Origin of the sequence: Streptosporangium sandarakinum (genome assembly GCF_013409935.1) — a bacterium.
Taxonomy (GTDB): Bacteria; Actinomycetota; Actinomycetes; order Streptosporangiales; family Streptosporangiaceae; genus Streptosporangium; species Streptosporangium nondiastaticum.
This window is the reverse complement of record NZ_JACCCO010000003.1, coordinates 57,672-173,014: the sequence shown is the minus strand read 5'-3', so window position 1 is coordinate 173,014 and position 115,343 is coordinate 57,672. Positions and strand designations below refer to the sequence as shown.

The 115,343-nt window shown below is 73.3% G+C and carries 97 protein-coding genes, 1 tRNA gene and 1 pseudogene (2 of these 99 cut by a window edge); 48 read left to right on the top strand and 51 right to left on the bottom strand.

The annotated features are described in order from the left end of the window. Both HDA43_RS27350 and HDA43_RS27345 read left to right on the top strand, forming a co-directional pair. Window positions 1-180 carry the end of a VOC family protein gene (locus tag HDA43_RS27350; RefSeq protein WP_179826769.1) on the top strand. Its footprint begins 285 nt before the window's first position, so the window shows 180 of its 465 coding nt (coding positions 286-465); its start codon lies off the left edge, out of view; the stop codon is at window positions 178-180. 46 nt (window positions 181-226) lie between these two features. Next, a complete protein-coding gene (locus tag HDA43_RS27345) occupies window positions 227-472 on the top strand; it encodes a TrmO family methyltransferase domain-containing protein (protein WP_179826767.1) in 246 nt (81 codons plus the stop codon). A gap of 91 nt (window positions 473-563) precedes the next feature. On the opposite strand, the gene HDA43_RS27340 is transcribed toward HDA43_RS27345, so the two are convergent. The 3 genes from HDA43_RS27340 to HDA43_RS35435 form a co-directional block, all read right to left on the bottom strand. Further along, window positions 564-1,664, bottom strand: coding sequence for a serine hydrolase domain-containing protein (locus tag HDA43_RS27340; RefSeq protein WP_179826766.1), 1,101 nt, complete (start codon window positions 1,662-1,664; stop codon window positions 564-566). A 251-nt stretch (window positions 1,665-1,915) separates the two neighbouring features. Further along, window positions 1,916-2,866, bottom strand: a complete 951-nt coding sequence (locus HDA43_RS27335; RefSeq protein ID WP_312873566.1) for an RNA polymerase subunit sigma-70 — start codon at window positions 2,864-2,866, stop codon at window positions 1,916-1,918. Window positions 2,867-3,139: 273 nt separating this feature from the next. Beyond that, window positions 3,140-3,304 (bottom strand): hypothetical protein, encoded by a 165-nt coding sequence (locus HDA43_RS35435; protein WP_246424738.1) that lies wholly within the window; start codon window positions 3,302-3,304, stop codon window positions 3,140-3,142. A gap of 10 nt (window positions 3,305-3,314) precedes the next feature. Here HDA43_RS35435 and HDA43_RS27330 point away from each other — a divergent pair, with 10 nt between their 5' ends. After that, entirely contained in the window at window positions 3,315-3,773 is a 459-nt protein-coding gene (locus tag HDA43_RS27330; RefSeq protein ID WP_246424737.1) for a Clp protease N-terminal domain-containing protein, read from the top strand. A 117-nt stretch (window positions 3,774-3,890) separates the two neighbouring features. Here HDA43_RS27330 and HDA43_RS27325 read toward each other — a convergent pair whose 3' ends face one another. Next, window positions 3,891-4,298 (bottom strand): MmcQ/YjbR family DNA-binding protein, encoded by a 408-nt coding sequence (locus tag HDA43_RS27325; protein WP_179826762.1) that lies wholly within the window; start codon window positions 4,296-4,298, stop codon window positions 3,891-3,893. A gap of 105 nt (window positions 4,299-4,403) precedes the next feature. Between HDA43_RS27325 and HDA43_RS27320 the strand changes: the two genes are divergently transcribed. Beyond that, on the top strand, window positions 4,404-4,889 hold the full coding sequence (locus HDA43_RS27320) for a hypothetical protein (protein ID WP_179826760.1): 486 nt from the start codon (window positions 4,404-4,406) through the stop codon (window positions 4,887-4,889). A 357-nt stretch (window positions 4,890-5,246) separates the two neighbouring features. Continuing rightward, window positions 5,247-6,136: pseudogene (locus HDA43_RS27315) on the top strand (IS5 family transposase). Between the two features lie 80 nt (window positions 6,137-6,216). On the opposite strand, the gene HDA43_RS27310 reads toward HDA43_RS27315, so the two are convergent. The 15 genes from HDA43_RS27310 to HDA43_RS36535 all read right to left on the bottom strand — a co-directional run bounded on the left by HDA43_RS27310 (window position 6,217) and on the right by HDA43_RS36535 (window position 27,383). Continuing rightward, window positions 6,217-6,807: an RNA-guided endonuclease TnpB family protein gene (locus HDA43_RS27310; RefSeq protein ID WP_281395602.1), complete on the bottom strand. Its 591-nt coding sequence runs from the start codon at window positions 6,805-6,807 to the stop codon at window positions 6,217-6,219. A gap of 1,048 nt (window positions 6,808-7,855) precedes the next feature. Continuing rightward, on the bottom strand, window positions 7,856-11,044 hold the full coding sequence (locus HDA43_RS27305) for a S8 family serine peptidase (protein WP_179826758.1): 3,189 nt from the start codon (window positions 11,042-11,044) through the stop codon (window positions 7,856-7,858). Next, window positions 11,041-11,928, bottom strand: coding sequence for a CU044_5270 family protein (locus tag HDA43_RS27300; protein WP_312873565.1), 888 nt, complete (start codon window positions 11,926-11,928; stop codon window positions 11,041-11,043). The genes HDA43_RS27305 and HDA43_RS27300 overlap by 4 nt, the downstream gene beginning before the upstream one ends. Continuing rightward, a complete protein-coding gene (locus tag HDA43_RS27295) occupies window positions 11,921-12,481 on the bottom strand; it encodes an RNA polymerase sigma factor (protein WP_312873564.1) in 561 nt (186 codons plus the stop codon). Before HDA43_RS27295 ends, HDA43_RS27300 begins: the two co-directional genes overlap by 8 nt. A gap of 273 nt (window positions 12,482-12,754) precedes the next feature. Continuing rightward, complete coding sequence (locus HDA43_RS27290) at window positions 12,755-14,011, bottom strand: MFS transporter (protein ID WP_218912656.1); 1,257 nt, start codon at window positions 14,009-14,011, stop codon at window positions 12,755-12,757. Continuing rightward, window positions 14,008-15,300 carry an ATP-grasp domain-containing protein gene (locus HDA43_RS27285; RefSeq protein WP_179826754.1) on the bottom strand — a complete coding sequence of 431 codons (1,293 nt, stop codon included), beginning with the start codon at window positions 15,298-15,300 and terminating at the stop codon, window positions 14,008-14,010. The genes HDA43_RS27290 and HDA43_RS27285 overlap by 4 nt, the downstream gene beginning before the upstream one ends. Beyond that, entirely contained in the window at window positions 15,290-16,798 is a 1,509-nt protein-coding gene (locus tag HDA43_RS27280) for an amino acid adenylation domain-containing protein (RefSeq protein WP_179826752.1), read from the bottom strand. Before HDA43_RS27280 ends, HDA43_RS27285 begins: the two co-directional genes overlap by 11 nt. Beyond that, complete coding sequence (locus HDA43_RS27275; protein ID WP_179826749.1) at window positions 16,795-16,983, bottom strand: MbtH family protein; 189 nt, start codon at window positions 16,981-16,983, stop codon at window positions 16,795-16,797. Before HDA43_RS27275 ends, HDA43_RS27280 begins: the two co-directional genes overlap by 4 nt. Next, window positions 16,973-20,833: a non-ribosomal peptide synthetase gene (locus HDA43_RS27270; protein ID WP_179826746.1), complete on the bottom strand. Its 3,861-nt coding sequence runs from the start codon at window positions 20,831-20,833 to the stop codon at window positions 16,973-16,975. Before HDA43_RS27270 ends, HDA43_RS27275 begins: the two co-directional genes overlap by 11 nt. Window positions 20,834-20,839: 6 nt before the next feature. Continuing rightward, the gene (locus HDA43_RS27265; protein ID WP_179826745.1) at window positions 20,840-21,124 is read right to left on the bottom strand and encodes a phosphopantetheine-binding protein; all 285 of its coding nucleotides are present in this window, start codon (window positions 21,122-21,124) and stop codon (window positions 20,840-20,842) included. Further along, entirely contained in the window at window positions 21,121-22,632 is a 1,512-nt protein-coding gene (locus tag HDA43_RS27260; protein WP_179826744.1) for an NAD(P)/FAD-dependent oxidoreductase, read from the bottom strand. Before HDA43_RS27260 ends, HDA43_RS27265 begins: the two co-directional genes overlap by 4 nt. A gap of 432 nt (window positions 22,633-23,064) precedes the next feature. After that, on the bottom strand, window positions 23,065-24,723 hold the full coding sequence (locus tag HDA43_RS27255; protein ID WP_179826743.1) for a DUF885 domain-containing protein: 1,659 nt from the start codon (window positions 24,721-24,723) through the stop codon (window positions 23,065-23,067). 101 nt (window positions 24,724-24,824) lie between these two features. Then, window positions 24,825-25,163 carry a type II toxin-antitoxin system RelB family anti-toxin gene (gene relB, locus HDA43_RS27250; RefSeq protein WP_179826742.1) on the bottom strand — a complete coding sequence of 113 codons (339 nt, stop codon included), beginning with the start codon at window positions 25,161-25,163 and terminating at the stop codon, window positions 24,825-24,827. Window positions 25,164-25,225: 62 nt separating this feature from the next. Beyond that, entirely contained in the window at window positions 25,226-25,522 is a 297-nt protein-coding gene (locus tag HDA43_RS27245; RefSeq protein ID WP_179826740.1) for a type II toxin-antitoxin system RelE/ParE family toxin, read from the bottom strand. A 139-nt stretch (window positions 25,523-25,661) separates the two neighbouring features. Beyond that, complete coding sequence (locus HDA43_RS36535) at window positions 25,662-27,383, bottom strand: tetratricopeptide repeat protein (RefSeq protein WP_179826738.1); 1,722 nt, start codon at window positions 27,381-27,383, stop codon at window positions 25,662-25,664. A gap of 551 nt (window positions 27,384-27,934) precedes the next feature. On the opposite strand from HDA43_RS36535, the gene HDA43_RS27235 reads away from it, so the two are divergent. Next, entirely contained in the window at window positions 27,935-28,546 is a 612-nt protein-coding gene (locus HDA43_RS27235) for a DUF6461 domain-containing protein (RefSeq protein ID WP_179826736.1), read from the top strand. A gap of 362 nt (window positions 28,547-28,908) precedes the next feature. On the opposite strand, the gene HDA43_RS27230 is transcribed toward HDA43_RS27235, so the two are convergent. The 6 genes from HDA43_RS27230 to HDA43_RS27205 all read right to left on the bottom strand — a co-directional run bounded on the left by HDA43_RS27230 (window position 28,909) and on the right by HDA43_RS27205 (window position 32,140). Further along, window positions 28,909-28,980: transfer RNA gene (locus HDA43_RS27230), tRNA-Val, on the bottom strand. Between the two features lie 33 nt (window positions 28,981-29,013). Further along, window positions 29,014-30,030, bottom strand: a complete 1,017-nt coding sequence (locus tag HDA43_RS27225; RefSeq protein WP_179826734.1) for an ROK family protein — start codon at window positions 30,028-30,030, stop codon at window positions 29,014-29,016. A 196-nt stretch (window positions 30,031-30,226) separates the two neighbouring features. After that, window positions 30,227-30,574, bottom strand: a complete 348-nt coding sequence (locus tag HDA43_RS27220) for a hypothetical protein (RefSeq protein ID WP_179826732.1) — start codon at window positions 30,572-30,574, stop codon at window positions 30,227-30,229. A 67-nt stretch (window positions 30,575-30,641) separates the two neighbouring features. Further along, window positions 30,642-31,097 (bottom strand): peroxiredoxin, encoded by a 456-nt coding sequence (locus tag HDA43_RS27215; RefSeq protein WP_179826731.1) that lies wholly within the window; start codon window positions 31,095-31,097, stop codon window positions 30,642-30,644. 83 nt (window positions 31,098-31,180) lie between these two features. Continuing rightward, complete coding sequence (locus tag HDA43_RS27210; RefSeq protein WP_179826728.1) at window positions 31,181-31,609, bottom strand: DUF3052 domain-containing protein; 429 nt, start codon at window positions 31,607-31,609, stop codon at window positions 31,181-31,183. A gap of 123 nt (window positions 31,610-31,732) precedes the next feature. Beyond that, window positions 31,733-32,140, bottom strand: a complete 408-nt coding sequence (locus tag HDA43_RS27205) for a secondary thiamine-phosphate synthase enzyme YjbQ (protein ID WP_179826726.1) — start codon at window positions 32,138-32,140, stop codon at window positions 31,733-31,735. Window positions 32,141-32,680: 540 nt separating this feature from the next. On the opposite strand from HDA43_RS27205, the gene aceE reads away from it, so the two are divergent. Together aceE and HDA43_RS27195 are read left to right on the top strand one after the other, a co-directional pair. Continuing rightward, a complete protein-coding gene (gene aceE / locus HDA43_RS27200; RefSeq protein WP_179826724.1) occupies window positions 32,681-35,428 on the top strand; it encodes a pyruvate dehydrogenase (acetyl-transferring), homodimeric type in 2,748 nt (915 codons plus the stop codon). A gap of 89 nt (window positions 35,429-35,517) precedes the next feature. Further along, on the top strand, window positions 35,518-37,101 hold the full coding sequence (locus HDA43_RS27195) for an alpha/beta hydrolase (RefSeq protein ID WP_179826722.1): 1,584 nt from the start codon (window positions 35,518-35,520) through the stop codon (window positions 37,099-37,101). Here HDA43_RS27195 and HDA43_RS27190 read toward each other — a convergent pair. Next, complete coding sequence (locus HDA43_RS27190; protein ID WP_179826720.1) at window positions 37,028-38,374, bottom strand: serine/threonine-protein kinase; 1,347 nt, start codon at window positions 38,372-38,374, stop codon at window positions 37,028-37,030. The two genes, HDA43_RS27195 and HDA43_RS27190, sit on opposite strands and share 74 nt — an antisense overlap. 393 nt (window positions 38,375-38,767) lie before the next feature. Between HDA43_RS27190 and HDA43_RS27185 the strand changes: the two genes are divergently transcribed. After that, the gene (locus HDA43_RS27185; RefSeq protein WP_179826718.1) at window positions 38,768-39,289 is read left to right on the top strand and encodes a GNAT family N-acetyltransferase; all 522 of its coding nucleotides are present in this window, start codon (window positions 38,768-38,770) and stop codon (window positions 39,287-39,289) included. Between the two features lie 102 nt (window positions 39,290-39,391). Here HDA43_RS27185 and HDA43_RS35425 read toward each other — a convergent pair whose 3' ends face one another. After that, window positions 39,392-40,228 carry a helix-turn-helix transcriptional regulator gene (locus HDA43_RS35425; RefSeq protein ID WP_312873563.1) on the bottom strand — a complete coding sequence of 279 codons (837 nt, stop codon included), beginning with the start codon at window positions 40,226-40,228 and terminating at the stop codon, window positions 39,392-39,394. A 143-nt stretch (window positions 40,229-40,371) separates the two neighbouring features. Between HDA43_RS35425 and HDA43_RS27170 the strand changes: the two genes are divergently transcribed. The 9 genes from HDA43_RS27170 to HDA43_RS27130 all read left to right on the top strand — a co-directional run bounded on the left by HDA43_RS27170 (window position 40,372) and on the right by HDA43_RS27130 (window position 48,911). Continuing rightward, a complete protein-coding gene (locus HDA43_RS27170) occupies window positions 40,372-40,812 on the top strand; it encodes a hypothetical protein (RefSeq protein ID WP_246424735.1) in 441 nt (146 codons plus the stop codon). Window positions 40,813-40,822: 10 nt separating this feature from the next. Next, window positions 40,823-41,983, top strand: coding sequence for a glutathionylspermidine synthase family protein (locus HDA43_RS27165; protein ID WP_179826716.1), 1,161 nt, complete (start codon window positions 40,823-40,825; stop codon window positions 41,981-41,983). Between the two features lie 67 nt (window positions 41,984-42,050). Further along, the gene (locus HDA43_RS27160) at window positions 42,051-42,536 is read left to right on the top strand and encodes a DUF350 domain-containing protein (protein WP_179826714.1); all 486 of its coding nucleotides are present in this window, start codon (window positions 42,051-42,053) and stop codon (window positions 42,534-42,536) included. 268 nt (window positions 42,537-42,804) lie between these two features. Next, a complete protein-coding gene (locus HDA43_RS27155; RefSeq protein WP_179828713.1) occupies window positions 42,805-43,914 on the top strand; it encodes a PucR family transcriptional regulator in 1,110 nt (369 codons plus the stop codon). Window positions 43,915-44,031: 117 nt separating this feature from the next. Continuing rightward, on the top strand, window positions 44,032-44,925 hold the full coding sequence (locus tag HDA43_RS27150) for an ACP S-malonyltransferase (protein WP_179826712.1): 894 nt from the start codon (window positions 44,032-44,034) through the stop codon (window positions 44,923-44,925). Further along, the gene (locus HDA43_RS27145; protein ID WP_179826711.1) at window positions 44,926-45,882 is read left to right on the top strand and encodes a beta-ketoacyl-ACP synthase III; all 957 of its coding nucleotides are present in this window, start codon (window positions 44,926-44,928) and stop codon (window positions 45,880-45,882) included. 67 nt (window positions 45,883-45,949) lie between these two features. After that, on the top strand, window positions 45,950-46,192 hold the full coding sequence (locus tag HDA43_RS27140; protein ID WP_179826710.1) for an acyl carrier protein: 243 nt from the start codon (window positions 45,950-45,952) through the stop codon (window positions 46,190-46,192). Between the two features lie 51 nt (window positions 46,193-46,243). After that, the gene (fabF, locus tag HDA43_RS27135; protein WP_179826709.1) at window positions 46,244-47,476 is read left to right on the top strand and encodes a beta-ketoacyl-ACP synthase II; all 1,233 of its coding nucleotides are present in this window, start codon (window positions 46,244-46,246) and stop codon (window positions 47,474-47,476) included. A 13-nt stretch (window positions 47,477-47,489) separates the two neighbouring features. Then, window positions 47,490-48,911: a carboxyl transferase domain-containing protein gene (locus HDA43_RS27130; RefSeq protein WP_179826708.1), complete on the top strand. Its 1,422-nt coding sequence runs from the start codon at window positions 47,490-47,492 to the stop codon at window positions 48,909-48,911. Between the two features lie 236 nt (window positions 48,912-49,147). Here the strand turns inward: HDA43_RS27130 and HDA43_RS27125 are convergent, their stop codons facing one another. Next, a complete protein-coding gene (locus HDA43_RS27125; RefSeq protein WP_179826707.1) occupies window positions 49,148-49,642 on the bottom strand; it encodes a DUF3145 domain-containing protein in 495 nt (164 codons plus the stop codon). A 126-nt stretch (window positions 49,643-49,768) separates the two neighbouring features. Between HDA43_RS27125 and HDA43_RS35420 the strand changes: the two genes are divergently transcribed. The 4 genes from HDA43_RS35420 (at window position 49,769) to HDA43_RS27105 (ending at window position 54,592) form a co-directional block, all read left to right on the top strand. Further along, complete coding sequence (locus HDA43_RS35420) at window positions 49,769-51,010, top strand: S8 family peptidase (protein ID WP_312873562.1); 1,242 nt, start codon at window positions 49,769-49,771, stop codon at window positions 51,008-51,010. Between the two features lie 61 nt (window positions 51,011-51,071). Then, window positions 51,072-51,641: an RNA polymerase sigma factor gene (locus HDA43_RS27115; protein ID WP_179826706.1), complete on the top strand. Its 570-nt coding sequence runs from the start codon at window positions 51,072-51,074 to the stop codon at window positions 51,639-51,641. Further along, on the top strand, window positions 51,638-52,102 hold the full coding sequence (locus HDA43_RS27110) for a hypothetical protein (protein WP_179826705.1): 465 nt from the start codon (window positions 51,638-51,640) through the stop codon (window positions 52,100-52,102). The genes HDA43_RS27115 and HDA43_RS27110 overlap by 4 nt, the downstream gene beginning before the upstream one ends. Continuing rightward, window positions 52,103-54,592 carry a CHAT domain-containing protein gene (locus tag HDA43_RS27105; protein ID WP_179826704.1) on the top strand — a complete coding sequence of 830 codons (2,490 nt, stop codon included), beginning with the start codon at window positions 52,103-52,105 and terminating at the stop codon, window positions 54,590-54,592. Window positions 54,593-54,728: 136 nt separating this feature from the next. Here the strand turns inward: HDA43_RS27105 and HDA43_RS27100 are convergent, their stop codons facing one another. The 3 genes from HDA43_RS27100 to HDA43_RS27090 all read right to left on the bottom strand — a co-directional run bounded on the left by HDA43_RS27100 (window position 54,729) and on the right by HDA43_RS27090 (window position 58,899). Then, a complete protein-coding gene (locus HDA43_RS27100) occupies window positions 54,729-55,541 on the bottom strand; it encodes a sulfurtransferase (protein ID WP_179826702.1) in 813 nt (270 codons plus the stop codon). Window positions 55,542-55,640: 99 nt separating this feature from the next. Beyond that, window positions 55,641-56,231: a DUF5998 family protein gene (locus HDA43_RS27095; RefSeq protein ID WP_179826700.1), complete on the bottom strand. Its 591-nt coding sequence runs from the start codon at window positions 56,229-56,231 to the stop codon at window positions 55,641-55,643. Between the two features lie 37 nt (window positions 56,232-56,268). Beyond that, on the bottom strand, window positions 56,269-58,899 hold the full coding sequence (locus HDA43_RS27090) for a bifunctional acetate--CoA ligase family protein/GNAT family N-acetyltransferase (RefSeq protein WP_179826699.1): 2,631 nt from the start codon (window positions 58,897-58,899) through the stop codon (window positions 56,269-56,271). A 175-nt stretch (window positions 58,900-59,074) separates the two neighbouring features. On the opposite strand from HDA43_RS27090, the gene HDA43_RS27085 reads away from it, so the two are divergent. After that, window positions 59,075-59,968: a carbohydrate kinase family protein gene (locus HDA43_RS27085; protein ID WP_179826697.1), complete on the top strand. Its 894-nt coding sequence runs from the start codon at window positions 59,075-59,077 to the stop codon at window positions 59,966-59,968. Between the two features lie 122 nt (window positions 59,969-60,090). Here the strand turns inward: HDA43_RS27085 and HDA43_RS27080 are convergent, their stop codons facing one another. Then, window positions 60,091-62,160: a RecQ family ATP-dependent DNA helicase gene (locus HDA43_RS27080; protein ID WP_179828711.1), complete on the bottom strand. Its 2,070-nt coding sequence runs from the start codon at window positions 62,158-62,160 to the stop codon at window positions 60,091-60,093. A 123-nt stretch (window positions 62,161-62,283) separates the two neighbouring features. On the opposite strand from HDA43_RS27080, the gene HDA43_RS27075 reads away from it, so the two are divergent. Beyond that, on the top strand, window positions 62,284-62,889 hold the full coding sequence (locus HDA43_RS27075; RefSeq protein WP_179826695.1) for a GNAT family N-acetyltransferase: 606 nt from the start codon (window positions 62,284-62,286) through the stop codon (window positions 62,887-62,889). 338 nt (window positions 62,890-63,227) lie between these two features. Beyond that, on the top strand, window positions 63,228-65,765 hold the full coding sequence (locus HDA43_RS27070; protein WP_179826694.1) for a DNA gyrase/topoisomerase IV subunit A: 2,538 nt from the start codon (window positions 63,228-63,230) through the stop codon (window positions 65,763-65,765). A gap of 219 nt (window positions 65,766-65,984) precedes the next feature. Here the strand turns inward: HDA43_RS27070 and HDA43_RS27065 are convergent, their stop codons facing one another. Continuing rightward, the gene (locus tag HDA43_RS27065) at window positions 65,985-66,356 is read right to left on the bottom strand and encodes a VOC family protein (protein WP_179826692.1); all 372 of its coding nucleotides are present in this window, start codon (window positions 66,354-66,356) and stop codon (window positions 65,985-65,987) included. A 129-nt stretch (window positions 66,357-66,485) separates the two neighbouring features. Next, complete coding sequence (locus tag HDA43_RS27060; protein WP_179826690.1) at window positions 66,486-66,803, bottom strand: hypothetical protein; 318 nt, start codon at window positions 66,801-66,803, stop codon at window positions 66,486-66,488. A gap of 163 nt (window positions 66,804-66,966) precedes the next feature. On the opposite strand from HDA43_RS27060, the gene HDA43_RS27055 reads away from it, so the two are divergent. Continuing rightward, the gene (locus tag HDA43_RS27055; RefSeq protein WP_179826689.1) at window positions 66,967-67,491 is read left to right on the top strand and encodes a beta-class carbonic anhydrase; all 525 of its coding nucleotides are present in this window, start codon (window positions 66,967-66,969) and stop codon (window positions 67,489-67,491) included. Window positions 67,492-67,724: 233 nt separating this feature from the next. On the opposite strand, the gene HDA43_RS27050 is transcribed toward HDA43_RS27055, so the two are convergent. Next, window positions 67,725-69,797, bottom strand: a complete 2,073-nt coding sequence (locus tag HDA43_RS27050; RefSeq protein ID WP_179826687.1) for a DNA gyrase/topoisomerase IV subunit B — start codon at window positions 69,795-69,797, stop codon at window positions 67,725-67,727. 239 nt (window positions 69,798-70,036) lie between these two features. On the opposite strand from HDA43_RS27050, the gene HDA43_RS27045 reads away from it, so the two are divergent. Together HDA43_RS27045 and HDA43_RS27040 are read left to right on the top strand one after the other, a co-directional pair. Beyond that, window positions 70,037-70,267 (top strand): DUF7455 domain-containing protein, encoded by a 231-nt coding sequence (locus tag HDA43_RS27045; RefSeq protein ID WP_179826685.1) that lies wholly within the window; start codon window positions 70,037-70,039, stop codon window positions 70,265-70,267. Window positions 70,268-70,516: 249 nt separating this feature from the next. Further along, the gene (locus HDA43_RS27040) at window positions 70,517-71,269 is read left to right on the top strand and encodes a YaaA family protein (protein WP_179826683.1); all 753 of its coding nucleotides are present in this window, start codon (window positions 70,517-70,519) and stop codon (window positions 71,267-71,269) included. A gap of 234 nt (window positions 71,270-71,503) precedes the next feature. Here HDA43_RS27040 and HDA43_RS27035 read toward each other — a convergent pair whose 3' ends face one another. Both HDA43_RS27035 and HDA43_RS27030 read right to left on the bottom strand, forming a co-directional pair. Then, window positions 71,504-73,138 (bottom strand): RNA polymerase sigma factor, encoded by a 1,635-nt coding sequence (locus HDA43_RS27035; protein ID WP_179826681.1) that lies wholly within the window; start codon window positions 73,136-73,138, stop codon window positions 71,504-71,506. A 241-nt stretch (window positions 73,139-73,379) separates the two neighbouring features. Then, window positions 73,380-75,473, bottom strand: a complete 2,094-nt coding sequence (locus HDA43_RS27030; RefSeq protein ID WP_179826680.1) for a SpoIIE family protein phosphatase — start codon at window positions 75,471-75,473, stop codon at window positions 73,380-73,382. Window positions 75,474-76,052: 579 nt separating this feature from the next. On the opposite strand from HDA43_RS27030, the gene HDA43_RS27025 reads away from it, so the two are divergent. From HDA43_RS27025 to HDA43_RS26995, 7 genes are all read left to right on the top strand, one after another. Next, window positions 76,053-76,295: a hypothetical protein gene (locus HDA43_RS27025; protein ID WP_179826678.1), complete on the top strand. Its 243-nt coding sequence runs from the start codon at window positions 76,053-76,055 to the stop codon at window positions 76,293-76,295. A 185-nt stretch (window positions 76,296-76,480) separates the two neighbouring features. Then, on the top strand, window positions 76,481-78,007 hold the full coding sequence (locus HDA43_RS27020; RefSeq protein ID WP_179828708.1) for a hypothetical protein: 1,527 nt from the start codon (window positions 76,481-76,483) through the stop codon (window positions 78,005-78,007). Further along, entirely contained in the window at window positions 78,004-78,780 is a 777-nt protein-coding gene (locus tag HDA43_RS27015; protein ID WP_179826676.1) for a LamB/YcsF family protein, read from the top strand. The genes HDA43_RS27020 and HDA43_RS27015 overlap by 4 nt, the downstream gene beginning before the upstream one ends. Window positions 78,781-78,859: 79 nt before the next feature. Continuing rightward, window positions 78,860-79,513 (top strand): 5-oxoprolinase subunit B family protein, encoded by a 654-nt coding sequence (locus tag HDA43_RS27010; protein ID WP_179826674.1) that lies wholly within the window; start codon window positions 78,860-78,862, stop codon window positions 79,511-79,513. Next, a complete protein-coding gene (locus HDA43_RS27005) occupies window positions 79,510-80,454 on the top strand; it encodes a 5-oxoprolinase subunit C family protein (RefSeq protein ID WP_179826672.1) in 945 nt (314 codons plus the stop codon). The genes HDA43_RS27010 and HDA43_RS27005 overlap by 4 nt, the downstream gene beginning before the upstream one ends. A gap of 17 nt (window positions 80,455-80,471) precedes the next feature. After that, on the top strand, window positions 80,472-81,113 hold the full coding sequence (gene pnuC, locus HDA43_RS27000; RefSeq protein ID WP_179826670.1) for a nicotinamide riboside transporter PnuC: 642 nt from the start codon (window positions 80,472-80,474) through the stop codon (window positions 81,111-81,113). Continuing rightward, window positions 81,110-82,252: an AAA family ATPase gene (locus HDA43_RS26995; protein ID WP_312873561.1), complete on the top strand. Its 1,143-nt coding sequence runs from the start codon at window positions 81,110-81,112 to the stop codon at window positions 82,250-82,252. The genes pnuC and HDA43_RS26995 overlap by 4 nt, the downstream gene beginning before the upstream one ends. A gap of 47 nt (window positions 82,253-82,299) precedes the next feature. Here the strand turns inward: HDA43_RS26995 and HDA43_RS26990 are convergent, their stop codons facing one another. From HDA43_RS26990 to HDA43_RS26960, 7 genes are all read right to left on the bottom strand, one after another. Continuing rightward, window positions 82,300-83,406, bottom strand: coding sequence for a winged helix DNA-binding domain-containing protein (locus tag HDA43_RS26990; protein WP_179826668.1), 1,107 nt, complete (start codon window positions 83,404-83,406; stop codon window positions 82,300-82,302). A gap of 145 nt (window positions 83,407-83,551) precedes the next feature. Continuing rightward, window positions 83,552-85,261: an ABC transporter family substrate-binding protein gene (locus HDA43_RS26985; RefSeq protein ID WP_179826666.1), complete on the bottom strand. Its 1,710-nt coding sequence runs from the start codon at window positions 85,259-85,261 to the stop codon at window positions 83,552-83,554. Window positions 85,262-85,280: 19 nt separating this feature from the next. Next, window positions 85,281-87,497: a dipeptide ABC transporter ATP-binding protein gene (locus HDA43_RS26980; protein WP_179826664.1), complete on the bottom strand. Its 2,217-nt coding sequence runs from the start codon at window positions 87,495-87,497 to the stop codon at window positions 85,281-85,283. Further along, on the bottom strand, window positions 87,494-88,405 hold the full coding sequence (locus HDA43_RS26975; protein WP_179826662.1) for an ABC transporter permease: 912 nt from the start codon (window positions 88,403-88,405) through the stop codon (window positions 87,494-87,496). The genes HDA43_RS26980 and HDA43_RS26975 overlap by 4 nt, the downstream gene beginning before the upstream one ends. After that, window positions 88,402-89,394 carry an ABC transporter permease gene (locus HDA43_RS26970; RefSeq protein ID WP_179826660.1) on the bottom strand — a complete coding sequence of 331 codons (993 nt, stop codon included), beginning with the start codon at window positions 89,392-89,394 and terminating at the stop codon, window positions 88,402-88,404. Before HDA43_RS26970 ends, HDA43_RS26975 begins: the two co-directional genes overlap by 4 nt. Window positions 89,395-89,649: 255 nt before the next feature. After that, on the bottom strand, window positions 89,650-92,013 hold the full coding sequence (locus HDA43_RS26965) for an AAA family ATPase (protein WP_179826658.1): 2,364 nt from the start codon (window positions 92,011-92,013) through the stop codon (window positions 89,650-89,652). Between the two features lie 321 nt (window positions 92,014-92,334). Further along, complete coding sequence (locus HDA43_RS26960) at window positions 92,335-94,269, bottom strand: hypothetical protein (protein ID WP_179826656.1); 1,935 nt, start codon at window positions 94,267-94,269, stop codon at window positions 92,335-92,337. A 307-nt stretch (window positions 94,270-94,576) separates the two neighbouring features. Here HDA43_RS26960 and HDA43_RS26955 point away from each other — a divergent pair, with 307 nt between their 5' ends. The 3 genes from HDA43_RS26955 to HDA43_RS26945 all read left to right on the top strand — a co-directional run bounded on the left by HDA43_RS26955 (window position 94,577) and on the right by HDA43_RS26945 (window position 97,787). Next, a complete protein-coding gene (locus HDA43_RS26955; protein WP_246424734.1) occupies window positions 94,577-96,112 on the top strand; it encodes an MFS transporter in 1,536 nt (511 codons plus the stop codon). A 155-nt stretch (window positions 96,113-96,267) separates the two neighbouring features. Beyond that, entirely contained in the window at window positions 96,268-97,101 is an 834-nt protein-coding gene (locus HDA43_RS26950) for a DoxX family protein (RefSeq protein WP_179826652.1), read from the top strand. Window positions 97,102-97,364: 263 nt separating this feature from the next. Further along, the gene (locus HDA43_RS26945) at window positions 97,365-97,787 is read left to right on the top strand and encodes a RidA family protein (protein WP_179826649.1); all 423 of its coding nucleotides are present in this window, start codon (window positions 97,365-97,367) and stop codon (window positions 97,785-97,787) included. Here the strand turns inward: HDA43_RS26945 and HDA43_RS26940 are convergent. After that, window positions 97,784-98,182: a winged helix-turn-helix transcriptional regulator gene (locus tag HDA43_RS26940; protein ID WP_179826647.1), complete on the bottom strand. Its 399-nt coding sequence runs from the start codon at window positions 98,180-98,182 to the stop codon at window positions 97,784-97,786. The genes HDA43_RS26945 and HDA43_RS26940 overlap by 4 nt on opposite strands. 53 nt (window positions 98,183-98,235) lie before the next feature. Here HDA43_RS26940 and HDA43_RS26935 point away from each other — a divergent pair, with 53 nt between their 5' ends. Beyond that, window positions 98,236-99,009, top strand: coding sequence for an NADPH-dependent F420 reductase (locus HDA43_RS26935; RefSeq protein WP_179826646.1), 774 nt, complete (start codon window positions 98,236-98,238; stop codon window positions 99,007-99,009). A gap of 84 nt (window positions 99,010-99,093) precedes the next feature. Then, window positions 99,094-99,798: a flavin reductase family protein gene (locus HDA43_RS26930; protein ID WP_179826644.1), complete on the top strand. Its 705-nt coding sequence runs from the start codon at window positions 99,094-99,096 to the stop codon at window positions 99,796-99,798. Window positions 99,799-99,810: 12 nt separating this feature from the next. On the opposite strand, the gene HDA43_RS26925 is transcribed toward HDA43_RS26930, so the two are convergent. Both HDA43_RS26925 and HDA43_RS26920 read right to left on the bottom strand, forming a co-directional pair. Further along, complete coding sequence (locus HDA43_RS26925) at window positions 99,811-100,071, bottom strand: metallothionein (protein WP_179826642.1); 261 nt, start codon at window positions 100,069-100,071, stop codon at window positions 99,811-99,813. A gap of 124 nt (window positions 100,072-100,195) precedes the next feature. Continuing rightward, a complete protein-coding gene (locus tag HDA43_RS26920; RefSeq protein ID WP_179826640.1) occupies window positions 100,196-100,390 on the bottom strand; it encodes a hypothetical protein in 195 nt (64 codons plus the stop codon). Window positions 100,391-100,553: 163 nt separating this feature from the next. Here HDA43_RS26920 and sigJ point away from each other — a divergent pair, with 163 nt between their 5' ends. The 6 genes from sigJ to HDA43_RS26890 all read left to right on the top strand — a co-directional run bounded on the left by sigJ (window position 100,554) and on the right by HDA43_RS26890 (window position 105,120). After that, complete coding sequence (gene sigJ, locus HDA43_RS26915; protein ID WP_312873560.1) at window positions 100,554-101,420, top strand: RNA polymerase sigma factor SigJ; 867 nt, start codon at window positions 100,554-100,556, stop codon at window positions 101,418-101,420. Further along, the gene (locus tag HDA43_RS26910) at window positions 101,417-101,881 is read left to right on the top strand and encodes a carboxymuconolactone decarboxylase family protein (RefSeq protein ID WP_179826637.1); all 465 of its coding nucleotides are present in this window, start codon (window positions 101,417-101,419) and stop codon (window positions 101,879-101,881) included. The genes sigJ and HDA43_RS26910 overlap by 4 nt, the downstream gene beginning before the upstream one ends. 326 nt (window positions 101,882-102,207) lie before the next feature. Next, window positions 102,208-102,363, top strand: coding sequence for a hypothetical protein (locus tag HDA43_RS26905; protein WP_179826551.1), 156 nt, complete (start codon window positions 102,208-102,210; stop codon window positions 102,361-102,363). Between the two features lie 173 nt (window positions 102,364-102,536). Beyond that, complete coding sequence (locus tag HDA43_RS26900; RefSeq protein ID WP_246424732.1) at window positions 102,537-103,175, top strand: TetR/AcrR family transcriptional regulator; 639 nt, start codon at window positions 102,537-102,539, stop codon at window positions 103,173-103,175. Window positions 103,176-103,350: 175 nt separating this feature from the next. Beyond that, entirely contained in the window at window positions 103,351-104,310 is a 960-nt protein-coding gene (gene pip / locus HDA43_RS26895; RefSeq protein WP_179826636.1) for a prolyl aminopeptidase, read from the top strand. Between the two features lie 303 nt (window positions 104,311-104,613). After that, window positions 104,614-105,120, top strand: coding sequence for a hypothetical protein (locus HDA43_RS26890; protein WP_179826635.1), 507 nt, complete (start codon window positions 104,614-104,616; stop codon window positions 105,118-105,120). 172 nt (window positions 105,121-105,292) lie between these two features. On the opposite strand, the gene HDA43_RS26885 is transcribed toward HDA43_RS26890, so the two are convergent. The 3 genes from HDA43_RS26885 to HDA43_RS26875 form a co-directional block, all read right to left on the bottom strand. After that, window positions 105,293-108,154 carry a vitamin B12-dependent ribonucleotide reductase gene (locus HDA43_RS26885; protein WP_179826634.1) on the bottom strand — a complete coding sequence of 954 codons (2,862 nt, stop codon included), beginning with the start codon at window positions 108,152-108,154 and terminating at the stop codon, window positions 105,293-105,295. A gap of 91 nt (window positions 108,155-108,245) precedes the next feature. Beyond that, complete coding sequence (gene nrdR, locus HDA43_RS26880; protein ID WP_179826633.1) at window positions 108,246-108,707, bottom strand: transcriptional regulator NrdR; 462 nt, start codon at window positions 108,705-108,707, stop codon at window positions 108,246-108,248. 421 nt (window positions 108,708-109,128) lie between these two features. Then, window positions 109,129-109,407: a hypothetical protein gene (locus tag HDA43_RS26875; protein ID WP_179826632.1), complete on the bottom strand. Its 279-nt coding sequence runs from the start codon at window positions 109,405-109,407 to the stop codon at window positions 109,129-109,131. A gap of 212 nt (window positions 109,408-109,619) precedes the next feature. On the opposite strand from HDA43_RS26875, the gene lexA reads away from it, so the two are divergent. Beyond that, window positions 109,620-110,324, top strand: coding sequence for a transcriptional repressor LexA (lexA, locus tag HDA43_RS26870; protein ID WP_218912654.1), 705 nt, complete (start codon window positions 109,620-109,622; stop codon window positions 110,322-110,324). Between the two features lie 211 nt (window positions 110,325-110,535). Here the strand turns inward: lexA and leuS are convergent, their stop codons facing one another. Then, entirely contained in the window at window positions 110,536-113,022 is a 2,487-nt protein-coding gene (gene leuS, locus HDA43_RS26865) for a leucine--tRNA ligase (RefSeq protein WP_312873559.1), read from the bottom strand. A gap of 540 nt (window positions 113,023-113,562) precedes the next feature. Here leuS and HDA43_RS26860 point away from each other — a divergent pair. Next, window positions 113,563-115,343: the 5' portion of a hypothetical protein gene (locus HDA43_RS26860; protein WP_179826630.1), read on the top strand. It continues 37 nt past the right edge of the window; 1,781 of the gene's 1,818 nt are visible here — the first part of the coding sequence; it begins with the start codon at window positions 113,563-113,565; its stop codon lies beyond the right edge, outside the window.

Sequence of the window (115,343 nt, the reverse complement as noted above, 5' to 3'; positions counted from 1 at the left end):
CGTGACGTCCGGGCCGAGCACGAACGGTTGGCCGCCCGCGGGGTCCGCGTGCTGCGGGAACCACGCCAGGAGCCGTGGGGACTCATCGAGATGTGGATCGAGGACCCCGACGGGACGCCCATCGTCCTCGTGGAGATCCCCACCGACCACCCTCTCCGGCGCGACCGGCGATCACTCTGACCGCCCCACACGGTTCCGCGGCAACCCCGACCACCCCGTGGTCGGCATGTTCGCCACCCACCGCCCTCACCGGCTCAACCGGCTCGGCGTCTCCCGTTGCCGCCTGCTGCGCGTCGAGGGCCGCGACCTCCACGTCGCCGACCTCGACGCGCTGGACGGTACCCCCGTCCTCGACATCAAGCCCTACATGCGGGAGTTCGCCCCGCAGACGCCCGTCCGCCAGCCCGGGTGGAGCAGCGACCTCATGCGCGACTACTACCGCCCCGTCACGGAAGGCCCGGCGGGACCCTGATACCGGTCCACGGCCGGCAGGGGCGCGGAGGGTCCGGGGGGAGATGTCCGTCCCGCCCGGGCCCTCCGTCCGCGCGTCCCCGGGGCGGCGGTCAGTCCTCCCCGAGGACGATCCGCGCGATCCGCTCGGCGGTGCCGAAGTCGCCGGCCGAGACGAGGTTCTTCATCACGCCGACGCTGGTCCCGGTGGCGGTGTCCGCGAAGGCCGCGCTGCCCCCGCTGCCGCCCATCCCGAACACGGTCGGCCCGAGACCGAACAGGCCGACCGCGTAGCCGAGCCCCATCTTCGCGGGGTTGCCGGCGACCTCGTCGACGCCTTCCACCGCCACCGCCGACAGCTCGCGCAGCCGCCGGGGCGACACGAGCGTCCCGCCCAGCAGCGCGTCGTACATCCGCGCCACCGCGCGGGCGGTCATCGTGCCGCCCGCCGGGATGTCGGAGGTCAGCACGTCGGCGCGGTTGCCGAACGCGGCGTCCGGCATCGCCGCCATGGGCGCGGCCGTGTACCCGTCGACCACCCGGAAGAACGGGATCTCCGCCAGCATCTCGGCGGGCATCTCCATCGCGGGCGCGGCGTCCTCCAGCCGGGCGAGCCGGCCGAGGTCGTGCTCCGGGACGCCGAAGAACAGCTCCCCGGCCACGCCGAGCGGCTCGGCGACCTCGTCCCGGAGCACCTGGGAGACGCGCCTGCCGGTCACCCGGCGCACGACCTCGCCGAGGATGTAGCCGTAGGTCTGAGCGTGGTAGCCGAACCGGGTGCCCGGCTCCCACCACGGCGCGGCGGCGGCGATCGCGGCGCACATCCGGTCCCAGTCGCACAGGTCCTCGGGCGTCGTGCCGACCGGCACCCCGGGCACCCCGGTGGAGTGGGTCAGCGCGTGCCGTACGGTCGCCTTCTCCTTGCCGTGCGCGGCGAACTCCGGCCACACGTCGGCGATCGGCATGTCGTAGTCGAGGGTTCCGCGCTCGGCCAGCACGTGGACCACGGCCGCGGTCACGCCCTTGCCCGTCGAGGCGGCGTAGACGGGGGTGTCGGCGGTGAGGGGGCGGCCCGTCTCCGGGTCGGCGACGCCCGCCACCACGTCGGCCACGAGCTCGCCCCGCCGGTAGACGGCCACCTGCACGCCGCGCTCCGCTCCGGAGCCGACGAGCTCGTCGACGGCCGCCCGCAGGTCACGCTGAAGATCGGTCATGGTGGTTCCTCTCTCGAAGTCTCTTGTTCCGGGGTCGTCCACCCGTGAGACGAGAGGAGCGCGGAAAAGGAATCGGCCGCCGCGGCACGGTTCTCCGCGACCGGTCACCCGGCGTCCGCGCGGTCCCACCGTACGGACGTCGCAAAGCGGGGCGGTCTCGCCGTACGGCCGTCCCAGGGCCGGGCGGTCCCGCCCGTACAGGCGTCCCAGGGCCGGACGGTCGCCGTACGGGCGTCCCGATGCCGGGCGGCTCACAGTGCGGGCGGCAGGCCGAACCGGCCGAAGACCTCTCCCCCGTACGTGGTCACCTGGGCCACCAGGCCGTCCTCGATCCGCAGCACGCCGAGCCAGGAGGGGCGGAAGTCCGGCTCGCCGGCCCGGCGCAGGTACGCGGCGGCCGCGGGCTGGCGGTTCGCCCGAACGGGCAGGAGCCGCCAGTCCCCCCACGCCTCGGGTCCGACCATGGCCGGGGTCCAGGCCGCGACGAAGGTCTCGCGGCCAAGCAGCCAGATGGGCTGCGGCGGCATCGTCTGCAGGACGTCCTCGCGCAGCACCTCCAGCAGGACGGCGGGGTCGGCGTGCTCGACGGCGTCGATGTAGCGCCGCAGGACGGCGCGTTCCCGCGCGGTGGGCTCGGCGGACGGGGTCCAGTCCAGTCGCCGCGCGGGCAGGTGCCTGCGGACCGTCGGCCGGGCCCGCTGCAGGGCGCTCTTCACCGCCGCGACGGTCAGGTTCAGCGCCTCGGCGGCCTCCTGCGCCGGCCAGCCGAGCACGTCGCGCAGGATCAGCACCGCGCGCTGCCGGGGCGGCAGGTGCTGGATCGCGACCAGGAAGGCCAGCTCGATCGTCTCGCGCTCGATGACCGTTTCGGCCGCGTCCAGCAGCGTGTCGGGGTACGGCTGCAGCCACGGGACCGCGTCCCAGGACGGCGGGTCGATCCCGGGGTCGGCCGCGGCCGGCGCCGGGCGCGGCTCGGGACGGCGCGGACGGGCCCGCAGGTGGTCCAGGCAGGCGTTGGTGGCGATCCGGTACAGCCAGGCCCGCAGGCCGTCGGCGTCGCGCAGCGTGTCGCGGCGGCGCCAGGCCCGCAGGAACGTCTCCTGCACCAGGTCCTCGGCCTCGTCGAAAGAGCCGAGCATCCGGTAGCAGTGCACGTGCAGTTCCCGCCGGTGCTCCGCCAGGCGCTCGTCGAACCCGTCCACGGCTATCGCCCCGACCGGGGCGGCCGTCCGGCCCGGTGATCGGCCCCCCGGAGACCGGAGGCATCCGGAACGGGGGGCCTCGTCCCGATCTCCACCATGGCGGGAATGCTAGCCGTTCCACCCGCTCCGCCGCCGCCGAAGACGGCCGCCGGTTCCTCATCCGGAGGGACGCCGTGTCCCGGGGCTTCAGCGGCGCCTGACGGGGGCGGAGCCGGCGACCTCACGATCGCACGCGCGGGATCGGTCACGGCTTCCCGGCGCGTGACGGCCGGTTCAGGCGTGGGTGAGTGCCCGGGCGGAGACTTCGAGGATGTCGCCCAGAGCGGTGCGGGCCCGGGTGAGGTCGGCTATGCGGGAGTCCAGCTCGGCGTACTGGGTTCTGAGGTGGTCGAGAACGCAGGCCTGGAGTTCGGTGCCGTCGCCGACGAAGCAGGGCATGAGCTCGCGGATGACCTTGGTGGGGAGCCCGCGGACTCGGAGGGCTCCCGACGGGGTCGGGGGCCGGCGGGAGGCCCACGCGGCCGGCAACGACGAGGTCCGCCCCGAGCACCTGACACTCGGGTTGCTGAGCGAGCCGGAGGCCATCGCCGCCAAAGTGCTCGCCAAGCACGGCGCGCCGCCGGACGCCGTACGGCGGGCCGCCACCGCGACGCTGCCCCCGGCGGCCGGCCAGGTGCCCGACCCCGTCCCGTACGGCGCGCAGACCCGCAAGGCCCTGGAGCTGACGTACCGGGAGGCCCTGCGGCTGGGCCACAACTACATCGGGACCGAGCACATCCTGCTCGGGCTGCTGGAACTGGAGCACGGCACCGGCCCGCTCTCCGGGCTCGGCGTCGGCAAGGCCGCGGTGGAGGCGGACGTCGTCGCCATCCTGGCCGCCATCGTCGCCGCCCGCGACGGGAAGTGACCTCCGGGAGACCCAATGGGGCCGCCGTAGCCGCCCGCGACGGAGAACGGCCCCGCACACCCGCCGCCCCGGGCGGGCCGTACCGCTACCGCCCGGCCTCCCCCGCGGACCGTTTCGCTACCGCGCTGCCTGCCCCGCGGACCGTTCCGCCTCACGCGCGTACGGCCCCGCCTCACCTTCATCCGGACCCACCCCGTGCGCGGCGATCAGCTGCTTGGGCGCGGTCAGGCACCACGCCTCGGTGACCAGCTCGAACAGCTCGTCGGCGTCGATCCCGGCCAGGTGCACCACGACCCAGCCGAACCGCCCCGCGGTGAACTGGACCTCGAAGACCTCCGGCCGCTCGGCCACCAGCGCGATCTGCTCCTCGATCGTCGCCTTCAGCCCGACGGTCTCGGTCCTCTCCCAGAGGTAACCGAACCCGCTGCCCCGCACCTTCAGTGAGATCCAGTCACCGCCGGGGGTCTGCTGGACCTCCGGCAGTCTGTCCAGCATCCCCAGGAACTCCTCAACGCTCACACCCATGGCCCAGACACCTACCAGAGCGCCCCGACATTTCCCGGCGCGGTACGCCGATCCGTCGCCCGGCGACGGTCCGGGCGCCGCCGGACGGGCACGTAGGGTGCCCGTGTGACGACGACGCCCGCCACGGGCTACGACGGTCTTTCGTCCCGTCTCGTCCCCGAGGCCGAGCTGCGGGAGTTCCTGCTCGGCTGCTTCGGGATCGCCGGGCACGAGCTGTTCGTCGGTCACGCCGACCGGCTGGACGAGGACCTGCGGGACGTCCCGCCGGACACGGTGTTCGCCGCGTTCTGCGCCTATGGGGAGGTCGGCGGCCACTTCGCGATGCGCTTCGACGTCGGCGTCGAGGGACGCCTCGCCGACCGGGTGGGCCGCGGGGAGTTCGCCGAGAGGTTCGCCGCGCGCTTCGGTGCCTACGTGCTGTACGGCGACGCCGAACCACCGGGCCTGTGGACGGTGGTCCTGCCGGACGGCGGCCTGCTCCGCGCCGCGCTGGAGGAGGACTGCGACCGGTTCATCCTGTACGCGGCCACCGCGCCCATCCCCGGCCTGCCGGGGCTCCGCCTGGACGAGGGTCTGTGGCGGATCCGTTGACGCACTCCCCGGTCTGAAGGCCGGGGTTCAGCCCGTACCGCGTCACGCGGCACCTGTGGCCGCGGCCCGTTCCGTGGAGTCGGGCCACGGCGAAATCCGCGAGCCGGATCTCGGGAGGGGCACCGCGCCGCCCCGGAACGGGCAGTGCGCATAAGGGCATTGATCATGGGTAGTCGCGGCTGGCCCGAACGAGACGAAAGGAACCCCCATGCTCACCCTTCTCCTGCTGATCCTCGCTCTCGCCTGCTTCGTGCTGGCCGCGTTCAACATCGGCGGTCCCCGGGTCAACCTCATCGCCCTCGGCCTAAGGCGTGTCTGATAAATGATCTCGGTGGTGCGGTTAGATGATTCCTCGTGGTGCGACGAGGTGAGCTGACTGACAAGGCCTGGCAGCGGATCGAGCCCCTGCTGCCCGCCAAGGATGGCAGGGGACGGCCCTGGCGGGATCACCGCGCGGTCATCAACGGGATCTTGTGGAGGTTGCGGACCGGAGCGCCCTGGCGCGACGTACCGGAGCGCTACGGTCCCTGGCAGACCTGCTACGAGCGGTTCAAACGCTGGGAGGAAGACGGCACCTGGACCCGCCTGCTGGAGGAGATGCAGGTCAAAGACGACTCCCTCGGTGCGGTGGAGCTGGTCGTCAGCGTCGACTCCACCATCGCCCGAGCCCACCAGCACGCTGCCGGCGCCCGAAAAAGGGGGACGGCGGAGGGACGATCGACGCGAAAGCCTCCCAAAGACGACAAGCCCTCGGCCGATCCCGGGGCGGGCTGACCACCAAGCTCCATCTGATCACCGAAGCCCGTGGCCTGCCGCTTGCCCTGCACCTGACCGGCGGCAACATCAACGACTGCACCGCCTTCGAAGCGGTGATGGGCACCTTCCGGCTGCGCCGTCGCATCGGCCGTCCCCGTACCCGGCCGGACCGGCTGGTGGCGGATAAGGGCTACTCCTTTCGGAAGATCCGCCTGCATCTGCGGCGGCGCGGCATCGGCGCGGTCATCCCTGAGCGGTCCGATCAGATCGCCGCCCGCAAGCGCAAGGGCAGCCGCGGAGGCCGCCCGCCCGCCTTCGATGCCGCGGCCTACAAGGGGCGTAACGTGGTGGAGCGGTGCTTTGCCAAGCTCAAGCAGTGGCGAGCCGTCGCCACCCGCTACGACAAGCTCGCCGGCCGCTACCTCGCGGGCGTCACCATCGCTTCCCTGCTGCTCTGGCTCCGCCACGCCGAATTATCAGACACGCCTTAGCCCTGTGGGTGCTGACCGAGCTGATCCCGAAGTTCGGCGACCTTTGACTGCTCCCCTCCTGAAGGAAGGGGATTCCCGGCTCAGGCCGCCTGACGGACCGGCGGCCCGTCAGGTCTTACGCCCTCGACGCCGGCCGGGTCCAGACCAGCCCGGAGGAGCATCACGCGGGCGGAGTCCTTGTCCCTCGGAGAAACGGCTCCGCACGCGGTGCAGGTGCAGGTGCGTTCCGACAGCGGCAGGGCGTGCTTGGTTCCCGCTCCGCAGCCTGCGCAGTCCATGGTGGTGTGCGCGGGGTCGATCAGATGAACGATGCGGCCGTGTTTGCGGGCCATCTCGATCAGGGATTTCCTGGTGGCGCCGATCGCGCCGTCGGCGGCCTTGCGCGCCATGGTGGAGCGCGCCAGGAACCTCGGGGTGAAGTCCTCCACCGCCGGCACGTCGTGGTCACGCACGACCTTCCTGGCCCATTTGCGGGCGGTATCGGTGCGCTGCCGGGCGACCTTGCGGTACAGCTTGGCGGCCTGCCGGTAGCCGGTGGAGGCGGGTCTGCCCTTCGGCGGCCTGCGGCGGGCCATCATCTTCTGATAGCGCGCCAGCTTCGCCGCCGCCGTCCGAGGGACGCCTGAAAGGCGGATCTGTTTTCGACCACCCGCCCATCTCGGTGAACGCATGGCCGCACGGGCCACGGCGGACCGCGGGCCCCTCAATTCAATTCCGGAATCGTCGCCTGACGGCGAATCGTCTTTCTCTGCCCCGCTACGCGGGAGGCCGGATTCCTCCCCGGCCTGAAGGCCGGGGCATCCTCCGGTTTCTCGGTGACACGCGAGGTGACCGTGCGGCGGGGGCCGTCCCGCCCGGGTGGGCCGTCCCGCGACACATGCTGCACGGTCATGTCCCGCCCGCGTACGTCTTCCGGTCGGCGATGTCTTCCCGCAGCCGCCGCACGGGGAGACCGGCGCGGCACCCGGGTGGGCCGGCCGCGCGGCCCACCCGGTGGGGCGGGACGGCCCGCCCCACCCTTCCGCCCGCCGGGCACCGCCTTTCCGCGCCGTGGCGGGGAGAGCCCCGTACGGAGATCGCGGCCCGCCGTACGGACGGCGTCTTTTCGCACCACGACGGGGAGAGCCAGGACGGGGAGTCACGGCTCCGCAGGTTCCCCCGCCGGCCTTCGCCCCTTCTCCCTTCGCTCCCGGATGGAGGTAATGGTCTCCCCCACCGCCCCGCTCATCCCGATCACAAAGGGAAACGTGATCGCCCATCCCCAGGACAGAGGCTCGGTGAAGGGCCATATCTTGAAGTAATAGAGCGGCAGTGTGATCAGCAGCCCGCAGACGCCCCTGAGCATCCCGGACAGGAAATCTTCGGTACGCGCTTCAGAAGGTCCACCACACCGCTTTCCCGATCACAAAACGACGTGAACGGCCCGGCGTTCCCATGCCGCCGGATCCCCCGTACGCGGCTCGCCGGAAGCCGGCCGGCCCGCGGACGTCATCACGATCAACTCAACGATCGATCACCGGGCGGGACACGGCCCGGAGGTGATCCGAGCCGGTCACCGCATACCGTCACCCCGGCCGGGCGCGCCCGTACGTGGTGATCCACACCCTGGGCGTGGAGGACGAGCCCGGCCGACGACGGGACCGGGGACGCGGAAGATCCGGACGATCGACTCGGGCGGCCGCCCCTCAGCGGGCGGCCGCCCGAGCTTCCGCCCGACGGTCAGCCGACGGCGTAGGCGCGGGTGATCGTCTGGGTCAGGCCGGTGCCCGCCGTGTCGGTCACGGCCGCGCGGAGGGAGACGAACCCGGCCGCGGACGGGTTCCGCAGCACGGCGGTCCAGCCGGAGCCGGTGCGGACGAGCGGGACGCGGTGCCAGCTCGTCCCGTCGTCGGTGGACATCTCAAGGCGGATCGACCTCGTCTCCGCCGCGGCGGCGCCGGGGTTGCGCTCGATCCACACGGGCACGCGGGTCACGCCGCCCGGCTTGGCGCGGTTCGACTCGTCCAGGCCGTCGGGGCCGTAGCGGACCGCGGTCAGCGGCAGCGGCTGTGACTTCTCCGTGGTCGCGGACCGGAACGTCCACACGGACTCCACCCCGGTGGAGAGCGCCGAGTGCGGCACCTGCCTGCGCATCGAGGCGGTGAGCGTGTAGGCGCCGGACCCGGCGGGGAGATCGGCTCGGAGCTCGCATCCTTCCGGCTGGTAGATCTCACAGCCGGCGAGGTCGGCGCGGGCCAGCGTCTTGCCGTCCCGGATGAGGGTGGCGGCGCCGGTGGCGGCGGCGTCCGAGCCCGTTCTGCCCGGGGCCCCGTCGGCGAACAGCCCCACCGCGGAGAAGGTCAGTTCGTCACCGGTACGGTTGCCGCCCGGCAGCAGGAACGACGGGCCGGTGACCGCCGCGTTCCAGACCTCCCCGCTCTCCCCGCGCTTCGCGAGCCGACCGCCGTCGAAGGTCAGGGAGGTGCCGACCTGGAGGCCGCTCTCGTAGGTCACCCCGGGGGTCCGGTACTGGACGAGCGTGCCGGGCAGGGGGAGGTCATAGACCAGCGGTGTCAGGGACGAACCCGGGAACTCGGGGAAGAGCGTTCCGGCCAGCGGCATCCCCGTGGCCGCCACGCCCGAGGCCCGGTAGGTCGTGGAGATCTTCGCCAGTTCCTTCCGCCTGGCGCGGTAGGTGGGATCGTCGGGGATGCCGTCGGTGCGACGGTCGACGAGGTCGTAGACGTACGGGCTGGGAGAGACGTCCCTGCTCAGCCACATGGTCCTCAGCGTGTAGGTCAGGCCGGGCCGGCGGACGGGGACGACGAAGAACTCGGCGTTGGGGTTCAGGCCGGTGATCATGTTGAAGCTCCACGCGCCGTGGGCCAGCCCGAAGTTGAAACCGCGCCGGATCTGGGCGCTCGGGTCGTCGAGCGTGACCCCGGTCGCCCTGCCCCGGCGCATGTCCACGGTCAGCCGGCCGCCGTCGCCGTCGACCCTGAGCGGGGAGTCGGCGGCGGTGTCGGCCCACTTTCCGTCGATCTTCTCGATGGTCTCGGTGTAGACGCCCCAGTCGCCCTTGGGGAGCCGTACCGTGGCCGTGCCGTCGTGGAACACCGGCTCGATGACGCTACCGGTCACCGCGTCGTAGATCTGCGCCATCCAGGGGTCGGTCGGCTGCCCCTGCCTGCCGACGACGGTGATGGTGACGTCGTAGGACTCGGGCTCGACATAGGCGCCGGCCACGGTGCGGATCACCGTGTCACCCGCGGTGGCGGTGACCGTACCGGCGTAGTCGCCCGGAGCCTTGCCGGTCGCGTCGATGGTGAGCGTGACCGACGCCTGTCCCCCGGCGGGCACGTCGAGCTTCCGGACGCCGAGTTCGAGCACCTCCCCCTCGCCGGTCAGGTCGAGGCTCACCGGGGTGTCGCCGGAGTTGGTGTAGGTGATGGTCCCGGTCTTGGCGCGCTCCTTCGGGCCGCCCCAGGGGAAGGCGGCCCAGGCATCCGTCGCCTGGGCGGTGACCTGCTGCCTCAGGGCGCGGGCCACGTCCACCCGCCCGGTGCCCTGCTGGTACGGCGTGGTCCCGGGCGAGGGAACGGCGCTGCCGGTCAGGGCGGCCTTGAGTCGCTGTCCCGTCCAGTCGGGGTGGCGCTGGGCGAGGATCGCCGCGGCTCCCGCCACGTGCGGCGACGCCATCGAGGTTCCGGACATCGCCATGTGCCCGCCGTCGGTGCCGGCCTCTGCCGCGACGATGCCGGCACCCGGCGCGGTGATGTCCGGTTTGACGGCGTGGTCGCCCGCACGGGGACCGGTGCTGGAGAAGGCCGCCATCCGGTCCTGCCTGTCGACGGCGCCGACCGCGAGGGCGGCGTCAGCGCTGGCGGGACTGCTCACCGGCGATCTCCCGCTGTTGCCCGCGGCGACGACGAACAATGTGCCCGCCTTCGCCGAGAGCGTGTTCACCGCCTGTTCCACAGGGTCGATCCCGGGTTCGTCGGGGGCCGCCATGCTGAAGTTGACGATCTTTGCCTTGGCCTCCAGGGCGGCCCACTCCATGCCCGCCACAATGGCGGACTCGGAGGCGCCGGCCGCCCCGCCCACCTTTCCGACGGCCAGCCGCGCTCCGGGGGCGACGCCCCGGTACTTCTCGCCGTTGCCCGCGACGGTCGAGGCGACGTGGGTGCCGTGACCAAGGTTGTCGCGGATGTCGGGCTCCTCGCTGAAGTTGCGCGTCTGCGTCACCACACCCTTCAGATCCGGATGGTCGGGGTCGTAGCCGGAGTCGAGGACGGCGACCGTGACGCCCTCGCCGGTCATCCCCTGCTTCCACGCCTCGGTGGCGCCGATCTGCTCGGTGCTCCGGTCGAGGGTGTAGGACAGGCGGCCGTCCAGCCAGATCTTCGCCGTGCCCGCGGCCAGCGTACGGGCGCCGCCCGCCATGTCCTTCCACGCCTGAGCCGCGCCGCTCTTCGGCAGGCTGAGCGTGGTCATGCCGAGGCCGGCGAGTCCCTTGACGCCCTGCGCGCTCCTGACGGTGGGAGCCTGGCCGGCGTCCGACTGCGTGATCAGCGGGATGTCGTCCCTGTCGGCGTCCCCGTACCGCCACTCCAGCAACTGGGTGACGTCGAACAGCCGCCGGTCGAGCGTCCCCTGGGTGAGCAGGGGCTGGGCGTCGGACGGGACCACGTACAGGTGCCCTTCACGCACCTGGCTCCTGAAGCCGACGTCCTGGCGGCCGGGGCCGGGCTCCACCCGGTGCCCGCGGCCGGTCATCACGACCCGGTCGCCGGTGATCAGGGTCACCCCGTCCGGCCGGGGAGAGGAAGCCTGCGGCGCCGACGTGGACGCGGAGGTGGGTGCGAGCGCGGTGCCCGCGATCGTCGCCGCCACGACGGCGGCGGCGAGAAGCGCTTTTCCTGGAATCATGACCTGCCGCCGCCCATCTGCGGCAGCTGGTCCGTCCAGCCGGTGGTCAGTGAGATGAGCCCTTTGGACCACGTCGCGCTTCCGTCGGCGCCCATGAGTACGTTGGTGCGGGCCACCCGCGCGGTCTCGGGGTCGACGACCAGCGTGATCTCCCCTTTCTGATCGGGGTCGGGGATCAGCAGTTTCCGTCCGTCCTCCATCGCTCCCGCGTCCCGGACCCCCGGCGTGGCGGCGAGGGCGCGGAACGCCGCGGAGCGGACCTCCGGCGACGTCGGCAGTTCCGAGATCAGCGTGATCAGGGGACGGGTGGGGTCGCCCCGCTGTTCGGACAGGGTCATGTCTTCGTCACGCCCCCGGATCTCCGCGATCCACGCCTTCAGCGCCTCCGGATCCGCCGGCAGCCTTTCGAGGTCCTCGAAGCCCACCATCGCGCCCTTGAGCATGAACGGGTCCGGGCTCGGGTTCGGGTCCGGCACGACGGCGCCTGGAGGATCACCCGGCTCGTCCTTGGACCAGCGCCTGCCGTCCCGGATGGTCCAGCTCTCCATCGGCGACACGTCCGGCCACGGCCCCTTACGTGTGACATGCCAGTAGGTCCCGGAGTCCTGCGGCGCGTTCTCCGCGCTGACCGCCGCCATGAGCAGGATCTCCCGGCCCGTGGCCGGCGTGTCGGCGGGCGTGGTCACGCCGGTGGCGAGCACGGCGACGGCCGCCGCGGCGGCGGCGACCGTGGCCAGGCCGAATCCCGGCTTGAGCCACCCGATCCGCCGGGGCGCGCGGCCGCGCATCCTGGCCTGGAGCCGCCCCCTGCTGCGGGTGATCGCCTCTGCGGGCGGTTCGGGCCTGGCCAGCAGGGTGGCGAGCGGGGTCAGGTCGTCATCCACGGATCATCTCCTTGTCGATGAGGGCGAGCATCTTCGTGCGGGCCCGGCTGAGCCTGGAGCCCACGGTGCCGACGGCGATGCCGAGCGCCTGGGCGATCTCGTCGTAGCTGAGCTGGCCCAGCGCCACGAGGAGCAGAACGTCGCGCTCGCCCCCGGAGAGCGCGGCGAGTGCCCTGGCCAGGTGCGGCTGCATGCGCTGGGCGGCGACGGAGGTCACGACCCGGTTCTCGTGGCCTTCCACGACGGGTTCCGGCCCCAGCCGGGCCAGCGCCCGGTAGCGGCGGGTCTCCTTGCGCCGGTGCCTGGCGATGAGGTTGGTGGCGAAGCCGAACAGCCAGGGCCGCAGGCTCCCGAGCTCCGGGTCGAACCGGTCGCGCTGGTCGAAGGCCAGGAGGAACGTCTCGGCGGTGATGTCCTCGGCGATCTGCGTGTCCAGCCGGCCGGCCACGTACCGATAGATGTCGCGGTAGTAGCGGTCGTGCACGTCGGTGAACAGTTCGGGGTCCCGCCGGTACCGGGCGACGAGTTCGGCGTCGATCCCCGTTTCGCTCACTGCCGCGATCAAGTTCTCTTCTCCGACATGAGCCTTCCTTCCGGGTTTCGGGTGCGATCACCCATCCTTCGCCGCAAGCCCGGATCTTGTTCCCGGCCGGCCGCCGCGTCCGGCGCGTCACCGTGGGAACGCGGGGAGAACGCGGGGAGCCGGAGACACGACGAACCGGGCCCGCCGCTCAGGCGAGCCCGGTTCGTCGTGTCTCCGGCGTTCAGATCCTCGCCGCTCAGGCGAACCCGGTGGGTCCCTCCCCGGCGCTCCTGCCTTCGCCGTTCAGGCGAGCCCGGTGGATCCCTCCCTGCCGCTCAGGCCGCGGTCTTCCCGGCCCGGCAGGCAGAGCCAGGCCGAGACCAGGCCGCCGGCCGCGCAGACGGCCCACAGCGCCCACTCGTTCAGGGCGTACACCGCGCCGCCGATGATCGGGCCGACGCCGGTGCCCGCCGTGATGGCGGCGCCGTACAGGCCCTGGTAGCGCCCGCCCATGGTGGGCGGGGCCAGGTCGCTCAGGTAGGCGCTGGCCATCGAGGCGTACAGCATCTCCCCGAGCGTCCACAGCAGGACGGTGGCCGCCAGCCAGCCCATGCCGCCGGCCAGGCCGGTCAGGGCCAGCCCGGCGCCGGTCAGGACGTTGCTCAGCGCGAGGACGTAGCCGGGGACGCGGCGGGAGACCATGCCGGTGATCGGCAGTTCGAGCAGCAGGACCAGCACGCCGTTGAGGCCCATCAGCAGGCCGAAGTCGGCCGCGGACAGGTGGTGCGCGTCGACGTGCAGCGGCAGGCCGACGGTGGACTGGATGTAGACGAACTCGGCGATCAACGTCATGACCAGGAAGCGCCGCAGGCGGCGGTCGGCGAGCGCCCGGCGGTAGCTCGGCTGCGGCGCCCCGGCGCCGGGGTCCGGCTCCCGGTCGTCCGGTGCGGCGCGGGGCACGTCCCGCAGCAGGACGGCCGCTATGGCGGCGAACAGCAGGCAGGCCACGGCGTTCCCGACGAACAGCGCCAGGTACGACACCGTGGCCAGGAACCCGCCGAGCACGCCGCCGGCCGCGGCACCGACGTTCATCGCGAAACGGTGTACGGCGAAGGCGGCCAGCCGCTGCTGGGTGGTCGTCGTGGCGTCCATGAGCAGCGCGGCCGACGCGGGGCGGTAGACCTGGGAGGCCGTCCCGGCCAGGAAGGCCAGCGTGATCAGCACGGGCAGCGAGTCCGACATCGGGATGGCGGCCGTCGGCCCCGCCGTCGCCAGCATGGACAGCACGATGGTCCAGCGGCGCCCGAGCCGGTCGGCGAGGTAGCCGCCGACCGTGTTGCCGAGGACGTTGCCCAGCCCGGCGCCGCCGAGCACCAGCCCGGCCGCCGCGGGCGGGATGTCCCGGCTGGTGAGGTAGAGGACCATGAAGACCGGCAGGAAGTTGCCGATCCGGACGACCAGCATGCCGAAGCCGAGGATCCACACCGGCGCGGGCAGCCGCCGTACGGTGTCGCGGAATCGGGGACTGCTGTCGTCCGACTGCGGCGCGCGTACGCTCACGAAACCGCCTCGGTGCGGATGGCGACCATCGCCGCCAGCCGCTCGCAGGCGGCGGCGGCCTGCTCGGCCGTCTCGCCCCGTGCCAGGACGTGCCCGACCCGCTCCTCGCTCCAGGTGAGCGGGGGCACCTCGTCCCCGGGCCGGACGGAGATCTCCAGCTCCACCAGCGCGGGGTCGGCGAGGACGTCCTCGACGCCGGTCACCTCGGTCACCCTCCCCGGGGGCGGGGTGAGGAAGCGGATCGCGGCGCCGGCCCGCGGCAGGGGCGACCGGGTCAGCGGCTCGACCAGTCCGAGCCGCGAGCCGAGCGCGTGGCGGTCCATGTCGACGCCGTAGGCGATCTCGGTCAGCTCGTTGATCCGGTCGCCGCCGATGCGGGTGTGCGACTCGACGATCCGCGGGCCGCGGCCGGTCAGCTTGACCTCGGTGTGGCCGGGGCCGTTGCGCAGGCCGACCGCGTCGAGGAAGGCCATGACCAGCCGTTCGACCTCGCGCAGCAGCGGTTCGGGGTGCCGGCTGGGGCAGGAGTGGCCGACCTCCACGAAGCCCGGCCCGCCGAGCACCTTGTCGGTCACCCCGACGAGGACGTGGCGCCCGTCGAAGCTCAGCGTCTCCACGCTGATCTCCGGTCCGTCGAGGAACTCCTCCATGAGGAACCGGTCGAGGGGCCCGGCCAGGTCGGATCTGTCGAACCGCGCTTCGAGCTCGCGGAAGCGCGCCGGGACGGCCGCGAGGTCCGCCTCGTCGCGGATGGCGAACACGCCGATGCTGCCCGCCTCGCAGACCGGTTTCACGAAGATCGGCAGCCCGTGCGCCGCGGCGAAGTCCCGCAGGTCCCGCTCGGTCTCCCCCACGGCGGCGGCGACCGGGCTGACGCCCAGCCCGTTGAGCCGCCGCCGCATCCGCCACTTGTCCAGCAGCAGGTCCACCGTCTCCAGCGAGTGCCAGCCCAGCCCGAGCATCCGGTCGATCTCCGCGGCGGGCCGGACGCCGAGCTCGTACAGCGACACCACGCCGTCGAACGGATACGCCCGGTGGAGCGCCCGCACCAGCGGCAGCAGCCGTTCGGTGTCGGTGTAGTCGACGAGCAGCGCCTGGTCGACGTAGGGCCAGTGGGCCCGGTCGTACTGGCCGGGCTGCTGGATGTAGACGACGCCCATGCCGAGCTCGTGGGCCTTGCGCACGAGCTTGGGCCGGCCGCCGATCAGGGCTATCGTCGGCCGTCCCGTCCGCCGGGACGAGACCCGGCCGGTCTCGGGTGACGTCGCGTGCCCGGTCTCATGTGACATCGTCGGTCCTCCTCCGGTCGGCCCGCGTCTCGGCGAAGGGCATCTCCGCCAGCGCCGCACGATCGATCTTCCCAGGTCGGTTGAGGGGAAGGCGGTCCAGCCACACGTGGAAACGCGGCACCATGTGCCGCGGCAGGCGGTCGCGGAGGCGGTCGGAGATCTCCTCGTCGGGCAGCGGCGTGCCGGCCAGGAAGGCGACGAGGGCCGCGCCGCCCGGGGCGTCCCGGCGCAGGAGCACCGCCGCGTCGGCCACTCCCGGGCAGCCGCGCAGGGCGTGTTCCACCTCCCCGATCTCGACGCGGAACCCGCTGACCTTGACCTGGTCGTCGGCGCGGCCGAGGAAGACGTACTCCCCGTCGGGTTGCCGCCGCACGCGGTCCCCGGTGGCGTACATGCGCCGGCCGGGGACGTCGGAGAACGGGTCGGGCAGGAAGGCCGCCGCCGTACGGCCGGGCAGCCCGAGGTATCCCCTGGCCAGGCCGGCGCCGGCGATGTACAGCTGGCCCGCGGCTCCGTCGGGGACGGGGTTCAGCTCCTCGTCGAGGACGTAGGCCCGGACGCCCCGGATCGGCCTGCCGATCGGCACCCAGCGCGGCGTGGACTTGTCGCACCGGTACCACAGGGGCGCGACCGAGGTCTCGGTGGGCCCGTAGCCGTTGCGGACGACCAGCGGGTCCGCGTCGGCGAGGCCGGGCCCGTCGAGCTGGGAGCCACCGGTGATCACCAGCCGCACCCCGGCCTCGGCCAGCCGCGGCAGCAGCGACCCGCCGTAGGGGCCGAGCACCGCGGCCGGGATCTCCAGCACGGTCGCCCCCAGCGCCCGTACGGCGCGCAGCATCCCGGCCGCGGGCAGCTCGCCGGGGTCGGGGACGGCGACGCAGCCGCCGCAGCACAGCGGCATCAGCACGTCGTGCATCGTGCTGTCCACGGTGACCGCGAGCGTCCACAGCATCACGTCGTCCGGCCTGACCAGGTCGAGGTCCTCGATGGAGGCCATCACCAGGTTGGAGAGGCCCTCGTGCGGCACGCCCACGACCTTCGGGCGCCCGGTCGAGCCGGAGGTGGTGATGGCGTAGGCCAGGTCGAGCGGGTCCGGCGCGACCGGCGGGGCCTCCTCCTCGTCCTCCAGCGTGGGGTCGTCGATGAGCTGGGCGCCGGGCAGCCACCCGGCGGGGGCGGCGACGAGCACCTGGCGGCATCTGGTGCCGTCGAGGATCTCCCGGTTGCGCAGCGGCGGGTCGTCGGGGTCCAGCGGCAGGCAGGCGGCGCCGGAGCGCAGGATGGCGACGATGCCGGTCAGCGCCTGCGGTCCGCGGGGCGCGACCAGCCCGACGATCCCGCCTGGCCCGGCGCCGCCGCGCCGCAGCCGGGCGGCGAGCCGGGCCGTGGTCCGGCCGAACTCCGCGTAGGTCCACGACCGGCCGGAGGTCCTGACCGCCGTGGCGTCCGGCCGTTCCCGCACCTGCCGTTCGAACAGGTCGCACACGGTCGGCGTCACGTGCCCTCCCGCAGGCTCCGCGGCCGCATGTCGGTCCAGTTCACGTCGATGCGGGCCAGGCACTCCGCCTTCGGCGCCGGGCTCCCCACGGGCCGCCAGCCCGCCGGCAGGTCGCGGCCGGCCGGCCAGATCGAGTACTGCTCCTCGTCGTTGACCACGACGTGGAACTCGCCGTCATCGAACATCTCGCGCTCGGTCCTCTCTCAACGCCCATGAGACGGCCTCCGGGAGCACCGACTCCCAGGCCGCGTAGGTGTGGCCGCCGTCGCCGTACTCGCACCGCACCACGTGTCCGCGGGCGGCCAGTTCCTCCCCGGTGCGCTTGACGGCCTCGACCAGGTCGAGGCCGTCGTCGAGCATGATGTCGGCCTCCTCCCGGCTCGCGTACAGGAACAGCCGGGCCGGGGCGGAGGCCGCCGGGCCGAGCCGGTGCTCGCTCAGCGGTCCGGACAGCGCGATCGCCCCCTCGAAACCGTCGGGGCGGCGCAGCGCGGCGCGGACCGCCGCGACCGCGCCGAGGCTCGCGCCGACCGCGACCGCCCGGCCCGGCCGCCACCGGTCTCCCAGCCGGTCCCGCAGGACGGGGAGCAGCTCGTCGGCGAGCAGGTCCGGGTAGGCGTCGTCGAGCAGTTCCCGGCGGCGGGACGACCAGTCGGCGGGGCTGAGGAAGATCGCCGCGGCCTCAGGGACGCGGCGGTCGCCGGCGAGCCGGGCCACGATCGCCGGGAGGCGCATGACGTCCACGAAGTCCGAGCCGTCGAGGACGACCAGGGTCCTCGTCACCTCGGCCTCCCCGTCCGGGACGAACAGGTCCACCCGCCGGTCGCCGCCGAGGGTCCGGCTGTGCCAGGTCCGCCGTTCGAGGAGGAGGCCGGCGTCGAGGCCGGGCAGGCTCTCGGTCAGGAGCGCCGCGGCGTAGGCGGCGGGCGTGCGGTGGCGCGTCATGAGACGGAGCGGCACCTCCCGGCCGAGCAGCCGCCGGACCGCCGCGGTCGCCCGCGGCACCAGCAGCGAGTGGCCGCCGTGGTCGAAGAAGTCCTCACCGGCCGCCAGGGGCCGGCCCAGCACCCGCGACCAGGCCTCCGCGACGTTCGCCTCCAGGCCGTTGCCCGGCGGCGCGGCCGTACCGGACCCCTCTCCCGGCGGCGCGGCCGCGCCGGGGCGGGGCGGCGCGACCGGCGGCAGGCTCGCGCGGTCCACCTTGTTGTTGCGGGTCAGCGGGACGCGCGGGATCCGGACGAGGTGGTCGGGGATCATGTAGGCGGGCAGTGTCGCGCGCAGCCGGTCGCGCAGCGCCGCGACGTCTCCGGACCCGTCCGTCACGACGTAGGCGACCAGGGCCGGACCGGTGTCCAGCTCGGCGCGGACCACGACGGCCGAGGTGGCCCCGTGACGCAGCAGGGCGTGCTCGACCTCGCTCGTCTCGATCCGGTAGCCGCGGATCTTCACCTGGCGGTCGGCGCGGCCGAGGAAGTCGACGGCGCCGCCGGGCAGCCGCCGGCCCACGTCCCCGGTGCGGTACATGCGGGATCCCGGCGGGCCGTAGGGGTCGGGGAGGAACGCCTGCGCGGTCAGCCCCGGGCGGCCGTGGTAGCCGCGGGCCAGGCCGTCGCCGGCGAGGTAGATCTCACCGCGCATGCCGTCCTGGACGGGGCGGAGGTCGCGGTCCAGGAGGTACAGGCGGGTGTACGGGATGGGGTGGCCGATCGGCACACGGCCGTCCCGGAACCCCCCGTCGAAGACGGTGGCCAGCACGGTGCACTCGGTGGGTCCGTAGGAGGCCGTGACCCGGCAGCCGGGCAGCAGCTCGCGGGCGGCCAGGAAGCTTCTGGGGCTGACCACGTCACCGCCGACGACGAGCTGACGCAGGCCGGACAGCTTCCGCAGGTCCCGCTCGGCGAGGAGGTCGAGCTGCGGGGAGACCAGTTTGAGCGTGGTCACGCCGTGGTCGCGGACGACGGCCTCCAGGTCCTCCAGGAGGGCGCCGGTGCCGGTCACCACCACGCGTCCGCCGTGCGCGAGCGGGGTCCACTCCAGGACCGAAACGTCGAAGGTGAGCGGCCCGGCCTGCAGGAACGTCGTGCCGGGGCCGATGTCGAGGTAGCGCGGGGCGCCGGCGACGAGCCTGCTGAGCGCACTGTGCGGGACGGCGACCGACTTGGGGGCGCCGGTCGAGCCGGAGGTGGAGATCAGGTAGGCCAGGTCGCCCGGACGCGCGGCCGGCGGCGGGTTACCCGTGTCGTAGCCGGCCAGGTCGGGATCGCCGAGCACCAGCAGCGGCGCGGCGTCGGCGGGGACGCGGTGGGCCAGCGACGGGCTGACGATCGTGAGGGCCGCCCCCGCGTCGGAGAGCATGAACCGCAGCCTGCCGGGCGGGAAGCCCGGATCGATCGGGAAGTAGGCGGCGCCGCACTTGGCGATGGCGAGCAGCACGGCGAACCGGTCGGTGGTCTGCTCCAGGCAGACGGCCACGACCCGCCCCCGTCCCACGCCGCGGGCCACGAGGTGCCGGGCCAGCCGGTTCGCCAGCCGGTTCAGCTCGCCGTAGGAGAGCTTCTCCCCCGCGAGTTCCCCCGCCGTGCCGGTCACCGCCGTCTCCCGCGGGCGGCGGACGGCCTGCGCCTCGACCAGCTCCACTACGGTGGCCCGCGGCGCCGGGTCGGCGGCGACCGGCGCCGCCGCGGGCCTCCCGGCCAGGTCCAGCTCGCGCAGCGGCCGGTCGGGTTCCGCCGCCCCCCGGGCGAGCAGCCGGACGTAGCGCTCCGCCAGCGCGGCGATCGTCGTCCCGTCGAACAGGGCGGGCCGGTAGACGAAGGTGGCGCGCAGCCGTCCGCCCGCCGTCTGCGTGGTGAGCGACAGGTCGAACCGGGCGGTCACCGGCAGCTCCGGATACCACCACTCCGGCGCGCCGGGGGCCTCCGCCAGCGCGGTACGGTCCCCCGCGTGGTTCACCACGACGTCGAAGATCGGGTTGCGCCGCTCCTCCGACCCGGCCCGCACCGCCCCGACGATCCGCTCGAAGGGCACGTCCTGGTGCGCGTCGGCCGCCAGCCACGCGTCGCGGGTACGGGTCACCAGCTCGCGGAAGGTCGTCCCCCGGCCGGACACGTCCACCCGCAGGACCACGGTGTTGACGAAGAAGCCGATCAGGTCCTGCAGCTCCGGGCGGGGGCGGTCGGAGATGATCGCCCCGATGACGACGTCGTCCTGCCCGGAGAACGCGCTCAGCGCCGCGACCAGCGCGGCCGTCACCACCACGCCGGGGCTCGCCCTGGCCCGCCAGGCGACCGCCGTCATCGCCGCGGTGTCCTCCTCCGGCAGCTCCACCACGAGGCTCGCGCCCGTCGCGTCGTCCCGCCCGGTGCGCGGCCGGTCGGTGGGCGGCTCCAGCCGCTCGTAGCCGGCCAGCGTCCGCTCCCAGTGCGCGAGCCCCGGCCGGAGCAGGTCGTCCGTCAGCAGGCGCCGCTGCCAGCGGGCGTAGTCGCCGTACTGGACCGGCAGGGCGGGCAGGCTCGGCGCCCGCCCCGCCGACGCCGCGTCGTAGAGCTCGAAGAGGTCGCGGGCCAGCACGTCCATCGACCACCGGTCGGTGACGATGTGGTGCAGCGCCGTGAACAGGCCGTGTCCGTCCTCCAGCTCCGCCACGACCACCCGCAGCAGCGGTGGCCGTGACAGGTCGAACGGCTCGGACGCGGCCCGTTCGACGGCCGCCCGCCACTCGCGTCCCGCCCGGACGACGGGCACCTCCACCTCGCCGGCGACCTCCTGCGCGGTCGTCCCGTCGGGCCGCAGGACGAACCCGGTGCGCAGGATGTCGTGGCGGCGTGTCAGGCCGGCGAGCGCGGCGGTGAGCGCCGGGAGATCGAGCCCCGCAGGAAACCGCCAGCCTCCGGTGATGTGGTACTGGTCGTGCGACGAGTCCAGCTGACGCAGCCACCACAGGCGCTCCTGCCCCGCCGACAGCGGGAAGCGGCGTTCCGCGGGGTCGTGGAGCAGGGGGAACGGATTCGTCGGGCGCGGCTCGATCCTCGGCATCTGCGCCTACACCCTCCTCTCGGACTTCTCGTGCGCCGACCTGGCGGCCTCGACGGCCGCCGTGATCGTGCCGACGGTGCGGAAGGTGCCCTCCCGCAGCGCCTCCTCGGGCAGCTCGATCTGGAAGGTGTCCTCGACGGTGAGCATGAGCCCCATGCAGGTCAGCGACGTCATGCCCATGTTCCACAGGTCGTCGTCGGCGTCGAGCTCGTATCCGTGGGCGGACAGGTTGAGCTGCTTGTCGACGATCCGCCGGACGATCTCCACCACCGGTTCCTGGGAGACGATCATCGCCGCGCCTCCCCCGCCCCCGCGCCCACCGGCCGCGAACCGCTCCGGCCGGACAGGCGGCGGAAGTAGCGGGCGACCCGGCGCGCGCCGAGCAGGCTGCCCTGCGCGTACCAGAGGATGTCGGGGCCGAGCGCGTAGTCGATGTCCATCGTGTCGTAGAACTTCATGGCCATGGCCCGGTAGTAGTCGGCGATCTGCCCCGTGGTCATCTGCGGCGCTGCCTCCGCGCCCGTCTCGAACCAGGCGGCGAGGTTGTGCTCGACGTACTCGTTGACGGACCACTCGATCGTCCTGGTCTCGATCGGCGCGCGGGTCGGCCTGAACATCGGGTCGATGGTCCCCGGCTTGCCCTGCAGCTCGTTGGCGACGTGCTCGGCCAGCAGCGGCGCGCAGTGGAATCCGTCGCGGTAGGTCCCGGTCAGCAGGTACAGGCCGGACAGCGGCAGCCACCCGATCAGCGGGAAACCGTCGAGCGTCACCGGGCGGTTCCCGGCCAGCCACCTGGTGACCTCGTGCGAGGCGACCCGCTCGTCGAGCTGCTGCATCGAGTACTGGGCCAGGAAGCGGACGTCGGCCATCCAGGTCACGCTGGAGACCTGGTCCACCAGGCGGTTGGTGGCGCCGTAGTACTCCAGGTCGCCGGGGCCGGGCACGACGTGCAGCCCGCAGGCGAAGCCGCGGTTCGGCGTGCGGACCACGCTGCGGAACGGCTCGCCCCCGGTACGGCGGGCCAGCATCGCGAAGCCCAGCCCGGGGAAGGTCGGCACCATGTCGAGGTCGTCCAGGGCGGTCCGCACCAGCGCCTCGCTGCGCGCGCCCACCGCGACGACCACGGTGCCCGCCTCGATGACGTGGCCGTCGTCCAGCTCGACGCCGGTCACCGCCCCGTCGTCCCTGACCAGGGTGCGCACCGTCTGGTCGATCATGATCGTGTCGGTCTCGCGCAGCCGGGCCTCCAGCGCGTCCAGCACGCCGCGCGCGTCCACGGCGCCCTCGGCGGGCAGGTGGACCGCGCGCAGGGCGCGGGTGTCCAGCCGGGGCCGGAAGCCGGGGATCTCCCTGGGGTCGATCTCCTCCCACGGTTTGCCGTACTCCTCCAGGGCCTCGATCATGGCCGTGAAGTTGACCGTGTCCAGGTCGGCGCCGATGGAGTTCAGCACCACGTGGGAGTCGGGGGCGACCAGCAGCGGCGAGCCGGTCGACGAGTACCCCTCCAGCCGGTCGAGCACGTCGGGCCAGCGGTCGTGGGCGGCGACGCCGAGCTCGAACCTCGTACGCGAGGCGTCGGTGCGCAGCGACTCCGTGGTGGCCTCGCCGAAGCAGCCGAGCATGGCGCCCGCGGCCTGGCTCGCGCCGCCCTCGCGGCCGCTCGGGCCGACCATGACGACGGAGCCGACGCGGCGCTCGACCAGTTCGTCGGCCAGGAACAGGCCGAGGGCGCCGTTGCCGACGATGACGACGTCGGCCTGGGAAGGTCGTTCCGTTCTGCTGACAGCCTCTTTGCGCACAGCAACCCCCTTGAAAGGGAAATGGGAATGACGGCGATGCGAACACCGGGCGAATCACGGGCGGCAAAATGCCGCCTTTGAAACGGATCACCCGGCGAAACGGCGCGGAACGCGCGGGCGCATGACACCCTCCGCACGTCCACCGGCACGACGGAAGGGCCGGTGAACCCCTGAAGAACGGCGACGGGAGGGCTCGCCACGAGCAGGCTGGTGCTAGCTAGGACTCAGTCTTCACTCTCCCGACCAGATGGGTGGCCACTGTTCCCGCTCAGGCGGCCCGGCCTGACGACGTCGGCCACCCTGCAACAGTTGCCCACCATAAACACGCCCCGGAGATCCCGCAAGAGATTCCCGTAATTATTCACACAGTGACATCATTCATTGCGAGAGATGGTATTTACAAATATTCATGACCGAAAAGAAACCAGCCGGTCAGGGGTTAGTCAGGAGCTCCCGCATGATGTCCAGCCCGGCCGGGCCGCTGCGCAGGGCGCGGGTGTGGAAGTCCTTCAGGTCGAACTCCGCGCCGCGCCCGGCCCTGGCCTCCTCACGCAGATCGAGCCAGAGCCGCTCCCCGAGCTTGTACGCGGACGCCTGCCCCGGCCAGCCGAGATAGCGGTCGATCTCGTCGGCCGCGCGAGCCGGGTCCGTCAGCGTCCTGGTGCGCAGGAACTCGGCCCCCAGTTCGGGTGTCCACCGCTCCCCCTCGTGGAAGCCGGTGCCCGCCGGGATCTCCAGCCTCAGGTGCATGCCGGCGTCGAGCACCACGCGGGCGGCCCGGAACAGGCTCTTGTTCAGCATGCCGAGCAGGGCGCCGTCGTCGAGGTGGCCGAACTCGCGCATCAGCCGCTCGGCGTAGAGCGCCCAGCCCTCGCCGTGGCCGTCGATGAAGCACAGCAGCCGCTGGAACCGGTTGAGGCCGGGCGTCGCCACCGCCGTACCGATCTGCAGGTGGTGCCCGGGCACGCCCTCGTGGTAGAGGGTGCTGGCCTCACGCCAGGTATGGAACTCCTCCCTGTCCGGCGGCAGCGACCACCAGATCGTGCCCGGCCGGCTGAAGTCCTCGGCCGGGTTGGTGTAGTAGGCGCCCGCCCCGCCGCCCGGCGGCGCGATCCGGCAGTCCAGCCGCATCAGCTCGTCCGGGATGTCGAAGTGCCTGCCGCGCAGGTCGGCCAGCGCCCGGTCGGACAGCTCCCGCATCCACGCCCGGAACCCGTCCTCCCCGCGCACGCGGTGGCGGGGATCGGCGTCCAGCACCGCCGCGGCCTCGGCGGGACCGGCCCCGGGCCGGATCCGCCCGGCGATCCGGGCCATCTCCGCCTCGACGCGGCGGAACTCCTCCCAGCCCCAGGCGTACGCCTCACGGGGGTCCAGCCTCGCGCCGAGGAACGTCCGCGACCACAGCTCGTACGTCTCCTCACCGACCGCGTCCTCGGCCGCGGACCTCGGCCCGAGCTCGTCCCGCAGGAAGGCGGCCAGTTCGGCGTAGGCGCCGGCCGCCGCGTGCGCCCCCGCCCGCAGATCGGCGCGCAACGCGTCCCCCACGTCGGCCGGCCCGATGAGACCGGTGAAGAAGCCGTCGGGGGCCGACCAGGTCTCGCACTGCGCGATGACCCGCCGCACCTGCCGCGCCGCCGCCACCCGGCCCCTGCCGGCCGCGGCCGACAGCGAAGCCCGGTAGCCGGCGAGCGCGTGCGGCACCGCGGCCAGCCGCCCGGCGATGACCGCCCAGTCCTCCGCGGTCGCCGTGGGCATCAGGTCGAACACCCACCGGATGCTCTGGACGGGGCTGGCGACCACGTTGAGCGCCGCCTGCGGCAACCACGCCTCGTGCGTCTCCACCTCCAGGCCGATCCGTTCGGCGAACACCGCCCGCGCGACGCGTTCGCTCTCGTCGGCCGGACGCGCGGCCGAGACGCGGGCCGACGCGCTCCGGGCGAGTTCCGCCCGGGCGTCGTGCCCGTCCGGCGAGAGGTCGGGAAGCCGGTCGTCGTGACCGCCGATGCCGGCCTCGGTGGCGGCGACGGGGTTCAACCGTGCGTAGTCGTCGACGTAGGTGTCGCAGATGTCGTGCACAGTCAAGGGGTTCATGCCCCGCACGATAATCCCGGGAGTCCGCCCCGGCCCGCGACTGTCCACTCCCGGCCTCCGGAAGCGTGACCACCGCCCGGCCGGTCACCTGTGGATTCGGATCATCCCGTACGGCGCCCGCGAGGCGTGTCGAGCACCATGACCGAATCCCCGAAGTCAGCCACGATCTTGAGCTGGCCTCCCAGCGCCGTCACGTAGGCGGCCAAGGTGGCGACTTCACTGATCGCTCCGCTCTCGATCTGTGAGACGCGAGCCTGGGACACACCCATCGCCTGGGCGACGTCCTCCTGCCGCAGGCCGAGCTCACGCCGAGCTTCGGCGAGACGATAGGCTCGCCGGCGAGCCATGAGTTCCTCACCGAACTGAGCGACCTCCCGCTCGTCTTCGGGGCGGATGAGCTCGGCTCGCAGTTCCTCCCACGTCACCGCACGATCGCTCATTGCTTCCCCTCTTCGAGATACCGGGCGAAACGCGCCTCCGCCGTCTTGATCGCTACGTCGTATCAGCCGTTCCAATCATCGGACCTGTCCCCGGCGACCAGGAAGACGGCTTGCCGCCATGGATCGAAGACGAAGAGCAGTCGCACTTCGCTCCGCCCGCTGGATCCAGGTCTCAGTTCCTTGAGGTTACGGATGATCGGCCCTTGGAGTGTGTCCACCAAAGGCCGCCCCAGGCCGGGCCCTTCTTCAGTGACCCGATCCAAGGCGGCAGCGATCAGTAAGAGCGTCCGCCGATCCACCTTCCTCAGCTCATGAAGCCAGTCACGAACCTCTGGGACGATCACTATCTGCCAGTTCACCCCAGGATAATAAATTTCTTATATTGATCCAAGTGAGAGATTCAATCACTCAGTGTATCCATCTCGTGACGATCGGCATGGACGTCTGCTCGGCACGTTGATGTCACAGGGGGGTGAAGACCCCGGCGCGGAGTCACTCTCAGCCACCGTCCGGCCGTCGTCCCGCCATGGCGCGACGGCAGCGGGCCAGTTCCGCGCGCAGATCGCGTCGCAGCCCCCGGTCCAGGCCCGGCTGGGCGAGCGCGTGGGCGAAGTCGCGGGCGGCCTCGTCCCACCGTCCCAGCCGCATCAGCGCCGTACCCCGGTTGTAGTGGGGCACCGGCGCCGCCGACAGCGCCACCGCCCGGTCCAGGTCGGCCACGGCGGCTGCCGCGTCGCCGCGTTCGAACCGGACGGCGGCCCGGTTCGTCCATGCCTCGACCAGCTCCGGATCCCCGGCCAGGGCGCGGGTGAGCAACTCGTCGGCTTCGGCGAGGCCGCCGCGCTCCGAGCGGATCAGCCCGAGGGTGCACAGCAGCGCGGGCTCCTGCGGGGCCAGCGCCAGCCCGGCCCGCGCGCCCGCCTCGGCCTCGTCGAGCGCGCCGTGCTCCACCTGCAGGTTGACCAGGGTGATCCGGGCGTCGAGGTGCCCGGGATCGATGGCGAGCGCGCACTCCAGGTCGCCGCGCGCCCGTTCGGAGCGGCCCCGCTCCTGCTGGAGCACGGCCCGGTTGTAGTACGCCTCGGGCAGGTGCGGTCCCAGGCGGATCGCGGTGCCGTAGTCCCTGATCGCGGCCTGGGACCGGCCCGCCGCACGATGCAGGGTCGCCCGGTCGACGTAGTACTCGCAGTTGCCGGGATCGTGCGCGATCACGGTGTCGAGGTCGGCCAGGGCCCGCGCCGGATCGCCCAGGGCCAGGTGCACCTGCGCCCGGTTGTGGCGTAACCGGGCCAGGTCCTGCGGGCGCTCGCCGGGGGCGAGCACCGCCGTCAGCCGGGCCAGCCCGTCGTCGATCAGCCGCAGCGCGCGGGCGGGCTCACCGGCCTTGGCGTCCAGCAGCGCCAGGCCCTGCTCGTAGAAGACGGTGGACAACGTCCGCTGCCGCGGGTCGTTCAGTCCGGCGGCGAGGTGGAGAGCCCGTTCCAGCCAGTGCCGCGCCCGCGCCGGATCCTGGTCCGCCGCCGGCAGGTGCCTGGCGTACAGCATGGCGGTGGCGTACGCGGCCGACATGGTGATCTTCGGGTCGTCGGTGGCGGCGCGCGCCTCGTGGTAGAGGTCGAGCGCTTCGGCGGCGCGATCCAGCGCCGCCAGGGCGGTGGCCAGTCCGGTGGTGAACGCCCACCAGTGCCGCAGATCGCCGTCCGGGGTCACCGTGGCGCGCCCACGCCGGGCGGTTCGGGCCGCGTGGTGGTAGAAGCCGCGGGCCAGGCTGTCGCCCAGGACCGCGCGTGTCGCCTCCGGCGCCGGGTCGGCCGCCACCGGCTCGCGGGCGCCGCCGTCACGCAGGTCCAGGCGCACCGGGGACGACCCGAGCCGCCGGGTCAGCGCGTCCAGCAGCTCGCGGGTGGTCTCGTCGGCATCGCCGACGTGGTCGAACCGCACCGTGACCGGGTGCCGAAGCGTACCCGCCCAGGCCGCCACGAACTCCGCCGCGCCGTAGGCCAGGAAGGCGGTGCGCCGGGCGGGGTGGAACCGGATCGGCTCCTCCTCGGCGGCCGGTCGTGCCGCGCGGTCGAGCCAGGGTGCGATGGCGTGCAGCTCGACCTGGTGGCGGGACGCCAGGCGGGGACGGTCGGCGGCGATCCGGCCGAGAAAGGCCGCGACGCCCGCGTACGGTCCGTGGTCGCGATGGCAGTCGTAGCCGCCCGGTTCGCCGGTCACGACAGGGCCGATCGCCGCAGGGGCGGGCGCCCGGGAGCGCCCGCCGTCTCGGCAGTTACCAGCACCACTCGATCCAGAGCCGACGGGCCCCGGACAGCAGGCGCACCGCGCTCTTCCGACGGACGGTCATCTTCCTCATGGACACCTCCGTGTGATCCACTTCAGGACGCCCCGAGTGTAATCCGGCCCACCGAAAATATGTAGATCCCTCACGTTTTCATCGAAATCATCAATTCCTGTCCGGCGGGGAACCGGGATCATGTCGAGGAGCGGAAACGGGGCGGCGGCCCTGTACTTCCCCCGTTCAGACACGCCTGACGAACCGCACGGGACACAGCGGCCGGCGCCAGAGGTGAGGAAGACCGGTTTTCTTCCGGAGGCCCATCCGGCTCCTCCCCGGGGACCCGTCCGGCCGGTGTGTCCGGACCCCTGGGCGGCGCTCACCCGTACGGCGAGGCGATGCGGTGGCGGCCCCGCGGGGCTCGCGCCTTCGAACCCCTTTCTGTCGGCGACAGCTGCGATCATGCCGTCCACGCGATCAAGGAGGGACGATGACAGAGTGCCCCGAGGAGTTCCGGTGGCTCTCCGGCCGCGAGGACCTGGGCGAGATCTACTGCGTGTCCTTCGTCCGGGGGCTCTCCCCCGACGAGGTCCTCCGCCGGTTCGGCGTGGACGAGAGCACCATGGAGGAAGGAGTGACGTCCGAGGAGCTGGACGAGCGCTCGGTGGAGAGTATGAGGGACGACGCGGCCGGTTACATCGGCGCCGCGAAGATCGGTGACTGGACCCTGGTCATCGAACCGGGAGGATGGAAGCTCGCCGTTGACCCCGACGTATACGGCCCGGTCTCCCGGGGAACCGAGGTCGTGTCGGTCTGCCGCCATGATTACGCCTCCGACAGCTTCGCCTACATCGTCGACGGCGAGCCGGTCGTCTGGTTCGACCCGATGCTTCCGGACGCGCGGTCAGGCAACGATCCGGACCGTTTCGTCAAGGAGATGCGCGACGTCGGGCTGGACCCCGAACACGACATCGACGACGACCCCCGCATCGACTTCCCGACCGGGCGTTCGTTCGCCCTGGCGGGAAGGATCACCGGTCTTCCCTTCTCCCCGGAGATGCTGGAACTGCGGTTCCTCGGCGCGGAACCCCTTGAGGACTGATCGGCGAGTCCACGCGGGAGACCGTCCGTAACAGGCTCCCGCGTTCATGGGGCGGCGACCGGCGCAACCGGCCGGCCCGTCACTACGCCGCCCTCCTCACCGGACAGACGAGAACGAGATCCACGCCCGGACGCTTGTACAGGCGCAGGCGATAGCGGCCGGGGCCGCTGCGCGCGAGGTCAGGGAACGCACCTTGCTCGCCGCCAAACGGTCTGGGCGCACGATGAGGCATGATCATAATACGGCCGCCCCTCCGGAGTGATCCGCCGGCAGGGCGGGCACCCACCGGGCGACGAGGCCCGGCGTCCCGTTCGAGAACGCAGAAGGCTCTGACCTGTCATGCCAGGTCAGAGCCTTGTCCGTGGGCACTACTGGGTTCGAACCAGTGACATCTCGCTTGTAAGGCGAGCGCTCTACCGCTGAGCTAAGCGCCCCGGGTCGTCCCGTCCGTGGGACGGGATAACACCTTACGCCACGCCGGGGGATTTGGGCACATCAAGCCGCCAGGTGGCGCCCGCGCCGGGGTCTCCGGCCGCCCGCCAGCCCAGGAGGGCGGCGCCCAGCATGCCGGCGCTGACGCCGAGGGCGGCCGGGCGGATCGGCGGAGCCTCGCGGAAGGTCAGGAGTTCGCGCAGGCGGCCGGACAGCGGGTCCGACAGCAGGGGGCCCGACTCGGCCAGGCCGCCGCCCAGGACGATCACCGAGGGGTCGAGGAGGAGGGTGTAGGTGGCCAGGGAGAGGGCGAGCGCCTCGACGGCCTCGCCCCAGATCTGCGTGGCCACCGGGTCGCCCGCGGCGGTCAGCGCCGCGACCTGCTCGGCCGTGACCGGCGTGCCGGCTCCGTCGACGGCCGCCGGAGCGGCCGGGAGGGGCAGGCCGGAGGGGGCGGGCGCGGCGAGGGAGGCGACGCGGGCCGCGTAGCGGCGGGCGACGGCCGAGGCGGAGGCGTAGGTCTCCAGGCAGCCGACCTGCCCGCAGGCGCACGTCTCACCGTCGGGGAAGACGGGGATGTGGCCGATCTCGCCGCCCCATCCGGAGGCTCCGCCGTACGGCTCGCCGTTCACGATCATCGCGCCCGCGATGCCGGTGCCGATGGGCAGGAAGAGGAAGTCGGAGACCGTACGGCCGGCGCCGAGCACGCTCTCGGCGAGCCCGCCGGTGCGCACGTCGTGGCCGAGCATGACCGGGACGTCCAGCGGGACGAAGGCGGCGGCGGGGACGTCGCGCCAGCCGATGTTGGCCGAGTACAGCGCGGTGTCGGCGGTGACCAGGCCGGGTACGGCGAGGCCGACCCCGGCGGGGACGCCGTCGCCCCGGGCGGCGAGGTCGCCGATGAAGGACCTGATGGTCTCGACGACGGCCTCGGGGCCCTGCTCGCGCGGGGTGGCCCGGCGGTCGGTGAGGAGGACCTCACCGGCGCTCGTGACGAGCCCGCCCTTCATCGAGGTACCGCCGACGTCAAGGGCCACAACGAACGAGCTCATGCACGCATCCACCGGGTCGAAGGGGCGAGGCCGAGGCCGACCCTAGCGCATGGCCGATGACCTGTTACGTCCCGGATGCGGGTGAACGTCCCGGAACGGACCGCGACGGATGCGGGTGGACGCCCGTTCGGGACGCGCACGGAGGTGAGTGAGCCTCGGGGCCCTCACCGGTGTGGGCGACCGTCCCGAAAAGAAGTCAGCGGGTGCGGCCGAGGACCCGCTCCAGGGCGGCCTGGACCTCGTCGGCCAGGCCGGGAGTGCCGGATCCGCCGGTGACGGCGGCGCCCCCGGCGGCGTTCCCGGCCGAGGCGGGCCGTCCGGCCCGGGCGAGCCGTACGGCTCCGCAGGAGCGGCACTCGACCTCGCCGAGCCGGCAGATGAGGGCGACGGACCCGCACGCGGCGCACGTGTCGAGGTCGAGGTCGTGGGCGCGCTGGCAGTCCGGGCAGATGAGCACCTGGGTCTCCCGGCGCACCCCGCGCTTCCACGGGCTGACGCCACGGACCGGGTCGGTCTGCCTGGCCCCGCAGGAGAAGCAGGGCATGATCGCCTCCGGGGAGTCGAGAGCGGCGGACGCCCCCCGGACGTCCGCCGTATCACCGCTGGGGAGCTCAGAGTTCGGCGAGGACCTTCTGGTACTCGGCGATGTCGCGCGCCTCCGGAATCGGGTTCACCACGCTCCACCGGACGATGCCGTCACCGTCGATGATGAAGGTGCCCCGGGTGGCGAGGCCCTTCTCCTCGTCGAACACACCGTACGTCTGCGCGACCTGACCGTGCGGCCAGAAGTCGGAGAGCAGGGGGAAGGTGTAGCCCTCCTGGTCGGCCCAGGCGCGGTGGGTGAACACCGAGTCCACCGAGACCGTCAGCACCTGGACGTCCTCGGGCGCGGTGGCGATGAACTCGTCACGCAGCGCGCAGAGCTCGCCGTGGCAGACGCCGCTGAACGCGAGGGGATAGAAGATCAGCACGACCTTCTTGCCCCGGTGGTCGGAGAGCTTGACCGGGGTCCCGTGCTGGTCCTTCAGTTCGAAGTCCGGAGCGGGGGAACCTACCTCGACCGCCATGTCGAAAGGTCCTTTCGTCGGATGATGGGCGACACCATCATCCTGCCGTACGACTCGCATGAGCCGTACGGCAGGGCGGACCCCTACCGGCGGGTCCGCGGAGGGGCCAGTCGGGTGCCCGACCAGTCGGGAGCGGCGCTGATGCTGCTGGTCTGCGAGAGACCGGCGGTCGTGGCGTCCTCCCCGATGTCGCTGGGCTCGACGTGGCCTTCGCGGCCGGCCTTGGGAGTGAGCAGCCAGATCTGGCCGCCTGCACTCAGGTTGGTCAGCACCCCGCTGAGGGCGTCGAACAGATCGCCGTCACCGTCACGCCACCACAGCAGCACGACGTCGACGACGTCCTCGTAGTCTTCGTCGACCAGCTCGTTGCCGGTCAGCTCCTCGATGGAGTCGCGCAGATCGTCGTCGGCGTCCTCATCCCAGCCGACTTCCTGCACCACCTGACCCGGCTTGAGGCCGAGCCTTTCGGCCAGGCCGCGTTCGCCCCGAGCCTGACCCGCGGTCGCGCTCACGTTTGTCCCTCCTGCTTGAATGTCACCGCAATCGCACGGTGCTCAGAATGCTTCGGCACAGTCCACACGCTGTGACCCTCGGTCGTCAACGGTCGCCACGGCAACGAGTGGGCTACGTATGAATTAGTCCGACAAAAATGACAAACGGACCTGGCGTTCCGGATTGTCGACGTTGAGATCCACCAGGGCGATGGACTGCCAGGTGCCCAGCGCGAGCCGCCCGGACAGAACCGGGACGGTCGCGTAGGGAGGGATGAGAGCCGGCATGACATGCGAGCGCCCATGCCCCCTGGATCCGTGTGCATGCTTCCACCGGCCGTCGGCCGGCAGGAGGTCCTCCAGCGCCGCGAGCAGGTCGTCGTCACTGCCCGAGCCGAGCTCGATCAGCGCGATCCCCGCGGTGGCGTGGGGGACGAAGACGTGCAACAGCCCGTCTCCCCCGCATGAGCGGACGAAGCTCTCGCACTCGGAGGTGATGTCATGGATCCGTTCACGGGAACCGGTCACCACCTCGATCGTCTGAGATCTCACATACTCGATCCTACGATCCACGCTGAGCTGGGACGACGACCCCGCCCCATTCTTCGGGGCGGCGAGGGGCGGCCGCGGCGGAAAGTTCGCCGCTCAAACCGCCTCACCCCGGCTTCGCGCATCATTATCGTCACGATCCCACAAAGATCTTTCTTATTCTCGCGAACGGCCCACCACGGAATCCCCGGGGAATGCGGCGGTCCCCGGCCCGGCCTCACGGCCCGGCCGTCACGGACCGCCGGACCGGGGGGTTCACCGGACGCGGCCCGGTCCGCGCGGCACCGCCCGGACGTCCCACGGCCCGGACCCGGCTAGATTCGTACGGCGGGGGCGGATCCGCCCCGCCCACGGAAAGGGCCGGGCAGCGTGTACCCTGTGGGGGAAATTCGTCCTACCATCGGTGGTCTAGGCCATTTTCACGCCCCTGCCAGCGGGGACCTCTTGGTTACCGGTCAGTAGAGATGCACTTTCCGGGGTAAGCGACCAGGATGGAAGACGACCTACACCAGACAAAAGTCCATCCTCGGAAGGCGAGACCCAGTGGCTTCCGGACGCCAGCGTTTCTCGATCATCAGTGACGGCCTACCCAGCCAGCTTCCTGATGTCGACCCCAGCGAGACCCAGGAGTGGCTCGAGTCCCTCGACAACGTCGTCAAGACGGAGGGGCGGACCCGGGCCCGTTATTTGATGCTCCGCCTGCTGGAGCGGGCTCGGGAGCACCAGGTCGGCGTCCCCGGCCTGCGCAGCACCGACTACATCAACACGATCCCGCCGGAGCGCGAGCCCTGGTTCCCCGGCGACGAGTACGTCGAGCGGCGGATCCGCGCCTACATCCGGTGGAACGCGGCGGTCATGGTCACCCGGGCCAACGCCCGCACCAACGTCGGCGGCCACATCGCGACCTACGCCTCGGCCGCCTCTCTCTACGAGGTGGGCTTCAACCACTTCTTCCGCGGCAAGGACCACGGCGAGTCGGGTGACCAGGTCTTCATCCAGGGCCACGCCGCGCCCGGCATCTACGCCCGCGCCTTCCTGGAGGGCCGCCTCAACGAGACCCAGCTCGACGCCTTCCGGCAGGAGCTGTCGCACGGCATCCGGGGCCTGCCGTCCTACCCGCACCCGCGGCTGATGCCCGACTTCTGGGAGTTCCCCACGGTCTCCATGGGCCTGGGCCCGATCTCGGCCATCTACCAGGCGCGGTTCAACCGCTACCTGCTGAACCGGAAGCTCAAGGACACCAGCCGCAGCCACGTCTGGTGCTTCCTCGGCGACGGCGAGATGGACGAGCCCGAGTCGCTCGGCGCGATCGGCGTGGCCGCCCGCGAGGAGCTCGACAACCTCACGTTCGTCATCAACTGCAACCTGCAGCGCCTCGACGGCCCGGTCCGCGGCAACGGCAAGATCATCCAGGAGCTGGAGTCCTACTTCCGCGGCGCCGGCTGGAACGTCATCAAGGTCGTCTGGGGCCGCGACTGGGACCCGCTGCTGGCGGCCGACGTCGACGGCGTCCTGGTCAACAAGATGAACACCGTGCCCGACGGCCAGTTCCAGACCTACTCCGTCGAGTCCGGCTCCTACATCCGCGAGAGCTTCTTCGGCGACGACCCGCGGCTGCGCAAGATGGTCGAGCACCTGTCGGACGAGGACATCCGCAAGCTCTCGCGCGGCGGCCACGACTACCGCAAGGTCTACGCGGCCTACAAGGCGGCCCGCGAGCACGTCGGCCAGCCGACGGTCATCCTCGCCCAGACCATCAAGGGCTGGACCCTGGGCAAGGACTTCGAGGCGCGCAACGCGACGCACCAGATGAAGAAGATGTCCAAGGCCGAGCTCAAGGAGTTCCGGGACCGGCTCTACCTGCCGATCCCCGACTCCGCCCTCGAGGCCGACCTGCCGCCCTACTTCCACCCGGGCGAGAACGACCCCGAGATCGAGTACATGAAGGAGCGCCGCGCGGCCCTGGGCGGTGTCCTGCCCAAGCGCGTGGTCCGCGCCAAGCCGGTCAAACTGCCCGGCGACGCCGCCTACGCGCAGCTGAAGAAGGGCTCGGGCAAGCAGAACGTCGCCACCACCATGGCGTTCGTCCGCCTGCTCAAGGACCTCATGCGCGACAAGGAGATCGGCCACCGGTTCGTGCCGATCATCCCCGACGAGGCCCGCACCTTCGGTCTCGACGCGATCTTCCCGACCGCGAAGATCTACTCGCCGCACGGCCAGACCTACGAGGCCGTCGACCGCGAGCTGCTGCTGTCGTACAAGGAGTCGACCGAGGGTCAGATCCTGCACGAGGGCATCAGCGAGTCCGGCTCCATGGCCTCGGCGATCGCGGTGGGCACGTCGTACGCCACGCACGGCGAGCACATGATCCCGGTCTACATCTTCTACTCGATGTTCGGCTGGCAGCGCACCGCCGACCAGATGTGGCAGCTCGCCGACCAGATGGGCCGGGGCTTCCTGCTCGGCGCCACGGCCGGCCGCACCACGCTGAACGGCGAGGGCCTGCAGCACGAGGACGGCCACACCCCGCTGACCGCCTCCACCAACCCGGCGGCGGTGTCCTACGACCCGTCGTGGGCCTTCGAGGTGGCGCACATCGTCAAGGACGGCCTGCGGAGGATGTACGGGGAGAACCCCGAGAACGTCTTCTACTACCTGACCGTCTACAACGAGCCCTACCCCCAGCCGGCCGAGCCCGAGGGCCTCGACGTCGAGGGCCTGCTGAAGGGCCTGTACCGGTACGCCGCGGCGCCCGCCGTGGCGGGGCCGAAGGCCAACATCCTGTCCTCCGGCGTGGCCGGCCCCTGGGCCGTGGAGGCCCAGCGCATGCTGGCCGAGGACTGGGGCGTGGCGGCCGAGGTGTGGTCGGCCACCTCCTGGACGGAGCTGCGCCGCGAGGCGCTGGCCGTCGAGGAGCACAACCTGCTCAACCCCGACGCCGAGCGGCGGGTGCCGTACGTGACGCAGGCGCTGTCGCAGGCCGAGGGCCCGTTCGTCGGCGTCAGCGACTACATGCGCGCCGTGCAGGACCAGATCGCCCAGTGGGTCCCGGGCGACTGGACCTCCCTCGGCACCGACGGCTTCGGCCTGTCGGACACCCGGTCGGCGCTGCGCCGCCACTTCCACGTGGACGCCGCCTCCATCACCCTCGCCGTGCTCACCCAGCTGGTCCAGCGGGGCGAGCTGGACGAGGAGGTGCTGCGCGAGGCCATCGTGAAGTACCACCTGAAGAACGGCGTGACCGAGGCCGGCGGGATCGAGAGCAACGACACCCAGTCCATGGGACTGTGACGTGACGCCGGGCGGGTCCTTTTTTTGAAAGGGCCCGCCCGGCTAGTGTTGGATCGCTTCCCCCGGCGTCCGAATCGAGGGAGCATCACGTGCGAAAAGTCCTGGCGGTGGCGACCGCGGCGACCGTCCTGTCCGGCCTGTTGACCGCCTGCAGCGATCCGGCCCGCAACAGCGGGCTCGGCCCCGCCGACCCGTCCTCACCGGCCGGGGGGACCGCCGCGCCGTCGGGGACGACCGGGACGGCGGGCGAGACCGGGGCGGCCGGGCGCATCGCGTGGGGGCCCTGCACCGACGTCCGGGGGCCCAATGGGCAGGTCCCTGCCAAGCCCGACGCCACCCTGCGGTGCGGCTCGCTGCGGGTGCCGCTCGACTACGCCAAGCCGGGCGGCGAGACGCTGGACATCGCGATGATCCGCATCCCGGCGACCGACCAGGCCCGGCGGATCGGCTCCCTGGTCTTCAACTTCGGCGGCCCCGGCGCCTCCGGCGTCGACACCATGGCCCAGGCCGCCAAGGCGTTCGCCGGCCTCAACACCCGCTACGACCTGGTCAGCTTCGACCCGCGCGGGGTGGAGCGCAGCTCCGGCGTCAGGTGCGACGGCGAGCACGTCATGGACCGCTACACCTCGATGAACACGATCGCCGCCACCCAGGCGGACTGGGACCGGCAGGAACGCATCATCAAGGACTTCGCCGCCGCCTGCCAGCGGACCTCCGGGAAGGTCCTGCCCTACGTCGGCACGGTGAACGCCGCCCGCGACATGGACCGGATGCGCGAGGCGCTCGGCGAGCCGAAGCTCAACTACTTCGGCATCTCCTACGGCACGCAGCTCGGCGCCGTCTACGCCACCGAGTTCCCCAAGAACGTGGGCCGCTTCGTGCTGGACGCCCCGCTGGACCCGAGCGTCTCGATGAACAGGCGCACCGTGGTGCAGTCCGCCGGGTTCCAGCACGCCTACGACGACTTCCTGAAGGACTGCATCAAGGGACCCGGCCGGTGCGACATCGGCGCCGACCGGACCATCGCGAACAAGAACGTCGAGAAGTTCATGGGCGACGTGGAGGACAAGCCGCTCAAGGTCGGTTCCCGCGAGCTCACCCAGGGGCTGGCCAACACCGGCGTCGCCGCCGCGCTGTACTCGAAGCTGACGTGGCCGCTGCTGGAGCAGGGGCTGAACATGGCCTTCAACGACGACGGGCGGCTCCTGCTCAGCCTCGCCGACAACTACAACGGGCGCCTGCCCGACGGGTCCTACACGACCCTCATGAGCAGCTTCCCGGCCATCAGCTGCGCGGACACCGCCGAGCGGCCGGACCTCGCGCAGCTGAAGCGCACCCAGCAGGAGGCGCTGGAGGTCTCCCCGCTGTTCGGCAGCGCGGGCATGGGGCTGATCTGCTCCTCCTGGCCGGTCAAGGGCAGCAACGAGGCCCGTAAGGTGAACGCGGCCGGCTCCGCGCCGATCGTGGTGATCGGCGGCACCGGCGACCCGGCCACGCCGTACGAGTGGGCGCCGAAGCTGACCGAGCAGCTCGGCACGGGGGTGCTGGTCACCTACAAGGGCGAGGGCCACGGGGCCTACATCTCCGGCGACCAGTGCGTCAAGAAGGTGACCGACAAGTATCTGCTCGAAGGGGAGGTCCCTGCCAAGGGCACCACCTGCGCGGCCTCCTGACCCTCCCGCCTCTCCCTCCACGCGGAGAGCCGTACGGCGCGGCGACGGCTCTCCGCGCCGAGCCGTCCGACGCGGGCGGCGGCTCCCCCCGCGGACCGCACGGCTCGCGGCTCGCCGGGCCGGGCCGTACGGCTGCCGCAGGTCTCCACGCGGGGCCGTACGGCTCAGCCGCAGCTCTCCATGCGGGGCCGCGCGGTCTCGTGGCGGAAGCCGACGCCGGAGAAGTGCTTTTCGAGCAGCGACTCGATCGTCCCGTCGGCGTACAGGGCGCCGATCGCAGCGCCGCGGCTATCGCGGCGAGGACCGCGGCCGCCCCGGCGACGGCCCGGCGCCGCCGCCGGACCGCGGGCGGGTTCAGTGGGTTCGACGGGTTAGGCGGGTTCGGCGGGTTCGTCCGGGCCAGGTCCAGCGTGGCGGCCTGCGCGCCCTCGGCCAGCTCCTCCCGGGACGCCTCGCCGTCGTCCGCCGGGTGGCCGAGCAGGCGTTTGAGCACCTCGTCCATGGACGGCCGCAGCGACTGGTCCTTGTTCAGGCAGTGGGCGACGATCGGGCGCAGGTCCTCCGGCAGCGCGCCGAGGTCGGGGTCGTGGTTGACGACGCGGTTGAGCGTCGCCACGATCGTCTCCGCGGCGAAGGGCGCCCGGCCCGCGGCGGCGAAGACCATGGTCGCCCCCCAGGCGAACACGTCGGCGGGCCGGCCGACGCGTTCCTCGGCGATCTGCTCGGGCGCCATGTAGGCGGGTGTGCCGACGGCGCGGGTGGTGATCGTCCCGCTCTCATCGATGATCTTCGCGATGCCGAAGTCGACGACGCGGGGGCCGTCCGGGGCGAGCAGCACGTTGTCCGGCTTGAAGTCGCGGTGGGCGATCCCGGCGTGGTGGATCGCGGTCAGCGCGGTGGCCGTGCCGGTGGCGAGCCGTTCGAGGGCCTCGCCGCCCAGCGGCCCGTCACGCTCGACGATCCGGCGCAGCGAGGGGCCGTCGATCAGCTCGCTGGCGATGTAGGGGGTCTCGCCGTCGAGGTCGGCGGCGAGCACCCGGGCGGTGCAGAAGGCGTCCACCCGCCGGGCCGCGGCGAGTTCCCGGGCGAAACGGGAACGGGCGTGGCTCTCCCCGGTGAAGCGCACGTGCAGCAGCTTGACGGCGGCACGCCGGCCGTCCTCGGCCTCCCCGAGGTAGACGACGCCCTGGCCGCCCTCCCCCAGCCTGCCCCTGAGCGTGAAGTCCCCCAGCCGCGGCGGGTCCCCGGGCCGCAGCGGTTCGATCTCCGGCATCGACGACCCCTCGTGTGCGCCCCTCGTCACGCTCGCCGGGTTCAGCATGGCACACGGGCCGGTGAAGATCCGCCGCTTTGACGACCGCGACGAATCCGGACGAAACCCACCCTCCCCAGGACCCTCCCCGACCGCTCCCGATCCCCGCGTCCCTCTCCCGGGCCGCTCCCGATCCCCGCGTTCCCCTCCCGCGTCTCTCCCGGACCGCTCCCGATCCCCCGGTCCCTCCCGTGCCTCGCGCGCCCTCCCGGACCTGCCCCAGGCCCCTCCCGTGTGCCCCGCACTTCCTCCCGGGCCGGTCCTGACACCGGCCCCCGCGCCCCCGCGGCCCCCGGATCCATCAGAATGGCGCACGGCGAGGGAGAACTCACCTCATGGGAACGGGGGCGGCTCATGCCGACGTCGGAGACGATCGTCCGCCCGGCCGAGCCGGCGGACCTGCCGGCCGTGGCCGGCATCTACACCCACTACGTGGTCAGCAGCGTGGCCACGTTCGAGGAGACGCCGCCGCCGGTCGCCGACTGGCTGAACAGGCTCGGCGACCTCGCCGACCGGGGGCTTCCGTTCCTGGTGGCCGAAGTGGCCGGCGAGGTGGCCGGATACGCCTACGCCACGCCCTGGCGGCCGAAGCCGGCCTACCGGCACACCGTCGAGGACTCGATCTATCTCGCCCCGGACCACACCGGCCGGGGGCTGGGCGGCGCGCTGCTGGGGGCACTGGTGGAGCGGAGCGAGCGGGCCGGCGCGCGCCAGATGATCGCGGTCATCGCGGACACGGGGAGCGAGGCGTCGGCCGCCCTGCACCGCCGGTTCGGCTTCTCCGCCGTCGGCCTGCTGGCGAAGGTGGGGCACAAGCACGGCCGCTGGATCGACACCCTCCTGATGCAGCGGGAGCTGGGCGCCGGAGCAGGCTGACCGCCCGGCGCGCCCGGGTCCTGCCGTACGGCGGGAGGCCCGCGCGGCGGCCGGGTCCGGCGGTGGCCGCACCGCCGTACGGCCGGGTCCCGGGGCGGGGGCTCACTCCGGCTCGGCGGACTCCCGCAGCACGCCGGGGAGGCCGGCGGCGTATCGTTCCGGCGACTGCTCGGGTGCGGCCTCGGCGGTCTCCTCGGCCCAGGCGATGCGGTCGAGCTTGAAAACCCGGACGTCCTGGCGGAGCCGGTCCATGCCCATGAGGTACCACTGGCCGCCGCGCCCGCCCATGAAGACCGCCGGCTCCACCTCGCGGACGGTGGACCGGCCCTTGCGGTCCTCATAGCCCATCCGCAGCACCCTCCGGCGCAGCAGCGCCCCCTCGATCACCGCCGCCACCCGGGGGTAGGGCTCGGGCTCGGCCGCGGCACGCGCGGGGACGACCGGCCACCCGGCCCCGTCGCCCTCCCCGCCGCCGGCCGGTCGCTCCGCCCCGCCGTTCCCCCCGCCGCCGCCCGGTCGCCCGGCCTCGCCGTCACCGGCGGAGCGTCCCGCCCGCCCGCTCCCGCCGCCACCGGCCGCGTCCTCGTGCCTGACCTCTCCGGGAGACGGCGTCGCCGCGGCGAGCCGGCGCAGGGCGTCGCGGGCGGGGCCGGCCAGCGGGGTGTCCGCGGCCCGGACGAGCGCCACGGCGACCGCGGCCGCCTCCTCCGCGGTGAAGGCGACCGGGGACGGGGCGGCGGACATGTCGAGGGCGTGGCCGCCCCGTCCGCCGGGTTCGGCGCGCACGGGGACCCCGGACTCCCGGAGCGCGGCGAGGTCGCGCTCGACGGTGCGTTTCCCCACCCCGAGCCGGTCCGCCAGCTCGCGGACCCGCAGGAACCCGGGCGCGGCGGCGCGGAGCTCTTCGACCAGGACGTAAAGCCGATCGGTGCGGTTCACACCTGTGACGTTACGCGCCGGCGCCGACATCCTCCACGCGCCGGCCGGCCCATGGCCGCCGAAACGCGCATCGATCCAGTTACGGCGGTTGAATGGTCAAAAGGGCGCCGATAATCTGTCCCGACGCATCTCATTGGAGCTCGATGGCAGCAGGACCGAAACACCCCATGGGCATGGACCCCGACCACTCGCCCACCCCCTCCTCCTCCGGGAAGGGCTTGAGGGGCTCGAAGGCGTCCAAGGGCATCGTGCTCGGCGGCGTCGCCGTAGTCACGCTCCTGCTCATCGGCTACTGCAGCGCCCAGGAGGACGACTACGACGAGGTCAACGCCGAGTGCGTCGACCTCGACAGCCAGCAGCCCGACGGCTCCTACACCGTCGTCGACGAGGACTACTGCGACGACGACGGCTCCCACTACCACGGCTCGTACGGCGCCTACCGCTGGTACTACGGGGGCGTACGGTCCGGGGCCCGCGTCATGCGCGGCACCACCGTGCGCCCGGCCGACGTCAGGATCGTCAGCCGCCAGGGCACCGTGATCCAGCGCGGCGGCTTCGGCTTCCGCGGCGGGAGCGGAAGCTGAGCGCGGACGGATGAGACGTGAGACCTCCGTCCCCCGGGACGGCTGGGAGGAGATCGTCGAGGGTCAGGGCCTGGCCTTCCACCGTTCGGCCCACCCCGGCGGCCTCGGCCGCCCCTACTGGGACGAGTCCGTGCAGTACGTCTTCTCGATGGACGAGGTCCTCGCCCTGGAGGAGCAGGTCGAGGAGCTGCACCGGATGTGCCTGGCCGTGGTGGACCACGTCGTCCGCCACGACCGCTACGCCGACTTCGCGATCCCCGAGTGGGTGCGGCCGGAGATCGCCCGGTCCTGGGAACGGGCCGACCCCCACCTGTTCGGCCGGTTCGACCTGCGCTACGACGGCGCCGGTCCCGCCAAGCTGCTGGAGTACAACGCCGACACCCCGACCAGCCTCCTGGAGAGCTCGGTCGTGCAGTGGTTCTGGCTGCAGGACCGCCACCCGGACGGCGACCAGTGGAACTCCATCCACGAGCGGTTGATCGAGCGGTGGCGGGGGCTCACGGAGGTGCTGCCCACGGGGCCCGCGCACTTCGCCTGGACGAAGATGGACGAGACCGGCGAGGAGGCGATGACCCTCGCCTACCTCCAGGAGACCGCCGCCCAGGCGGGCCTGAACACGATCGCGGTGGCCATGGAGGACATCGGCTGGGACGGCCTCAACCTGCGGTTCGTGGACATGGAACGGCGGGTGATCCGCTCCCTGTGCAAGCTGTACCCGTGGGAGTGGGCGGTCGCCGACGCGTTCGGGGCGCGGGCGGTCGCCCAGCAGGTGTCGATGACCTGGATCGAGCCGCTGTGGAAGATGCTGCTGTCCAACAAGGCGCTGCTGGCGCTGCTGTGGGAGCTGTACCCGGGGCACCCGAACCTGCTGCCCGCCTACCTCGACGGACCACGTGACATGACGTCCTACATCGTCAAGCCGCTCCTCGGCCGGGAGGGGGCGGGCATGCGGGTCGTCACGCCCGGCGGCGGCGTCGAGACCGGCGGCGGCTACGGCGCCGAGGGCCACGTCCACCAGGAGTTCCGGGCGCTGCCCGACTTCGACGGCTGGCGTCCAGTGCTCGGCGCCTGGGTCGTCCATGACGAGGCGGCCGGGGCCGGCATCCGCGAGACCTCGGGGCTGATCACCGACGACACCTCGTCGTTCGTCCCGCACCGGATCGAGCTGTGACCCGAGCCCTGATCCGCACTCCCCGTCCGATCCCGACAAGCATCCTCCCGACTTCCGGAGAAAACCCATGAGCCCCAGCCCCCTGCCGGTCGCGCTCCAGGCCGCGGCCGACGCCCAGACGCTCTCGCTCGGCGAGACCCTCGGCCGCGGCGCCCTCGCGGTCGTCGCCTACGCCGTCCTCGGCCTGATCCTGATGATCATCGGCTTCTTCGTGATCGACCTGGCCATCCCCGGCAAGCTCAGCCGGCTGATCAGGGTGGACTGCAATCCCAACGCGACCCTCCTCACCGGGTCGGGCCTGACCGCCGTCGGGCTCATCGTCGCGGCCTCCATCTGGTCCTCCGGCGGCGCCCTGCACGAGGGCCTGCTGACGACGCTGGTGTTCGGCCTGGTCGGCATCGCCGTGCAGACCGTGGCGATGGTCGTCTTCGACAAGGTCGTCGGGATCTCCGTACGCGACCTGGTCAGGGAGAGCGACCCACAGCCCGGCGCCCGGCTCCTGGCGATCACCCACCTGGTGATCGGCCTGATCACCGCCGTCGCCGTCATCTGAGCGCAGGGGCCCGGTACGGCCCGCTCCGGCCCCGTTCCCGCGGCGCCGGGAGACGGGCCTGCGGGCGCGTCACAGGGTACGGCGGCTGGCGCATCTCGTCCGACCTGGCACTCTTAGTGACGTGAGGGAGCGGATCGAGGAGGCCGGCGGCGACGGCCGGGCCGGTGGGACCACCGTCAGGATCGACGGGGAAGACCTGGACCCGGACCACGGAGGCCCGGACCAGGACCGGATACGGCAGGACACCACCCGCAGGCTGGAGCGGGCCATGGGCGCGCTGGGCACGGCCGCCATGGCCCGGATGGACGACCGGCTCATGTGGTTCCGCGCGCTGTCGGCCGAGGACCGCTCGTGGGTCGGGCTGGTCGCCCAGGCCGGCATCGCGGCGTTCGTGGAGTGGTTCCAGCACGCCGGCGAGGACCGGCCCACCCCGAGCATCGAGTTCTTCGGCACCGCCCCCAGGGAGCTGAAGCGGTCGATCTCGTTGCAGCAGACCGTGGACATCGTCCGGACCGTGGTCGAGGTGGTCGAGGCGCAGACCGCGGAGCTGGCCGCGCCGGGCGGGCGGGAGCAGCTGCAGCAGGCGATGCTCCGGTACACCCGCGACGTCGCCTTCGCCGCCGCCCAGGTCTACGCCCGGGAGGCGGAGGCACGCGGCTCCTGGGACGCGCGGCTGGAGGCGCTGATCGTGGACGCGCTGGTCCGCGGCGAGGTGGACGACGGCCTGCACTCGTGGGCCGCCGCGCTCGGCTGGACCTCCTCCCCCGTCGTCGTGCTGGCCGGGCAGGCGCCCGACGACGACCCGCAGGCGGTGGTCGACGGGCTGCGCGAGCGCGGGCGCAGGTCCGCGCTGGACCTGCTGGCGGGGGTGCAGGGCGACCGGCTGATCGTGATCGTCGGCGGGGCCGACAGCGTCGGGGCGGCGGCCCGGCACGTGGTGCCGCGCTTCGGCCCGGGCCCGATCGTGATCGGCCCGGAGGTCGGCGACCTGCACGCGGCCGCGAGCTCGGCGCGGGCGGCGATGGCCGGCCTGCGCGCCGCGCCCGCCTGGCCGGACGCCCCCCGGCCGGTCCACGCCGAGGACCTGCTGGCCGAGCGCGCCATCGACGGCGACGCCGACGCCCGCGCCCAGCTCATCGAGAACGTCTACCGGCCGTTGACGGGCACGCCGCTGCTCGACACGCTCGCCACCTACCTGGAGCAGGGCACGTCCCTGGAGGCGACGGCCCGGCTGCTGTTCGTCCACCCCAACACGGTCCGCTACCGGCTGCGTAAGATCACCGAGCTGACCGGGTACCAGCCCACGGAGGGGCGGTCGGCCTTCACCCTGCAGGTCGGGCTCATCCTCGGGCGACTGTCCGAAACATCCGTGACATAGCCGTCTTTACTTAACGTCCAAGAAACTCCCACTGTAGGGTTCCTACAAAATTTTACGGACGAACTTCGTCCGGATCCTTACCCGGATATCGAACCCCTACAGGGCAGGCTGGATTTCGTGCTCGCCATCGTCGCTCCGGGCCAAGGCGCCCAGACCCCAGGTTTCCTGACTCCATGGCTTGAAGTCCCGGGCCTGGCGGACCGGCTGTCCGCCTGGTCCGAACTGGTCGGCCTCGACCTGATCGCCTACGGCACCACCGCCGACGCCGAGGAGATCCGCGACACCGCGGTCGCCCAGCCGCTGCTGGTGGCCGCCTCCCTGGCCGCCGCCGAAGCCCTCGGCGTGACCCCCGACGTCGTGGCCGGGCACAGCGTCGGCGAGCTGGCCGCCGCCGCCCTGGCCGGGGTGCTCACCCCCGAGCAGGCCCTGACGCTGGTCCGCGAGCGCGGGCAGGCCATGGCCAAGGCCGCCGCCGTCACCGCCACCGGCATGACCGCCGTCGTCGGCGGCGACGAGGACGAGGTCCTGGCCGCCATCGAGCGGCACGGCCTGACCCCGGCCAACATGAACGGCTCCGGCCAGATCGTCGCCGGCGGCACCCTGGAGCAGCTGGAGGCGTTCGCCGCCGACCCGCCCGCGCGGGCGCGGCTGATCCCGCTGAAGGTCGCCGGAGCCTTCCACACCGTCCACATGGCCCCGGCCTCGGAGCACCTGCGCCAGGCCGCGGCCGGCCTCACTCCCGCCGACCCGCGGGTCACCCTGCTGTCCAACGCCGACGGCACGGCCGTCACGGGCGGCGCCGAGTTCCTCGGCCGCCTCGTCGCCCAGGTCGCCGGCCCGGTCCGCTGGGACGCCTGCATGGCCACCATGACCGGCCTCGGCGTCACCACGATGATCGAGCTGGCCCCCGGCGGCACCCTCACCGGCCTGGCCCGGCGCGGGATGCGCGGGGTCACCACCGTCGCGCTGAAGACCCCCGACGACCTGAACGCCGCTCGAGAGGTTCTCTAGATGAAGACGATCCAGGGCGCTCCGGGCGCGAAGATCCTGGCCTTCGGCCACTACCAGCCGTCCAAGGTGGTCACCAACGCCGACCTGTCGGCGACCATGGACACCAACGACGAGTGGATCCAGAGCCGGGTCGGCATCAAGGAACGGCGGATCGCCACGGCCGGCGAGTCGGAGATCGACCTGGCCGTGCAGGCCGGCGGCAAGGCCCTGGCCGCCAGCGGCCTGTCGGCCGGCGACATCGACCTGGTGATCGTCGCCACCTGCACGCTGGAGGCGCAGATCCCCAACGCCGCCGCCCGGGTCGCCACCCGCCTCGGCATCGAGGCCCCCGGCGCGTTCGACGTCAACACCGCCTGCTCGGGCTTCTGCTACGCCCTCGCCCTGGCCAACGACGCCGTCCGCGCCGGCTCGGCCGTCAACGTGCTGGTCGTCGGCACCGAGAAGCTCTCCCAGTGGATCGACTGGACCGACCGCAGCACCGCGGTGATCTTCGCCGACGGCGCGGGCGCCGCGGTCGTCGGCCCGTCCGACACCCCGCGCATCGGCCCGGTGGTGTGGGGCAGCGCCGGCGACAAGGCCGACGCCATCATGATCAAGGACCGCGACTCGTTCCTCCGGCAGGAGGGACAGACCGTCTTCCGCTGGGCGACCACCGCGCTCCACCCGGTGGCCAAGGAGATCTGCGAGCGCGCCGGGGTGGACCCGGCCGACCTCGCGGCCTTCGTGCCCCACCAGGCGAACCTGCGGATCATCGAGGCCATCGCCCGCCGGCTCGGCGCCGACAAGGCCGTCATCGCCAAGGACATCGTCCTGGCGGGCAACACCTCGGCCGCGTCGATCCCGCTGGCCCTGTCCCGGATGGTCGAACGCGGCGAGGTCCAGTCGGGCGGGCTCGTCCTGCTGCTGGGCTTCGGCGCCGGGCTGACCTACGCCGGCCAGGTCGTCGAGGTCCCCTGAAAAGCCTGTACGGCCCCGCCGTACGGAAAACCGCAACAACACCCGATTCCCAAGGAGAACACGCGACATGGCTCAGATGACCGAGCAGGAGATCCTCGCCGGCATCGGCAAGATCGTCAACGAGATCACCGGTGTCCCGGCCTCCGAGGTCACCCCGGAGAAGAACTTCGTGGACGACCTCGACATCGACTCGCTGTCCATGGTCGAGATCGCCGTCGCCGCCCAGGACGAGTTCGGCGTCGAGATCCCCGACGACCAGCTCAAGCACCTCAAGACCGTCAAGGACGTCATCAACTTCATCCAGAGCTGAGACGTCCCGACGCCCCCCGGCCCTGACCAGCGATTCGCAAGGAGCAAGAACGTGAGTACAGACCAGGTACGTGTCGTCGTCACCGGGCTCGGCGCGACGACGCCCCTCGGCGGAGACGTCGCCTCGACCTGGTCGGCGCTCCTCGCCGGTCGGAGCGGGGTCCGCGACCTCACCACGGACTGGGTCGACTCCGTCCCGGTGAAGTTCGCCGCCGTCGCCGCCGTGGACCCGACCGAGGTGCTGCCCCGGCCGGAGGCACGGCGGCTGGACCGGGCCGAGCAGTTCGCGCTGGTCGCGGCCCGCGAGGCCTGGAAGGACTCCGGGATCGAGAAGGTCGACCCCGAGCGGCTCGGCGTGGTCGTGGGCAGCGGCATCGGTGGCATCACCACCATCCTCGCCGCCTACGACACCTTCAAGGAGCGGGGCTGGCAGCGGCTCTCGCCGTACACCGTGCCGATGCTGATGCCGAACGGCGCCGCCGGGTGGATCGGCATCGAGGTCGGCGCCCGGGCCGGCGTGCACGCCACGGTCAGCGCCTGCGCCACCGGCGCCGAGTCGATCGGCTACGCCATCGAGATGATCCGCTCCGGCCGCGCCGACGTGGTCGTGGCCGGCGGCACCGAGGCGGCCATCCACCCGCTGAACATCGGCTCCTTCTCCGCCATGCGCGCGATGTCGCTGCGCAACGACGAGCCCGAGCGGGCGTCCCGGCCGTGGGACAAGAACCGCGACGGGTTCGTACTCGGCGAGGGCTCGGGCATCGTCGTCCTGGAGTCCGAGGAGCACGCCCGGGCCCGCGGCGCCCACGTCTACGCGGTGGCCGCAGGTGTCGGCTACTCCGCCGACGCCCACCACATCGCCCAGCCCGAGCCGACCGGCGCGGGGGTGATGCTCGCCATGCGCCGCGCCCTGCAGGACGCGCGCCTGGCCCCCGAGGACATCAGGCACGTGAACGCGCACGCCACCTCCACCCCCGCCGGGGACGTGGTGGAGACCATCGCGATCAAGGAGGTCGTCGGCGGCCACCCGCTGGTCACCTCCACCAAGTCGATGACCGGCCACCTCCTCGGCGGCGCCGGGGGCATCGAGTCGGTCTTCACCGTCCTCGCCCTGCAGGAGCGGGTCGTCCCCGCCACGATCAACGTGGACGACCTCGACGACGGCGTCGAGGTGGACATCGTGCGCCGCGACCCGCGCGAGCTCCCCGGCGGACGGATCGCCGCGATCAACAACTCGTTCGGGTTCGGCGGCCACGACGTCGCCGTGGCCTTCACCAGCGTCTGACAGGAGCCCCGAGATGACCGTGCTCGACAACAGGGTGGTGAGCGGCTCCCCCGACGGGGAGGCGGCCGATCCCCGCGACCCCCAGGTGCGGATGGCGGCGCTGCTCGACGAGGGCTCGATCCGGCTGATCACCCCGGTCGACCGCAGCGGCGCCCTGGCGGCCATGGGCCGCGTCGAGGGCGTGCCGGTCGTGGTCTTCGTCAGCGACGCCCGGGTCCAGGGCGGCGCGATGGGCTCGGCGGGATGCGAACACATCGTGCACGCCTACGACGTGGCGGTCCGCGAGCGGGTCCCGATCATCGGGGTGTGGCACTCCGGCGGCGCGCGACTGGCCGAGGGCGTGGAGTCGCTGCACGCGGTCGGCCGCGTCTTCGCCGCGATGACCAGGGCCTCCGGCGTGGTGCCGCAGTTGTCGGTCGTGGTGGGCCCCGCGGCCGGCGGCGCCGCCTACGGCCCGGCGCTGACCGACATCGTGATCCTCTCCGACGAGGGGCGCATCTTCGTCACCGGCCCCGACGTGGTGCGCAGCGTCACCGGCGAGCAGATCGACATGGCCGCCCTCGGCGGACCGGAGCCGCACAGCAAGCGCAGCGGCGTGGTGCACGTGGTGACCAAGACCGAGACCGAGGCGTACGTCCAGGCCCGGCGCCTGGCCGTGCTGCTCGGCCACCAGGGCCGCTTCCGCGGCGAGGCGGAGGAGGTCGACTTCTCCGACCTGCTCCCCGAGAACCCCCGCCGCGCCTACGACATCAAGCCGCTGGTCAAGGGACTGCTCGACGAGCCGGGCGTGGAACTGCAGCCCAAGTGGGCGCCGAACATCGTCACCACGCTGGGCCGCCTCGACGGCCGGACCGTCGGGGTCATCGCCAACAACCCGATGCGGCTGGGCGGCTGCCTGGACTCGACCTCCGCCGAGAAGGCGGCGCGGTTCGTCCGCATGTGCGACGCCTTCGGAGTGCCGCTGGTCGTGGTGGTGGACGTCCCCGGCTACCTCCCGGGCGTCGGCCAGGAACACGACGGCGTGGTGCGCCGCGGCGCCAAGCTGCTGCACGCCTTCGCCGAGGCGTCGGTGCCGCGCGTCACGCTGGTCACCCGCAAGGCGTACGGCGGCGCCTACATCGCGATGAACTCCCGCGCCCTGGGCGCGACCAAGGTGTTCGGCTGGCCCACCACGCAGATCGCGGTGATGGGCTCGGTGGCCGCGGTGCGCATCCTCAAGCGGAGGGAGCTCGCGGCCGCCCCCGAGCCGGAGCGGGCGGCTCTGGAGGCCCGGCTCGCCGAGGAGCACGAGGTCGTGGCGGGCGGCCTGGACCGGGCGGTCGAGATCGGCGTGGTGGACGAGGTGATCAAGCCGGAGGAGACCCGCGGCGCCATCGCCAAGGTCCTCGCCCAGGCCACCCCGGCGCGCGGCGCCCACGGCAACATCCCGCTCTGACCCCCTTCCGGAACCCGCGGCCCGCGGGTTCCGGAAGACCCGCGTGACACGCGACGCCCCCGCCGGCCGATGCCGGCGGGGGCGTCCTGCTTGCACGGGGAGGGGTCGGCGCGCCGCCGGGCGGCCGTGCGGGGAGGTCGGCGCCGCCGGACGGCTGTATGAAGGGGCGCGCGCCGTCAGAAGGCTGTGCCGCGCGCCGCCGAGTGGCCGCGCGGGGCGGCGGGATCCGCGCGCCGTCAGACGGCGGCGTGCAGCCAGCGGACCGGCGCGCCCTCGCCGGCGTACCGGAACGACTCCAGCTCGGCGTCCCACTGCTTGCCGAGCAGCTTGTCGAGCTCCTCCTCCAGCACCACCCGGCCCTGCCGCGCCATGAGCATGACCGAGCGCAGGCGGTCCTCGGGCACCAGGATGTCACCCGAGGCGCCGATCACCGCCGTGAAGGCGCCGAGGGACGGCGTGTAGGCGTGCCGGGACCCGTCGGCACCCGTTGAGGGGTCCTCGGTGATCTCGAACCTGATGCGCTGCCAGCCCATCAGGGACGAGGTGATGGCCGCCGCCGTCCCCGGGCGGCCGACCCATTCGGCCTGCGCGCGCACGTGGCCGGGCGCGGCCGGCTGCGGGGTCCAGTTCAGGTCAACGGGCACGCCAAGGACACCCGCGACCGCCCATTCGATATGCGGGCACAGCGCAGGCTGAGCCGAGTGGACGTAAAGCACGCCACGAGCAGACACCGGACCTCCCGTTTCGTACGAGGTGCGCCTTCCCCAACGGCCTCGCCCAGGATGATCACAAGTGACTGTAGGAGAGACTACCGTCGGTTGTGACGTCGCACCAGAGGGGGGTCATACCGAGATGCCGTGCGACCGTCCTCCGGCTGGGGCATCCTCGAAGGAGGACGATCCCGCGACCCGCCGCCCGACCCTCCGGAGAGCAACATGGACGCCGACATCGAACGGGTGGAGCCCGTCCCGGGAGCACCGGCCCTGATCAGGCGCGACCAGTTGCTCACGGACGCCGCGGGCATGGCCGCCGTCGCCCGGTGGACCGCCGCGGCGGCCGAGGCCGACGGGGTCTTCCGGATACGGCTCCTGCCCGGCGTCGACGTCTGCGATCTGGCCGCCACGGTTCGCGACCGCGGGCACGCGGCCTCGCCCAACCACATCCTGGTGGGCCAGCCCCTCTTCTTCGGCGGCCCGGCCTCCCGCCCCTTCCCCGCGCCGCCTCCTCCGCCGCCCGGCGCCGTGCCGGGGGACGGGCCGGACGGCCCGGGGGACGCCGGAGACGGCGGGAACGGCGGGGTGCCCGGCGATGTCCCGGGCGGCGGACCGGGCGGACCCGGCGGGCCGGGCGGGCCGGGCGGGCCGGTGACCGTCGCGGTCGCCGACACCGGCCTGGCCGCGCACCCCTGGTGGCGGGACCTCCCGTGGTTCCTCGAACGGCGGCACGATGCCGCCGAGGTGCCCGACGCCGACGGCGACGGGCGGCTGGACGCCCAGGCCGGGCACGGCACGTTCGTCACCGGGCTGATCCTGCGGTCGGCCCCGGAGGCGCGGATGCGCCCGCTGCGGGTGCTGGACGGCCGAGGCGTCGGGGACGAGGCCGGGCTGCTGCGGGCGCTGGCGCGGCTGCGGGACGAGCCGCCCCAGGTGCTCAACCTCTCCATGGGCGGGCACACCTACGACGACCGGCCCTCCCCCCTGCTGGAGGCCGCCCTGGCCGGCCTGCCGGGCACCGTCGCGGTGGCCTGCGCGGGCAACACCGCCTCCGACCGGCCGTTCTGGCCGGCCGCGCTGCCCGGGGTGATCGCCGTCGGCGCGCTGGACGCGGCCGGGCGGGACCGGGCGCCGTTCTCGGCCCACGGCCCCTGGGTCGACGCCTGCGCCCCCGGCGAGTGGCTGACCAGCTCCTTCCTGGAGCACGGGGCGTTCCACGGCTACGCGCGCTGGAGCGGCACCTCCTTCGCCGCCGCCGTGGTCAGCGGCGCGATCGCCGCCGCGGCCCGGGAGCGGACGCCCGCCGAGGCCGCCGCGTACGTTCTCGATCCGGAACGGAACCGCAAAATCTCAGATCTCGGCGTCGTCGTGGCCGGACCAAGGTAAAGTCTCACCCAAAGTCACCATTGAGACACACAGAGTGTCCGGGACGGCTTCGGAGGCGCCGGTGAGCGACCAGCACACGATCGACGCCGCGCTGGCGGGCGACCAGGCGGCATGGGACACGCTGGTGAACCGGTTCTCCGGCCCCCTGTGGTCGGTGGCCCGCGCCTACGGGCTGAGCGCGGCGGACGCCGCGGACGCGGTGCAGGGCACCTGGCTGCGACTGCTGGAGAGCCTGCACACCATCCGCGACCCCGGCCGGCTCGGTTCATGGCTGTTCACCACGGTCCGGCGGGAGGCGTCCCTGCTCGGCAGGCGGAGCCGCGGCGAGCGGCCGGTCGCCGATCCGGCCGACGCCGGCGGGTTCCGCCCCGGTTCGTCGCCGGCCGAGGACGCCCCCGACCCGGCCCTGCTCGTGCTCAGCGCCGACGAGGGCCGCCGTCTCTGGCTGGCCGTCGAGGCGATGCAGGAGCCGTGCCGCTCGCTGTTCCGGCTGATGGCGACGGCGCCCGACGCGGGCGTCCACCAGCTCGCCGGACGCCTGGGCATGCCCAGCGGCAGCTACGGCCCCACCCGGGGCCGGTGCCTGAACCGACTACGCACCATGCTCACCGCCCAGGAGGCCGCATCTTGACCCGACGTCCCGCCGCGATCGACGACGAGTCCCTGATCGCCGCGCTCCGCCTGGCGGCCGGCCGGGATCCCGTGCCAGGTCACGTCCCGGCGACCGCGCGCGCTGCCTTCGGCCTGCGGCTGCCCGGCGCCGCCACGGCCCTGCCCGTGGCGGCGCCGGCACCGCGGGGCGTCCGCGACGGCGGGGAGGAGCGGCTGCTCCGCTTCACCACGGCCGGGCTCACCGTCGACCTGGAGGTCACCTCGATGGACGGCCTGGTCGATCTGGCCGGGCAGGTCTCCCCCTGCCCGGAGGAGGGGACGCGGGTCGAGGTCCGCACCCCGCACCTCACCGAGGCGCGGGAGCTGTCGGCGACCGGTCAGTTCGCCGTGACGGGCCTGCCCCCGGGCTGGTTCAGCGTGGTGTGCCACCGGCCGGGGCAGGTCCCCGTCGTCACCAGCTGGACCAGGATCCGCCCGTAGGTGACCACCGACGAAGCGCTCGCCGCCGCCGAGCGGGCACTGGAGCTGTCCGGCAGCGACCCGGCCGCCGCACGGGAGCTGGCCCGCGACGTGCTCCGCTCCGCGGACCCCTGGAGCTCCGCGGACCCCGAGAGCTCCGCGAACCCCTGGAGCTCCGCGGACCCCTGGAGCTCCGCGAACCCTTGGAGCTCCGCGAACCCTTGGAGCTCCGCGGAGGCCGCGGCGGTCGCCCACCGGGCGCTGGCGGTGGCCGCGCGGGAGCTGGGCGACCTGCCACTGGCCGAGGAGCACCTGCGGCGCGCGGTGCGTGTGGCGCTGCGGGCGGGCCTGCCGTACCGGGCGGCGCAGGCTCGGCTGTCGCTGGTGCACGTCCTCACCGAGCTGGGCCACCCCCGGCGGGCGCTGGCCGTCGCGACGGCGGCCGAGCCGTGCCTGCCGCCCGCCGAGACGGCCAGGCTCGCCGTGCACCGGGCCGGGGCGCTGACCCGCCTGGGCCGCTACGCCGAGGCCCTCGCCCAGTGCGACCGGGCCGTGGGCGCCCTGGACGGCGACGCCCACTATCTCGCCGGGGCCCTGCTGAACCGGGGGCTGAGCAGGGTGTTCCTGGGGTGCTTCGGGGAGGCCGAGGCCGACCTGCGCCGCTGCGCGGAGCTGGCGCGGGGCGCGGGCCTGGACCACGTGCTCGCCCTCGCCGAGGGCAACCTGCCGTTCCTGGCCGCCCGGCGCGGCGACCTGCCCGCCGCGTTCGCCGCCTACCGGCGCGCCGAGAACAACCTGTTCGGCTTTCCGGAGCGGCTTGCGACGATGCGCTGCGATCTGGCGGAGGCGCTGGTCGACGCCCACCTGCCGGGTGAGGCGCGGGCGCTGCTCGACCTGGCGGTGCCGGAGCTCTCGGCGGCGGGGGCGGAGGTGGCGCTGGCCGACGCCCGGCTGCTGCTCGCCCGGGTGGAGCTGCGCACCGGCGACCCGCGCCGCGCCGCCGAGCACGCCGAGCCGGCCGCGGCCGCCCTGGCCGCGCAGGGCAGGACGGCGCTGGTGCCGCTCGCCGCCGAGGTGCTGCTGCGGGCTCGCCTGGCGTCCGGCCCACCGTCCCGGGAGCTGGCCGCCGAGCTGCTCTCGTGCGCGGCCGACCTCGACGGCGCGGGCCGCCCCGACCTGTCCCGTGAGCTGCGGTTCACCGCGGCCGAGACCGTCCTGTGGCTGGGCGACCGGGCGGGCGCCCGCGAGCAGCTCGCCGTCCTCGCCCGCCGCGCCCCGGGGCTGCTGCGCCACCGGGCCGCCGCGCTGCACCGGGCGCTGTCCGGCGACCGGCGCGGCGCGTTCGCGGCCGTCCGCGCCGGGCTGGTCGAGGCGGGCTCCGCCGCGTCGGCCCTCGGCGATCCCGCGATCCGGGCGTACGCCGTCGGCGCCGGTGAGCCGCTGGCCCGCTTCGGGCTGGCGCTCGCGCTGGAGACGGGGCGGGGCCGCGCGGTCCTCGCCTGGGCCGAACGGTGGCGGGCGGTCGCCGGGGGCGCCGGGCGGCCCGCGGCGCCCGATGTCGAGGAGCTGCGGGCCGCTCTGGGGGAGGCGGCGCTGGTGGAGTTCGTCCGCGACGGCGACGGGCTGGTGGCCGTCGCCGTCACCCCCGAGCGCGTCGCGCTGCGCCGGCTCGGCCCCTTCACCGCCGTCGCCGAGGCCACCGTACGGCTCCGGTACGGCCTGCGCCGGGCACACCTGCGCGACGGCCGGGTCCCGGGACTGGACGGCGACGCGGCGCTGCTGGAGCGGCTGCTGTTCGGCGCGCTGCGCCGGCCGCTCGGCGACCGGCCGCTGGTCGTCGTGCCGACCGGTTCGCTGCACACCCTGCCCTGGCCGGTGCTGCCGCTGAACGCCGGTCGTCCCGTCACCGTGGCGTCCGCCGCGGCGGCCTGGCTGGCCGGGCACCGGGCGCCCGACGGACCGGGCGGAAGGACCGTGGCGGTCGCCGGTCCCGCGCTGCGCTGCGCCGGCGCCGAGGCGGCCATGGTCGCCGCCCGCCGTCCCGGCACGGAGCGGGTGGCGGCGCGGCGGGCCGAGGTGCTGGCGGCGCTGGAGGGCGCCGAGGTGGCGCACCTGGCCGCGCACGGGGTGTTCTCCCCGGGCAGCCCGCTGTTGTCCAGCATCCATCTCGACGACGGGCCGCTGATGGCCTACGACCTGCTGCGGCTGCGCCGGCCGCCCACGCTGGCGGTGCTGTCGGCGTGCGACGCGGGCATGGCGCGGGTGCCCGCCGACGGGGCGCCGCTGGGGCTGGCCGGGGCCTTCCTGTCGGTGGGGTCGCGGTGCGTGGTGGCCAGCCTGGTGCCGGTGCGCGACGAGCCGGCGCTGGCGCTGATGGAGGTCTTCCACGAGCTGCTGGCCGCCGGGCATCCGCCGGCCCGGGCGCTGGCCGCGGCGAGCGCGAAGACCGGGGTGGCGGGGTTCGCCTGCTTCGGGTACGGCGACCGGCCGGTCCCGGCCGCCCGGCCGTAGGGCCCCGGCCGCCTCATCGGATCGGAACCGGCTCCGGCCGGACCTGAACCGGCCGTCCCGGACGATCACCGGGAACCGGCCGGACCAGAACCGTCCATCCCGGCCGGCCGGCGGGAGCCGCCCGGCCGGGACCGGGTCAGCCGGTGGCGATCGGCCGGGAGGGGTCGGCCACCCAGTTGGACCAGGAGCCGACGTAGAGGGCGGCGGGGAGGCCCGCCACGTCCAGCGCGAGCACCTGGTGCGCCGCCGTCACGCCTGAGCCGCAGTAGGCGCCGACCGCGACGCCCGGCACGGCGCCCAGGGTGTTGAACCGCTCGCGCAGGAACTCCGGCTGGTGGAAGCGCCCGGCGGGATCGACGTTCTCGAAGGTGGGGGCGCTCACCGCGCCGGGGATGTGCCCGGCGACGGGGTCGATCGGCTCGACCTCGCCCCGGTAGCGCTCGGCGGCGCGGGCGTCCAGCAGTACCCCTTCGGTGGCCAGCTCCAGCGCCTGGCCCGCGTCGAGGACGGGCATCCCGCCCGGCCGCGCGACGAAGTCACCGGGCCGCGCGGACTCCTCCCCCGCCGCGACGGGCCGCCCCTCGGCGACCCAGGCGCGCAGGCCGCCGTCGAGGACGCGGACGTCGGGGTGGCCGAAGTAGCGCAGCGTCCACCACGCCCGCGCGGCGGCGGTGGCGTCGGCCTCGTCGTAGACGACGACCGGGCGGGAGCCGGACACGCCCAGTCGGCGCATCGCCTCCTGGAACGCCCCGGCCGCCGGCAGCGGGTGGCGGCCCTCCGGTCCGGGCGGCGCCGCGAGGTCGGCGTTGAGATCGCAGAAGACCGCGCCGGGAATGTGGCCCTCGCGGTAGGCGTCGCGCCCGGGCGGGCCCCCGAGCCTCCATCGCACGTCCAGGACGGCCGGGTCGTCCAGGGCCGCCAGCTCGGCCGGAGTGATCAGCGGGCTCATCAGGTGCTCACCTTCGCAAGGAGTTCGGGATCCGGGGCGGACGGCCACGAGGCGGCGCGGGCGGTGGGCACGCGCGCCGTGTCCGGGCCGTGGAGACGGCTAGGAGGCGGCGCGGGCGGTGGCCTCCGACAGCGCCTTGGCGAAGGTCAGCACGTGGGTGACCGCCTCGGGGCCGTCGGCCGCCTCGCTCACGCGCAGCGACAGGTCGTCGGCCGTGACGGCACCGGTGTAGCCGTGGTCGGCCTCGCAGTTCTCGTCGCCGCAGGTGGCGGGCTCCAGATCGACGTGGGAGATGGCCCCCCAGCCGATGGTGAGCGTCACCTCCGTGGGCGGCACGCCCGGCACGTAGGAGGCGGGGTCGGGGACCACCCGGGTGACGGAGACCGATTGGATCCGGCTGAGACGCACCGCCTCGGTGGTCGTGGAGGCGTGCGACGCCGAGACCCCCTCCACCGCGGGGTGCTCGTCGGTGTGGCAGACGAGCAGCCGGGTGGGTGAGAGCACCAGGACGGTGACGTGCCTGCGCACCTCCATCGCCGGGTCGAAGGTGGCCTCGTGGTGCACCACGTACGCCGTCACCGGCTCCTTGCCCAGGGCGGATTCGACCGCGTCGGTGACCAGGTCGGGGTAGTAGCCGCTGCGGTCGATGGCGTCGCGCAGTCCGGATGCCGAGAGTCGGGTATCCCTCATGGGTCCATCCTGCCCTGTCCGGGGCAGCGCTTTCACCTCACGCCGGGAACCCGCCCAGGCGGCGCGGGCCGCCGTCGATCCGTGGACCGGGCGGCTCGCGCAGCACGGCGCGCGCCCCCAGGACGATCGCCTCCGACTCCCCCACCAGCACCGGGTCGAGGTCGAGCCTGACCACCTCGGGCAGGTCGTCGGCCAGCCGCCCGACCCGGACCAGCAGGTCCGTGAGGGCCTCCACCGCGACCGGCGGGTAGCCGTACCCGCCCAGCAGCAGGGGCGCCGTGCGCGGCACCCGCACCAGGGCCGCGGCGTCCTCCCTGCTGAGCGGGGCGAGCCCGTACGCCTCGTCGCGCAGCAGCCGGGCGGTGACCTCGCCCAGCCCGAACGACACGACCGCGCCGAACGCGGCGTCCTCGACGACTCCGATCACCGTCGGCACCGCGGGCTGCGGGACCATCCGCTGCACCGCGAGGGCGGCGTCCAGGCCGAGCTGCCGGGACAGCCCCTCGAACGCCTCGCGCACCCCGTCGGGGCCGGTCAGGCCGAGCCGTACGGTCCCGGCGCGCTTGGCCGCCTCGGGGTCGGCGGCCTTGAGCGCCACCGGCCAGCCCAGCCGCTCCGCCGCCGCCACGGCGTGCTCCGCGGAGTCCACCCGCTCGGCCGGCCACACCCGTACCCCGTAGCAGGCGAGCAGCCCGGCGGCGTCGGTCTCGGCGGCCCCCTCCCGCAGCCCGGCCCGCACCAGCCGCCGCGCGGCGGCGGTGTCCACGCCGTCCGGCTCCTCCGGGACCCCGGCGGGCCGCTCCCGCCAGCGGGCGTACCGCACGGCGTGGGACAGCGCGCGGACCGCCTCCTCCGGCGCCGGGTACGACGGGATGGACCCCCACCCGGGCACCGGGTCCGTCCGCAGCTCCGGCGGCATGCCGGTCCGGCCCTCGAACGTGGCCAGCACCGGCTTGCCCTGGTCGCGCGAGACCCGGAGCAGCTCGGCGGCGACCTCGGCGGCCGGGCCGGGGATCGGCGGCATGTAGATCACGACGACCGCGTCCACGTCCGGCAGCACCGACGCGAGGGCCCCGCCGAACTCGGCCGCCCCCGCGGCCGCGCCGAGGTTGACCGGCGGCCGGGGCTCCAGCCCGGCCCGCACGCAGGCGTCCGCCGCGAGCAGCGCCATCGCGTCGGAGTTGCTGACCAGGCCCACCCGGGGCCCGGCCGGCAGCGGCTGGTGGGCCAGCAACTGCGCCACGTCGAACTGCTGGACCAGGTCGTCCACCCGGATCACCCCCGCCTGCTCGAACAGCGAGCTGAGCGCGGTGTCGGGCAGACCGAGCACCGGCGCGGCGTGGCCGGTCGGCACGTTCTGGGTGGCGCCGCCGCTCTTGACCACCACGATCGGCTTGCGCCGGGAGATCCGCCGGGTGAGGCGGGCGAACTTGCGGGGGTTCCCCAGCGACTCCAGGTAGAGCAGGATCACGTCGGTGGCCGGGTCCTCCTCCCAGTACTGCAGCAGGTCGTTGCCCGAGACGTCGGCCCGGTTGCCCGCCGACACGAAGGAGGAGATGCCCATGCCACGCTGGGCCACCCGCTGCAGCAGGGCGGTGCCCAGCGCGCCGGACTGGCTGAAGAAGCCGACCCGCCCCCGGCCGGGGACGGTCGCGGCGAGCGTGGCGTTCAGCCGGACCGCCGGGTCGGTGTTGGCGACGCCGAGGCAGTTGGGGCCGACGACGCGCAGGCCGTACGCGCGGGCGATGCGGACCAGCTCGTCCTGCCTGGCCCGACCCTCGGGGCCGGTCTCGCCGAACCCGGAGGAGACCACGATCAGCCCGCGCACGCCCTTCTCCGCGCACTCCTTGACCACCTCGATCACCCCTTCGGCGGGTACGGCCAGCACGGCGAGGTCCACCTCGCCGTCGATGGCCGTCACGCTGGGGTAGGCCCGCACCCCGGCGACCGCCCGGGCCTCACGGTGCACCGGGTACACCGGCCCGGTGAAGTCGGCGGCGAGCAGGTTGCGCAGCACGGTCTGCCCGACCCCGCCGGGTTCGCGGCCGGCGCCGACGACGGCCACCGATCCCGGGGACAGCAGCCGCTTGATCGAGCGCGCCTCGGCCCGGTGCTCGCGGGCGGCGGTCACCTCCTGGGAGGTCTCGGTGGGGGTGAGGTCGAGGGTCATCCGGACCACGCCGTCGGCGAAGCGGCTCTGCGCGGTGTAGCCGGCCTGTTTGAGGACGGTCATCATCTTCTGGTTGGCCGGCAGCACGTCGGCGACGAACCGGGAGATCCCCCGCTCCCGGGCCGTCGCGGCCAGGTGCTCCAGCAGCACCGAGGCGACTCCGCGGCCCTGGTGGGCGTCCTCGACGAGGAAGGCCACCTCGGCCTCGGCCGGGTCGATCCGGTCGTAGCGGATGACCGCCACCATCTCCGTGCCGATCGTGGCGATCAGTGCCACCCGGTCGGTGTAGTCGACGTTGGTGAACCAGGTGATCTCCCGGTCCGAGAGGCGGGGTCTGGGGCCGAAGAAGCGGAAGTAGATCGACTCCTCCGACAGCCGCGAGTAGAACGCGCGCAGCAGGTCGGCGTCGGCCGGATGGATCGGGCGGACATGGGCGGTCCCGCCGTCCGACAGGACGACGTCCGCCTCCCAGTGGGCGGGGTACTGAGCAGCCTCCACAGTCCCGAGAGTAAACGTGAATCACACAAGCCGGACCTGCCGGGCGGATTCCCACAACGCTTGTGCATCGACTACGCTCCGCTCTTCGCTCCCGACCCCATACGCGGTCCGGAAGCTGTTAAGTTTTTCGCGGCTAGAGGCACTTCAGTATCGAAGGCAGCAAGGTGGTGACATCATGACGCGGGTGGTCGTGGTGGGCGATCTCATGACCGACGCCGTCGCGCGGGCTCGCTACCCGCTGGCCCGCGCCAGCGACACACCGGCGATCGTCACCATGCACGGCGGCGGCTCGGGCGCCAACATCTCCTCCTGGCTCGCCGTCGAGGGCGCCGAGGTCGCCTTCATCGGGCGCCGGGGGGCCGACATCACCGGCCGCAACCGCGACATGGAGTTGATGGGCTACGGCGTCGACGCCCGCCTGGTCATGGACCCCGAGCGGCCGACCGGCACGTGCGTGGTGCTCATCACCCACAAGGGTGAGCGCACCATGCTGTCCGACCCCGGGGCCAACGCCGCCCTGTCGCCCGAGGACCTGCCGCGCGACCTGTTCGTCCAGGGCGGCCACCTGCACCTGTCGGGCTACACCCTGATCAACGAGGGCTCCCGCGAGGCGGGGCTCGCCGCCCTGAAGCTGGCCGGCCGCGCCGGGATGACCGTCTCGGTCGACTGCTCCTCCTCCGCGCCCCTGGAGCGGACGGGCGCCGAGCCGTTCCTGGAGTGGACCGAGGACGCCAAGCTGCTGTTCGCCAACGCCGACCAGGCCAAGGTGCTGACCGGCCGCGACGACCCCGCCGCGGCGGCCAAGGTGCTCACCGCGTGGTTCCCCCAGGTCGTCGTCAAGCTCGCCGACGAGGGCGCCCTGTGGTACGCCAACGGCCGCGGTGAGCCGGTGAGGTGCCCGGCCGAGGCGGTGGACCGCGTGGTGGACGGCACCGGCGCCGGCGACGCCTTCGTCGCCGGGTTCCTGCCCTCCTGGCTGGACAAGAAGCCCCCGGCGGAGGCACTCGCCGCCGGCTGCCGGCTGGCCGCCAAGGCGATCTCACACCTCGGCGCCCGCCCCCGCCTCTGACCTCTCCCGCACGTCCCGCCCCGCGACCGGCTCGTACGGCCGGCCCGGTGGCCCGGTGGCCGGGTACGGCGGAGCCTGCCGCGGCCGGCTCCGCCGTACCCGTGGGCCGGCCGCGGACGGGGTCAGCTCGTCACGGCGAGGGCCAGCGGCAGCACGGCCGGGGCCCCGGCGTGGCGGATCATCGCGGCGCCGAGGGTCATGCTCCAGCCCGTGTCGACGCGGTCGTCGACCAGCAGGACCGGGCCGCCCGCCTGGGCCACGGCCGCGCCGAGCGCCGAGGGCATGGCCAGGGTGGCGCGGACCGCCTGGACCCGCTGGGCGCTGTTGAACTGGCGTCCCGGCGGGCCGGAGCGGTAGCCCAGCTCGCCCAGGAAGGACAGCCTGCCGACCTGGGCCAGCCGCTCGGCCAGGCTGCGGACGAGCAGCGGCCTGCTCGCCGAGGGCATCGCGACCACCGCCGTCGGCCGCTCGGCCCACTCCCACGACGACAGCACCTTCACCACCGCGGCGAAGACGTCGTCGGGCACCGGGCCGTCGGGGGCGTTCTCGGCCAGCATGCCGCGCAGGCGGTTGCCCCAGCCGATGTCGGTCAGCCGGCCCAGCGCCCGGCCGGTCCCGGCGCCCAGCTCCGGCTTGATCCGGCCCTTGAGGTCGGCCAGCCCGGTCGGCCACTGCCTGCGCGGCTCGATCTCCACGCCGGGCCGGTGCAGGGTCGCCGCCGCCCGCTCCACCTCCTCCGCGGCCACCTCGGGCGAGCGGTGCGCGCCGGTGCAGTTGTCACAACGGCCGCAGGGCACGGCGGTGTCGTCGTCCAGGCAGCGGCGCAGGAACACCTCGCGGCACTCGGTGGTGCCGAGGTATTCGAGCATGGCCTTCTGCTCGGCCTCGCGGGCCGCGGCCACCCGGGCGTAGCGGTCGGCGTCGTAGTGCCACGGCTCGCCGGTGGCCTCCCAGCCGCCCCTGACCCGGCGCACCGCACCGTCCACGTCGAGGACCTTGAGCATGGTCTCCAGGCGGCTGCGGCTGAGGTCGACGCGGTTCTCCAGCGCGGCCGTGGACAGCACGCCGCCCTCCTCCAGGGCCGCCAGCACGGCCCGCACGACCGGCTCCGGGGGGAACGCCAGGGAGGCGAAGTAGGCCCAGATCTCGCGGTCCTCGGGGCCGGGCAGCAGGATCACCTCGGCCCGCTCGACCCCGCGGCCGGCCCGGCCGACCTGCTGGTAGTAGGCGACGGGCGACTGGGGCGCTCCGACGTGGACGACGAAGCCGAGGTCGGGCTTGTCGTATCCCATGCCGAGCGCGGAGGTGGCGACCAGCGCCTTGACCTTGTTGTCCAGCAGGGCCTGCTCGGCGGCCAGCCGCTCGGCCTGCTCGGTCTGCCCGGAGTAGGCGATCACCTCGTGGCCCTGCCCGCGGAGGTAGGCGGCGATCTCCTGGGCCGCGGCCACGGTGAGGGTGTAGACGATGCCCGAGCCCGGCAGCTCGTGCAGCGTCTGCGCGAGCCAGGCCAGGCGCTCCTCGGCGCCGCGCAGCCGTACGACGCTCAGGTGGAGGCTCTCGCGCTCCAGCGGGCCGCGCAGGACGAGGGTGTCCTCGCCGAGCTGCTCGGCGACGTCGCGGGTGACGCGTGCGTTGGCGGTGGCGGTGGTGGCCAGGACCGGCACGCCCTCCGGCAGCCCCTCGAACAGCGTGCGCAGCCTGCGGTAGTCGGGGCGGAAGTCGTGGCCCCAGTCGGAGATGCAGTGCGCCTCGTCCACCACGACCAGGCCCGCGCTCTCGGCCAGCTCGGGCAGGACCTGGTCGCGGAACTCGGGGTTGTTGAGCCGCTCGGGGCTGACCAGCAGCACGTCGACCATGCCCTCGGCGACCTGGCCGTAGACCTGCTCCCACTCCTCGGGGTTGGCGGAGTTGACGGTGACGGCGTGGATCCCGGCGCGCTCGGCGGCGGCGATCTGGTTGCGCATCAGGGCCAGCAGCGGCGAGACGATGACGGTCGGCCCCTCGCCCAGCTCGCGCAGCAGGGCGGTGGCGACGAAGTAGACCGCCGACTTGCCCCAGCCGGTGCGCTGCACCACGAGCGCCCGGCCGCGGTCCATCACCAGCGCCTTTATGGCCGACCACTGGTCCTCGCGCAGCCGGGCGTGCTCACCGGCCAGCGCCCGCAGCCGTTCCTCGGCCTCTTCGCGCAGCATCTGCTCTTCGCTCACGGCTCATTGCTACCAGTTCCGGCGGACTGTTTTCCGCATCACCGGGATCTCCCGGGTTCATCCGGCGGCGGACCGGCGACCCCCGCGGCGTGGTTGGATTCAGGCATCATGGACGTGACCACCTGGTACCTCGAACAGACCTCCCCCTCCGACCTGATCGCGGCCCGGCCTCCGGCGATCGGGCTCGACATCGCACTCGCCGAGGTGCCCTCCCCCGAGTTCAGCCGGTTCCTGTACACGGCGGTGGGCGGCGACTGGCACTGGAGCGAGCGGCTCCCGTGGACCTGGCAGCAGTGGGCCGACTGGCTGGCGGGCGGAGTGGAGACCTGGGTGGCCTACCACCGCGGCACCCCGGCGGGCTACGTCGAGCTCCTGCCCTGCGACGACGGGGCGGTGGAGATCACCTCCTTCGGCCTGCTGCCGTGGGCGATCGGCAGGGGCGCCGGCGGGCGCCTGCTGGAGACCGGCACGGCCCGCGCCTGGGACATCGCCGACCGCAGGCCGAGCCTCGCGCCGACCCGGCGGGTGTGGCTGCACACCTGCTCCCTCGACGGCTCCGCCGCGCTGCCCAACTACCGGGCGCGGGGATTCCGGGTCTACGACACGAAGGTCAACGTCCCGGACGACGCCTACGACGGCCCACCGGCCGGCGCGTGGCCGGGGGCGGGGGCGCGGCCGTACGGAGGCTCGGAGGCCGCCCCGGAGCACGGATAGGACGCCTGCCCGCTCCCCCGGACGCGGGGCGGGCCCACGGGGCGCTCCGGACCGCGGACGGGGCGCCGGGGCCGCTCCCGGATGTTCCCGGCCGCGACCGGCGCGCCCGCCGCGCCCGGCGGCGCGCACGGGCGTCCGGAAGTGTCACCGGGCGTGAGTATGGTAACGAGACGCGGAACGGCCGCCGGCGCCGTCCGCACACGCCCCGCGCACCGCCCGAGCCCTTCCCGGGCGCGCCGGGGCCGGCGGTTGTGACACCACGAAGACGAGGAAGACGACAAGGAGGACGCGCTTCCCTCTCGGCCCCCGGGCCGAGGTGCCCGCGCGAGGAGAATCTGATGGCCCGACGGACGACCACACCCCCGACTGAGGATTTCGAGGAGCGGATCGTCGACATCGACGTGTCCGCCGAGATGCGCACCAGCTTCCTCGAATACGCGTACTCGGTCATCTACCAGCGCGCGCTGCCGGACGCCAGGGACGGCCTCAAGCCCGTCCAGCGGCGCATCCTCTACTCGATGAGCGAGATGGGCCTGCGGCCCGACCGGGGACACGTCAAGTCGTCGCGGGTCGTCGGCGACGTGATGGGCAAGCTGCACCCGCACGGCGACACGGCCATCTACGACGCGCTGGTCCGCATGGCGCAGCCGTTCTCCATGCGGCTGCCGTTGATCGACGGGCACGGCAACTTCGGCTCCCCCGACGACCTGCCCGCCGCGATGCGCTACACCGAGGCCCGCCTGGCCTCCGCGGCCATGGCCATGGTGCAGTCGATCGACGAGGACACCGTCGACTTCAAGCCCAACTACGACGGCCAGGAGACCGAGCCCACGGTCATGCCGTCGGCGTTCCCCAACCTCCTGGTCAACGGCGCCACCGGCATCGCGGTCGGAATGGCGACCAACATGGCGCCGCACAACCTCGTCGAGGTCGTCGCCGCCGCCCGGCACCTGATCAAGAAGCCGGACGCCACGCTCGACGACCTGATGCGGTTCGTCCCGGGCCCCGACCTGCCGACCGGCGGCATCATCATCGGCCTGGACGGCATCCGCGACGCCTACGCCCGCGGGCGCGGCACCTTCCGGATGCGCGCCAAGTGCGTCGTCGAGCAGGTCAGCCCCCGCCGCAAGGGCATCGTCGTCACCGAGCTGCCGTTCAACGTCGGTCCCGAGCGGGTCGTCACCAAGATCCGGGAGCTGGTGACGGCCAAGAAGCTCCAGGGCATCTCCGACCTAAAGGACCTCAGCGACCGCCACAAGGGCCTGAGGCTGATCATCGAGATCAAGAACGGCTTCATCCCCGAGGCCGTGCTGGAGGAGCTCTACCGCCTCACCCCGATGGAGGAGAGCTTCGGCATCAACAACGTGGCGCTGGTCGACGGCCAGCCGCGTACGCTGGGCCTGCGCGAGCTGCTCCAGGTGTACGTCGACCACCGCCTCGACGTGGTCCGCCGCCGCTCGGCCCACCGCCGCCGCAAGCGCGAGGAGCGCCTGCACCTCGTCGACGGCCTCATCGTCGCGCTGCTCAACATCGACGAGGTCATCCAGGTCATCCGCGCCTCCGACGACTCGGCCCAGGCCCGCACCCGGCTGATGGAGATCTTCGACCTGTCGGAGATCCAGGCCGCCTACATCCTCGACACCCCGCTGCGCCGGCTGACCCGCTACGACAAGCTGGAGCTCGACCGGGAGAAGGAGACGCTGCAGGCGGAGATCGCCGAGCTGACCGAGATCCTGTCCTCCGACACCCGGCTGCGCAAGGTCGTCTCCGACGAGCTGGCCCAGGTCGCCAAGACCTTCGGCACGCCGCGCCGCACGGTCCTGCTGGAGTCCTCCGGCGTCACCAGGAGCGCCGCGGTGACCCTGGAGGTCGCCGACGACCCGTGCCTGGTCCTGTTCTCCTCCACCGGCCTGCTGGCCCGCACGACCGACGCCTCCCCGCTGCCGGCCGGCGGCGAGCGGTCGGCGCACGACGTGCTGGTGTCGGTGGTGCGCAGCACGGTCAGGGGCGAGATCGGAGCGGTCACCAGCGAGGGCCGGATGATCCGCGTCCAGGTCGTCGACCTGCCGACGCTGCCCCCGACGGCCGACCCGCCCTCGCTGTCCGGCGGCCACCCGGTTTCGGAGTACGTCAGCCTCTCCCCCGGGGAGACGGTCGTCGGCATCGGCTCGCTCGACCCCGACGGCCCCGGCCTGGCGCTGGGCACCGTACAGGGAGTGGTCAAGCGGGTCGTCCCCGACTATCCGGCCAACCGCGACGAGTTCGAGGTGATCGGGCTCAAGGAGGGCGACCGGGTGGTGGGCGCCGCGGAGCTGACCTCCGAGGATCACGACCTGGTGTTCATCACCTCCGACGCGCAGCTGCTGCGCTACCCGGCGACCAGCGTCCGCCCGCAGGGCCGACCGGCCGGCGGCATGGCGGGCATCCGGCTGGACGGCGGCGCCTCGGTGATCTGGTTCGGCGTGGTCGATCCCACGCGCGAGTCCAGGGTGGTGACGATCGCGGGGTCCTCGACCGCCCTGCCCGGCACCCAGGTCGGCGGCGCCAAGATCTCCGACTACGCCGAATACCCGACCAAGGGCCGCGCCACCGGAGGCGTCCGGGCGCAGCGCTTCCTGAAGGGCGAGGACGTGCTGCTGCTCGCCTGGGCGGGCCCGGCGCCGGTCCGCGCGGCCTCGGCCGTCGGCAAGCCCGTCCCGCTGCCCGAGGAGCTGGGCCGCCGCGACGGCTCGGGGCTGCGACTCACCCACACGGTGGCGGCCGTGGGCGGTCCGCTCGGCCCCACGTCCGGCGCGCCGGACGACACGCCGGACGACCCGCCGGGCGGGACCCCCGGCGCCGGGCAGGTCCCCGCGCCGACGCCCGCGCGGGACTGACCGCCCGCCCGGAGGCCACCGTACGGCCGGGCGCGGGACCGGGGCTCCGTGCCCGTGCCGGTCCGGGGCGCCGATGCCGCGTAGAGCCCTCCTTCCCGGCCGGGGAGGAGGGCTCCGCCGTAGGTGCCGCCGCGGTCGTCGGCGGGGCGTACGGCGGGCGTCACGGCCCGGCCGGTCCCCGCGGCGCGACCGCGCCGGGCGGGAGGGCGGACGGCGGCGTCAGACCAGGCAGAGACAGAAGGGGTGCCCGGCGGGATCGAGGAACACCCGGAAGTCGTCGTCCTCGGCGTCGGGCCGGTGGGAGTGCTTGACCGCGCCCAGCGCGAGCGTCCTGGCCTCGGCCTCGTCCAGGTCGTCCACGGCCAGGTCCAGGTGGAACTGCTGGGGAAGCTCGGAATCGGGCCAGCTGGGCGGCCGGTGGTCGGGAGCCAGCTGGAAGCAGAGGCGCGCGCCCGACTCCCCGTCGGTGAGCGTCACCCAGTCGTCCTCCACATTGGTGATCTTCCAGTCCAGAAGCGCGCCGTAGAAGTCGGCGAGACCCTTCGGGTCGGGGCAGTCGATGACCACCGATCGCATCCGCGCTACCGCCATGAGCTCTCCTGACAGGGGACGTCGGCCTGGGGCGACGATGCCCGGGGCACGGCCGCCGCTTCCTCCTCCGCTTCCCCGCGGCGACGGCTCAAACCCCGCCGGGCGCGCGGCGGCGGGCCGCGGGGCCGCTCAGACCGGCGCCTCCTGCAGGGCCAGGCCGATCCTCGTCAGCAGTTCCTGCGGGTCGCCTGACTCCCAGGAGCGCACGATCCGGGTGACCCGCTCATCGGGCCGGAGCTCCTCCCGCCCCGACGGGCCGAAGCAGCCCGCGCCGACGAGGACGGCGATCAGGGGGTCGTCGTCACCGAGCGACCGGGCGTGGATCGCGGCGTCGAGCAGCGCGAGCGCCGAGCGCGCGTTGCGCCCCCCGTCGCGGACCTCCACCCGGTCCAGTTTCCGCCTGCCCTCGGCACGCAGATATTCGGCCAGGGACTCGATCCTGCTCATGACCAGCTCCAGCTATCCGTACGTGACGTCACAGAACCATCACGCACAGTCAACCACGCCTGTGGGATCTCCATGAAGTCGGCACGGACGCCACCCCGGAAACTTCGATGAAAAGGACATGCAGGATCATTGGCTCATCGACCGACGACCAGAGGGGGGTTCAATGCCGCACGGGTTTTCCGGGGGCGTCTTCGACGATCTGCTGACGGCCAACGAGAGGTTCTCGGCCACGTTCACGGACTCCGAGCTGACCGGCCGGGCCGCCCGCGGGTTGGCGGTGGTCACCTGCATGGACTCCCGAATCGACCCGCTGGGGGTCTTCGGGCTCAAGCCGGGTGACGCCAAGATCCTGCGCAACGCCGGGGCGCGGGTCACCGACGACGTCCTGCGCACGCTGGTGCTGGCCGTCTACCTGTTGGGGGTGAACCGGGTGCTCGTCATGCCGCACACCGACTGCGGCATGGCCAAGGCGACCGACGAGGACGTGCACCAGCTCGCCGCCCGGCAGGGCGTCGACACCAGGAGCCTGGAGTTCCACACCGTCCCCGATCAGGACGCCGCCCTGCGCCACGATCTGACCCGGATCAGGACCAGTCCGTTCCTGCCGGCGGACCTGTCCGTCGGGGGCGCCATCTACGACGTGCGCACCGGGAAGCTCGCGCCCGTCGAGGCGGACGTCGACTCCTGAGGGGAGTCGTCCCGGAGGGGACCGCCGCCATCGGCGCGGAACGGCCCGTGACGCCCCGGTACGGCCCGCGAGCCGTACCGGGTCGGATGACGGCGCGCAGCGGGCACGAGGGGCCCGGTGGCGGCGCGCGGCGGCTCCTCCCGGGTGAGACCCCGCCCGGGTGTCTCCCGGGCGTGTCTCAGGGCGTCCCTGACGTCTCGGGCGCCCGGCGTGCTCGGGGCGTTCGGGGTGTCTCAGGCGTCGATGTGGTCGCGGTCGACCTCGGCGGCGTTGCCCACGATGAACTCCCGGCGCGGGGCCACGTCGCTGCCCATCAGGAGGTTGAAGATGTGCTCGGCCTCCGCGACGTCCTCGATCCGCACCCGGCGCAGGGTGCGGTGGCGGGGCTCCATGGTGGTCTCGGCGAGCTGGTCGGCGTCCATCTCACCGAGGCCCTTGTAGCGCTGCACCGGGTCCTTCCAGCGCTTGCCGCGGCGCTCCAGGTCGCGCAGGACCTTATGCAGCTCGGCGTCGGAGTAGCAGTAGACGTACTTGCTCTGCCCCCGGCCGGGGTTGGTGACCTCGATCCGGTGCAGCGGCGGGACGGCCGCGAAGACCCGGCCGGCCTCGACCATCGGCCGCATGTAGCGGTGGAACAGGGTCAGCAGCAGGCAGCGGATGTGGGCGCCGTCGACGTCGGCGTCGGCCATGAGGATGACCTTGCCGTACCGGGCGGCCTCGATGTCGAACGAGCGGCCCGAGCCCGCGCCGATGACCTGGATGATCGCGGCGCACTCGGCGTTCTTCAGCATGTCGGCGACGGACGCCTTCTGCACGTTCAGGATCTTGCCGCGGATCGGCAGCAGCGCCTGGAACTCCGAGTCGCGGGCGGCGCGGGCGGTGCCCAGCGCCGAGTCGCCCTCGACGATGAACAGCTCGGTGCGGTCGACGTCGTCGCTGCGGCAGTCGACCAGCTTGGCGGGGAGCGCCGAGTTCTCCAGGGCGGTCTTGCGCCGCTGGGTGTCGCGGTGCTCGCGGGCGGCGATGCGGGCCTTGGCCGCCGCGGCGATCTTCTCCAGGACCGCCCGCATCTGCTGCTTGGCGCGGCGCGGCGGGTCGGTGAACAGCTCCCTGAGCTCGCGGGAGACGACGTGGGAGACGATCCGGGAGGCCGCGGCGGTGCCGAGGATCTCCTTGGTCTGCCCCTCGAACTGCGGCTCGGGCACCCGGACGGTCACCACGGCGGTGAGGCCCTCCATGATGTCCTCGCGGGTGACCGGGGCGTCGCCGTTCTTCAGCAGACGGCCCTCGCGGAGCAGTTCGTTGAGCGTGCGGACCAGCGCCCGCTCGAACCCGTTGACGTGGGTGCCGCCCTTGGAGGTGGCGATCACGTTGACGAACGACCGGACGGTGTTGTCGTAGCCCTTGCCCCAGCGCAGCGCCACGTCCACGGTCAGCTCGCGCTGGATCTCGGTGGGGGTCATGTGGCCCAGGTCGTCGAGGACCGGCACGGTCTCGTGGAAGTGGCCGACGCCCTGGATGCGCAGCACCTCGCAGATCGCCTCGTCGCGGGCGAGGAACTCGGTGAACTCCGAGATGCCGCCGTCGAAGCGGAACTCCTCCTCGGCCGGCTCCTCGCCGCGGCTGTCGCGCACGGACAGGGTCAGGCCGGGGACCAGGAAGGCGGTCTGGCGGAGGCGGACGTGGATCTCGTCGAGGGAGACCTCGGCCTCGGGGAGGAAGATCTGGCGGTCGGCCCAGAAGCGGACGCGCGTGCCGGTGACCTTGCGGGCGACCGTGCCGGTCTCGCGCAGGCCGGACTTCTTCTTGAACTTGCCGATGGGTCCGTCGCCGTCGAAGACGCCGGGGACGCCGCGGCGGAAGCTGATCGCGTGGGTCGTGCCGTTGAGGTCGACCTCGACGTCGAGCCGGGAGGACAGGGCGTTGACCACGGAGGCGCCGACGCCGTGCAGACCGCCCGACGCGGCGTAGGCGCCGCCGCCGAACTTACCGCCGGCGTGCAGCTTGGTGTAGACCAGCTCGACTCCGGCGAGGCCGGTCTTGGGCTCGATGTCCACCGGGATGCCACGGCCGTTGTCTCGGACCTCGATCGACCCGTCGGGGTGCAGCTCGACCTCGATGCGGGTGCAGTGCCCCGCCAGGGCCTCGTCCACGCCGTTGTCGACGATCTCCCAGAGACAGTGCATGAGGCCGCGGCTGTCGGTGGACCCGATGTACATGCCCGGGCGCTTGCGGACGGCCTCCAGACCCTCCAGCACCGACAGATGACGAGCGGTATAAGCCGTCTCCGTACTGACCGCGGTCACACCCACTCCACTTCGCTCGAACACGTGTGCGCAGCCTACCGTCCTTCCCGCCGCGCCGGGTACAAGCTTGCCACCGAGGAGGCTCCGGTGTTACCTCCGGTGTGATCTCTCTTACCTCCGGGCGCTTTCCGCTCTGGGCGTAGCGAGGGGCCGGTTGGGAACGTTCGCATCGGGTTAGATGTTCTCTCAAGTGACTGACGCCAGATCCCTCCACTCGGGGATGACCTGAAAGGCGATACGTGACTGGAATTCTCGCCCCCACCAAGCAGCTGACGGCCGCGGACCGTTGCGACCGGTGCGGCGCACAGGCCTACATCCGCGCGACCCTGCCCGCGGGCGGAGAGCTGCTGTTCTGCGCCCACCACGGGCGTCAGCACGTGGCCGTGCTGCGCGACAAGGGCGCCGACATCCAGGACGAGTCGGCGCGCCTCAGCGACACCTCTGCGACCGCGAAAGACAACGAACGCTAGAAGCCGACGGGAGCCGGTAGTGATATCGCCCCACCACGGCGCCTTCCCACCGCCCGTCCGGCGGCCGGGCCAGGCGTCCGGCTCTGGCTTGATCCGATATATCCACCGCGCCGCCCTCCCCCGGGCACACCGGGGTGGGGAACGCGCTCTCACCCGTCCATGGCCGTGGCACCACGCACGTGGTGCCACGGCCATGCGGTGACCCACCCCTCACACCCACAGACGTCCGGCCCACTACGCTCGGCGACTGTGCTGATCCTGCTGCCGCCGTCGGAGGGGAAGGCCGAGCCCGCCGACGGTCCCGCCCTCGACCCGTCCCGGCTGAGCTTCCCGTCGCTGAACCCGTCGCGGGAGGCCGTCCTGTCCGCGCTCATCACCCTGTGCGAGGGTCCCCGGGCGCAGGCGGTACTCGGTCTGTCGCCGGGACTGCTCGGCGAGATCGGCAAGAATCTCATGCTGCGGACCGCGCCCACGCTGCCGGCCGCCGAGCTCTACACCGGCGTGCTCTACGACAATCTCGGCCTCGCCACGCTGTCCCCCGGGGCCGCGGACCGGGCGGCCCGGAACCTGGTGATCTTCTCCGGTCTGTGGGGCCTGCTGCGGCCCGCCGACCGGATCCCGTCCTACCGGCTGTCCATGGGCGTACGGCTGCCGCCGCTCGGCGGCCTCGCGGCCTGGTGGCGCCGCCCGGTGACCCCGCTCCTCGACGCCGAACCCGGCCTGGTCGTCGACCTCCGCTCCGGCACCTACGCGCCGGCCTGGCGTCCGGGTGGCCGGGCGGTCGCGGTGCGTGTGCTCAGGAACGGCAGGGTCATCAGCCACATGGCGAAGGCCACCCGGGGGGCGGTCGCCCGCTCGCTGCTGGAGTCGGGCGACGACCCGGGGACGCCGGAGGAGCTGGTGAAGGTGCTGGACGGCATGGGCCACGACGTCGTGCTCGGCCCCGAACCGGCCGCCGGGCGGCCGTGGGTCCTCGACGTCGCCGCACGCGACGGGGCCTGACACGCCCGCGCCGTCCCGCCGTTCGGCCGTCCCACGAGACGACGGCCCGTGACACGGCGAGGAGGCTCGCGGCGCAAGGACGCCTGACGCGCTCACACCCGCGCCGGCCCGCCGTTCGGCCATTACGCGAGACGACGGTTCCGGGAGGTTCCACTAGGTTCCGACAGGTTCCGACACGACGAGGGGGCCCACGCCGTACGGCGTGGGCCCCCTCGCGTCGGTCTTCCGGCCGGATCAGTCGAGGTAGTCGCGCAGGACCTGCGACCGCGACGGGTGACGCAGCTTCGACATGGTCTTGGACTCGATCTGCCGGATGCGCTCGCGCGTCACGCCGTAGACCTTGCCGATCTCGTCGAGCGTCTTGGGCTGACCGTCGGTCAGGCCGAACCGCATGGACACCACGCCCGCCTCGCGCTCCGACAGCGTGTCGAGCACCGAGTGCAGCTGCTCCTGCAGGAGCGTGAAGCTGACCGCGTCGGCCGGGACGATCGCCTCGGAGTCCTCGATGAGGTCGCCGAACTCGCTGTCGCCCTCCTCACCCAGGGGGGTGTGCAAGGAGATCGGCTCGCGGCCGTACTTCTGGACCTCGACGACCTTCTCGGGGGTCATGTCGAGCTCGCGGGCCAGTTCCTCGGGCGTGGGCTCACGGCCGAGGTCCTGCAGCATCTGCCGCTGCACGCGGGCCAGCTTGTTGATCACTTCGACCATGTGGACCGGGATGCGGATGGTCCGCGCCTGGTCGGCCATGGCCCGGGTGATCGCCTGCCGGATCCACCAGGTGGCGTAGGTGGAGAACTTGTAGCCCTTGGTGTAGTCGAACTTCTCCACCGCGCGGATCAGGCCGAGGTTGCCCTCCTGGATGAGGTCCAGGAACAGCATGCCGCGGCCGGTGTAGCGCTTGGCCAGCGAGACCACCAGGCGGAGGTTGGCCTCCAGCAGGTGGTTCTTGGCCCGGCGGCCGTCCTCGGCGATCCACTCCAGCTCGGCGCGGACGTCCACCGGGAGCACCTCGCCGTCGGTGGCGAGCTGCTCCTCGGCGAACAGGCCGGCCTCGATGCGCTTGGCCAGCTCCACCTCCTGCTCGGCGTTGAGCAGGGGGACCTTGCCGATCTGCTTGAGGTAGTCCTTGACCGGGTCGGCGGTGGCGCCGGCGGCGGCGACCTGCGGCACGGGGGCGTCGTCGTCGTCATCGGAGAGGATGAGGACCTCGTCCTCGTTCTGCCCGAGGGCCTCGCCCTTGGGCTCCTCGGTCTCGACCTCGGCCTCGGGCTCGGCGTCGCCCTCCGCCTCGACCTCGACCTCCTCGACTTCCTCGACCTCTAGGTCGAAGTCCTCGATCTCGACGTCCTCAAGGTCGATGACCTCGTCGTCCTCGGCGCCGGCGGACTTGGGCTTCGGCTCGGGCTTGGGCGTGACCGCCTCGGCGGTGGGCCGCTTGGGCTGCGCGGGCACGGGCTTCTTCGCCGTCGGGGCGGCCTTCTTGGCCGGCGGCGCGGGCTTCTTGGCCGCGGGAGCGGGCTCGGAGCCGCCGACGACCGCGGTGACGGTCTCCGGCTGCTCCTTGGCCGCGGCGGCGGTCTTGGTCTTCTTGACGGGGGCGGGGGCGGCGGGGGTACGGCGCTTGGCCGGAGTCCGGGACTTCTTGGGAGCCTTGGAGTCCTCAGCAGTCAACCGTACGGTGATGCCCTCTTTGCTGAGGTTGCGCAGGATCCCAGCGACCTGCGCCATCGGAATGTCCGCTTCCTCGACGGCCTTGCGGACATCCTCGGACTCGAGGAACCCCTGCGAGCGTCCCCGCTCCATCAGCTGCTGAATGACGGGCTCGTTCAGCTCGGATGGCTTCGAGCGAGTCGAACTTGCAGGCGACACGAACACCTCTCGAAGGAAAGCGTGACGAGAATGGACCCAGATGCCCGCTAGGGGCGAATACCTCTGGTTGTGCTGGACGAGGCCGCGCGAACCGCGACGCACCTGTCAAGCATTGTGACATGACACCGTGATCCATACGGCCGCCTCCTGGCGGTTGTCCTCCACCCTAGGCCGACCAAGAGAGTAGTGCGTACGTAAGCGCGCCACCGATACCCGAAAGCAACCGTTATGACTGTTTCATTCAGTCACTCTTCGTGGCTGGCGGGACGTGGATCGCCAGCACCGTGACGTCGTCATCCTGCTCATATCCCGCCAACATGCGATCAACGAGGAAGTCGAGCAACATGTGAGGACTTCCCACGACCTCAGGAGGCGCTTCGGTCACGACGGAGCACAGATCGGCGAGTCCCGCGTCCAGTCCGCGCTTGCGGTTCTCCACCAGGCCGTCGGAGTACAGGACCGCGGTGTGGCCGGGCGGCACGCAGAACCGGAACTGCCTGCGGCTCGTCGGCCAGCCGAGCGGGGTGCCCGGCTCGCCGTCGCACAGGATCGGCACGCCCTGGGGTGAGACCAGCAGGGGCGGCGGGTGTCCGGCCAGGGCCAGCGTGCCCTCTCCCGTGCCGGGCTCGACGACCATGTAGGCGAGGGTGGTGACCTGCTCCTCCTCCTCGGTCGCCTCGAACACCCGGTCCAGGCCGGTGAGGACGGCCGCGGGCGGCGGGTTGGTCAGCGCCAGGGCCCGCATGGCGTTGCGGATCCGGCCCATGCCGGCCGCGGCCTTGACGCCCTTGCCCATGACGTCACCGACCACCGCCGCGACCCTGCCGTCCTGCAGGACGAAGGCGTCGTACCAGTCGCCGCCGACCTGGACGTGGCGGCTGCCCGAGCGGAACCGCTGGGCCAGCACCAGGCCCCGCACCACCGGCAGGCGGTCGGGCAGCAGGCTGCGCTGGAGCGTCTCGGCGGTGCGGTGCTCGCGCTCGAACAGCGTGGCGCGCTCGACGGCGAGCGCGCACTGGCCGGCCAGCGCCTCCAGGAAGACGCCGTCCTCCTGGGAGATCTTCTGGGGACGGGTGAAGGAGAACCGCAGGGCGCCGAGCGCGCGGCCGGCGGCCAGCAGCGGCAGCCCCACCCAGGCCCGCTCGTCGCTGTGCGCGATGAACCCGGAGATGAGCTCCTCGTCGCCCCCGGCCTCGACGAGCTGGGCGCGCAGGCTCTCGGGAGACTCGGCGAAGACCGGGCGGCGGCTGTTGACGGCCATGGTCATCACGCTGGAGTGCGCCAGCGGGATCTCCTCCCCCGGCGCGCCGGGGACATCGGGGATGCCGCCGTTGTTGACCAGCTTCAGGGCGGCCCGGTCGACGTCGAGCAGGGCCACCGCGGACCGGTCCGCCGCCACCGCCGTACGGCCCACGTCGATGATGACCTGGACCACCTGCTCGACGGTGAGCGCCTCGGCGAGCATCGCGGTGGCGCCCTGGAGACGGGCGGTGCGCAGCGCGGCGGCGCCGAGCTGGTCGGTGAGGCGGCCGCGCATCTCCTCAGCCTCGCGCTGCGGGGTGACGCCGGTGTTGGCGCCGACCCACTCGACCACCCGGCCGTGCCGGATGATGGGGACCGCGCGCACCTCGAAGTGGCGGTAGCCGCTGGCGCGGGTGCGGACGCGGTAGCTCCACTCGAACATGGTCCGGCCGCGCAGCGCCTCGCGCCACGCCTCCTCGGTGTGCGGGCGGTCGTCGGGGTGGACGGCCTCCAGCCAGCCGTGGGCGAGATACTCCTCCAGGCCCTGGCCGGTGATGGCCCGCCACTGCGGCGCGTCCTCCACGACGGCGCCGCTCGGCGAGGTGATCCACACGAGCTGCGACTGGGCCTCCACCAGCGAGCGGTAGCGCTCCTCGCTGCGCCGCAGGTCCTCCTCGACCTGCCGGCTGCCGGTGACGTCCACCCCGACCAGGCAGACCGCGCGCAGCGCGTCCTTGTCGTCGTGGACCGGGGAGAAGGTCAGCGACCAGTGGCGGGTGCCGCCGTCAGCCGCGCGTACCCGGATCCGCTGGTCGGTCTCGACGTCGGCGCCCGCGACGACGTCGCGGACCGCGCTCTCCAGGAGCGCGGTGAGGTCGGCCGGGAGCAGCTCGCCCGGCGTCCGGCCGACCAGCCGCTCGGCGGGAAGGCCGACCACGTCGGCGAAGACCTCGTCCACCCGGTGGAAGCGGCCGTCGGGGCCGAAGAACGCGAAGGCGAAGGGCGACTGCGACAACAGGCCATGGAGCAGTCCGGAGTCCGAGATGTCCACACCCGACTCCCGGGGACGGGGCACGGAGGTTTCGGCGCTCATGGTCGGCACCTCCGTCGCGTGCCAGGGTCTCCCACGAGGCACATCTCCAAACTTGCGAATCGGCGTAGCGCAGCTCCGGGGGACCGGATCTGCAGTACATCATCGGCGATGGGTGCGTGCGGACGGAAGCCCCGCCCAAGATGCGGCGAAGCGCGCATCCCGCGGGCCCTCCCCGGTCCGGGACCGGGCCCGCACGCTGACGCGCCGGGTTCCCAGCACGGGCATCGCCCGACCAGCATTCCGCCGAAGCCGAATGGTGGCGCCGTTCCCCTCCGCGTCCACCTCCGTATGCCGCCAGGACCCTAGCAGGATCAAGCCGGACCGTCCCGACAACCGTCCACCTCGACCCCGCGCGCGCCCCGAACAAGATCAGGCTACTGACTCAATCCCGATTTGGCTCCCTCTTCGGGGACATTCGTTTACTCCGCGGTCTCGCAAATCTGTCAGAATCCGTGTCAACCCGAACATGCCAGGCGGCATCTGGGGTTGACACTCACGCGATAAGCTGTGGAATGAGAACGCACGTCCCCGTCGTCCGTCCGGGGGTTTGCCCCGGGAACCCGGAGGAATGCGACATACATGTCCGCTCTGGTCACCCATCTCGCCGACGGCGCAACGAAGCTCCACGATCCGGTGAGCGCCCGCCTGGCCGATGAGTTCCTCACCGTTCCCCTCGGCACCGTCAGCAGGTGCGTGGCCGACGTCCGCGCCTGCGCGGAGCATCTGGGGATCGACGCGACGCCCGAGGTGGTGGAACGCGTCGCCCGCGAGCATCTGCTCGCGCTCGTCAACTCCGCGCCGCCGCCCCGAAGTCCTCGGTAACATCGAGATCACCGGAGCGCGTCCTACGCACCGTTTGGCCCGGGAATGCGAGAGGGTTGGGGCGTGAGCGAGCGAACCGATCAGTGCGGCGGCACCGGGATCCGGCGGATGGGGGAGGTCGCTTGAGCCGGCGACACCGTCGAGACCCCCGCGAGAGCCGGTCTCCTGACGAGGTGTTCTCCGAGATGCTGGTGGCCGCGCGCGAACTGCTGGCCGTACGCAGCCCTCTGGACGCCGAGCTCATGGTCTCCGACATGGTCGGGGCCTGGTGGGGGCGCCGCCTGAAGGGCGGCGACGCCGAGCAGGTCCTCGGCGAGGGACTGGTCGACTACGCCGCCAAGGCCGGCTCCCCCGCCGCGCTGACCCTGCTGATCGCGCTGGCCTATCTCGGCACGGCCCGCCAGGCCGCCAAGGCCGAGGGCGCGGCGCTGGCGCTCATCGAGCGCGACGTGGCCAGGCCCCGCTGGGCCGACCGGCTGGGCGCGGTCAAGCCCACCGGCTGCTACGTCTCCCGCGACGCCTACGGCGACCAGGACACCGTCGTGTGCACCTTCGGATACCGCGGGGCCGAGGCCGCCGAGGAGCCGCACGCGCTGGTCATGGTCGTCGACTACAACATGCGGGGCATCGCCCGCGACGCCTGGGTCTCCTCGCACGTCGACAAGCTGCTGGAGCAGGCCCGGGCCGAGGCCGAGGCCAACCCGATGCTCCGGTTCGAGGAGATCGAGCCGCAGCAGGCGCGGGCGCTGCTGGAGTCGGCCATGAAGGCCACCGCCGAGTACGGCGACCGCAGGACGACCGCGCCGGTCAGCGACAGCTACAGCGCCTACCACGCCTTCGCCCGTTCCCGGATCAAGGCGTTGCCGCCCGGCCGCAAGCGCCCGGCCCCGCTGCACAGCGAGGCCCCCTACAGCCGCGACCGCCGGGCGATGCTCGCCGCGGAGTTCCTGTCCTCCGACGCGGCCGAGCACCTGTCGGACCCGTCGGCGGCCTCGCGGTGCGCCGACCACATCATCGACTACGGCTGCGACCAGGACTTCGGGCGTCCCCTGCGGGTCAGCCCGGCCAAGTGCGAGGCGTTCCTGCTCGACTGGCTGCCGCGCAAGGTGATGCTCAGCCCGGCCGAGCAGGAGGCGGTGCCGTACGTGCTCAGCGCCTGGGCGCGCTTCGCGGCCCGCCGGACCGGGCTGCCGGATGAGGGCCTGCGCGCCACGCTGGACGGGATCTGGGAGGCGACGGGGAAGTTCGCCGAGGCCTACCGCGACCCGACCACCTTCGGCATCGACCGCGACCTGCTGGAGAGGCTGCTGCCGGACGGCGACCTGTCGGCGCTGGCCCGGCGCGTCTTCGCGTTCCCCTTCCTGCAGGGCACGCACGGCGAGATCAAGCTCGACCGGCTCAACCCGGCCGACGACGCCGACCGGCGGATCCTGCTGGAGATCGACCACGCGGACGAGCGGCGCCGGCCCGACCGCGACGAGCACCTCGCCTGGCACGAGGAGATCGCCGCCCGGCTGTGGGAGGGCGACCCCCCGCAGCTGTGGGAGGCCGCGCAGCGGCTGCTGGACCTGGGCCACGACCGGCACGACGTGCTGCACGTGCTGATGGAGATCGTCGAGCGGATCGGCGACGACCCGGAGGAGCTCGCCGTCGCCCTCGACGACATCGCCGACATCCCCGATGAGCCGCCGGGGACGGGAGGGCCGTGGTGACCCGCGCGGCGACCGGCGCGGTGATCGACCTGAACGCCGACCTCGGCGAGGGGTTCGGCATCTGGTCGCTGGGCGACGACATGGCCCTGCTGGACATCGTGACCAGCGCGAACATCGCCTGCGGCTTCCACGCCGGTGACCCCCGCACGATCCGCCGCACCTGCGCGGCCGCGGTCGACCGGGGGGTGGCCATCGGCGCCCAGGTGTCCTACCGCGACCTGGCCGGCTTCGGGCGGCGCGAGATGGAGGTCGACCCCGAGGATCTGTGCGCCGAGGTGCTGTACCAGCTCGCCGCGGTGGACGGGATCGCCAGGGCGATGGGCGGCCGGGTCACCTACGTCAAGCCGCACGGCGCGCTGTACAACCGGATCTGCCGTGACAGCGAGCAGGCCGAGGCCGTCGTGGCGGCCGTGGCCGACTACGACCCGGGCCTGCCGGTGCTCACGCTGCCCGGCTCGGCCGTCCACGCCGTCGCGGCCCGCGCGGGCCTGGCCACCGTCACCGAGGCGTTCGCCGACCGCGCCTACACCCCGGCCGGAACGCTGGTCCCCCGTCGCTCCCCCGGCGCGGTGCTGCACGACCCCGCCGCGGTCGCGGCCCGCGCCGTGCGGATGGCGACGGCCGGGACGGTCACCGCGGCCGACGGCTCGGAGGTGGCGGTGGACGCCCGGTCCATCTGCGTGCACGGCGACACCCCCGGCGCGGTGGCGCTGGCGCGGGCCGTCCGCGAGGCGCTGGAGGCCGCCGGGGTGACGCTGCGGGCGTTCCGGTGAGGACTCCGCCGGCGACGCGGTCCACCGGTCCGGGCGCGGCGCGGGTACGGCCGGCCGGCCCGGCCCGCCGGATGGCCGGATGACGTCCCGGCCGGGCTCCGGCGACCGGGCGGTGATCCGCCGGGCCGGGGAGTCCGCCCTGCTGGTGGAGACCGGCTCTCTGGAGGTCTCCCACCGGCTGGACGCCCTGCTGCGGGAACGCCGCCCGGCGGGGGTGACCGAGATCGTGCCCGGCCCCGCCACCGTCCTCGTCGTCGCCCCGGGCGCCGACCCGGCCGCGCTGCGGGCCCGGCTGTCCCTGCTGCTGGGCACGGCATGCGACGCCGCCCCGGCCCCCTCCGGCGCGCGCGGGACGGTGACGGTCCCGGTGGTCTACGACGGCCCCGACCTCGCCGACGTGGCCGAGCTGAGCGGGCTGCCGGTCCGGGAGGTGGTCGAGCGGCACACCGGCGTGGAGCTGGTGGTGGGCTGGCTGGGGTTCGCCCCGGGTTTCGCCTACCTCACCGGGCTGGACCCGGCGCTGCACGTGCCGCGCCTCTCCACGCCCCGGACCTCGGTGCCCGCCGGGGCGGTGGCGATCGCCGGCCCGTACTCGGCCGTCTACCCCGCGGCCTCGCCGGGCGGCTGGCGGCTGCTCGGCCGCTCTTCCCTGGTCGTGTGGGACACGGCCGCCGACCCGCCCGCGCTGCTCACCCCCGGCACCCGGGTCCGCTTCCGGGCGGTGCGGGGATGAGTCCGGAGGCGGATCCCGTCCCCCGCGTGGTCGAGGTGGTCGCGCCCGGCCCGTACGCCACCGTGCAGGACCTGGGCCGCCCCGGCCTCGGCCACCTCGGGGTGCCGTGCTCCGGCGCCGCGGACGCGCCGAGCCTGCGGCTGGCCAACCGGCTGGTCGGCAACCCCGAGGACGCCGCCGGGATCGAGCTGACCTTCGGCGGCGCCTGCCTGCGGTTCCCCGCCGGGGCCTGGGTCGCCGTCACCGGGGCGCCCTGCCCTCTCACGCTCCGCCTCCCCGAGGGCGCGGACGGTTCCGAAGGGCCGGGGTCCCCGGAGCGGCCCGGAGCGGCGGGGCCGTACGCGCCGGTGTGGGTGCCGTCCGGCGGCGAGCTGCGGGTGGGCACGCCCACCGCGGGGCTGCGCACCTACGTCGCGGTCCGCGGCGGCCTCGACGTGCCGGCCGTCCTGGGCAGCCGCTCGACCGACGCGCTCTCCGGCCTGGGCCCGGCGCCGCTGGCCCCGGGGCTGCGCCTGCCCCTGGGACCGGCCGCCGGCCTGCCGCCGATCGTCGTCGACGCCGCCCCGCCGCCTCCGGTCCCGCGGGGCGTGCTGCGGGTGCTTCCCGGCCCCCGCGACGACTGGTTCGCCCCGGACGCGCTGGAGGCGCTGTGCGCCGCGCCGTACCAGGTGAGCCGGCACAGCAACCGGGTGGGCGTACGGCTGACGGGGACGGCCCTGCGGCGCGTCCGCGACGATGAGCTGCCCAGCGAGGGAATGGTGGCCGGGGCGGTGCAGGTGCCGCCGAGCGGCCAGCCGATCGTCTTCCTCGCCGACCATCCCCCGACCGGCGGCTATCCGGTCATCGCCGTCGTCGCTTCGGCCGACCTGCCCGTGGCCGCGCAGCTGCGCCCCGGGGACCGGGTCTGGTTCCGTCTTCACCGACCCTTTATCGTCATATAGACGATAAAGGAGATCGCATGTCCCTCGCCGAACTGCTGGACCCCCTCCTCCAGCCCGCCTTCACCCTCGCCGGGACGCCGACCAGCTGGGCCGAGCTGCTGGGCTTCGCCAGCGGCATCCTCACGGTCTGGCTGGTGGCCCGCCAGCACATCGCCAACTGGCCGATCGGGATCGCCAACGTGATCCTGCTGGGACTGGTGTTCCTGGCCGTCGGGCTGTACGCCGACGCGGCCCTGCAGGTCCTCTACGTGGCGCTCGGCGCGTACGGCTGGTGGCAGTGGATGTACGGCGGGGCGGGCCGCACCCGCCCCGCGGTGCGCCGGACCCGCCGGGCCGAGTGGGCCGCGCTGGCCGTCTGCGGCGCCGCCGCCACCGCCGTGCTCACCGTCGCCCTCGCAACCTGGACCGACTCCACCGTGCCCTTCTGGGACGCGCTGACCACCGCGCTGTCGCTGACGGCCACCTACGGGCAGACCCGCAAGCTCGTGGAGTCGTGGTGGCTGTGGATCGCGGCCGACCTGATCTACATCCCGCTCTACGCCTACAAGGGGCTGCACCTCACCGCCGTCCTGTACGTGGTCTTCCTCGCGCTCTGCGTCTCGGGCCTGCGGGCCTGGCGCGGAGAGCTCGCGGCCCGGCCGGTTCCGGTGACGGCGTGAGCGGGGCGAGCGGTCCGGGTGATGTGAGCGGGGCGGGCGATGTGCCCGGGGTCTTCGCCCACGGGCTGGTGATCGGCAAGTTCTACCCCCCGCACATGGGCCACCACCACCTCGTCGACACCGCGGCGGCCCGGTGCGCCCGGGTGAGCGTGGTGGTGGCCGCCTCGTCGGCCGAGAGCGTCCCGCTGGCGTTGCGCGCCGCCTGGCTGCGCGAGGCCCACCCGCAGCCCGGCGTGACGATCGCCCCGGTGGTCGACGACGTCGAGATCGACTACGGCGATCCGGAGATCTGGGCCGCGCACGTGGCGGTGTTCCGTCACGCGCTCGCCCTGGCGCACGGTACCGTCCCGCGGATCGACGCGGTCTTCTCCTCGGAGGAGTACGGCGCGGAGCTGGCCCGCCGGTTCGGCGCCGTCCACGTGAGCGTCGACGCGGCCCGGGAGCGGTTCCCGGTGAGCGGAACGATGGTCAGGAACGACCCGGTGGCGTGCTGGCCATGGCTGTCCCCGGCGGTCCGTGGCCACCTGGCCCGCCGCGTGGTGGTCGTCGGCGCCGAGTCCAGCGGCACCACCACCCTGGCCAGGGACCTGGCCGCTCATTACGCCGCCCGGGGCGGACCCTGGGCGGCGACCCGCTGGGTCCCCGAGTACGGCAGGACGTACTGCGAGGAGAAGCTCGCCCTGGCCCGCCGCCGGGCGAAGGCGGCCGGGCTTCCGGAGCCGTGGCTGGACGACCTGGAGTGGGAGACGGCGGAGTTCGCGGAGATCGCCGACCGCCAGCTCGCGTGGGAGGACGCCGCCGCCCGCGTGGGCTCTCCGCTGCTGGTGTGCGACACCGACGCGTTCGCCACCTCGCTGTGGCACGAGCGCTACCTCGGGACGGCCTGCGCCGTTCACCCGCGCGCCCGGCACGACCTGTGGATCCACACCTCGGTGGAGGACGTGCCGTTCGAGCAGGACGGCTGGCGGGACGGCGAGGCGGTCCGGCACCGGATGGACGCCCGCTTCCGCGAGGAGCTCCGCGCGCGGGGGCTGCCGCACGTGGTGGCGTCCGGCCCGCCGGCCGCGCGGCTGGAGCGGGCCGTCGAGGCGGTCGACGCCCTGCTGGCACGCGGCTGGGCGTTCACCGAACCGCTGTGACCGGCGCCCCGACGGCGGGGCGCCGGGGTGGCCGGGCGTGCCGCGGCTCAGGCGCCGGGCCGGTCCCGCCGCAGCAGGGCTTCGACGCGTTCGACCGCGGCGGCCAGGGGGGCGGCGGGCACGTCCTCGAAGAGGTCGAGGACGATCCCGCCGTCCTTCGCCTCCCAGACCCCGGCCACCCGGCCCTGATGGACCACGACAGGGGAGATCCAGCCGGCCGCCCGGCTGACCTTCGGCCGGACCGCCGCGGGCAGGAGCGGCGTGAGGTCGCGCGGAGCGCCCAGGATGTACTGGTCGAAACCGGGCAGCAGGTGGACCCCGGCGGTGGGGGCGGTCGCGGCCAGGTCGTCGAGGTGCTCGGCGAGGATCGTCATCGGCCGGCCCTCGACCTCGACCTCGGCCAGCTCGGGGGCGAGTTCGCCGAACCAGCCGCGCAGCGCCGCCTTGCGGGCGCCCCCGCGGTAGAGCCAGGCGTCGAATGCCTCGGGGGTGGCGGGGCCGTGCGCGCCGAGGAAGGAGCGGACCAGCCGCACACCGGCCTCCTCGGGCGGGAGCGATCCGGGCCGGTGCCCGGCCAGCCAGTCGCGGGGGCTGACGAAGGTCACCCGGCCCGCGCGCGGCGGGCCGTAGCAGAGCTCACCGAGGAAGCTCAGCGGTTTCAGCAGAGCGCCCCAGCCGGACGTGAGCGCCTCCCGCAGGTGGGCGTCGCCGGTGGCCGCGATGACCGCCTCGACCAGCTCCTCGCGGGTGAGGGCGCGGCCCGCGAGCGCCGCGGGGACCGCCTCCAGGATGGCGGCGACCTCGGCGGCGCCGACACCGTGGCCCCGCTGCCAGGACCCCTTCTCCCAGTGGCGGAAGGAGCCGAGGACCGCGGTGTGGGCGGCCAGCTCGTCGGCGGGGACCAGGTGCAGGGTGCCGCGCGCCGTCCACGTCTTCACCAGGGTGCGGTCGCGCCACAGGGCGTCGTCGATCTCACCGGGGCGGGGGGCGGCGTGCCGTACGGCCACGGCCAGCTCGGCCGAGGAGGCCACCTGCGCCTGCACCCCGGTCAGGCGGCGGACCACCGAGACCGCGTCCGGGCCGGCCACCGGGTCGACGAACTGCCGCCTCAGCCGCCAGGCGAGCGCCTGCGGCCATGTTACGGAAACAGACATGGATCAGGTTCTACACCACCGTCCCGGCGAAAGGGGCGGCGGTGGCCGGACCGTGCGGGCCCGCCGCCGTGACGCACGACGGTCCGGCCCCGGCCCCGGCACCGGGCACGGGAGCGTATGCCGGGACGCCCGCGCGGGCGCGGGATCAGCGGGTGAAGCCGATGTCCTGGTAGCGCAGGTCGTAGAAGCCACGGGCGCCGTAGTTGGCCACGTCGCGGCCGACCGCGACGTTCTGCGGGCGCTGGTAGAGCGTCAGCACGTTGACCTCCTCCCAGATCAGCCGGTCGGCGGCGTTGGTGGCGGCCAGCGCCCGCTCCGGGTCGAGTTCGGCGGTCGCCTTCTGCATGGCGGCGTCGATCCGGGGGGAGCCGATGCGGCCCAGGTTGGCGTTCCACTGGAGGTGCCCCGCGGCGTCCTTGGACGCGTCGGCGTACTGGCCGTAGCCGCTGGAGACGGGGAAGGGGGTGCCCACGTAGGAGAACGCGGTGACGTCGTAGTTGCCGGGGATGATGTATCTCGTGAAGTAGTCGTCGCTGGGCACCGACTGGATGGCGACCCCGACGCCGATCCGGGCGAGCATGCTCTGCACGAGCTCGGCCTCGGACTTGGTGAGCTGCAGGCCGGACGGCACGACGAAGCGCAGGGTCAGGTCGCGGCCGTCCTTGCGGCGGGTCTGGCCGGACAGCCGCCATCCGGCGGCGTCCAGCAGCCGCCCGGCCTCGGCGGGGTCGTAGACGCCGACCCTCCCGGCGTTGTCGCGGTAGCCCTCCTGGGTGTTCATCAGGAAGTGGTTGCCCAGCAGGGTGATGGGCCAGTCGAGGCCCTGCAGGTCGGACCGGGCGATGACCTGCCGGTCGATGCCCATCGCGACGGCCCGGCGCACCCGGACGTCGGAGAGCGCCGCGCTCTCGCCGTTCATCGTGATGTGCCGGAAGTCCGGTCCGGCGGCCTGCCGTACGACCGCGTCCGGGGTGCTCCGGGCCCGCATGTAGTCGGGCGCGGACGGGCCGACGTCGAAGGTGTCCAGCTCGCCGTTGCTGAACGCGCCGACCAGCGCGTCGCTCTCCATGGCCTGGAAGATGATCTGGTCCAGCTTGGCCCGGTCACCCCACCAGCGGTCGTCCCTGAGGAGCGTGACGGTCTTGGCGGTCTGGTCGAACGACCCGAGCCGGAAGGGGCCCGCGGTCACCGGGATGCGGTTCAGCCAGGCGGTGTTGAACGCCTGGGGGGTGGCGTTGGTGGACCTCGGGTACAGCGGCCCGAACAGCGACTGCCAGTCGCCGAAGGGACGGGCGAAGGTGATGACGACCTCGTGGTCGTCCCGGCCCCTGGCGACGTCCTGGATGTCCTGGTAGCCGGTGGTCCCGGCGACGCGGTAGGCGGGGTCGGAGCCGTTCAGCGCCCGCCACTGGGCGCGGTAGTCCTCCCAGGTGACCGGGGTTCCGTCGGACCACCGGGCCCGGGGGTTGAGCCGCAGTGTGACGACCTGCCTGGGGGTGCGCGCGGTGATCCCGCCGGAGAGCACGTAGTCGGTGTTCGCCGAGACGTGGCCCTGCTCGTCGGAGCGGAAGGCGGAGGGCATCAGCCCGTCGATGACCTTCTTGACCATCGCGGAGTTGCCGTCGACGTGGTTGAGGTTCCAGTTGGCCGGATACTCGTTGAGGCCCCAGCGGAGCCGCCCGCCGTTCCTGATCCGCTCGCGCGGGACGGGGTTGATGTCGTAGGCGCGGACCGGGGCGGCCTTGTCGTCCCCGCCCGGCCCGGCTCCCCGCCCGCCGGCGCAGCCGGTCAGGGCGAGCGTCCAGGCCGTGGCCAGCACGGCGGCGGACGCGGTCGCGCGCCGGAATGATGTCACGCTTCTTCCTCCTTCATCCTCATATGGCGCCGGATCTCTCCGCGAAGTGGCACGAGGCGGCGTGGTCGTCGTCGAGCATCCGGAGCGGGGGCCGCTCGCCCACGCACCGTGCCTGCTCCGCCCCGTTGAGCATTCGGAACAGCGGGCAGCGGGTGCGGAACCGGCAGCCGGAGGGCGGGTCGGCCGGGCTGGGCAGGTCGCCCTCCAGCAGGATGTGCCGGCGCGAGCGCTCCGCGCCGGGGTCGGGCACCGGGACGGCCGACAGCAGGGCGCGCGTGTAGGGGTGCAGCGGCGCGGCGTAGACCCGCTCGACCCGCCCGATCTCGGCGATCACCCCGAGGTACATGACCGCGACCCGGTCGGCGAGGTGCCGGACCACGGCCAGGTCGTGCGCGACGAACAGGTAGGACAGGCCCAGCCGCGCCTTCAGGTCCGCGAGGAGGTCGAGCACGCCCGCCCGGATCGACACGTCGAGCGCGGAGACCGGCTCGTCCAGTACGACCAGGCGGGGCTCCAGCGCGAGCGCGCGGGCGATGCCGACGCGCTGGCGCTGCCCCCCGGAGAAGTCCTGCGGGTGGCGCGCGGCGTGACCGGGTTCCAGGCCGACCAGGCGCAGCAGCTCGCGGACCCGCGGTCCCGGCCGCCGGACCCCGTGGGTGCGCAGCGGCTCGGCGACGATGTCGTAGACCGTCATCCTGGGGTCGAGCGAGGCCATCGGGTCCTGGAAGACGACCTGCAGGTCGCGCCGGATCGCCATCCGGTCGCGGGCGCCCAGCGCCGCGGTGTCGCGGCCCAGCACGGTGACCGTGCCGCGCTGCGGCCTGGCCAGCCTCAGGATCTCCATCAGCGTCGTCGTCTTGCCGCAGCCGGACTCCCCGACGAGCGCGAGCGTCTCGCGTTCCCGGACGTCGAAGGAGACGCCGTCCACCGCCTGGACCGTGCCGATCCGCCGCCGCAGGAGCGTCCCCTTCGTCAGGGGGTAGTGCCTGACCAGGCCGTCCACCGCGAGGACCACCTCGCGGTCCCGCCGAGGCGGCGGTGCCGCGCGCCCGCCGGGCTCCTCCGGGACGCCCGCCGCCACCGGGGGGACGCCCGACGCCGGAAGGACGCCCGCCGCGACCTCCGCGCCGGTCTCCGCCGGGAGGGCGCCCGGGGGGCGGACCGCGAGCGGGGCCCCGCCCGCGGCCTCGATCTCCTCCGCGCGGATGCACGCGGCCAGGTGGCCGGGCGAGCCGACCGGCTCCAGGGCGGGCTCGGCGGCGGAGCAGGCGGGGACGGCCAGGGGGCAGCGCGGCTCGAACGGGCAGCCGGGGGGCAGCGCCGCGGGCGACGGCGGCGCCCCCTCGATCGGCACGGGCCGCTCCGCGGCGTCCAGGCGCGGGACCGCGGCGAGCAGGCCCGCGGTGTACGGCATGCGCGGCCGCAGGTAGACGTCGTCCACCGTCCCGGCCTCGACGGGCCGCCCGGCGTACATGACCATCACCCGGTCGGCGAACCCGGCCACCACCCCCAGGTCGTGGGTGATCAGCACGATCGCCGCGCCGGTCTCGCGCCGCGCCCGCCGCAGCACCTCCAGCACCTGGGCCTGGACGGTGACGTCGAGGGCGGTGGTGGGCTCGTCGCAGAGGAGCACGTCGGGGTCGTTGGCGATCGCCATCGCGATCATGACGCGCTGGCGCATGCCGCCGGAGAACTCGTGCGGGAAGGCCCGGGCGCGCCGCGCGGCGTCGGGGATGCCGACCAGGTCGAGCAGCTCGACGGCCCGCCGGGCGGCGTCCCGCCGGCTCACCCGCCGGTGGATCCTGACCGCCTCGGCGATCTGGTCGCCCACCCGGTAGACAGGGGTGAGCGCGGAGAGCGGGTCCTGGAAGACCATCGAGATCGTCCCGCCCCGGACGGCCGAGAGGGTCTTCTCGTCCGCCCCGAGGATCTCCCGGCCGTGCAGCCGCACCGAGCCGGTGACGCGGGCGTGCGGCGGCAGCAGGCCCATCACGGCCAGCGAGGTGACCGACTTGCCGGACCCCGACTCGCCGACGACGCCGAGCACCTCTCCCGGCCGGACGGCGTAGCTCACCCCCCGTACGGCGCGCACCGCCCCGGCCCCCGCGCCGAAGGTCACGTGAAGGTCGGTCACCTCCAGCACCGGGCCGGGCGGCTCCGCCGGGTCGTCCCGGGCCGCCCGGCCCGTCCCGGGCCGGCCCGCCGACTCCGCCCGCAGCCCGCCGTACCCCTTCATCGGCGTCCCCTCCCGGAGGCGGGGTCGAAGGCGTCCCGCAGGGAGTCGCCGACCATGTTGACCGCGAGCACCGTCACGACCAGCAGCCCGGCGCAGAACCAGAACGTCCACGGGGCGTACAGGGCCGTCCTGGTGCCGTCGGCGATGAGGCTGCCCAGCGAGACGTCGGGCGGCTGGATGCCGAAGCCGAAGTAGGACAGGGAGGTCTCGGTGAGGATCGCGGCGCTGACGTTGAGCGTGGCGTCCACGACCAGCAGCGAGGACATGTTCGGCAGGATGTGCCGGAAGATGATCGTGGTGGGCCGCACCCCCATGAACCGGGCCGCGTGCACGAACTCCCGCTCCCGGAGCGAGATCGTCACGCCCCGCACGATCTTGGAGGTGACCATCCACAGGAACAGCGCCAGCACCAGCACGAACAGCGGCCACTGGCCGCTCGCGAAGAGCGGCGACATGACCGCCAGGATCAGGAAGGCCGGGAGCACCAGCAGCAGGTCGGTGGCCCAGGTCAGCGCCCGGTCGGTCCATCCGGCGAAGTATCCGGCGAACGCGCCCACCACGGCCGCCAGCGTGGTGCCGACGACCGCGGCGAGCAGGCCGACGACCAGTGACCGCCGCATGCCGCGTAGCGTGACGGCGTACACGTCGGCGCCGGTCTGCAGCGTGCCCCACCAGTGGTCGGCCGAAGGCGGCGCGAGGAAGGCGGTGAAGTCCCGGTCGGTGTAGCTCCACCGGCCGAGGAACGGGCCGGCGAAGGCCAGCAGGAACATCAGCGCCAGCAGCGCGAACCCGGCCCGCCCCTGGAACGAGCCGAAGAAGCGGCCCGCGACCACCCGCAGCCGCGACGGCGCCCCGAGCCGGTTCCCGGCCTCGCGCTGCTCGGCGAGTTCCTCGTCGGTGACGCTCATCGGTCCGCCCCCATCCGGACCCGCGGGTCGAGGACGGCCTGCATCAGATCGGAGGCCAGGGCGGCGGCCAGCACCGCGAGGGCGGCGAAGCAGCTGATCGCCGCGACGGTGTTGACGTCGTTGGCGGAGATGGAGTTGACGAGCTGCTCCCCCATGCCGTGCCAGCCGAAGATCTTCTCGGTGAAGGTCGTGCCGACCAGCAGAGCGCCGAAGGTGAAGGCGAAGTAGGTGACCGCCGGGATCAGCGCGGTGCGCAGCGCGTGCCTGACCAGCGCGGTACGGCGGCGCAGCCCCTTGGCCATGGCCGTGCGCACGAAGTCGGCCCCCAGCACGTCGAGCATCATGTTGCGCTGGTAGCGGCTGTAGACCGCGGCCAGGCCCAGCGACAGCGACAGCGTGGGCAGGACCAGGTGCCGCAGGCGGTCGGCCGCCTGCGCGGCGAAGCCGCCGGGCATGCCGGGCGTCGCCTCGCCGCTGACCAGGAAGACGTGGGCGCCCACCAGGTAGTTGAACCAGACCGCGGCGATGATCAGGATGTTGGCGAGCACGACCGTGGGGACGGCCAGCACCGCGAACGACACGCCGGTCGCCAACCGGTCGAACGGGCCGTACTGCCGGACGGCCGCGTAGGCCCCGACGAGCACGCCGGTGACGCTGCCGAGGAGCAGCCCGGCGGTGATCAGCCGCAGGGTGACGCCGATCCGCCGCCCGAGGTCCTGGTTGACCGACCCGCCGGTGACCGTCCGGCCGAAGTCGCCGCGCACGACCCCGCTCGCCCACCTCAGGTAGCGCTCGGGCAGCGGCGTGCGGTCGTCGAGGTTCAGCTCCGCCAGGCGGGCGTCGACGACCGCGGGCGGGATCGGCGGGTTGCGGCCCTCGTAGTTGGCCCGCGGGTTCAGCGCGGTGGCCGCCAGCGCGTACGCCAGGCTCGTGGCGACGGCGATCAGCGCCAGGTAGTTGAGCAGCCTGCGGAAAAGGAATCCCGCCATCGTCCCCCTCCGCGGTCCGCGCCGTCGGCAGCCATCCTGCTACATAATGCAGCAACACGAACACGCTGCGTGCTCAATCGGGGGTGCGGTCTCGGTCAAGCGCCCACCCGGGTACGGCGAAGCCCCTGGCCGGAGCTTGAAAGACGGGGTCCCGGCGGCCTGTCCGAGGTCCGGGCGGACTGTCCGGGGTCCGGGCCGGCGGAGCCGTGGCTCCGGGACGACCTCCGGAGCGGGCCCCGGGAGGCGGCGCGCGGGTCAGCGGCCGGCGAGCTCGTCGACGGCGGCCCGCAGGTCCGCGCCGGTGATGGTGGTCAGCTCCTCGGCGCTGGCGGTGCCGTCGAGGGCGGCCAGCCGGACGTCACGGCACATCGTGGCGCGCTCGAACAACGAGCGGGCGAACCGGCCGTTGCCCAGGCCGTCGATCAGGCCGTTGTCGCAGACCCAGGTGAAGACCTCCGCCAGGTCCCGGCGGGCGGCCTCGTCGAAACGGTCGCCGGCCCGGCGGGCGAGCAGCTCGGCGATCTCGGCGAGCTCGCCCGGCGCGTAGGAGGGGAACCGCACCCGCTGGTTGAACCGGCTCGCCAGGCCGGGGTTGGTCGCCAGGAAGCGGTCCATCTCGCCCTCGTATCCGGCCAGGATGACCACCAGCCGGTCACGGTCGTCCTCGGCCCGCTTGAGCAGCGTCTGCACGGCCTCCGTGCCGAAGGCGTCGCCCCCGGCGTAGCCCGCGTTGACCAGGCTGTACGCCTCGTCGATGAACAGCACCCCGCCGAGCGCCCGGTCGACCAGCTCGTTCGTCTTGATCGCGGTGGCGCCGAGGTGCTGCCCCACCAGGTCGGCCCGCTGGGCCTCCACCACGTCGGGCTGCGCGAGCAGGCCCAGCGCGGCGAAGATGCGGCCGAGGATGCGGGCCACCGTGGTCTTGCCGGTGCCGGGCGGGCCGGTGAAGACGAAGTGCCGCATCTGCGGCGGGGTCGGCAGGCCGCGCTCCTGGCGCATCCTCGCCACCCTGAGCTGCGCGGTGATCGCGTGCACCTGCTGTTTGACCGGCTCCAGGCCGGCCATCCGGTCCAGGTCGGCGAGCGCCTCCTCCAGGCTGGGGGCCGCCTGGTAGCCGTGGTAGCGGGCGGTCAGCTCGTCGAACGCCTTGGTGACGTCGGCGGAGGTGACGGTGACCAGGTCCTCGGTGGTCGGCGCGCCCCCCGCGCCCACCACGCGCACGTCGCGGGCCTGGGCGGCGGCCTCGACGAGACTGCGGGCGAACCGGGCGTTGCCCAGCTCGTCGACCAGCCCGCGCCGGTGGACGTCCTCGAACCGGGCGAGCAGCGCGGGCACGGCGTCCGCGGCCATCCGGTCGCCGCGTCCCCGCTGCAGCAGCTCGGTGATGCTCAGCAGCTCCTCGGGCGCGTAGCCGGGGAAGTGGATCCGGCTCGCGAACCGGCTGGACAGCCCGGGGTTGGAGGACAGGAAGGCGGCCATCTCCTTCTCGTATCCGGCCAGGATGATGATCAGCCGGTCACGGTCGTCCTCGGCCCGCTTGAGCAGCGTCTGCACGGCCTCGGCGCCGAACCGGTCGGGCTGGCCGTCACCGGAGTTGATGAGGCCGTATGCCTCGTCGATGAACAGCACCCCGCCGAGCGCCCGGTCGACCAGCTCGTTCGTCTTGATCGCGGTGGCGCCGAGGAACTCCCCCACCAGGTCGGCCCGCTGGGCCTCCACCACGTACGGGGTCTCCAGCAGGCCGAAGGCGTAGAAGATCTTCGCGACGGTCCGGGCGACGCTGGTCTTGCCGGTGCCCGGCGGACCGGCGAACACGAAGTGGCGCATCGGCGGCTCGGTCGCGTATCCGGCCTCCCTGCGCAGCCGGGCCGCCTCGATCGAGGCGGCGACGGAGCGCACCTGCTCCTTCACCGGGGCCAGGCCGATCATGGCGTCCAGCTCGCCGAGCGCCTGCTCCACCGAGATCGGCGGCGGCGCGGTACGGCCGGCGGACGCGGCGGCCGGCGGGCCCCCCTCCCGGCCGCGGAGCCGTTCGGCCCGCTCGGCCCGTCCCGGCCGCCCGCGCCCCTCGGCGGCGTCCAGCGCGGCCTTGGCCCGGCGCGCCTGGACGAAGCGGTACACCAGCACCGCGGCGGCCGCGCCGTAGGCGGCCCATACGGCGGCGCCCGGCACGGCCGTCCCCGCGGCGACGGCCACCACCCCGGCCGCGGCCAGGGCCATGAGCGTGGTCAGCCACGGGGGGACCCAGCGGACGACGTGCGCCAGGCCGGCCACGGGCAGGGCCAGCAGCATCATCGCGACCGGGGCCGCGGAGGCGCCGAAGACGGCCTGGAAGATCGGCAGCGTCAGCATCCAGGCGGCCACGACCGCCACGGTGGCGGCGGCGCGGGGGTAGCGCAGGGCCAGCGACACGAAGCCGAGCAGGGCGATCGTCGCGGGCAGCGCGAAGAGGAGCGACCAGCCCATGCCGAGCGCCAGCCCGGCCGCGGCGACCAGGACCGCGACGTGGATCAGCCGCCGCAGCGGAGGGCGGAGGCGGAAGTATCGCATCCGCACCTGCTCGAACGCGTCACGTGCCGCCGCGCGCCCCGCCGGCCGGGCCATGTCGGGTTCCCGCATCACGCCTCCCCGGTTTGCCACCCGGTTATACCGCACCGGACAGGCGTTCGCGCGCGCCTGAGCGTCGCGCCACGCCGCCGCTCGGTCACGACCGGGCGAAGCGGTGGGACCGGATGAACCCCACGATCCGGGCGGCGGCCTCCTGCCCGCCACGCGACACGGCAAACCGGCAGGGGAATGTCACCGCCCGGCAAGCCCGCGCGGACCCGCCCGGCGTTCTCGTACCGAGCCCGTACCGAGCCCGCGCTGAGCCCGTATCGAGCCTGTGCTGAGCCCGCGCTGAGCCCGTACGGCGCGGCCCCGGCGCCCGGGGTCCGGCGTTCAGCCGGCGCGGGCGCGGCCCTGGTGGCGTCCGGGGAACTCGCCGACCGTGACGTGCTCGGGGGTGACGCGCAGCACGCCGGCCTCGGGGTCGCCCACCGCGATGCCGCGCACCTCGACCCAGAACCCGCGTTCCGCGGGGCCGGCGGCGAACACCGCCACCCGGGGATCCCGCTCGGCCGCCTCCCACGCGTCGGCGGCGGCGATCAGGCGCAGCTCGCCGCCCGGCCCGATCGCGCCGACCGCGCCGACCGCGAGCGCGCGCGGCCCGCCGGGGGCGGCGCAGGAGAGCACCACCTCCCGGGCGTGGGTGAAGGCCCGGCGCACGTCGCCGCTGAGGCCGACCGGGGGCCCGGCATCGCCCGGCAGGCGGTCGCCGCGACCGTCGTGCATGATCAGGGACGCCCGCCAGGGGCCCGGCGACCCCTGCCACCACGCCCATGCCGACCGGGCGGCGAACACCGCCGCGAACGCCGCCAGCGCCCCCGCGCCGCACCACCAGGCCAGGTCGTCCGCCCGGCCACGCCCGTACACGGCCAGGAGCGCCGACCCGCCGAGCGCCGCGGACGCGGCGGCCAGCGTGACCGCCGCCGCCACCAGCCACCGGTCGCCGCCGTGCGCCCGGCCGGAAAGGCGCCGACCGCGCGGGCCGCGTGAATCGTGCGGGCCGTGCGGACCGTGCGGATTTCCCGGACTTCGCGGGCTTCGCTGACTTCGCGGGCTTCGCGATCGCCGGGTCCCGCCGTACGCCCAGGCCGGCGCGAGCAGGACCACCGGCGCGACCGCCGCCCACCGCGGCTCCCCGGTGATCCGGGCGGCCACCGCGACGGCGGCGAGCACCGACCACGCCCGGCCCGCCACCAGCCACAGGGTCACGTCGGCGGCACGCCGGGCCGTACGGTCCCCGCCGGCGGCGGCGAACTGGGCCAGGGCGGTGACCGGCCGTCCCCGCCACGCCTCGGCCAGGACGCGCAGCACGAACACGGCGACGCCGTTGAGCAGGACCGTCCCGGCCAGGACGGCCCACGTGCCGTCGAGGTCCCCCGCCGCGGACCGGGAGACGGCCCGCGGCAGGGTGGCGACCGCCGCGACGTAGGCGGCGAGCGCGAGCGGGGTCACCGACACGGACGCCGCGAGCCACACGTCCCGGGCGAGCATGCCGGGGACGTAGGGCCAGAGCCTGACGCGGCGGGCCTGCCGGAGGGTGATCGCCACGACGGCCGCGAGCACCGCCCCGCCGCCGATCTCCGCCCAGGTGGTCAGGCCGGTCGCGAAGGCCGTGACGGCCGCCGCGACGAGCGCCGCGGCCAGCAGCAGGCGGGTCTGCCTGGCCCACGACTCCAGGGCCCGTCTCGCCCGCCCGGTCTCGCGCGGATCCACCGGCCACGCCGGGTCGTGGTGGTCCCTGGGACTCTCCCAGCGCAGCAGCGCGAGTCCCAGGCCGACCCTCGCCCCGGCGTGCCCGTCCAGCAGGCGCAGCGCCTCCCGGTAGGCGCCCTCGGCGGCGCGGTGCTCGCCGCGCAGCAGCGCGAGGTCGCCGGCGAGGACGTGGGGGTCGGGCTCCTGCGGCGCGTAGCGCACGGCCCGCGCCGCCTGCGCCCGCGACTCCCGCCAGCGGCCGGGCACGTGCCGCAGGGCCGCGCCCAGCCGCAGCCGCGCCGCCCAGGACCCCGGGGCCAGCCGTACGGCCTCCTCCGCGGCCGCGACGGCCTCGGCGGAGCGGCCGAGCCGTTCGAACGCGAGGCTGGCCAGGCGGTAGCCCCACCCGGCCGCGTGCTCGGCGCCCGGGTCGTGGTCCACCGCCCGGCGGGCGGCCTCCAGCGCGTCCTCGGGCCGGTCCTCGGCCAGCCGGCGCGCGGCCAGGGCGCACCACTCGCGCGGGTCGCCGGGGTCCGTCGACAGGGGGGTTCCGTTCTCCGCGGATCTCGTTCTCACCGGCCGCGGCCCCCGGGGGGCCGGGGGGCGTCACGTGTCTCGCCGGGCTCGCCGCGGGTCCCGCGCTCATCGGCCACGATGGCCATGATCTGCGCGGAGACGGCGTTTGCCTAGACGGCGGCCACATGCCTGTATCTCTCTAGAGAGGTCGCGCGCGCCGGCCCGCCCCACGCCGGCCGGCGGCGCCGCCGTGGGCATGCCGTCGTGGACCGATACCCCGATGCCGACTCAATCAGTGCCCGACTTCGCCTAAGCTGCGTCGCATGTTCGTCCAGGCCGGCAAGACCCCCCGCCGCCGATGAGCGCCATGAGGGTCGCGGTGGCGCCCTCGCGGCGCGAGGGGGATCGGCGGGGCGAGACGAGCCGCTGGTCGGTCCTCGCCCTCCTCTGTTTCAGTCTGCTGCTGATCGCGGTGGACGCCACCGTCCTGCACATCGCGGTCCCGGCGCTGACCGCCGCGCTGGAGCCCAGCTCGGTGGAACTGCTGTGGATCATCGACGCCTACTCGCTGGTGGTCGCGCCGCTGCTGCTGACCTTCGGCACGCTCGGCGACCGCCACGGGCGCAAGCGCCTGGTGCTCGCCGGTTACCTGGTCTTCGGCGTCGCCTCGGCCGCGGCCGCCTTCGCGCCGACCCCACTCGCCCTCATCTCCGCGCGGGTGCTCCTGGGCGTCGGCGGCGCCATGATCATGCCTGCCACGCTGTCCATCATCCGGCAGGTCTTCACCGACCGGAGGGAGCGCGCGCTCGCGCTGGGCGTGTGGAGCGCGGTCGCGGCGGCCGGGGCCGCGGTGGGGCCGGTCATCGGCGGCCTGCTCGTCGAGCACTTCTGGTGGGGCGCCGTCTTCCTGATCAACGTGCCGATCCTGCTGGTGCTGCTGCCCGCCGCCGCCAGGCTGCTGCCCGAGTGCCGCCCGCGCGACCCGAAGCCGTGGGACGCGCCCAGCGCGCTGCTTTCGGTGCTGGGCATCCTCGCGCTGGCCTTCGGGCTGAAGGAGGCGGGCTCCGGCCACCCGGCCGGGATCGCGGCGTTCGTCTGCGGGGCCGGGCTGCTGGTCTGGTTCGTGCGCCGGCAGCGGAGGCTGCCCTTCCCTCTGCTCGACCTCGAACTGTTCCGGCGGCGGGCCTTCTCCGTCGGCGTGGCCGCGGTGCTGCTGACCGTCTTCGCCCTGGTGGGCCTGGAGCTGATGCTCGCCCAGTACCTCCAGCTCGTGCTCGGCGACAGCCCGCTCGGAGCCGCGGTCCGCATGCTGCCGCTGATGGTCGCCGCCATCTCCGGCGGGCTGGCCGGCGCGCGGCTGCTGCGCTGGTTCGGGCTGCGCGCCACGATGAGCGGCGGGCTCACGCTGACCACCCTGTCGCTGATACCCCCGCTCACCTGGGGTACCGAGGGCCACCCGCTGGTCCTCGCGCTCTGCTTCGTCGGGATCGGCTTCGGCATCCAGGTCACCCTGCTGGCCGCCTCCGACACGATCATGTCGTCCGCCCCCGAGGAGCGCGCCGGCGGGGCCGCGGCGATCGAGGAGACGGCCTACGAACTGGGCGCCGGCCTGGGCGTGGCGATCCTCGGCACGGTCACCACCCTCGTCTACGCGCCCTCGCTGGCCCAGATCTCGGGCGTCTCGCCCGCCCTGATGGACGAGGCCCGCCAGTCGCTCGCCGCCGCCGCGCACGTGGCGCGGGAGGTCGGCGGCGACACCGGTACGGCGCTGCTGGACGCCGCCCGCGTCGCCTTCGTCTCCGGCCTGCACACCACGATCCTGGTGAGCCTGCTCCTGCTGGCCGGCACCGCCGCGGCCGTGGCGCTGCTGGTGCCGCGCGACCGGCGGGACGACGCGGACTGAACCGGCCCGGGGCCGGGACCACCGGACTGGTCAAGGTGCTCGAGCCGGGCCCCGGGGGACGGGAGGCGCTTTCCCGGCCGCGCGCCGGGCGTTTGAGAAACCCGCTCGCGGTCAGCTATGGGCAGGAACGCGGAATCTCCCCAGAATGAGGAACCGTGCGACAAACCCTCCGCGATCTCGCCGCCCTGGCCGCCAGGCTGGGAGTGGGCGGGATCTTCTTCGCGAACGGCTGGCACAAGCTGGAGGCGGGCCTGACCGCCACCAATGACCAGTTCACGTCCCTGGGAGCGCCCGCGCCCGGGATCTGGGCCGCCGCGACGATGCTGATCGAGCTCGTCGGCGGGGTGCTCCTGGTGGCCGGGCTGGCGGTGCCGGCCTGCGGGCTGGTGCTGTTCGCCGAGGCCGCCGCGGTGTTCGCCGTGACCACCGGCGAGCACGGCCTGCCGCTGACCGGCGGGGACGTCAGCCTGGTGGTCGCGCTCGGCGCCGCCTCCGTCCTCCTCGCGGTCGTCGGCGCGGGCCGCCTGTCGGTCGACCACCTGCTGGTGATGAGGCGGCGGGAGGCCGAGGCCGCCCAGGACTTCGCCGCCGAGGCGGAGGCCGACGACGTCATCGCGGCGCTGCGCGAGCCGGAGTCCGCCCGGGATACCGGGACCGCCGGAACCGCCGGGGCCGCGGGCCCCATGGGTTCCGCTGGTCCTGCGAATTCCTCGGGTCCTGCGGGTTCCGCGGGAGCTGGAGGCGCCGACCGGGGGGCGCCCGGCGGGGACACCGCGGAGCTCCCCGCCCGGCCGCGGGCGCACCCGTACGGCGGCCCGCGGGACACCGGGGAGGCGGGAGAGACCGCCGACGGGGACGCGCCCGGACCGCGGAGCGCCCCGGGCGACACCGCGGATCCGCGTGACGTCCCGGACGGCGGACCCGCGGGCCCGGCCGGGAGCCACGACGACGTCCTGGTGGCCCGACGGGACGAGCCCCGGAGAGACTGAGCTGCCCTTCCGCCGCGACCGCGGGAAGGGCGCGGCGATCGACGCCGCGCGGGACACCTGGGCGGCGTGGGAGGACGCGGCGGACGAGGCGTTCCGGACGGGGGGTTCCGGACAGGTGCTCGGGCGGGAATTCGGCCGGGATGATTCGGGCGGCATGGGAGGATGCGGCGGATGGCGTCGCGCGGAGACCTCGGGCGGCGCTCGCCGTACCCGGAGGTTCGCCGCACGGCGGCGCCCGCCGTACCAGGACGCGAGGAGAGCCGATGATCCGCCGCTGGAACCCCGACGTCGTGGCCGCCCCGGCCGGCCGCTACAGCCACCTGGCCACGGTGCCCGAGGGCCACGAGCTGGTGATGATCTCCGGGCAGCTCGGCGTGCTGCCGGACGGCACCCTCGCGGGCCCGGACGCGGAGTCCCAGGCGCGGCAGGTCTACGCCAACATCGAGCTGCTGCTCGAATCGATCGGCGCGACGCCGGCGCACCTGGTGAAGGTGTTCACGATGGTCGCGGGGACCGAGCACCTGCCGGGCTGCCGGGCGGCGATGGGCGAGGCGTTCGGCAGGTGGTTCCCGGACGGCGACTGGCCGGCCCAGTCGCTGGCGGTGGTCGCGGCCCTGGCCGCCCCCGAGCTGGCGGTCGAGGTGGAGGCCATGGCCGCCGTCCCGCGCGCCGCCGGACGCGGCTAGCGGAGACCCGCGCCGGGCCGGGGACGGGGGCCGCCGGGACGCTCGCGGGTGGGGGCCTCGGCCCGGTCCTGTGCGGCGAGGACGTCGTCGCCGTGCTCGAACGCCCACTCCCCGAACGCCCCGATCAGCGGCACCAGGCTGTGCCCCAGGCCGGTCAGGCCGTACTCGACCCGCGGGGGCGCCTCCGGGTAGGCCCGCCGTTCGACGAGGCCGTTGTGCTCCAGCCTGCGGAGCGTCTCGGTGAGCACCTTCGGGCTGATCCCGCCGATCTCCTCGCGCAGCTCCCCCGGCCTGCGCGGACCGAAGCGCAGTGCCCACAGCACGACGGCGTTCCAGGTGTTGCCGATCAGGTCGAAGGCGAGCCGTGCGCGGCAGTCGGCGAGGAACACGTCCACGTCCCCGATTATGGCGTCCCGTCGCACACCGAACGGTGCCTTACGGCCTCCCTATGTTCGTTCCCACCGGCCCGCGGCGCGGAGCCGGACCGGACGGCACGCGGACCGGATCACGCCCGGTCTCCGAGCCCGGCCATGACGACAGGGGAGGACGGATGCGCATCGGCATCCTGGGGGCGGGCAACATGGCCGACGCCCTCGGCACGCACTGGGCCCGCGCGGGTCACGAGCTCATGGTGAGCGGCCGGGACGCGGCGAAGGCCGCGACCCTGGCGGAGCGCCTCGGACCGGCCGCCCGCGCGGGCACCTGGGCCGAGGCCGCCGGGTTCGGGGAGACGGTGCTGCTGGCCGTACGCGCGGAGGCGGTGCCCGACGTCCTCGCGGCGGCCGGCGCGGCGGACGGGGCGCTGCGCGGGCGCGTGCTGATCGACTGCACCAACTCCGTGGTTCCCGGGAAATTCGTCCTCGCCACGGAAGGCGGCCCCTCGATGGCGCGGCGCGTCGCGGAGATCGCCGTCGGCGCCCGTGTCGTCAAGGCGTTCAACCTGTGCCACGAGGACGTCTGGCGGATGACGCCGCCCGTCTTCGACGGCGAACGGCTGGCCGTCCCGCTGTGCGGGGACGACCCCGGAGCGCTCGCGACAGTGCGTTCCCTGGTCGAGGACCTGGGCTGCGCGGCCGTCGAGGGCGGCGGGCTGGACCGCGCCGGGCTGCTGGAGGCGACGATGGCGTTCATGGTCGGCCTGTGGTTCCGCGGCGCGGACGCCCGGGCGGTCCTGCCGCCGGCGCGGTACGCGTTCGGCGACCCCGCCGCGACCGCCCGCTGATCAGGACCGGTGCGGGACGAGGCAGGGCGGCGCGGGCGGAACCGTTCGGAACGCGCCGAAACGTTCCGTTCCTACGGTCGGACCATGAACAGCGCGACCCATGACGAGCCGCTCGTCCGCCCGCACCACCCCCACGTGGTGATCACTCCGAACATCCTGTACTTCGGCACCCCCGTGGTCCTGCTCTCCACCGAGAACGAGGACGGGACGTTCAACCTCACGCCGATGTCCTCGGCGTGGGCACTGGGCTCGACGGTGGTGCTGGGCCTGGGCGCCGATGGACAGGGCGCGTGCAACCTCGCCGTCCGCCCCGACGTCGTGATCAGCCTCCCCTCACCGGAGCAGTGGCGGGCCGTGGAACGTCTGGCGCCGCTGACCGGGCGCGACCCGATCCCCGCCCGGAAGCGAGACGCGTTCCGGTTCGAGCCGGACAAGTTCGGCGCCGCGGGGCTGTGCCCCGAACCCTCCGAGCTGGTCCGCCCGCCGCGCGTGGCCGGCTGCCCGCTCCAGCTGGAGGCCCGGGCGACGAGCGTACGGCCGGACACCGCCGGGCGGTTCCTCATCATCGAGACCGAGGTGCTCCGGGTGCACGCCGCCCCGCACATCGTGATCCCCGGGACCCAGCACGTCGATCCCACCGCCTGGAGCCCGTTGATCTACAACTTCCGGCACTACCACGGCCTCGGGCCCGAACTGGGCCACAGCTTCCGCTCCGAGACGCTGCACCCACGCCCGGGGGAGCCGGCTCCGGGCGCCGGGGAGGACTCCCGTCCGCGCCCGGCGCCGTAGCCGACCGGCGGTCTACCGGCCGCGCTGCTGGGCCGGGACCCCGACCCGGTCCACGATCGCCTCCGCGCCCTCCTGCCGGGCGCAGTTCGCGCAGCAGTACCAGCGCCCGTCGGCCTCCACCCCGTGCCCGACGATCCGCACGCCGCAGTGCTCGCAGACCGGAGCCATGCTGCTGATCGCGCACTCGAAGCTGTCGAAGACGTGCACGGCCCCCTGGGCGTGCACCTCGAAGCACATGTCGTAGTCGTTGTCGCAGACCTCACACCGAGCCATGTCTCCCCCCGAAAACCGGCGTCATCGCCGTGGGTCTACCCGCCCGGGGGCGGCCTCAGACGAAGCCGGTCGAACATTGACCCGCCCCCGCGGGGCTCCGTCCCGTGCCCGGGCGGGACCGGGGTCAGGCGGAGGCCGGCATTCCGGGGGCGGCCGCGGGCCGCGTGCGGAAGACGATGACCGGGCCGGCGGGCTCGGGATGGCAGACGGAGCAGCCCGGGTCGCTGCAGGCCACGGGGCACGTGCCCCGGCCGCACCAGTGCTCGGAAACGGTCTCGCAGGCCGCGGCGTGGACGGGAGTGGGCTCGATGACGTTCACTTCACCCCCGCCCCTTTCACGTCTCCGTCATGGTAAGTCAACACACGCCGCGTAAGAGGGCGCAATCACCATCTTCCCCGGGCCTTCCGGCCCTCCCGGGGGCTCCGGCGGCGGCGCCGCCCGGTGGATGTCACACACTCGGAGGGTGTCCCGTCCTCCATGTGTGAAGACCAATGAAGATCTCGCCGCCGAGTTCGCCGCCATCCGGCCCCGCCTGGTGGGCGTGGCCTACGGCCTGCTCGGCAGCATCGACGAGGCCGAGGACGTGGTGCAGGACGCCTGGTTCCGGCTGGGCCGCGTCGGTCGCGCGGAGATCCGGGACGTCACGGGCTGGCTGGTGGTCACGGTCTCCCGGCTCGCGCTGGACGTGCTGCGCTCGGCGCGGGTGCGCCGGGAGGAGTACGTCGGGCCGTGGCTGCCCGAGCCGGTGGTGGACGGGGGCGACCCTGCCGACCGGGTGACGCTGGACGAGTCGATGAGCATGGCGATGCTCGTCGTGCTGGAGTCGCTCAGCCCGGCCGAGCGCACCGCGTTCGTGCTGCACGACGTGTTCGGGCTGCCGTTCGACGAGGTGGGCCGGGCCGTGGGCCGCTCACCGGCCGCCTGCCGCCAGCTCGCCGCCCGGGCCCGCCGGCACGTCGCGGCGCGGGCGCCCCGGTTCGAGGTGGACGCCGCCGAGCACCGCAGGGTGGTCGAGGCGTTCGCCCGGGCCGGCGCCGGAGACGACATCGGCGCGCTGATGGAGCTGCTCGACCCCGACGTGGTGCTGCGCAGCGACGGGGGCGGCCTGGTCACCGCGGCCAGGCGGCCCGTCCGCGGCGCCGACCGGGTGGCCCGTTTCCTGCTCGGGGTCACCAGGCGGTACGGGTCCTCCCACGGGTTCGCGCCGGTCATGGTCAACGGCTGGCCGGGGCTGCTGCGGTCCCGGCGGGACGCGACGCCCGCCGTCTACGCGCTGAACACGGCCGGCGGCCGGATCACCGAGATCTACATCGTGATGAACCCGGAGAAACTAAGGAGCATTCCATGAAGGAACGGATGAACGTCGCCGAGCTGGCCCCCGAGGGCTACGAGGCCATGCGGGGCCTGGAGAAGTACCTCCACCGCAGCGGCCTGTCGAAGACCACGCTGGAGCTGGTGAAGCTGCGGGCCAGCCAGATCAACGGCTGCGGCTTCTGCGTGGACATGCACAGCCATGAGGCCAAGAAGGCCGGCGAGAGCGACGAGCGGCTGTTCTCGGTGGTCGCCTGGCGGGAGGCGCCGTACTACACCGACGCCGAGCGGGCGGCGCTGGCCCTGACCGAGGAGGCCACCCGGCTCAGCGACCGACCGGAGGCGGTGCCGGACCACGTGTGGGAGGAGGCGGCCCGGCACTTCGAGCCGCCGCTCCTGGCCTCGCTCGTGGTGGCGATCGCGACGATCAACGCCTGGAACCGGATCTGCGTCACCACACGTAAGATCGCGGGTTCTCTCCGCCACCAAACCGGTTGATCCGGAGGGGATGACGGGGCTAGGTTGGCTCGCACGGGCTTTCCGTGCGAGCCGGCCTTTTACGCGGGCCCGCGAAGGGGAATGCCGGGTGATATCGGACACACCGGGCGCGAGGAAAAAGGAGGCGGACCATGCGTCGCAGCAAGACCATCAGGCCGCGCGACCGGCGCCGCCGCACCATCGGCACCGAACCGGACCTGCGGACCCCGTCGGGCCGGATGCTCCCTTATTGAACGTCCCTTTACAGTGGTTTTACGCGATTCTCTGTAGACAACTCGCGTAACGGAATCATCACGCCGGGGGGCTCAATGAGGAGACTTGCGGTCGTGCCACCTCAGGTCGCACGGCTCAAGATCAGAGATATCCGTTCCGCGAAGCACCGCAGGACCGCCGGGGACGGCAAGGTCGTGGACCTTCGCGCCTACGCCGGACGGAACGTCGTGCTCTTCCCGCGCACGAGCGGCCCCACACCGGCGGCCTGACCGCCCGGGAGAAGGCAGGGGTGCTCCCCCGCCGGGACTCCAGTGAAAGACCCGCCTGGTGCGGGTCTTTCTGTTCTCCCGGGGCCGCTCTTCCCGGAATCGTCGCGGATCTCCCCGGCGACCCGCCGCAGTCCACAGAACGGAATACTATGTTCCGTGACTATAGTGGAGACATGGAGACGACACCGGCCCCGATGAGCGGCCGCAAGGCCCAGGCTGCCCGGAACGACCAGGTGATCCTCGAAGCGGCGCGGGCGGTCTTCGTCGCCGACCCCGACGCTCCGATCTCGGCGGTGGCCGAGCGGGCGGGGGTGGGCATCAGCGCGCTCTACCGCCGCTACGCCGGCAAGGAGGACCTTCTGCGCAAGCTCTGCTCCGACGGCCTGCGGACCTACATCGCCGAGGCCGAGGCGGCCCTGTCCGGCCAGGACGACCCGTGGGAGGCGCTCGCCGGTTTCATGCGGCGCGTCGTGGACGCCGACGTCCACTCCCTGACGATCAACCTCGCCGGGACCTTCACCCCGACCGAGGATCTCGGGCGCGAGGCCGCCCGCGCCGGCGGGCTCGCCGAGCAGGTCTTCGACCGCGCCGTCCGGGCGGGTGCCGTAAGGCCGGGCCTGAACACCTCCGACATGTCGCTGATCTTCGACCAGCTCGCCGCCCTCCACCTCGGCGACGAGGAGCGCACCGCGCAGATACGGCGCCGCCACCTCGCCCTGATGCTGGACGCCCTGCGCCTGACCTCGGCTCCTCCCCCGCCCGGCCCGCCGCCGACCGCCGAGGAGGTCACCCGCCGCTGGACGGCCCGTTGACCCGGGCCGCACCGGTCCGGTCGGCGTCGATCAGGTGACGCGGGCGGGTGCCGAGCGGCTCCGGCCCGGGACGGGGAAATCCACTCGCCTGATGTAACAGCACTGTTGTATTTTCGGGATCCTTCGCCCAGCCGCGCCGTCACACCGTACGGCGCACCACCGAAGGGAATCCGACATGACCCGGCCCCCCGCTCCGATCGAGCCCTACGACCACGGCATGCTCGACGTCGGCGACGGCAACCTCGTCCACTGGGAGGTGTACGGCAACCCCGAGGGGAAGCCCGCCCTCGTCGTGCACGGCGGCCCCGGGGCGGGGTCCTCGGCCCGCCACCCCCGCTCCTTCGACCCCGAGCGTTACCGGGTCGTCCTGTTCGACCAGCGCGGCTGCGGGCGCAGCACCCCGCACGCGAGCGACCCCGCCGCCGACATGAGCGTCAACACCACCGAGCACCTGCTGGCCGACATGGAACGGCTGCGCGAGCACCTGGGCATCGACCGCTGGCTGCTGTTCGGCGGCTCGTGGGGATCCACGCTCATCCTCGCCTACGCCGAGCGCCACCCCGAGCGGGTGTCGGAGATCGTCATCCCCGCCGTCACCATGACCCGGCCTTCGGAGACCGACTGGCTGTACCGGGGCGTCGGCCGGTTCTTCCCCGAGGCGTGGGACCGGTTCCGGGCCGGCGTCCCCGAGGCCGACCGCGACGGCGACCTGCTCGCCGCCTACGCCCGGCTCATGGAGCACCCCGACGCCGAGGTGCGGGCCAGGGCGGCGACCGACTGGCTTGCCTGGGAGGACGCGGTGATCTCCATGGAGCCGAACGGCAAGAAGGGTGCCTACAGCGACCGGCCGTCCGACGAGATGCTGGCGTTCGTCCGGATCTGCGCCCACTACTTCTCCCACGACGCCTGGCTGGAGGATGGTGTGCTGCTGCGGGAGGCGCACCGGCTGGCCGGCATCCCGGGCGTGCTGATCCACGGCCGCCACGACCTGGGCAGCCCGGTCTCCACCGCCTGGGAGCTCGCCCAGGCCTGGCCGGACGCGAAGCTGGTCATCGTCGAGGACTCCGGCCACACCGGCAGCGACACCATGCGCGACGAGATCCGCGCCGCGCTCGACCGCTTCGCCGTACGGTGATCCTCCGGCGCGCGCCGGAGAGCCGGTCATCCCGGTCTCCGGCGCGCGCCGCCCCCGTCGGCCTCCCCGCTCCCGGGTGTTTCCGCGCCCGTCGGCCACCCGTCCCCGCTGGATCGATCCAGGTCGACGTGAGCTGCGGGAGCGGTCCGGCCGGTCTCGGCCGACGGGCGAACCGGCCGGAATCCGTCATGAAATAAAGCCGGACATCCCGAACAAATCCTGATCTTCCCGCGTCGAACGACGGGGAAGATCGCTCCCTGGCTCGTCCGGACGACGAGCGTCGCAAGACGATGGGATGAGTAAGTGCTCAAGCCGACAAGCAGGATCATCATCGCCGCAGCCCTCTCCGCGGGCGCGGTCATGGCGAACCCGGCGTACGCCGTGGCGGCCTCCTACACCCCGGAGGGCGTCTGCGGCGCCGGGTTCGGCAGGGTGAACGACGGCAGCCGGGTGGTCAAGACCTCCACCGGCAAGGTCTACGGCCGCGTCTACCTGCTCTACAACCGCTCGACCGGTTTCAACTGCGTGACCACCATCAAGTCGAGCTTCATCGGCAGCGCCACCTACACCATGGCCCGGCTGGAGGTGCAGACCAAGCGCATCAAGCGCGAGCCGATGCGGACCGTGGAAAAGCACGCCGAGGGAAAGTACAAGTACTACGCCGGCCCGGTGAAGCTGTACGCCAAGGGCCACTGCGTGAAGTACTGGGGCATCATCAAGTCCAGCGGCCGCGCCCCCCAGATCCCGACCGGCGGCCAGGCGTCCCAGATCGCGACCGGCGGCCGGGCGTCCTGGGACAACTGCGGCTGACGGCCGCTGAGGAGCTCGCCGCGCCCCGGAAGGCCGCGCTCCCCCGGTCAGGCGAACGGGCGCCGGCCGACCGCCGGCGCCCGTCACGCCGCTCACACGCGGGGGGCGGTGCGCCCGGCCGTCCGCCGGGCGCACCGCCCCCCGCCTCCGCCTCCGCGAAGAGGCGCCGTGATCAGCTGCAGCCGCTGGTGGAGCCGCAGCCCTCGCAGACGTAGCAGCTGCCGGCCGGGCGCATCTTGGTGCCGCAGGTCAGGCAGAGCGGCGCGTCGGCGGTCCGGCCCTGGTGGGACTCCAGGGAGCCGCCGCGCTCCGGCCCGGTCTCGGCCGCCGGGGCTTCCGCGGCGCCGGCCTCCTCACCGGACCTGGCCTGCTCGATCGGAGCCGAGGTGGCCAGCTCGGCGATGACCTCGGCGGTGTGCAGCGCGGCCGGGTCCTCGCCGCGCTGCTGGGCGGCCCGCTCGGAGGCGGAGAAGATGCCCAGGGCGGCCCGCTCGTCATAGGGCAGGTAGTCCAGCGCCAGGCGGCGGAAGATGTAGTCCATCACCGAGGCGGCCATGCGGATGTCCGGGTCGTCGGTCATGCCCGCCGGGTCGAAGCGCATGTTGACGAACTTGCTGACGTAGGTCTCCAGCGGCACGCCGTACTGCAGGCCGATGGAGATGGCGACCGAGAAGGCGTCCATGACGCCCGCGAGGGTCGAGCCCTGCTTGGACATCTTCAGGAAGACCTCGCCGAGACCGTCGTCGGGGTAGGACGAGGCGGTCATGTAGCCCTTGGCGCCGCCCACGGTGAAGCGGGTGGTGGTGCTGGGGCGCTGGTTCGGCATCCGGCGGCGGGTCGGGCGGCCGACCTCCACGATCTGGACCTGCGGCTGCGCGGCCTGCTCGGCGGGCTGCTCGGCCGTCTTGTCCTCGGGCTTCTTGCCCGCGGCCGACAGCGGCTGGCCGACCTTGCAGTTGTCGCGGTAGACCGCCAGGGCCTTGAGGCCGAGTTTCCAGCCGGCCATGTAGACCTGCTCGATGTCCTCGATCGTGGCCGACTCGGGCAGGTTGACCGTCTTGGAGATGGCGCCGGACAGGAACGGCTGTACGGCGGCCATCATACGGACGTGGCCCATGGGGGCGATCGCCCGCTCGCCCATGGCGCAGTCGAACACCTCGTAGTGCTCGGGGCGCAGGCCCGGGGCGTCCACGACGTGGCCGTTGGCGGCGATGTACTCGACGATCGCCTCGACCTGCTCCTCCTGGTAGCCCAGACGGCGCAGGGCCCGCGGGATCGTCTGGTTGACGATCTGCATGGAACCGCCGCCGACGAGCTTCTTGAACTTCACCAGGGCGAGGTCGGGCTCGATGCCGGTGGTGTCGCAGTCCATCATCAGGCCGATGGTGCCGGTGGGCGCCAGCAGCGACGCCTGGGCGTTGCGGTAGCCGTTCTTCTCGCCGAGCTTCAGGCACTCGGCCCACTGGCGGGTCGCCTCGGCGTGGAGGGCCTTGTCCATGGCCTCCAGCGTGCGCAGGTCGTCGTTGGCCGCGGCGTGCTTGCGCATGACGCGCTTGTGGGCCTCGGTGTTGCGGGCGTAGCCGTCGTACGGTCCCACGACCCCGGCCAGCTCGGCGCTGCGGCGGTAGGAGACGCCGGTCATCAGCGAGGTGATGGCGCCGGCGATGGCCCGGCCGCCCTCGGAGTCGTAGGCGTGGCCGGTGGCCATGAGCAGCGCGCCGAGGTTGGCGTAGCCGATGCCGAGCTGGCGGTAGGCGCGGGTGGTCTCGGCGATCTTCTCGGTCGGGAAGTCGGCGAAGGTGATGGAGACGTCCATCGCGGTGATGACCAGCTCGGTCACCTTCACGAAGGCCGCGACGTCGAAGCTGTCGTCTTCCTTCAGGAACTTCAGCAGGTTGATGCTGGCGAGGTTGCAGGAGGAGTTGTCCAGGTGGAGGTACTCCGAGCACGGGTTGCTGGCGGTGATGCGGCCCGTCTCGGGGCTGGTGTGCCAGTCGTTGATCGTGTCGTCGTACTGGACGCCCGGGTCGGCGCACTCCCAGGCGGCCTTGGCCATCTTGCGGAACAGGTCGCGGGCGTCGACCGTCTCGATGACCTCGCCGGTGAGACGGGCGCGCAGGCCGAACCGGCCGCCGTCCTCCACCGCGCGCATGAACTCGTCGGAGACGCGCACCGAGTTGTTGGCGTTCTGGTACTGGACGGAGACGATGTCCTTGCCGCCCAGGTCCATGTCGAACCCGGCGTCGCGCAGCGCGCGGACCTTGTCCTCCTCGCGCGCCTTGGTCTCGATGAACTCCTCGACGTCGGGGTGGTCGACGTCCAGGACGACCATCTTGGCCGCGCGGCGGGTCGCGCCGCCGGACTTGATGGTGCCCGCGGAGGCGTCCGCGCCGCGCATGAAGGAGACCGGGCCGCTGGCCGTACCGCCGCTGGAGAGCAGCTCCTTGGAGGAGCGGATCCGGGAGAGGTTCACGCCGGAGCCCGAACCGCCCTTGAAGATCACACCCTCTTCCTTGTACCAGTCGAGGATCGACTCCATGGTGTCGTCGACGGCGAGGATGAAGCAGGCGCTCACCTGCTGCGGCGAGGCGGTGCCGACGTTGAACCACACCGGCGAGTTGAAGCTGAAGACCTGGTTGACCAGGGCGTGCTTGAGCTCGTGGTCGAAGATCTCGGCGTCCTCGTCGGTGGCGAAGTAGCCGTTCTCCACCGCGGTCCTGGTGTAGACGCCCACCACGCGGTCGACCAGCTGCTTGAGGCTCCACTCGCGCTGCGGGGTGCCCACCGCGCCGCGGAAGTACTTGGTGGTCACGATGTTGGCGGCGTTGACCGACCAGGACTCGGGGAACTCCACGCCCCGCTGCTCGAAGTTGATCGAGCCGTCCCGCCAGTTGGTCATGACGACGTCACGGCGCTCCCAGGACACCTCGTCGTAGGGATGCACCCCGGGGGTGGTGAAGATGCGCTTCATCTTCATCCCCTTGCGCAGCCGCTTGCCCCCGCCCGCGGTCGTACCGCTGACCGTCTCCGTCATGACTTCCCCCTTCCGGGGCCCCGCTTCGCGGAACCCACGAGTCGGACCACATCAACGCGCCGCTCTGGCCCCCGGCGCCCGGGGTTTGAATTCAGTCCTGCTTGGCGGAGCGTTCCGCGCGCAGCTGCTCGATCTCGGCCTCGAAGTCGGCCAGGGTCTCGAAGCCGCGGTAGACGGAGGCGAACCGGAGATACGCCACCTCGTCCAGCTCGCGCAGCGGGCCCAGGATCGCCAGCCCCACCTCGTGCGCCGCGATCTCGGCCGATCCCGTCGCCCGGATGCTCTCCTCCACCCGCTGGCCCAGCTGGGCGAGGGAGTCCTCGCTCACCGGACGCCCCTGGCAGGCCCGCCGCACTCCGGCGATCACCTTGTCCCGGAAGAACGGCTCGGTCACCCCGCTGCGCTTGCTGACCATGAGCAGGACGGTCTCCTGCGTGGTGAACCTGCGGCCGCATTCGGGGCACGTGCGCCTGCGGCGGATGGCACCGCCGTCGTCGGTGGACCGGCTGTCGATGACCCGCGTGTCAGGGTGACGACAGAACGGACAGTGCACGCGGGTCGCCTCCTTGGCCTGCCGTGACCCCGCACCCTGTGTTTCGCCTCGTGCGTCCCGCAAATCCCATGGCAGGGGCGCTCGCGCACATCTTCCAAAGGTCGAAATGCGGTAACGAAAACACAATCTATGGTGAGCTTCGCCGGTGGAGCCACTAGATGTTGTGGTCCAACGGTAGGAGGGTCGGACCATGAACGCAAGTCAGCCGGACCCCGCGCGCCGAAGTCGCTGATCAGCGCGCCGCCTCGGCGTGTCTCCCCCTCCTGCCCCGCCGGTCACGGTGGTAACACCCCCCATTGCCCCTTTTCGTCCTCACGACCCACGACCCACGACGCCGTCGCGCCCTGGCGCCCCGGCGGCCGGCGGGGCGCCGGGGCGCGCCGTCACCCTCCGGGGCGCGTCGCCGCGGCGATCGCGATGATCACGGCGCCGCCCGCCAGGGCGCGGCGTCGCCGGGGGCCGGGGCGCGCGAGGAGTCGGCGCACCCCGGATAGCCGACCCCGAGGGTCGCGTCGACACGGGGAGCGAGCCACAGCGCCCCCAGGGTGACGAGCGTGAGGACCGCCAGCACGACGACCCTGCCCCGCCTGGTGAGCCGGACCGGCGCACCAGGGTATCGGACGTTCCCCGGCGGCCCGGGCCTGCGGCCGGGCCGCCGCCGGGACCGTCGCGCCGCCATCTCCGCCGCGGTCGTCTTCATATTGACCCCACCCCCTCCGACCTGGTCGAACACACGTCGAGGAAAGATCGGTGAATCGAACACGATGTCGATCGAACTCCCGTACGATGTTGTACACCACGCCGTCGGTCATTTCGAGGAAGACTCGAACAGTTGTTTGAACATGATCTTCGACGGCGGTACGGTCGCTGTGTGCGACACGGGCAATACAGACCGGGAGGCAAGGAGATCGCATGAGCGAGCACGACGAGAACGGTTCGGCCGTCAACGACCTGGCGGTGCGCAGACGTGACTCCCTCGGCCTCACCCCCAGGCAGCGGAAGATCCTGGAGGTCATCCGCGACTCGGTGCAGCAGCGCGGTTATCCGCCGTCCATGCGGGAGATCGGCGAGGCGGTGCAGCTCACCAGCACCTCCAGCGTGTCGCACCAGCTGACGGCGTTGCAGCGCAAGGGCTACCTGCGCCGCGACCCGCACCGTCCCCGCGCGCTCGAGGTGCGTCTCCCCGGCGAGCCGGTGCTGTGGGTGGACCCGGACGCCGCCCAGGAGACCGTCAGCCGCCCCACCGCGGCCTATGTCCCGCTCGTCGGCCGGATCGCCGCCGGCGGCCCGATCCTCGCCGAGGAGAGCGTCGAGGACGTCTTCGCCCTGCCCAAGCAGCTCGTCGGCGAGGGCACGCTCTTCCTGCTCCAGGTGACCGGTGACTCGATGATCGAGGCCGCCATCGCCGACGGCGACTGGGTCGTCGTCCGCCAGCAGCCGGTGGCCGACAACGGCGACGTGGTCGCCGCGATGATCGACGGCGAGGCCACGGTGAAGACCTTCAAGCGCAAGGGCGGCCACGTCTGGCTGGTCCCGCACAACCCGAACTACGACCCGATCCCCGGCGACGAGGCGACCGTCCTGGGCAAGGTCGTCGCGGTGCTGCGCAAGCTCTGACCCTTCCCCGGAAGAGCGGGCCCCGGTCTCCACCGGGGCCCGCTCCTTTTCACGTGCCGGTCGTCTTCACACGCGTCCGGCCGCCCGGGGACCGCTTCACACGCCGGTCGCCTTCGTGCTCGATGCGAGCCCGGGCCGGCCGGGGACCGTCCGGCCCGCAGGCCGCCGGTCCCCGGAATGGAGGCATCCGCCGTACGGACGCCCCGGAGCCTCAGGGGACGATGTTGACCAGCTTCGGCGCGCGGACGATGACCTTGCGCGGGTCGCCGTCCAGGAAGGCTCGGACCTTGTCCGAGGCCAGCGCCAGCGCCTCCAGCTCGGCCTCGGAGATCTCCGGGGAGACCTCCAGCCGGTCGCGGACCTTGCCCGCGACCTGCACCACGCAGGTGACCGACTCCTGGACCAGCAGTGCCGGGTCGACCACCGGCCAGCCCGCCCTGGCCACCGACGCGGAGCGGCCCAGCCGCTCCCAACCCTCCTCGGCGGTGTACGGCGCGACCAGCGACAGCATGACCGCCAGCGCCTCGGCCGCCTCGCGGACCGCCGGGTCGGCGGCGCCGGGACCGGCGTCGATGGCGCGGCGGGCCGCGCTCGTCAGCTCCATCAGGCGGGCCACCGCGACGTTGAAGCGGTGGGACTCGGCCAGCTTGGTCACCTCGTCGACGGTCCGGTGGGTGAACCGGCGCAGCTCCAGGTCACCGGTGGAGACGTCGGCGCCGGGGGCAGAGGCCGCGCCGGCCTCGGCCATGACGCGGAACGCCCGGGCCAGGAACTTCTGCGACGCGGCCGGGGAGACGTCGGCCCAGTCGATGTCGTCCTCCGGCGGACCGGCGAACACCACGGTCAGCCGGACGGCGTCCACGCCGTAGGCGTCGATCTGCTGGCCCAGGTCGACGCCGTTGCCCAGCGACTTCGACATCGCCTTGCCCTGGTTGATGACCTGACCCTGGTTCAGCAGCCGCCGGAAGGGCTCGGTGAAGTCGACCATGCCCATGTCGTGCAGGACCTTGGTGAAGAACCGCGCGTACAGCAGGTGCAGCACCGCGTGCTCGACGCCGCCGACGTACTGGTCGACCGGCCCCCACAGACGCAGCTTCTCCACGTCGAACGGGCCCTCCTCGTAGGAGGGGTCCACGTAGCGCAGGAAATACCAGGAGGAGTCGACGAAGGTGTCCATCGTGTCGGTGTCCCGCCGCGCGGAGCCGCCGCACTTGGGACAGGCGACCGTGACCCAGTCGTCGGCCGAGGCCAGCGGGGAGACGCCCTTGGGCGCCAGGGCCTCGCCGCGCATGTCGGGCAGGGTGACCGGCAGCTGGTCGTCCGGGACCGGCACCTCGCCGCAGTCCGGGCAGTGGATGATCGGGATCGGGCAGCCCCAGAAGCGCTGGCGTGACAGCAGCCAGTCGCGCAGCCGGAAGTTGACCGCGGCCCGGCCGGTGCCGCGCCCGGCCAGCACCTCGATGATCTTCTTGATCGCCTCGGCCTTGCTCAGCCCGTCCAGCGGGCCGGAGTTGACCAGGGTGCCCTCCCCCGCGGTGGCGACGCCGGTCTCACCCGGGTCGGCCAGGCCGGTGTGCACGACGACCTGGACCGGCAGGTCGAAGGCCCGGGCGAAGTCCAGGTCACGCTGGTCGTGCGCGGGAACGGCCATGATGGCGCCGTGGCCGTAGTCGGACAGCACGTAGTCGGCCGCCCAGACCGGCATGCGCTCGCCGGTGACCGGGTTGATCGCGTGGCGGCCCAGGAAGACGCCGGTCTTCTCCTTCTCGGTGGACAGCCGGTCGATGTCCGACAGCTTGGCCACCTCGGCGCGGTACGCCTCGAACGCCTCCCGCTGCTCCTCGGAGACGATCTCCTCGGCCAGCGGGGCGTCCGGGGCGACCACGAAGAAGGTCGCGCCGTACAGGGTGTCGGGGCGGGTGGTGTAGACGGTGACCGGCTCGTCGCGGCCCTCGATCGCGAAGTCGACGTCGGCGCCCTCGGACCGGCCGATCCAGTTGCGCTGCATGGTCAGCACGCGCTCGGGCCACTCGCCCTCCAGCTGGGTCATGTCGTCCAGCAGCCGGTCGGCGTAGTCGGTGATCTTGAAGTACCACTGGGTCAGCTCACGGCGGACCACCTCGGCGCCGCACCGCTCGCACCGGCCGTCCTTGACCTGCTCGTTGGCCAGCACGGTCTGGTCGGCGGGGCACCAGTTGACCAGGCCGCCCTTGCGGTAGGCCAGGCCGCGCTCGAAGAAGCGGGTGAACAGCCACTGGGTCCAGCGGTAGTACTCGGGGTCGCTGGTGTGCAGGCGGCGAGACCAGTCGAAGGAGATCCCGTAGCGCTTGAAGGAGTTCGCCTGGGTGTCGATGTTGGCGTAGGTCCACTCGGCCGGGTGGGCGTTCCGCTTGATCGCGGCGTTCTCGGCGGGCAGGCCGAAGGAGTCCCAGCCGATGGGGTGCATCACGTTGTGGCCGCGCTGCAGCCAGTAGCGCGCCACCACGTCACCGATGGCGAACGCCTCGGCGTGGCCCATGTGCAGGTCGCCCGAGGGGTAGGGGAACATGTCGAGCACGTAACGCCGCTCGCGGGTGTCGGCCGGGTCGTCGTCGGCGCGGAAGGGCTGCAGTTCCTCCCACCGCCGCTGCCACTTGGCCTGCAGTGCCTGCGGGTCGTAGTGCTGCTCGTCGCTCTGGATGTCGGCTCGCTCGCTCACGTCAATCTTCCCTCGGTATACGTATGCGTAGGTGATCTGACCCATCCGGCCCAATAGAAAAACCCTTCGCGCTCACGCGAAGGGCAGCCGCACCGGCAGGGCGTCTAGCCCCGGGAAGGCCGGTGCGGCCCGGTAAGCAGCAGGGCCGCGGCACGCATACGTCAAGACTATCGCAGTTCGCAAGCCGTGTTCATGGCCCGGAGAACCTTCGTCCACGGCGAAACGCCGGCATCCGGGATCGTGGTCCGGCACAATGGACCGGACCGCCGGATACGGGCGGGCCGAGATCCGATGGCGATGCGTCCGTTACGGCCTCACCTGCCTCGCCCGTTTACTCTTCTCACCGTGGCACACTCAGTCGAGCCGGGGCAGGGCCCGGACCCCTCCGAGGCCGGCCTGCCGTTGCAGGACCCGCCGACCGATCCCACCGGCCTTCAGTTCCGGGGAGGATTCTCCCGTTTCCCTGGGAACCATCCCGCCCCGCATGAGACCATGCCCAATACCCACAATTCGGGCGCCCGCGCAGGAGGTACGGAAGCAATGGCTTCGGAGCAGTCCAGCCAGTCGAGCCTGCCCCCGGCATGGCCGCAGCCGGCCGACCCTCCCAGCTGGGCGGACGACCCCCTCGGCACCGGACCGCGGCTGCCCCGCCCGCAGGACGTCTCCCAGGCCGGCGGCTCCGGGCAGACCTCGCCCGGCAACGGCTGGCAGGCCGCGATGGCGCAGGGCGACGACGTCTTCCGCCAGCAGCCCCCCGGCCCGCAGTCCTCCGGCCGGCAGGCCCCGGACGCGCGGCAGCCCGGCGGCCAGGACGGCGGCTCGCAGCCCGGCGGCGACTCCTGGCGGACCGGCGTGCCCGGCAGCGGCTCCTGGCAGCAGGCATTCGGCGCACAACCCCCGGCCGACCCGCAGGCTCCCGGCTCCCCCTCGGGCGGCGAGCCGTGGCGGACCGGCCCCCCGTCCCGGGACGGCTCCGGCGAGAGCGGCGGCTGGGACGCCGCATCCCAGCCCTCCGGCACCGGCTGGCACACCGAGCCGGGCGCGACCGCGGCGATGCCCGCCTACTCCCCCTCCCCGACCAACCCTCCGGGTGCGAACCCCGACCCCTTCGGCCGGCGGGACCCTCTCACCGACGCCGACCCGTTCAACCGCGACCCGCGGTCCAACCCTGATCCTTTCAACGATCCTTTCAACCGCGACCCGCGGTCCAACCCCGACCCGTTCGGCACCCGCGACCCCTTCCGCCCGTCCCCGGACGGCGGCCCGGCGGGAAACGGACCCCAGGCGGCGGGCGCCCCGCCGGAGGCCCCGGCGTACCCCGCGCCCGGCCAGAACGGCCCCGGCCAGGGAATGCCCCCGCAGGGCATGCCGGGTCAGGGAATGCCCGGTCAGGGCGGGCCCGGCCACCCCTTCCCCGGCGGCGGCAACGGCGGACCTCAGCACGACCCCCGGCAGGGCCCAGGCCAGCCGGGCGGCCACCTCAGCCGCGACCCCTCCGACCCCAACCGGCCGTTCGTCACGGCGGGCCAGATCAGCGGCCCGAAGACCCCGCCGCCGGAGCGCCAGCAGGAGCTGTGGGACACCGTCTTCGGTGACAACTACCAGGCCATGGGCGACGATGACGACCTTGAGGACCGCGGCAGGCCGATCTGGATCTACGCGCTCGCCGGCTCCGCCGTGATCGCGCTGGTCGGCGTCGTGCTCTGGGCGTTCCTGGCCGGGCCGCTCGCCTCCGGCAAGGAGGACGAGACCGCCGCCCCGCAGACCAAGCCCTCGTCCGCCGCGAAGGACCCCGCCAAGAGCGGTTCGGTGCCTCGCCTGCCGCGCTTCCCCGGCAAGGCGTCCCCGGTCTCCGGCGCCCTGGTCGACCAGGGCGCCGCGATCAGCGTGCCCAGGCTCGGCGGCCCCTGGCGGCTGGACCAGCGGCCGGCCGTACAGACCTCCTACGGCTTCGACACCCGCCAGTACGTCCCCGCCGGCTCCGACGCGGCGGGCAAGCCGCAGTTCGCCCAGGTGATGTCCGGGCCGCTCTCGGCCCGGATGAAGAGCAAGTACGTCGAGGGCAGGCTCGCCCCGGTGATCAACGCGGTGGCCTCTGCAGCCCGCGGCAAGTTCTTCCCCCAGGGCAACACCGCCCGCAAGACCGCCCAGCAGACGCTGAAGGTCGGCGGGCACCCGGCGCAGCTCGCCGCCTACGAGATCACCGCCGGGGAGACGAAGACCACCGTGGTGGTGGCGGTCGTGAACACCGGGGCCCAGCTGCCCTCGGTCGTCTACATGTCGGTGCCGGACAGCAAGAAGGAACTGCTGCCCGACATCAA

Coding starts and splice junctions, on each gene's coding strand:
- HDA43_RS27235 (WP_179826736.1), top strand. CDS start 27,935: ATGACAGAGTGCCCCGAGGAGTTCCGGTGGCTCTCCGGCCGCGAGGAC.
- HDA43_RS27285 (WP_179826754.1), bottom strand. CDS start 15,300: ATGTCACATGAGACCGGGCACGCGACGTCACCCGAGACCGGCCGGGTC.
- HDA43_RS27075 (WP_179826695.1), top strand. CDS start 62,284: ATGGACGTGACCACCTGGTACCTCGAACAGACCTCCCCCTCCGACCTG.
- HDA43_RS35435 (WP_246424738.1), bottom strand. CDS start 3,304: ATGCCCTGCTTCGTCGGCGACGGCACCGAACTCCAGGCCTGCGTTCTC.
- HDA43_RS26930 (WP_179826644.1), top strand. CDS start 99,094: ATGAACAGCGCGACCCATGACGAGCCGCTCGTCCGCCCGCACCACCCC.
- HDA43_RS27275 (WP_179826749.1), bottom strand. CDS start 16,983: ATGTTCGATGACGGCGAGTTCCACGTCGTGGTCAACGACGAGGAGCAG.
- HDA43_RS27005 (WP_179826672.1), top strand. CDS start 79,510: ATGAGTCCGGAGGCGGATCCCGTCCCCCGCGTGGTCGAGGTGGTCGCG.
- HDA43_RS27215 (WP_179826731.1), bottom strand. CDS start 31,097: ATGGCGGTCGAGGTAGGTTCCCCCGCTCCGGACTTCGAACTGAAGGAC.
- HDA43_RS27080 (WP_179828711.1), bottom strand. CDS start 62,160: ATGCTGCGCGAAGAGGCCGAGGAACGGCTGCGGGCGCTGGCCGGTGAG.
- HDA43_RS27165 (WP_179826716.1), top strand. CDS start 40,823: ATGAGACGTGAGACCTCCGTCCCCCGGGACGGCTGGGAGGAGATCGTC.
- HDA43_RS27270 (WP_179826746.1), bottom strand. CDS start 20,833: ATGCCGAGGATCGAGCCGCGCCCGACGAATCCGTTCCCCCTGCTCCAC.
- HDA43_RS27345 (WP_179826767.1), top strand. CDS start 227: ATGTTCGCCACCCACCGCCCTCACCGGCTCAACCGGCTCGGCGTCTCC.
- pnuC (WP_179826670.1), top strand. CDS start 80,472: ATGTCCCTCGCCGAACTGCTGGACCCCCTCCTCCAGCCCGCCTTCACC.
- HDA43_RS26945 (WP_179826649.1), top strand. CDS start 97,365: ATGATCCGCCGCTGGAACCCCGACGTCGTGGCCGCCCCGGCCGGCCGC.
- HDA43_RS26980 (WP_179826664.1), bottom strand. CDS start 87,497: ATGAAGGGGTACGGCGGGCTGCGGGCGGAGTCGGCGGGCCGGCCCGGG.
- HDA43_RS27095 (WP_179826700.1), bottom strand. CDS start 56,231: ATGAGGGATACCCGACTCTCGGCATCCGGACTGCGCGACGCCATCGAC.
- HDA43_RS26910 (WP_179826637.1), top strand. CDS start 101,417: ATGAAGGAACGGATGAACGTCGCCGAGCTGGCCCCCGAGGGCTACGAG.
- HDA43_RS26900 (WP_246424732.1), top strand. CDS start 102,537: ATGGAGACGACACCGGCCCCGATGAGCGGCCGCAAGGCCCAGGCTGCC.
- HDA43_RS27085 (WP_179826697.1), top strand. CDS start 59,075: ATGACGCGGGTGGTCGTGGTGGGCGATCTCATGACCGACGCCGTCGCG.
- HDA43_RS27060 (WP_179826690.1), bottom strand. CDS start 66,803: ATGAGCAGGATCGAGTCCCTGGCCGAATATCTGCGTGCCGAGGGCAGG.
- HDA43_RS27225 (WP_179826734.1), bottom strand. CDS start 30,030: ATGAGCTCGTTCGTTGTGGCCCTTGACGTCGGCGGTACCTCGATGAAG.
- HDA43_RS26975 (WP_179826662.1), bottom strand. CDS start 88,405: ATGAGCGTCACCGACGAGGAACTCGCCGAGCAGCGCGAGGCCGGGAAC.
- HDA43_RS27160 (WP_179826714.1), top strand. CDS start 42,051: ATGAGCCCCAGCCCCCTGCCGGTCGCGCTCCAGGCCGCGGCCGACGCC.
- HDA43_RS27140 (WP_179826710.1), top strand. CDS start 45,950: ATGGCTCAGATGACCGAGCAGGAGATCCTCGCCGGCATCGGCAAGATC.
- HDA43_RS26875 (WP_179826632.1), bottom strand. CDS start 109,407: ATGAAGACGACCGCGGCGGAGATGGCGGCGCGACGGTCCCGGCGGCGG.
- HDA43_RS26970 (WP_179826660.1), bottom strand. CDS start 89,394: ATGGCGGGATTCCTTTTCCGCAGGCTGCTCAACTACCTGGCGCTGATC.
- pip (WP_179826636.1), top strand. CDS start 103,351: ATGACCCGGCCCCCCGCTCCGATCGAGCCCTACGACCACGGCATGCTC.
- HDA43_RS27185 (WP_179826718.1), top strand. CDS start 38,768: ATGCCGACGTCGGAGACGATCGTCCGCCCGGCCGAGCCGGCGGACCTG.
- HDA43_RS27305 (WP_179826758.1), bottom strand. CDS start 11,044: ATGATTCCAGGAAAAGCGCTTCTCGCCGCCGCCGTCGTGGCGGCGACG.
- HDA43_RS27340 (WP_179826766.1), bottom strand. CDS start 1,664: ATGACCGATCTTCAGCGTGACCTGCGGGCGGCCGTCGACGAGCTCGTC.
- HDA43_RS26885 (WP_179826634.1), bottom strand. CDS start 108,154: ATGACGGAGACGGTCAGCGGTACGACCGCGGGCGGGGGCAAGCGGCTG.
- HDA43_RS27330 (WP_246424737.1), top strand. CDS start 3,315: ATGACCTTGGTGGGGAGCCCGCGGACTCGGAGGGCTCCCGACGGGGTC.
- HDA43_RS26935 (WP_179826646.1), top strand. CDS start 98,236: ATGTTCGTTCCCACCGGCCCGCGGCGCGGAGCCGGACCGGACGGCACG.
- HDA43_RS26925 (WP_179826642.1), bottom strand. CDS start 100,071: ATGGCTCGGTGTGAGGTCTGCGACAACGACTACGACATGTGCTTCGAG.
- HDA43_RS27130 (WP_179826708.1), top strand. CDS start 47,490: ATGACCGTGCTCGACAACAGGGTGGTGAGCGGCTCCCCCGACGGGGAG.
- HDA43_RS27070 (WP_179826694.1), top strand. CDS start 63,228: ATGGCCCGACGGACGACCACACCCCCGACTGAGGATTTCGAGGAGCGG.
- HDA43_RS27325 (WP_179826762.1), bottom strand. CDS start 4,298: ATGGGTGTGAGCGTTGAGGAGTTCCTGGGGATGCTGGACAGACTGCCG.
- lexA (WP_218912654.1), top strand. CDS start 109,620: ATGAGCGAGCACGACGAGAACGGTTCGGCCGTCAACGACCTGGCGGTG.
- HDA43_RS27220 (WP_179826732.1), bottom strand. CDS start 30,574: ATGCCCTGCTTCTCCTGCGGGGCCAGGCAGACCGACCCGGTCCGTGGC.
- HDA43_RS27265 (WP_179826745.1), bottom strand. CDS start 21,124: ATGATCGTCTCCCAGGAACCGGTGGTGGAGATCGTCCGGCGGATCGTC.
- HDA43_RS27310 (WP_281395602.1), bottom strand. CDS start 6,807: ATGCGTTCACCGAGATGGGCGGGTGGTCGAAAACAGATCCGCCTTTCA.
- HDA43_RS27170 (WP_246424735.1), top strand. CDS start 40,372: ATGGCAGCAGGACCGAAACACCCCATGGGCATGGACCCCGACCACTCG.
- HDA43_RS27155 (WP_179828713.1), top strand. CDS start 42,805: ATGGGCGCGCTGGGCACGGCCGCCATGGCCCGGATGGACGACCGGCTC.
- HDA43_RS27020 (WP_179828708.1), top strand. CDS start 76,481: ATGCTGGTGGCCGCGCGCGAACTGCTGGCCGTACGCAGCCCTCTGGAC.
- HDA43_RS27255 (WP_179826743.1), bottom strand. CDS start 24,723: ATGAACCCCTTGACTGTGCACGACATCTGCGACACCTACGTCGACGAC.
- relB (WP_179826742.1), bottom strand. CDS start 25,163: ATGAGCGATCGTGCGGTGACGTGGGAGGAACTGCGAGCCGAGCTCATC.
- HDA43_RS27055 (WP_179826689.1), top strand. CDS start 66,967: ATGCCGCACGGGTTTTCCGGGGGCGTCTTCGACGATCTGCTGACGGCC.
- HDA43_RS27145 (WP_179826711.1), top strand. CDS start 44,926: ATGAAGACGATCCAGGGCGCTCCGGGCGCGAAGATCCTGGCCTTCGGC.
- HDA43_RS27100 (WP_179826702.1), bottom strand. CDS start 55,541: ATGAGCCCGCTGATCACTCCGGCCGAGCTGGCGGCCCTGGACGACCCG.
- HDA43_RS27030 (WP_179826680.1), bottom strand. CDS start 75,473: ATGAGCGCCGAAACCTCCGTGCCCCGTCCCCGGGAGTCGGGTGTGGAC.
- HDA43_RS26965 (WP_179826658.1), bottom strand. CDS start 92,013: ATGCGGGAACCCGACATGGCCCGGCCGGCGGGGCGCGCGGCGGCACGT.
- HDA43_RS26955 (WP_246424734.1), top strand. CDS start 94,577: ATGAGGGTCGCGGTGGCGCCCTCGCGGCGCGAGGGGGATCGGCGGGGC.
- HDA43_RS27065 (WP_179826692.1), bottom strand. CDS start 66,356: ATGGCGGTAGCGCGGATGCGATCGGTGGTCATCGACTGCCCCGACCCG.
- HDA43_RS26990 (WP_179826668.1), bottom strand. CDS start 83,406: ATGTCTGTTTCCGTAACATGGCCGCAGGCGCTCGCCTGGCGGCTGAGG.
- HDA43_RS27025 (WP_179826678.1), top strand. CDS start 76,053: ATGTCCGCTCTGGTCACCCATCTCGCCGACGGCGCAACGAAGCTCCAC.
- HDA43_RS27190 (WP_179826720.1), bottom strand. CDS start 38,374: ATGCCGGAGATCGAACCGCTGCGGCCCGGGGACCCGCCGCGGCTGGGG.
- HDA43_RS27010 (WP_179826674.1), top strand. CDS start 78,860: ATGACGTCCCGGCCGGGCTCCGGCGACCGGGCGGTGATCCGCCGGGCC.